This is a genomic window from Escherichia sp. MOD1-EC5189, from assembly GCF_002966045.1.
GTDB lineage: Bacteria > Pseudomonadota > Gammaproteobacteria > Enterobacterales > Enterobacteriaceae > Escherichia > Escherichia coli_F.
Genome location: NZ_PTRX01000004.1, coordinates 57,672 through 173,014 on the forward strand (window position 1 = coordinate 57,672; position 115,343 = coordinate 173,014).

General features: G+C 51.2%; 111 protein-coding genes, 1 tRNA gene and 1 other annotated feature (2 of these 113 cut by a window edge). Of the genes, 70 read left to right on the plus strand and 42 right to left on the minus strand.

Annotated elements, in window-relative coordinates; all coding sequences use genetic code 11:
- From ATB02_RS04435 to ATB02_RS04445, 3 genes are all read left to right on the plus strand, one after another.
- Positions 1-140, plus strand: partial view of an N-acyl-D-amino-acid deacylase family protein gene (locus ATB02_RS04435; RefSeq protein ID WP_001605451.1) — the 3' portion only. It extends 1,303 nt beyond the left edge of the window; only the last 140 of its 1,443 coding nucleotides appear in the window; its start codon lies off the left edge, out of view; it ends in the stop codon at positions 138-140.
- A gap of 9 nt (positions 141-149) precedes the next feature.
- Positions 150-539: a RidA family protein gene (locus ATB02_RS04440; protein WP_000023754.1), complete on the plus strand. Its 390-nt coding sequence runs from the start codon at positions 150-152 to the stop codon at positions 537-539.
- Between the two features lie 102 nt (positions 540-641).
- On the plus strand, positions 642-2,111 hold the full coding sequence (locus tag ATB02_RS04445; protein WP_094770973.1) for a sodium:solute symporter family protein: 1,470 nt from the start codon (positions 642-644) through the stop codon (positions 2,109-2,111).
- A 9-nt stretch (positions 2,112-2,120) separates the two neighbouring features.
- On the opposite strand, the gene ATB02_RS04450 is transcribed toward ATB02_RS04445, so the two are convergent.
- Positions 2,121-2,984, minus strand: coding sequence for a MurR/RpiR family transcriptional regulator (locus tag ATB02_RS04450; protein WP_105271153.1), 864 nt, complete (start codon positions 2,982-2,984; stop codon positions 2,121-2,123).
- Positions 2,985-3,165: 181 nt separating this feature from the next.
- Between ATB02_RS04450 and tsr the strand changes: the two genes are divergently transcribed.
- Entirely contained in the window at positions 3,166-4,830 is a 1,665-nt protein-coding gene (gene tsr / locus ATB02_RS04455) for a methyl-accepting chemotaxis protein (protein ID WP_105271154.1), read from the plus strand.
- A gap of 48 nt (positions 4,831-4,878) precedes the next feature.
- Here tsr and ATB02_RS04460 read toward each other — a convergent pair whose 3' ends face one another.
- Together ATB02_RS04460 and ATB02_RS04465 are read right to left on the minus strand one after the other, a co-directional pair.
- Positions 4,879-6,240 carry an MFS transporter gene (locus tag ATB02_RS04460; protein ID WP_000410144.1) on the minus strand — a complete coding sequence of 454 codons (1,362 nt, stop codon included), beginning with the start codon at positions 6,238-6,240 and terminating at the stop codon, positions 4,879-4,881.
- Between the two features lie 214 nt (positions 6,241-6,454).
- A complete protein-coding gene (locus tag ATB02_RS04465) occupies positions 6,455-7,369 on the minus strand; it encodes a GntR family transcriptional regulator (protein ID WP_105271155.1) in 915 nt (304 codons plus the stop codon).
- Between the two features lie 138 nt (positions 7,370-7,507).
- Here ATB02_RS04465 and lgoD point away from each other — a divergent pair, with 138 nt between their 5' ends.
- Positions 7,508-8,533: an L-galactonate oxidoreductase gene (gene lgoD / locus ATB02_RS04470; protein ID WP_000106034.1), complete on the plus strand. Its 1,026-nt coding sequence runs from the start codon at positions 7,508-7,510 to the stop codon at positions 8,531-8,533.
- Between the two features lie 134 nt (positions 8,534-8,667).
- On the opposite strand, the gene opgB is transcribed toward lgoD, so the two are convergent.
- From opgB to ATB02_RS04500, 6 genes are all read right to left on the minus strand, one after another.
- Positions 8,668-10,959, minus strand: coding sequence for a phosphatidylglycerol--membrane-oligosaccharide glycerophosphotransferase (gene opgB / locus ATB02_RS04475; RefSeq protein ID WP_105271156.1), 2,292 nt, complete (start codon positions 10,957-10,959; stop codon positions 8,668-8,670).
- Positions 10,960-11,212: 253 nt separating this feature from the next.
- Positions 11,213-11,707 carry a DUF2501 domain-containing protein YjjA gene (gene yjjA, locus ATB02_RS04480; protein WP_105271203.1) on the minus strand — a complete coding sequence of 165 codons (495 nt, stop codon included), beginning with the start codon at positions 11,705-11,707 and terminating at the stop codon, positions 11,213-11,215.
- 48 nt (positions 11,708-11,755) lie between these two features.
- The gene (dnaC, locus tag ATB02_RS04485) at positions 11,756-12,493 is read right to left on the minus strand and encodes a DNA replication protein DnaC (RefSeq protein ID WP_000799911.1); all 738 of its coding nucleotides are present in this window, start codon (positions 12,491-12,493) and stop codon (positions 11,756-11,758) included.
- A 2-nt stretch (positions 12,494-12,495) separates the two neighbouring features.
- Entirely contained in the window at positions 12,496-13,035 is a 540-nt protein-coding gene (dnaT, locus tag ATB02_RS04490) for a primosomal protein DnaT (protein ID WP_000098818.1), read from the minus strand.
- A 107-nt stretch (positions 13,036-13,142) separates the two neighbouring features.
- The gene (locus ATB02_RS04495) at positions 13,143-13,616 is read right to left on the minus strand and encodes a threonine/serine exporter (RefSeq protein ID WP_000538189.1); all 474 of its coding nucleotides are present in this window, start codon (positions 13,614-13,616) and stop codon (positions 13,143-13,145) included.
- Positions 13,607-14,377, minus strand: a complete 771-nt coding sequence (locus ATB02_RS04500) for a threonine/serine ThrE exporter family protein (RefSeq protein ID WP_105271157.1) — start codon at positions 14,375-14,377, stop codon at positions 13,607-13,609. Before ATB02_RS04500 ends, ATB02_RS04495 begins: the two co-directional genes overlap by 10 nt.
- A 618-nt stretch (positions 14,378-14,995) precedes the next feature.
- On the opposite strand from ATB02_RS04500, the gene ATB02_RS04505 reads away from it, so the two are divergent.
- Entirely contained in the window at positions 14,996-15,721 is a 726-nt protein-coding gene (locus ATB02_RS04505) for a helix-turn-helix domain-containing protein (RefSeq protein WP_097505658.1), read from the plus strand.
- Positions 15,679-16,356, plus strand: a complete 678-nt coding sequence (gene bglJ / locus ATB02_RS04510; protein ID WP_001353481.1) for a DNA-binding transcriptional activator BglJ — start codon at positions 15,679-15,681, stop codon at positions 16,354-16,356. The genes ATB02_RS04505 and bglJ overlap by 43 nt, the downstream gene beginning before the upstream one ends.
- 38 nt (positions 16,357-16,394) lie before the next feature.
- On the opposite strand, the gene fhuF is transcribed toward bglJ, so the two are convergent.
- Complete coding sequence (gene fhuF, locus ATB02_RS04515) at positions 16,395-17,183, minus strand: siderophore-iron reductase FhuF (RefSeq protein ID WP_105271158.1); 789 nt, start codon at positions 17,181-17,183, stop codon at positions 16,395-16,397.
- Between the two features lie 140 nt (positions 17,184-17,323).
- On the opposite strand from fhuF, the gene ATB02_RS04520 reads away from it, so the two are divergent.
- A complete protein-coding gene (locus ATB02_RS04520) occupies positions 17,324-17,560 on the plus strand; it encodes a DUF1435 domain-containing protein (protein WP_123009408.1) in 237 nt (78 codons plus the stop codon).
- A gap of 38 nt (positions 17,561-17,598) precedes the next feature.
- On the opposite strand, the gene ATB02_RS04525 is transcribed toward ATB02_RS04520, so the two are convergent.
- Positions 17,599-17,685: transfer RNA gene (locus ATB02_RS04525), tRNA-Leu, on the minus strand.
- 300 nt (positions 17,686-17,985) lie between these two features.
- On the minus strand, positions 17,986-19,017 hold the full coding sequence (rsmC, locus tag ATB02_RS04530; RefSeq protein ID WP_001272320.1) for a 16S rRNA (guanine(1207)-N(2))-methyltransferase RsmC: 1,032 nt from the start codon (positions 19,015-19,017) through the stop codon (positions 17,986-17,988).
- A 102-nt stretch (positions 19,018-19,119) separates the two neighbouring features.
- Here rsmC and holD point away from each other — a divergent pair, with 102 nt between their 5' ends.
- From holD to ATB02_RS04570, 8 genes are all read left to right on the plus strand, one after another.
- On the plus strand, positions 19,120-19,533 hold the full coding sequence (gene holD, locus ATB02_RS04535) for a DNA polymerase III subunit psi (protein WP_000204018.1): 414 nt from the start codon (positions 19,120-19,122) through the stop codon (positions 19,531-19,533).
- Positions 19,502-19,948, plus strand: coding sequence for a ribosomal protein S18-alanine N-acetyltransferase (gene rimI, locus ATB02_RS04540; protein ID WP_001092449.1), 447 nt, complete (start codon positions 19,502-19,504; stop codon positions 19,946-19,948). Before holD ends, rimI begins: the two co-directional genes overlap by 32 nt.
- Positions 19,949-19,962: 14 nt before the next feature.
- Positions 19,963-20,640, plus strand: coding sequence for a pyrimidine 5'-nucleotidase (yjjG, locus tag ATB02_RS04545; RefSeq protein ID WP_000870712.1), 678 nt, complete (start codon positions 19,963-19,965; stop codon positions 20,638-20,640).
- Between the two features lie 90 nt (positions 20,641-20,730).
- On the plus strand, positions 20,731-22,320 hold the full coding sequence (prfC, locus tag ATB02_RS04550; protein ID WP_000175940.1) for a peptide chain release factor 3: 1,590 nt from the start codon (positions 20,731-20,733) through the stop codon (positions 22,318-22,320).
- Positions 22,321-22,712: 392 nt separating this feature from the next.
- Positions 22,713-23,318, plus strand: a complete 606-nt coding sequence (gene osmY, locus ATB02_RS04555) for a molecular chaperone OsmY (RefSeq protein ID WP_001295410.1) — start codon at positions 22,713-22,715, stop codon at positions 23,316-23,318.
- Positions 23,319-23,444: 126 nt separating this feature from the next.
- Entirely contained in the window at positions 23,445-23,606 is a 162-nt protein-coding gene (locus ATB02_RS04560; RefSeq protein WP_000490275.1) for a DUF1328 domain-containing protein, read from the plus strand.
- Positions 23,607-23,727: 121 nt separating this feature from the next.
- Positions 23,728-24,801, plus strand: coding sequence for a patatin-like phospholipase family protein (locus tag ATB02_RS04565; RefSeq protein WP_000531528.1), 1,074 nt, complete (start codon positions 23,728-23,730; stop codon positions 24,799-24,801).
- On the plus strand, positions 24,798-25,580 hold the full coding sequence (locus ATB02_RS04570; protein WP_039020383.1) for a metal-dependent hydrolase: 783 nt from the start codon (positions 24,798-24,800) through the stop codon (positions 25,578-25,580). Before ATB02_RS04565 ends, ATB02_RS04570 begins: the two co-directional genes overlap by 4 nt.
- Positions 25,581-25,710: 130 nt before the next feature.
- On the opposite strand, the gene ATB02_RS04575 is transcribed toward ATB02_RS04570, so the two are convergent.
- Together ATB02_RS04575 and ATB02_RS04580 are read right to left on the minus strand one after the other, a co-directional pair.
- Positions 25,711-26,574 carry a YjjW family glycine radical enzyme activase gene (locus ATB02_RS04575; RefSeq protein ID WP_105271159.1) on the minus strand — a complete coding sequence of 288 codons (864 nt, stop codon included), beginning with the start codon at positions 26,572-26,574 and terminating at the stop codon, positions 25,711-25,713.
- Entirely contained in the window at positions 26,546-28,096 is a 1,551-nt protein-coding gene (locus ATB02_RS04580; RefSeq protein WP_105271160.1) for a YjjI family glycine radical enzyme, read from the minus strand. Before ATB02_RS04580 ends, ATB02_RS04575 begins: the two co-directional genes overlap by 29 nt.
- A gap of 258 nt (positions 28,097-28,354) precedes the next feature.
- Here ATB02_RS04580 and deoC point away from each other — a divergent pair, with 258 nt between their 5' ends.
- The 4 genes from deoC to deoD all read left to right on the plus strand — a co-directional run bounded on the left by deoC (position 28,355) and on the right by deoD (position 32,675).
- Positions 28,355-29,134 carry a deoxyribose-phosphate aldolase gene (deoC, locus tag ATB02_RS04585; RefSeq protein WP_001295412.1) on the plus strand — a complete coding sequence of 260 codons (780 nt, stop codon included), beginning with the start codon at positions 28,355-28,357 and terminating at the stop codon, positions 29,132-29,134.
- 167 nt (positions 29,135-29,301) lie between these two features.
- The gene (gene deoA / locus ATB02_RS04590; RefSeq protein ID WP_105271161.1) at positions 29,302-30,624 is read left to right on the plus strand and encodes a thymidine phosphorylase; all 1,323 of its coding nucleotides are present in this window, start codon (positions 29,302-29,304) and stop codon (positions 30,622-30,624) included.
- Positions 30,625-30,675: 51 nt separating this feature from the next.
- Positions 30,676-31,899, plus strand: a complete 1,224-nt coding sequence (gene deoB, locus ATB02_RS04595; protein ID WP_000816471.1) for a phosphopentomutase — start codon at positions 30,676-30,678, stop codon at positions 31,897-31,899.
- Between the two features lie 56 nt (positions 31,900-31,955).
- Complete coding sequence (gene deoD, locus ATB02_RS04600) at positions 31,956-32,675, plus strand: purine-nucleoside phosphorylase (RefSeq protein WP_000224877.1); 720 nt, start codon at positions 31,956-31,958, stop codon at positions 32,673-32,675.
- A gap of 160 nt (positions 32,676-32,835) precedes the next feature.
- Here the strand turns inward: deoD and ATB02_RS04605 are convergent, their stop codons facing one another.
- The 3 genes from ATB02_RS04605 to ATB02_RS04615 are packed head-to-tail and all read right to left on the minus strand — an operon-like array spanning position 32,836 to position 34,819.
- Positions 32,836-33,099: a helix-turn-helix domain-containing protein gene (locus ATB02_RS04605; RefSeq protein WP_000566247.1), complete on the minus strand. Its 264-nt coding sequence runs from the start codon at positions 33,097-33,099 to the stop codon at positions 32,836-32,838.
- Between the two features lie 31 nt (positions 33,100-33,130).
- The gene (gene lplA / locus ATB02_RS04610; RefSeq protein WP_000105850.1) at positions 33,131-34,147 is read right to left on the minus strand and encodes a lipoate--protein ligase LplA; all 1,017 of its coding nucleotides are present in this window, start codon (positions 34,145-34,147) and stop codon (positions 33,131-33,133) included.
- A gap of 27 nt (positions 34,148-34,174) precedes the next feature.
- The gene (locus ATB02_RS04615; RefSeq protein ID WP_000124615.1) at positions 34,175-34,819 is read right to left on the minus strand and encodes a YtjB family periplasmic protein; all 645 of its coding nucleotides are present in this window, start codon (positions 34,817-34,819) and stop codon (positions 34,175-34,177) included.
- 105 nt (positions 34,820-34,924) lie between these two features.
- Here ATB02_RS04615 and serB point away from each other — a divergent pair, with 105 nt between their 5' ends.
- The 5 genes from serB to nadS all read left to right on the plus strand — a co-directional run bounded on the left by serB (position 34,925) and on the right by nadS (position 39,287).
- Positions 34,925-35,893, plus strand: a complete 969-nt coding sequence (serB, locus tag ATB02_RS04620; protein ID WP_001132956.1) for a phosphoserine phosphatase — start codon at positions 34,925-34,927, stop codon at positions 35,891-35,893.
- Between the two features lie 48 nt (positions 35,894-35,941).
- On the plus strand, positions 35,942-37,324 hold the full coding sequence (gene radA / locus ATB02_RS04625; protein ID WP_001029698.1) for a DNA repair protein RadA: 1,383 nt from the start codon (positions 35,942-35,944) through the stop codon (positions 37,322-37,324).
- Positions 37,325-37,344: 20 nt separating this feature from the next.
- Positions 37,345-38,577 (plus strand): multifunctional transcriptional regulator/nicotinamide-nucleotide adenylyltransferase/ribosylnicotinamide kinase NadR, encoded by a 1,233-nt coding sequence (gene nadR, locus ATB02_RS04630; protein WP_000093833.1) that lies wholly within the window; start codon positions 37,345-37,347, stop codon positions 38,575-38,577.
- Between the two features lie 91 nt (positions 38,578-38,668).
- Entirely contained in the window at positions 38,669-39,001 is a 333-nt protein-coding gene (locus ATB02_RS04635; RefSeq protein WP_000513551.1) for a type II toxin-antitoxin system RelE/ParE family toxin, read from the plus strand.
- Position 39,002: 1 nt separating this feature from the next.
- Positions 39,003-39,287, plus strand: a complete 285-nt coding sequence (gene nadS / locus ATB02_RS04640) for a NadS family protein (RefSeq protein ID WP_000007436.1) — start codon at positions 39,003-39,005, stop codon at positions 39,285-39,287.
- A gap of 55 nt (positions 39,288-39,342) precedes the next feature.
- Here the strand turns inward: nadS and ettA are convergent, their stop codons facing one another.
- Positions 39,343-41,010: an energy-dependent translational throttle protein EttA gene (gene ettA / locus ATB02_RS04645; RefSeq protein ID WP_000046749.1), complete on the minus strand. Its 1,668-nt coding sequence runs from the start codon at positions 41,008-41,010 to the stop codon at positions 39,343-39,345.
- A 210-nt stretch (positions 41,011-41,220) separates the two neighbouring features.
- On the opposite strand from ettA, the gene sltY reads away from it, so the two are divergent.
- Both sltY and trpR read left to right on the plus strand, forming a co-directional pair.
- Complete coding sequence (gene sltY / locus ATB02_RS04655; RefSeq protein ID WP_000409431.1) at positions 41,221-43,158, plus strand: murein transglycosylase; 1,938 nt, start codon at positions 41,221-41,223, stop codon at positions 43,156-43,158.
- Positions 43,159-43,247: 89 nt separating this feature from the next.
- Complete coding sequence (gene trpR / locus ATB02_RS04660; protein WP_000068678.1) at positions 43,248-43,574, plus strand: trp operon repressor; 327 nt, start codon at positions 43,248-43,250, stop codon at positions 43,572-43,574.
- On the opposite strand, the gene yjjX is transcribed toward trpR, so the two are convergent.
- Positions 43,568-44,083, minus strand: coding sequence for an inosine/xanthosine triphosphatase (yjjX, locus tag ATB02_RS04665; protein WP_105271204.1), 516 nt, complete (start codon positions 44,081-44,083; stop codon positions 43,568-43,570). The genes trpR and yjjX overlap by 7 nt on opposite strands.
- A gap of 51 nt (positions 44,084-44,134) precedes the next feature.
- Between yjjX and gpmB the strand changes: the two genes are divergently transcribed.
- Positions 44,135-44,782, plus strand: a complete 648-nt coding sequence (gene gpmB, locus ATB02_RS04670; protein WP_000942351.1) for a 2,3-diphosphoglycerate-dependent phosphoglycerate mutase GpmB — start codon at positions 44,135-44,137, stop codon at positions 44,780-44,782.
- Here gpmB and robA read toward each other — a convergent pair.
- A complete protein-coding gene (robA, locus tag ATB02_RS04675; protein ID WP_000371666.1) occupies positions 44,779-45,648 on the minus strand; it encodes an MDR efflux pump AcrAB transcriptional activator RobA in 870 nt (289 codons plus the stop codon). The genes gpmB and robA overlap by 4 nt on opposite strands.
- A 210-nt stretch (positions 45,649-45,858) precedes the next feature.
- Between robA and creA the strand changes: the two genes are divergently transcribed.
- Genes creA through creD form a run of 4 tightly spaced genes read left to right on the plus strand, consistent with a single transcriptional unit; the run spans position 45,859 to position 49,868 of the window.
- The gene (creA, locus tag ATB02_RS04680) at positions 45,859-46,332 is read left to right on the plus strand and encodes a protein CreA (protein WP_000875487.1); all 474 of its coding nucleotides are present in this window, start codon (positions 45,859-45,861) and stop codon (positions 46,330-46,332) included.
- A 12-nt stretch (positions 46,333-46,344) separates the two neighbouring features.
- Positions 46,345-47,034 (plus strand): two-component system response regulator CreB, encoded by a 690-nt coding sequence (gene creB / locus ATB02_RS04685; RefSeq protein WP_105271162.1) that lies wholly within the window; start codon positions 46,345-46,347, stop codon positions 47,032-47,034.
- Positions 47,034-48,458, plus strand: coding sequence for a two-component system sensor histidine kinase CreC (gene creC, locus ATB02_RS04690; RefSeq protein ID WP_105271163.1), 1,425 nt, complete (start codon positions 47,034-47,036; stop codon positions 48,456-48,458). The genes creB and creC overlap by 1 nt, the downstream gene beginning before the upstream one ends.
- Before the next feature lie 57 nt (positions 48,459-48,515).
- The gene (creD, locus tag ATB02_RS04695) at positions 48,516-49,868 is read left to right on the plus strand and encodes a cell envelope integrity protein CreD (protein ID WP_032183159.1); all 1,353 of its coding nucleotides are present in this window, start codon (positions 48,516-48,518) and stop codon (positions 49,866-49,868) included.
- A gap of 59 nt (positions 49,869-49,927) precedes the next feature.
- Here the strand turns inward: creD and arcA are convergent, their stop codons facing one another.
- On the minus strand, positions 49,928-50,644 hold the full coding sequence (arcA, locus tag ATB02_RS04700) for a two-component system response regulator ArcA (protein ID WP_001194358.1): 717 nt from the start codon (positions 50,642-50,644) through the stop codon (positions 49,928-49,930).
- A 95-nt stretch (positions 50,645-50,739) separates the two neighbouring features.
- On the opposite strand from arcA, the gene yjjY reads away from it, so the two are divergent.
- From yjjY to ATB02_RS04735, 7 genes are all read left to right on the plus strand, one after another.
- On the plus strand, positions 50,740-50,880 hold the full coding sequence (gene yjjY / locus ATB02_RS04705; protein ID WP_001303782.1) for a YjjY family protein: 141 nt from the start codon (positions 50,740-50,742) through the stop codon (positions 50,878-50,880).
- Positions 50,881-51,279: 399 nt separating this feature from the next.
- Positions 51,280-51,966, plus strand: a complete 687-nt coding sequence (locus tag ATB02_RS04710) for a tRNA/rRNA methyltransferase (protein ID WP_001223153.1) — start codon at positions 51,280-51,282, stop codon at positions 51,964-51,966.
- A gap of 213 nt (positions 51,967-52,179) precedes the next feature.
- Positions 52,180-52,245 carry a thr operon leader peptide gene (gene thrL, locus ATB02_RS04715; protein ID WP_001386572.1) on the plus strand — a complete coding sequence of 22 codons (66 nt, stop codon included), beginning with the start codon at positions 52,180-52,182 and terminating at the stop codon, positions 52,243-52,245.
- Positions 52,181-52,300 (plus strand) — a sequence feature (Thr leader region). (Overlaps the previous gene by 65 nt.)
- 25 nt (positions 52,301-52,325) lie before the next feature.
- Entirely contained in the window at positions 52,326-54,788 is a 2,463-nt protein-coding gene (thrA, locus tag ATB02_RS04720; RefSeq protein ID WP_001264706.1) for a bifunctional aspartate kinase/homoserine dehydrogenase I, read from the plus strand.
- Between the two features lies 1 nt (position 54,789).
- Positions 54,790-55,722 carry a homoserine kinase gene (gene thrB, locus ATB02_RS04725; RefSeq protein WP_000241655.1) on the plus strand — a complete coding sequence of 311 codons (933 nt, stop codon included), beginning with the start codon at positions 54,790-54,792 and terminating at the stop codon, positions 55,720-55,722.
- On the plus strand, positions 55,723-57,009 hold the full coding sequence (gene thrC / locus ATB02_RS04730; protein WP_000781057.1) for a threonine synthase: 1,287 nt from the start codon (positions 55,723-55,725) through the stop codon (positions 57,007-57,009).
- Between the two features lie 213 nt (positions 57,010-57,222).
- Positions 57,223-57,519: a DUF2502 domain-containing protein gene (locus tag ATB02_RS04735; RefSeq protein ID WP_000738723.1), complete on the plus strand. Its 297-nt coding sequence runs from the start codon at positions 57,223-57,225 to the stop codon at positions 57,517-57,519.
- A gap of 152 nt (positions 57,520-57,671) precedes the next feature.
- On the opposite strand, the gene yaaA is transcribed toward ATB02_RS04735, so the two are convergent.
- Together yaaA and ATB02_RS04745 are read right to left on the minus strand one after the other, a co-directional pair.
- A complete protein-coding gene (yaaA, locus tag ATB02_RS04740) occupies positions 57,672-58,448 on the minus strand; it encodes a peroxide stress protein YaaA (RefSeq protein WP_000906178.1) in 777 nt (258 codons plus the stop codon).
- A 69-nt stretch (positions 58,449-58,517) separates the two neighbouring features.
- Positions 58,518-59,948: an alanine/glycine:cation symporter family protein gene (locus ATB02_RS04745; RefSeq protein ID WP_001112573.1), complete on the minus strand. Its 1,431-nt coding sequence runs from the start codon at positions 59,946-59,948 to the stop codon at positions 58,518-58,520.
- Between the two features lie 278 nt (positions 59,949-60,226).
- Here ATB02_RS04745 and tal point away from each other — a divergent pair, with 278 nt between their 5' ends.
- Together tal and mog are read left to right on the plus strand one after the other, a co-directional pair.
- Positions 60,227-61,180 carry a transaldolase gene (tal, locus tag ATB02_RS04750; protein ID WP_000130187.1) on the plus strand — a complete coding sequence of 318 codons (954 nt, stop codon included), beginning with the start codon at positions 60,227-60,229 and terminating at the stop codon, positions 61,178-61,180.
- 114 nt (positions 61,181-61,294) lie between these two features.
- On the plus strand, positions 61,295-61,882 hold the full coding sequence (gene mog / locus ATB02_RS04755) for a molybdopterin adenylyltransferase (protein WP_001094685.1): 588 nt from the start codon (positions 61,295-61,297) through the stop codon (positions 61,880-61,882).
- Positions 61,883-61,916: 34 nt separating this feature from the next.
- On the opposite strand, the gene satP is transcribed toward mog, so the two are convergent.
- The 3 genes from satP to ATB02_RS04770 form a co-directional block, all read right to left on the minus strand.
- Positions 61,917-62,483 carry an acetate uptake transporter gene (gene satP / locus ATB02_RS04760; protein WP_000528541.1) on the minus strand — a complete coding sequence of 189 codons (567 nt, stop codon included), beginning with the start codon at positions 62,481-62,483 and terminating at the stop codon, positions 61,917-61,919.
- 148 nt (positions 62,484-62,631) lie between these two features.
- Entirely contained in the window at positions 62,632-63,345 is a 714-nt protein-coding gene (gene msyB / locus ATB02_RS04765) for an acidic protein MsyB (protein ID WP_103253534.1), read from the minus strand.
- Between the two features lie 25 nt (positions 63,346-63,370).
- A complete protein-coding gene (locus ATB02_RS04770; protein WP_105271164.1) occupies positions 63,371-63,775 on the minus strand; it encodes a DUF2541 family protein in 405 nt (134 codons plus the stop codon).
- 375 nt (positions 63,776-64,150) lie between these two features.
- Here ATB02_RS04770 and dnaK point away from each other — a divergent pair, with 375 nt between their 5' ends.
- Together dnaK and dnaJ are read left to right on the plus strand one after the other, a co-directional pair.
- Positions 64,151-66,067, plus strand: a complete 1,917-nt coding sequence (gene dnaK / locus ATB02_RS04775) for a molecular chaperone DnaK (protein WP_000516135.1) — start codon at positions 64,151-64,153, stop codon at positions 66,065-66,067.
- An 88-nt stretch (positions 66,068-66,155) separates the two neighbouring features.
- Positions 66,156-67,286 carry a molecular chaperone DnaJ gene (gene dnaJ, locus ATB02_RS04780; RefSeq protein WP_001118464.1) on the plus strand — a complete coding sequence of 377 codons (1,131 nt, stop codon included), beginning with the start codon at positions 66,156-66,158 and terminating at the stop codon, positions 67,284-67,286.
- A 103-nt stretch (positions 67,287-67,389) separates the two neighbouring features.
- On the opposite strand, the gene mokC is transcribed toward dnaJ, so the two are convergent.
- On the minus strand, positions 67,390-67,542 hold the full coding sequence (gene mokC / locus ATB02_RS04785; RefSeq protein ID WP_000809168.1) for a type I toxin-antitoxin system toxin MokC: 153 nt from the start codon (positions 67,540-67,542) through the stop codon (positions 67,390-67,392).
- Between the two features lie 611 nt (positions 67,543-68,153).
- Here mokC and ATB02_RS04790 point away from each other — a divergent pair.
- The 5 genes from ATB02_RS04790 to nhaR all read left to right on the plus strand — a co-directional run bounded on the left by ATB02_RS04790 (position 68,154) and on the right by nhaR (position 74,186).
- Positions 68,154-68,915 carry an outer membrane protein OmpK gene (locus ATB02_RS04790; RefSeq protein ID WP_001570909.1) on the plus strand — a complete coding sequence of 254 codons (762 nt, stop codon included), beginning with the start codon at positions 68,154-68,156 and terminating at the stop codon, positions 68,913-68,915.
- A gap of 20 nt (positions 68,916-68,935) precedes the next feature.
- A complete protein-coding gene (locus ATB02_RS04795; RefSeq protein WP_105271165.1) occupies positions 68,936-70,429 on the plus strand; it encodes a sulfatase family protein in 1,494 nt (497 codons plus the stop codon).
- A 129-nt stretch (positions 70,430-70,558) separates the two neighbouring features.
- A complete protein-coding gene (locus tag ATB02_RS04800) occupies positions 70,559-71,803 on the plus strand; it encodes an IS1/IS1595 family N-terminal zinc-binding domain-containing protein (RefSeq protein ID WP_105271166.1) in 1,245 nt (414 codons plus the stop codon).
- Between the two features lie 251 nt (positions 71,804-72,054).
- Positions 72,055-73,221 (plus strand): Na+/H+ antiporter NhaA, encoded by a 1,167-nt coding sequence (gene nhaA, locus ATB02_RS04805; RefSeq protein ID WP_105271167.1) that lies wholly within the window; start codon positions 72,055-72,057, stop codon positions 73,219-73,221.
- 65 nt (positions 73,222-73,286) lie between these two features.
- The gene (gene nhaR, locus ATB02_RS04810; RefSeq protein ID WP_001295755.1) at positions 73,287-74,186 is read left to right on the plus strand and encodes a transcriptional activator NhaR; all 900 of its coding nucleotides are present in this window, start codon (positions 73,287-73,289) and stop codon (positions 74,184-74,186) included.
- 57 nt (positions 74,187-74,243) lie between these two features.
- On the opposite strand, the gene ATB02_RS04815 is transcribed toward nhaR, so the two are convergent.
- From ATB02_RS04815 to rpsT, 3 genes are all read right to left on the minus strand, one after another.
- Complete coding sequence (locus ATB02_RS04815; RefSeq protein WP_000008159.1) at positions 74,244-76,283, minus strand: glycoside hydrolase family 31 protein; 2,040 nt, start codon at positions 76,281-76,283, stop codon at positions 74,244-74,246.
- 39 nt (positions 76,284-76,322) lie between these two features.
- A complete protein-coding gene (locus ATB02_RS04820) occupies positions 76,323-77,696 on the minus strand; it encodes an MFS transporter (protein WP_000099997.1) in 1,374 nt (457 codons plus the stop codon).
- A 408-nt stretch (positions 77,697-78,104) separates the two neighbouring features.
- Entirely contained in the window at positions 78,105-78,368 is a 264-nt protein-coding gene (gene rpsT / locus ATB02_RS04825; RefSeq protein ID WP_001274021.1) for a 30S ribosomal protein S20, read from the minus strand.
- A 102-nt stretch (positions 78,369-78,470) separates the two neighbouring features.
- Between rpsT and ATB02_RS04830 the strand changes: the two genes are divergently transcribed.
- The 12 genes from ATB02_RS04830 (at position 78,471) to caiF (ending at position 93,207) form a co-directional block, all read left to right on the plus strand.
- Positions 78,471-78,689, plus strand: coding sequence for a DUF2575 family protein (locus ATB02_RS04830; RefSeq protein ID WP_001353471.1), 219 nt, complete (start codon positions 78,471-78,473; stop codon positions 78,687-78,689).
- A 7-nt stretch (positions 78,690-78,696) separates the two neighbouring features.
- On the plus strand, positions 78,697-79,638 hold the full coding sequence (gene ribF, locus ATB02_RS04835; protein ID WP_000767324.1) for a bifunctional riboflavin kinase/FAD synthetase: 942 nt from the start codon (positions 78,697-78,699) through the stop codon (positions 79,636-79,638).
- A gap of 42 nt (positions 79,639-79,680) precedes the next feature.
- A complete protein-coding gene (ileS, locus tag ATB02_RS04840) occupies positions 79,681-82,497 on the plus strand; it encodes an isoleucine--tRNA ligase (RefSeq protein ID WP_001286856.1) in 2,817 nt (938 codons plus the stop codon).
- Positions 82,497-82,991: a signal peptidase II gene (lspA, locus tag ATB02_RS04845; protein ID WP_000083381.1), complete on the plus strand. Its 495-nt coding sequence runs from the start codon at positions 82,497-82,499 to the stop codon at positions 82,989-82,991. The genes ileS and lspA overlap by 1 nt, the downstream gene beginning before the upstream one ends.
- Before the next feature lie 107 nt (positions 82,992-83,098).
- Positions 83,099-83,548: an FKBP-type peptidyl-prolyl cis-trans isomerase gene (gene fkpB, locus ATB02_RS04850; RefSeq protein ID WP_000004655.1), complete on the plus strand. Its 450-nt coding sequence runs from the start codon at positions 83,099-83,101 to the stop codon at positions 83,546-83,548.
- A gap of 1 nt (position 83,549) precedes the next feature.
- Entirely contained in the window at positions 83,550-84,500 is a 951-nt protein-coding gene (ispH, locus tag ATB02_RS04855) for a 4-hydroxy-3-methylbut-2-enyl diphosphate reductase (RefSeq protein ID WP_088541462.1), read from the plus strand.
- 73 nt (positions 84,501-84,573) lie between these two features.
- Positions 84,574-85,779, plus strand: coding sequence for an XAC2610-related protein (locus ATB02_RS04860; RefSeq protein ID WP_105271205.1), 1,206 nt, complete (start codon positions 84,574-84,576; stop codon positions 85,777-85,779).
- A gap of 19 nt (positions 85,780-85,798) precedes the next feature.
- Positions 85,799-86,719, plus strand: a complete 921-nt coding sequence (gene rihC / locus ATB02_RS04865) for a ribonucleoside hydrolase RihC (protein WP_105271168.1) — start codon at positions 85,799-85,801, stop codon at positions 86,717-86,719.
- Between the two features lie 166 nt (positions 86,720-86,885).
- Positions 86,886-87,707 (plus strand): 4-hydroxy-tetrahydrodipicolinate reductase, encoded by an 822-nt coding sequence (gene dapB, locus ATB02_RS04870; RefSeq protein ID WP_105271169.1) that lies wholly within the window; start codon positions 86,886-86,888, stop codon positions 87,705-87,707.
- A 455-nt stretch (positions 87,708-88,162) separates the two neighbouring features.
- Positions 88,163-89,311, plus strand: a complete 1,149-nt coding sequence (gene carA / locus ATB02_RS04875; protein WP_105271170.1) for a glutamine-hydrolyzing carbamoyl-phosphate synthase small subunit — start codon at positions 88,163-88,165, stop codon at positions 89,309-89,311.
- A gap of 17 nt (positions 89,312-89,328) precedes the next feature.
- The gene (carB, locus tag ATB02_RS04880) at positions 89,329-92,550 is read left to right on the plus strand and encodes a carbamoyl-phosphate synthase large subunit (protein WP_001126394.1); all 3,222 of its coding nucleotides are present in this window, start codon (positions 89,329-89,331) and stop codon (positions 92,548-92,550) included.
- A gap of 261 nt (positions 92,551-92,811) precedes the next feature.
- The gene (gene caiF / locus ATB02_RS04890) at positions 92,812-93,207 is read left to right on the plus strand and encodes a carnitine metabolism transcriptional regulator CaiF (RefSeq protein WP_105271171.1); all 396 of its coding nucleotides are present in this window, start codon (positions 92,812-92,814) and stop codon (positions 93,205-93,207) included.
- A gap of 116 nt (positions 93,208-93,323) precedes the next feature.
- Here the strand turns inward: caiF and caiE are convergent, their stop codons facing one another.
- The 6 genes from caiE to caiT form a co-directional block, all read right to left on the minus strand.
- Positions 93,324-93,914: a carnitine operon protein CaiE gene (caiE, locus tag ATB02_RS04895; RefSeq protein ID WP_032302350.1), complete on the minus strand. Its 591-nt coding sequence runs from the start codon at positions 93,912-93,914 to the stop codon at positions 93,324-93,326.
- Between the two features lie 5 nt (positions 93,915-93,919).
- Positions 93,920-94,705, minus strand: coding sequence for a crotonobetainyl-CoA hydratase (caiD, locus tag ATB02_RS04900; protein ID WP_105271172.1), 786 nt, complete (start codon positions 94,703-94,705; stop codon positions 93,920-93,922).
- A 108-nt stretch (positions 94,706-94,813) separates the two neighbouring features.
- Positions 94,814-96,367 carry a crotonobetaine/carnitine-CoA ligase gene (caiC, locus tag ATB02_RS04905; RefSeq protein WP_105271173.1) on the minus strand — a complete coding sequence of 518 codons (1,554 nt, stop codon included), beginning with the start codon at positions 96,365-96,367 and terminating at the stop codon, positions 94,814-94,816.
- A gap of 72 nt (positions 96,368-96,439) precedes the next feature.
- Positions 96,440-97,657: an L-carnitine CoA-transferase gene (gene caiB / locus ATB02_RS04910; protein WP_000349943.1), complete on the minus strand. Its 1,218-nt coding sequence runs from the start codon at positions 97,655-97,657 to the stop codon at positions 96,440-96,442.
- Positions 97,658-97,785: 128 nt separating this feature from the next.
- Positions 97,786-98,928: a crotonobetainyl-CoA dehydrogenase gene (gene caiA / locus ATB02_RS04915; RefSeq protein ID WP_000347117.1), complete on the minus strand. Its 1,143-nt coding sequence runs from the start codon at positions 98,926-98,928 to the stop codon at positions 97,786-97,788.
- Between the two features lie 30 nt (positions 98,929-98,958).
- Positions 98,959-100,473: an L-carnitine/gamma-butyrobetaine antiporter gene (gene caiT / locus ATB02_RS04920; RefSeq protein WP_105267147.1), complete on the minus strand. Its 1,515-nt coding sequence runs from the start codon at positions 100,471-100,473 to the stop codon at positions 98,959-98,961.
- A 471-nt stretch (positions 100,474-100,944) separates the two neighbouring features.
- Here caiT and ATB02_RS04925 point away from each other — a divergent pair, with 471 nt between their 5' ends.
- The 10 genes from ATB02_RS04925 to ATB02_RS04975 all read left to right on the plus strand — a co-directional run bounded on the left by ATB02_RS04925 (position 100,945) and on the right by ATB02_RS04975 (position 109,484).
- Positions 100,945-101,715: an electron transfer flavoprotein FixA gene (locus ATB02_RS04925; RefSeq protein WP_000692204.1), complete on the plus strand. Its 771-nt coding sequence runs from the start codon at positions 100,945-100,947 to the stop codon at positions 101,713-101,715.
- A 14-nt stretch (positions 101,716-101,729) separates the two neighbouring features.
- The gene (locus ATB02_RS04930) at positions 101,730-102,671 is read left to right on the plus strand and encodes an electron transfer flavoprotein subunit alpha/FixB family protein (RefSeq protein ID WP_105271174.1); all 942 of its coding nucleotides are present in this window, start codon (positions 101,730-101,732) and stop codon (positions 102,669-102,671) included.
- Positions 102,672-102,721: 50 nt separating this feature from the next.
- Entirely contained in the window at positions 102,722-104,008 is a 1,287-nt protein-coding gene (locus ATB02_RS04935; protein WP_105271175.1) for an FAD-dependent oxidoreductase, read from the plus strand.
- Positions 104,005-104,292: a ferredoxin-like protein FixX gene (fixX, locus tag ATB02_RS04940; RefSeq protein WP_000203741.1), complete on the plus strand. Its 288-nt coding sequence runs from the start codon at positions 104,005-104,007 to the stop codon at positions 104,290-104,292. The genes ATB02_RS04935 and fixX overlap by 4 nt, the downstream gene beginning before the upstream one ends.
- A gap of 59 nt (positions 104,293-104,351) precedes the next feature.
- A complete protein-coding gene (locus ATB02_RS04945) occupies positions 104,352-105,683 on the plus strand; it encodes an MFS transporter (RefSeq protein WP_105271176.1) in 1,332 nt (443 codons plus the stop codon).
- Between the two features lie 107 nt (positions 105,684-105,790).
- The gene (gene kefF, locus ATB02_RS04950; protein ID WP_000600725.1) at positions 105,791-106,321 is read left to right on the plus strand and encodes a glutathione-regulated potassium-efflux system oxidoreductase KefF; all 531 of its coding nucleotides are present in this window, start codon (positions 105,791-105,793) and stop codon (positions 106,319-106,321) included.
- The gene (gene kefC, locus ATB02_RS04955; RefSeq protein WP_105271177.1) at positions 106,314-108,176 is read left to right on the plus strand and encodes a glutathione-regulated potassium-efflux system protein KefC; all 1,863 of its coding nucleotides are present in this window, start codon (positions 106,314-106,316) and stop codon (positions 108,174-108,176) included. The genes kefF and kefC overlap by 8 nt, the downstream gene beginning before the upstream one ends.
- A gap of 192 nt (positions 108,177-108,368) precedes the next feature.
- Positions 108,369-108,848: a type 3 dihydrofolate reductase gene (gene folA, locus ATB02_RS04965; RefSeq protein ID WP_000624375.1), complete on the plus strand. Its 480-nt coding sequence runs from the start codon at positions 108,369-108,371 to the stop codon at positions 108,846-108,848.
- Between the two features lie 85 nt (positions 108,849-108,933).
- Positions 108,934-109,167: a type II toxin-antitoxin system CcdA family antitoxin gene (locus ATB02_RS04970; RefSeq protein WP_105271179.1), complete on the plus strand. Its 234-nt coding sequence runs from the start codon at positions 108,934-108,936 to the stop codon at positions 109,165-109,167.
- Between the two features lie 2 nt (positions 109,168-109,169).
- The gene (locus ATB02_RS04975) at positions 109,170-109,484 is read left to right on the plus strand and encodes a CcdB family protein (RefSeq protein WP_001160963.1); all 315 of its coding nucleotides are present in this window, start codon (positions 109,170-109,172) and stop codon (positions 109,482-109,484) included.
- On the opposite strand, the gene apaH is transcribed toward ATB02_RS04975, so the two are convergent.
- The 6 genes in view from apaH to lptD are tightly spaced (at most 52 nt apart) and all read right to left on the minus strand, a layout consistent with a single transcriptional unit that may run on beyond the window.
- The gene (gene apaH, locus ATB02_RS04980) at positions 109,481-110,329 is read right to left on the minus strand and encodes a bis(5'-nucleosyl)-tetraphosphatase (symmetrical) ApaH (RefSeq protein WP_000257189.1); all 849 of its coding nucleotides are present in this window, start codon (positions 110,327-110,329) and stop codon (positions 109,481-109,483) included. The genes ATB02_RS04975 and apaH overlap by 4 nt on opposite strands.
- A gap of 6 nt (positions 110,330-110,335) precedes the next feature.
- Positions 110,336-110,713 (minus strand): Co2+/Mg2+ efflux protein ApaG, encoded by a 378-nt coding sequence (gene apaG / locus ATB02_RS04985; RefSeq protein ID WP_000610901.1) that lies wholly within the window; start codon positions 110,711-110,713, stop codon positions 110,336-110,338.
- 2 nt (positions 110,714-110,715) lie between these two features.
- A complete protein-coding gene (gene rsmA / locus ATB02_RS04990) occupies positions 110,716-111,537 on the minus strand; it encodes a 16S rRNA (adenine(1518)-N(6)/adenine(1519)-N(6))-dimethyltransferase RsmA (RefSeq protein ID WP_001065391.1) in 822 nt (273 codons plus the stop codon).
- On the minus strand, positions 111,534-112,523 hold the full coding sequence (gene pdxA / locus ATB02_RS04995; protein WP_105271180.1) for a 4-hydroxythreonine-4-phosphate dehydrogenase PdxA: 990 nt from the start codon (positions 112,521-112,523) through the stop codon (positions 111,534-111,536). The genes rsmA and pdxA overlap by 4 nt, the downstream gene beginning before the upstream one ends.
- Entirely contained in the window at positions 112,523-113,809 is a 1,287-nt protein-coding gene (gene surA / locus ATB02_RS05000; protein WP_000800457.1) for a peptidylprolyl isomerase SurA, read from the minus strand. Before surA ends, pdxA begins: the two co-directional genes overlap by 1 nt.
- Positions 113,810-113,861: 52 nt before the next feature.
- Positions 113,862-115,343, minus strand: partial view of an LPS assembly protein LptD gene (gene lptD, locus ATB02_RS05005; RefSeq protein ID WP_000746151.1) — the 3' portion only. It continues 873 nt past the right edge of the window; the window shows 1,482 of its 2,355 coding nt (coding positions 874-2,355); its start codon lies beyond the right edge, outside the window; it ends in the stop codon at positions 113,862-113,864.

A 115,343-nucleotide genomic window follows, 5' to 3' on the forward strand; every position in this document is an offset into this window, starting at 1 on the left:
ATGTTGCCAGCTTTTCTGATCCCAAACGCCCGGCAGATGGCATTGAGGCGGTGATGGTGAACGGCGTTATGAGCTATGGTCGCGATAAACATATTACAGGCCGTGCGGGACGCTTCCTGCGCCGGCAGACCTCACATTAAGGAGTGAATATGAGCATTAAACGTTACGGTACGGAAGGTGGAACAGGCACTGGCGGGCAGCATTTGCCTTTTGCTAGGGCGGTTGAGGCGGGCGGCTGGCTGTACGTCTCCGGGCAAACACCCATGAAAAACGGTGAAGTGGTAGAAGGCGGAATCGTTGAACAGTCACGACTGGCGATCCAAAACTGTGTCGACATCATGACTGAAGCCGGTTATAGCCTGGCGGATGTGGTTCACGTGAAAGTGATCCTGACCGACGCCCGCTATTTCCAGTCATTTAATAAAGTATTCAGAGAATTTTTTGGCGAGAATCCGCCTGCACGTATTTGTTGTGTGGCTGATCTGGTTGTCGATTGTAAAGTCGAAGTCGATGTGACCTGTTATAACGCGACCCGCTAATAAATTTAAGAATTAAAAAAACAGACCGCAATTGAGTGCTGAATACATTCAGCACTCCGGGAACTCTTACATTATTCTCTCTCTACTGGCAGGATGTGAATTATGAACAGTCATATCTTTTTAGTCGGCTTTATTATTTATGCCATCGCCATGATTTGGCTTGGTTGGTTTGTTTCTCGTAATCAGAAAAGCGGAGAAGATTTTCTGTTGGGCGGGCGTTCGCTGCCGCTGTTTCTGACGCTGGGTTCAACCGTTGCCACGATGGTTGGCACGGGTTCCAGTATGGGCGCAGTGGGCTTTGGCTACAGCAATGGCTGGGCCGGAATGCTTTATGGCGTCGGTGGGGCCGTAGGTATATTACTGGTGGCGTGGCTGTTTGCACCGGTACGTAAATTACGTTTTATGACCATGAGTGAAGAAATATCTTATTATACTGGCGGCAGCCATTTAATTAAAAATATTGTCGGCCTGATGATATTTATTGCCTCTATTGGCTGGCTGGGGGCGCATATATTAGGTGGAAGTATGTATCTTGCCTGGGCAACAGGTATTGATCTTACGGTGGCAAAATTAATTATTGCCTTAGCTTTTGCGATTTACGTTATTATCGGCGGTTATTCGGCGGTAGTGTGGACAGATACTATTCAGGCCCTAATTCTGTTCTTTGGCTTTATATTAATGGCTATTCTTGCCGTTGTTCACGTTGGTGGCTGGAGTGCGATTGAACAGGCGATGGACCCAAAAGCGATGAGCCTGTTTGCGATTGATAAAATGGGTGTGCTGCCTGCGCTTTCGCTGGCGCTGGTTATTGGTGTCGGCGTACTGGCCACACCATCTTATCGCCAGCGTATTTACTCGGGTAAAGACGTTCCCTCTGTACGGCGTTCATTTGTTATTACTGGCGTGTTGTATCTGTTCTTCTCGATTCTGCCTGCCATTATCGGCATGGCGGCGTTCACCATGAACCCAAATCTGGAAAACAGCAACTACGCCTTCTTGTTCGCGACCAGTTTCTTACCTGCCATTCTTGGGCTGGTGGTGCTGATTGCCGGGCTTTCTGCCACCATGTCTTCTGCCAGTTCTGATGCCATTGCGGCAGTGGCGATTATGATGCGCGACGTCTACACCATGATTACCGGCAGAATGCCGCCGGAGGACAAGGCCATTACTTACTCACGCTGGATGTTGACCTTTGTTATTGGCCTGGCGCTGGCCTTTGCTCTGACCTCTAATGACATCATCAGCTACATTACCAAAATGATTTCGATGCTGATGTCCGGGCTGTTTATCTGCTCAATCCTCGGTCGCTTCTGGCTACGCTTTAACTGGCAGGGCGCGCTGGCGGCGTTAGTGAGCGGTATGGTGATGTCCATTGTGGTGCTGATGAATGCCGACTGGCTGGCTTACTGGGGTAATCCGTGTATTCCGTCAGTGCTGGGCAGCCTGGTCGCTGGCGTACTGGTGACGTTGGTAACGCCAGCAAGTCAGGTCAGCCGGGAAGAAGCTTTGGCTATTATCACCAATGAGCGTGAAAACCAGAGTGTCGTGATCACCAAACCTGAAGAAGCATAACCGACAATGCTAATCGCCAAGTGGCTGGCGGTTAGCGCCCCCACGGTGGCTGTCTAACACCAGTTTTATCCGCCGCAGGCGATCTTTCGCCTGCGCTTTATTTACCATTGCCAGTTCCGTTGCCAGTACATCGACCATGGCTAACATCGCGTAGCGGGAAGGGGTGGGCTTAAAAATGTAATCACTTTCCTGAACCAGTAACGGCAATACCAGATCTACCTGTTCTGCCAGCGGTGTTTGTGCTGGCGTAATGGCAATAACACGCGCGCCATACTGACGGGCGATTGCCGCACTTTCGATGATTTCCGGTGTATAACCGCCCAGCGACAGCACAATCACCACATCCTGCGGCATGACTGCCGAGCACATCATTCTCATCATCAGGGCATCATTCTGACTGACCACCGGTAGCCCCAGACGGAATAAACGGTACTGAATCTCCTGTGAACAGATAGTGGAACCGCCGCCAGTTCCTAACGCAAGAATTTGCCGCGCCTGACTTAACCAGCTTACAGCCTGGCTGATGGCATTCATATCCAGCGAACGACGATGCGTTTCCAGCACGCTAATAATCGCTTCGTAGATCCCCTGAACACCGTCAAGATCCGGTACATCGAGAATAAACCGCTGCCCGACAGCCAGTGACTGCGCCAGTTTGACTTTCAACTCGCGGACATCTTTGCACCCCAGTGCACGGGCAAAACGCGTCACCGACGCCTGACTGGTTTTCGTTAACCGTGCCAGCTCAGCAATTGGCAACTCTACTGCGGCAGAGACGTCATCAAGAATAAATTGTGCGATACGCTTTTCAGTGGCTGTTAACGCCATAAATCGTTCGGTAATGCAGGAGATGATATCGATGCTATAAGCCATAGGAGTATCACTGGTTCGAAGAAGATTGATACTTTGTACCATAAACTGCCGCTATAGAGTGTGACCCTCACAAAAAACGCAAGTTTGCTGCAACAAAAGCAGTGCCGACGCTTTTCCATAGCATAAAGTTTTCCACCACCAGGCCGACAACCAGTGTATCTGTCTAGTGGAAAGAGAAACCATGTTAAAACGTATCAAGATCGTGACCAGCTTACTGCTGGTTTTGGCCGTTTTTGGCCTTTTACAACTGACATCAGGCGGTCTGTTCTTTAATGCCTTAAAGAATGACAAAGAAAATTTCACTGTTTTACAAACCATTCGCCAGCAGCAATCCACACTGAATGGCAGCTGGGTCGCGTTGTTACAGACGCGTAACACCCTCAACCGCGCGGGGATCCGCTACATGATGGATCAGAACAATATTGGTAGCGGTTCAACCGTTGCCGAGCTGATGCAGAGTGCCAGTATTTCGCTGAAACAGGCGGAAAAAAACTGGGCGGATTACGAAGCATTGCCGCGTGACCCGCGTCAGAGCACCGCCGCAGCGGCAGAGATCAAACGTAATTACGATATTTATCACAATGCGCTGGCGGAACTGATCCAACTGTTAGGTGCAGGCAAAATCAACGAATTCTTTGATCAGCCGACTCAGGGATATCAGGACGGTTTCGAGAAGCAGTATGTGGCTTACATGGAGCAAAACGATCGGCTCTATGATATCGCCGTCAGCGATAATAATGCCTCCTACAGCCAGGCGATGTGGATTCTGGTGGGCGTGATGATCGTCGTACTGGCAGTCATCTTCGCCGTCTGGTTCGGTATTAAAGCCTCGTTGGTAGCGCCAATGAATCGCCTGATTGACAGCATTCGTCATATTGCAGGTGGCGATCTGGTGAAACCGATTGAGGTGGATGGTTCTAATGAGATGGGGCAACTGGCAGAGAGTTTGCGCCATATGCAGGGAGAGCTGATGCGTACCGTCGGTGATGTGCGCAACGGGGCCAATGCTATCTATAGCGGTGCCAGCGAAATCGCCACCGGCAATAACGATCTTTCTTCGCGCACCGAGCAACAGGCCGCTTCGCTGGAAGAGACGGCAGCCAGCATGGAGCAACTGACCGCAACGGTGAAACAGAACGCCGAGAATGCGCGTCAGGCTAGCCATCTGGCATTAAGTGCTTCCGAAACGGCGCAACGTGGCGGCAAAGTGGTTGATAACGTGGTGCAGACCATGCGCGATATCTCCACCAGTTCGCAGAAAATCGCCGATATTATCAGCGTAATTGACGGCATTGCCTTCCAGACCAATATTCTGGCTTTGAACGCGGCGGTTGAAGCAGCGCGTGCGGGTGAGCAAGGGCGCGGTTTTGCGGTGGTTGCGGGAGAAGTGCGTAATCTGGCCCAGCGTAGCGCTCAGGCGGCTCGCGAAATTAAAAGCCTGATTGAAGACTCGGTGGGCAAAGTGGATGTTGGCTCTACGCTGGTCGAAAGCGCCGGGGAAACCATGGCAGAGATTGTCAGCGCTGTGACCCGCGTGACGGACATTATGGGCGAAATTGCTTCGGCTTCTGATGAGCAGAGCCGTGGTATCGATCAGGTTGGCTTAGCAGTAGCTGAGATGGACAGAGTAACCCAACAGAACGCTGCGCTGGTGGAAGAATCTGCCGCTGCCGCCGCCGCGCTGGAGGAGCAGGCCAGTCGCCTGACCGAAGCTGTGGCAGTGTTCCGGATTCAGCAACAGCAGCAACGCCAGCGCGAAGCATCGGCAGTAGTAAAAACTGTGACGCCATCTGCGCCGCGCAAAGTGGCAGTGGCAGATAGCGGAGAGAACTGGGAAACGTTTTAATCGCCATAAAAATGCCCGATAAGCAAAATGTTATCGGGCATAGGGAAATTAATCTTTACGTGGGTCGTTGATCGGCTGACGAACCAGGAAGATGTATGCCAGTGCACCCGCCGCGGTGACGCAACCGCAGATGATTAGCGCCAGACGGAATGAGTGGGTGGTATCGACAATAAAACCAGTAATGATCGGCGCGAAAGAAGCGCAGATGAAGCTGGCAAAGTTCTGGATACTGCCCACCGATGCAGTCATGCGAGAAGCGACAGCGACGTGGATCAATCCCCAGCAGGATGTTCCGGCAAAGTGAATGCAGAACAGTGCCATGCCAATCAGCAGAACCGCTGTCATGGATGTTGTCGCTTGCGGTACGACCAGCGTAAAGGCGGCAGAACAGAACATCCCGGCAATAATGCAGATCTTACGGCTTTTAATCGGAGCCATTCCCCCTTTGACCAGCCAGTCGGTAACGTAACCGTTGACCAGCATCCCGGCAGCCCCAAACAGGAAAGGGATAGCCGCCATCAATCCTGTGCTTTTTAAATCCAGGTTATAGGCTGTTTGCAGGTAACCAGGAAGCCAGGCCAGATACAGCCACGCAGTGTAGTTGATGCCACTGAATCCGAGCATCATTCCCCACATTGTGCGGTTACGGAACAGGCTGCGCCATTCGGCAAAACTGAGCGGATCTCGGCGGGCATTGACGCTACCTGCATTGAGATAAGCTTGTTCAACGGCAGTCAGTTCTACGTGCTCGCGGTTGCGATAGAGCATATACCAGCCAATGGCGAGAAAAATCCCCAGTACACCAATGGTAATAAACATCCCGCGCCAGCCCATCACCAGCATCATCGCCGCCAGAATCGGTGGGCTTACGGCAACGCCAATGGTAGAAGCTGCGTTGAAGAAGCCCATCGGGCGTCCGCGCTCTTTGATGTTGAACCAGTCGTTAATGACTTTTACACCGCATGGGTTCATCGGCGCTTCACCAATTCCCATACCGATACGCACCAACACGAACTGCGTGAAGCTGTGCACCATGCCAGACATTGCCTGGAACAGTGACCAGAAGAACATCCCCAGTCCCAGCATCAGGCGAGGGCCTTTACGATCCAATAGCGGGCCGCAAGGAAGCTGCGCAATCCCGTAGGCGAGTGAAAACACGGAGAGCAAAGCGCCGATTTCGGTGGCACTTAATCCCAATTCTTCACGAATCGTTAAATTTGCTACCGACAGCGAACTGCGGTCGAGATAATTGATTACCGCCGCAAAAAATAATAACAACATGGCGGTGGTTTGAATGCGTTTAATTCGGGTACTGCGTTGAACTAATCCATCTGGTGGCACGGGAATATCTGCCGACGAAGATGGAGTAAATGAAGAACGCGGATCGAGGGTGATATTTTCTTTTTCCACGCCGGACTCCTGTATTTATAATTTTAATTGTTTACGTAATTGTGCATTACGCAAGGTTGACATTAACGGCAGGTAAAAGTTTTAGGACTTTACTACCGCTCACAAAAACATTTTTAGTCGACTGATTGTGAGCATAGGTAAGCGGGAATTTTCCGGTATTTATCTTTTGATAAAACCGTGCACCCGCTAATAGTTTGCTGTTTTTAATCCGTACTTAATGAGCATAACGCGTGTTCTCATTAATGGATCGAATCATTGATTGTTTAGCTGAATTCAAATGGTTACGGAGCGCAAGGGTGGCATCCAGGTCACTGCGGCAAATCAGAGCGCTGAGAATGGTCATATGCTCATCGACGGCAATGATATTGCGCTGTTTAAGATCGCTTTCGTCCCATTGATAGTGAAAATGAAAGATGACTGAGATGATCTCAAGCGATTGATCAAAAAAGATATTATCGGCAGCTGAAAGCAGTAAGGAGTGAAAATCTCTGTCAAGTTGCGAGAACATGCGAAAGCTGTTGCCGATGTTGTCACGCAGTAGTCGATGACGTTCGAGCATGGTTTTCGCCTGCAACCAGCGTGGATCATGATCAGGCAGGTTGAGAAAGTGCTGAAGTGAATGCGTTTCGAGCATTTCGCGTAGCTCAAACAGCTGCTCGGCGTAGGATTGATCGAATTGCTTCATGCTCCACTGGCCGCGCTTTTCGCTTTGAATAAGATTATAACGGCCGAATTTTAAAAGATATTCTCTTACTACAACCGGGCTGACACCCGCGGCCCGAGCCAGTTGCAGTTCAGAAAAAGTTTCCCCTGGGCGTAACTGGCGCTGGTTTATCATCGTGAAAAAAGCCTGCTCAAACACTTTGTTTTGTTCACTCATTGAAGCGGTAGTACAGGCGAAACCGTCATCATGGTCAGGTTTACGCGCAATAACATAGTCGTTTCCAACCTGCGTTAAGACGCCGCATTCGCGTAAGTGGCTGAGAATATGACGCACTGTAGTGCGGCTGATGTTGTACATTTCCGCCAGCGCACTTTGCGATGGAAGTGGGGAAGGGATATGACCCCGCGCCATATCAGCAATGACCTGGTTAATCACATTGTGGCGTAAATTTTGTGAACGACTCATATTTTCCTCCTTGTGAGTCCATTAAAACCCGATTTAAAACATTTTTATGCGTGTGTTTTCACAAAACAGATTTTCCGTTCCGCTGCCATTTTTCATTTTCATTGATATCTAAGGCAACAAAAAATGGAGAACCGAATCATGTCTACGATGAATGTTTTAATTTGCCAGCAGCCGAAAGAATTAGTCTGGAAACAACGCGAGATACCTATTCCGGGTGACAATGAAGCATTAATAAAAATTAAGTCTGTCGGGATTTGCGGTACCGATATTCATGCCTGGGGTGGAAATCAACCATTTTTTAGTTATCCACGCGTTTTAGGCCATGAAATATGTGGGGAGATTGTTGGGCTGGGTAAAAATATTGCTGATCTTAAAAATGGTCAGCAAGTTGCTGTGATCCCTTATGTTGCCTGTCAGCAATGCCCGGCATGTAAAAGCGGTCGCACCAATTGCTGTGAAAAAATTTCAGTTATTGGTGTGCATCAGGATGGTGGTTTTAGTGAGTATTTGAGCGTGCCGGTGGCGAACATTTTGCCCGCAGACGGTATTGACCCGCAGGCGGCAGCATTGATTGAACCTTTCGCTATTAGCGCACATGCGGTGCGTCGTGCAGCCATTGCTCCCGGCGAGCAGGTGCTGGTGGTCGGGGCGGGGCCAATCGGTCTGGGCGCGGCGGCAATCGCTAAAGCTGATGGCGCACAGGTGGTGGTGGCGGATACCAGTCCGGCACGCCGAGAACATGTGGCAACGCGTCTGGAGTTGCCCGTGCTGGACCCGTCAGCCGAAGATTTTGACGCGCAGCTGCGGGCGCAGTTTGGTGGTTCGCTGGCGCAGAAAGTGATCGACGCGACAGGTAATCAACATGCGATGAATAACACCGTAAATCTGATTCGTCACGGCGGCACGGTGGTATTTGTCGGTCTGTTTAAAGGTGAGTTGCAGTTCTCCGATCCGGAATTCCATAAAAAAGAAACGACGATGATGGGCAGCCGCAACGCCACGCCGGAAGATTTCGCTAAAGTCGGTCGACTGATGGCGGAAGGAAAAATCACTGCCGACATGATGTTAACCCATCGCTATCCGTTCGCCACGCTGGCAGAAACCTATGAGCGCGATGTGATTAACAACCGTGAGTTGATTAAGGGTGTAATTACTTTCTTATAAGGCGAGATTATTAAAGTTGCCATGCAGCGTCCGGGGAAGTGTTGGGCGCTGTTTTTTTTGTTTCTTAATAATGTGTTGTGAGCCGGAGAAGGTGTGTAGGTCGCACCTTATGCGACCTACAAATCAGTCAGGAATTACCCTTCACGTTCCACCACTTTAATTTCCACCATGCCGATACCAAGCTTACGCGGCGAGTGTCCGAGGATATTCCCTTCATTGGTTGAGACGGGTTCAGGTGGCACAATCACCAGCGTGTTGGCATCGGTTGGGTTATCGAAATGCAGCGTGGTGGTGGTTACTTCATTGCCCAGCACAAGGGTTTGTTCTTCATTGCCTACGCGTACCGGAATAGGACGGCTGGCGTTATTGCCGTATGCTTTGGCGGTAATCACCAGGTCAAATTTCTTCGGCAGCGGATGCTTGTACTCGATTTTTACTTCGTCGCCCAGCTGTGCGTTGGACCAGCGGCCCCACGACTCCGGACGAGAAATCCCGCTAAACTGTTTCACCTCTTCTGGCGCACCAGCGACGTTAAAAATGAAGCTTTCGGCTTTGTAGCGAATATCGTTATCAACAATCTTCAGCGTATCGACATTGCCTTTGTAACGCGCCATGTCGATGACCGTATCTTTAAATGCCGTTTTGCCCTTCCATGTTGTTTTATCAACATGCTGGACAATTTGCTGACCGCCAAGCTGCCCTTGCGAGACACACCAGTCGGTGGAAAGTGCCAGTTCAGGAGCCCAGAGTTGTGCCATCTTATAGCAACGGTCAACCCAGACGAAATTGTCGCGTGGAGCGAAATCGGCCAGCTGGAAACGCAGCGGTGCTGAGTATTCACTTTCCGGCAGCGGTTCTACGCGCTTGTCTGAAACCCGCAACAGCAGCGGCAAACGGAAATGGCTACCCGAGAAGGCAATCATGTTTTTCTGCTGGTCGATGGTGAACTCTTTCATCTCTTTAGGGAATTTCCACAGGCGGATGATATCTGGCTTCCACGCCAATGTTTTCTCTTTGATATTGAGGAAGATTTCCGACATCGACTGCCCGGATAAACTGCTACGACCAAGCCCGAGATAGTTATCGCCACCGAGAATGTCCAGCACCGTCGCGCCGTTATCCATCGTGTTACGCTTCACCGCCAGCGTCTCTTGCTGCGGCTTGTCGCCACGGATGACGAAAAACAGATTATTGCGATCTTGCTTATTGAGGTATTTCCACGCCGTGTTGTTCATCGCTAAATGGTCAGAAGAGACGACGATAACAGTATCTTTAAACCACGGTGACGCTTTGATTTTGTTGATAAACGTCGCGATATTCTCCTGACTGCAACTTACCGCGCTGAATGACTGATTCGGCTTACCGTCAAAATCATATTTTTTGCGGTTACAGGTACGCGAGATAAAACCATCCGGGTGATGGGTATCGACTGTCAGGGTAAACAGTGAGAATCGCTGACCAGAGCGGGAAAGCTCTTCAAACTTTTTCCACGCTTCATCCAGCACGGTATCGTCGTAGAATCCCCAGTCGTTGCGATAGTGTGGGTCTGCCACCACGCTTTTCAGCTCTTCTGAGCCATATAAATGGTCGAAGCCGTGCGATTTCAGGAACACATCTTTACCGGCAAAACGCAGATTCGCGCCCTGCACGAAATAGTTCTGATAACCCGAGTTTTTCAGGATATCGCCCAGACAGATGTTCTGCGGGAAGAAGCTGGAGACAGAGGCGGAGGCGTTGCCTTCAAAGGGGGCAAACAGCGGTATGCCGCACTGAGAAGCCACCATGCCCGCAATCGTGTAATCCGTTCCTGGCAGCTGCTGCGTGTGGCTGAAATCCAGGCCTTCATTTTTCAACGCGCCCAGTTCAGGCGTGAGATCCGGGAAAGCTTCGTTATCAAAATAGGTTCGCTCGAGACTTTCGCCGTAGATATAAACCAGGTTGAGTTTCGGGTCAGGGATAGTTTTCGACGGCTCTTTATAATAAGCCGCAAAGTCCGGGTCGCCGTCGCGTGACTGGGATTTCACCAGTTCTGTTATCTGACGAAATGCCGGGCTGGCGTCCACCGAACCCAGCGCCAGTAAGAGCGCCAGCAGGCTGTAACCAAAATGGTGCGGATGATGACGACGACGGCGCAGGATCCAGCCCAGCGCACCGAACACCGCCGTAAGCCCCAGCACAATGCCGATACCCGGCAGAATGTATTTGCTGACACCAGCACCGGTCAGGCTGTTGGTTAAGGTATAGAGAACCGCGTCGTTAATACCATCACCAGTAAAATAGTCGCTGGCAAACAGGGTGATATTTAAAACGACAAATAGCCCCAGTACCGTTAACGTGGCTGCAAACCACCAGGTGTTACGTCCCGCTTTCCATGCGTAAATCAGCACAGAGGCGAGAAAAAGGGCGAAAGAGAGTAGTTCTGACAACGGGCGATCCTCACTAAACCGGGCCGTTTAGCCAACGTTTAAGCTTTTTGAGAAGCACAATGTAATGGCGTCGCCATATTGCTGCAATTCTAGTGTCAAAAAAATGCGATGTTGTTAGGAATTAGTTTATAAACAGACTTTTTTGATTAAGGTCGCTTCCCGTGTAACAGGGGGAAAACCGTCCAGGAGCAGGGAAAAGGGCAGGAGAGAGCCGCGTCAGCCGGGTAACAGCTAAAACGCGGCGTTTCGCGGATCAGGAAATGAAGTTTAGCCCCTGCTTTATCACCAGATCGCAGGCTTTGGTTTTCACCTTTTCTGCCAGCGGAGTCGTTCCGATGTTATCCAGATTGAGTTGCTGACCATCTTTGGTTTTCAGCAAACCCTGAATGCCATCCAGATAGTTGGTGTCTTCTTTTTGCTCTTCACTGTTCAGGCCCAGCTTTTCCAGCACCTGGTTCTTGATGTTTTCGGCATCGGTTACCGAAGCCAACTTCTGCTTCGCGCAGTATTGCAGTATGCCTGCGGCATTGTTCATGTTATCTGCGCTTAAGGCCTGGTTCCCGCTGCTAAGCAAGCTAGTTAATGAAGCGAGCGACCAACCGCCTTCTTGTGTCGTGCTGTTTTGGTTGCCAAGTTCGCTGGCGGCGCTGGAGAGCGCATCTTTCCAGGACGCAGCATGCACCCCGGTGGAAATTAATGCGCTGGCAGCAATGGCACAGCACAGAAGATGTTTAATAGTTTTCATCATCATTACTCAAGGTGGAATTGTGTCGCAGTATACCGCCAGAAATTGGGATTAATACTCTTTACCCGTTACCCGGCTACGGTAGCTATCCCAGTTGAAGATCACCCACAAACTGTTGCCCAGGCGCATACGGTCCATCACGCGTTCGCCCAGCAACTTGGTCATCTCTTCCATATTACTGTTGGTCAGCATCCCGGTTGGGCGTTTGGAAGAAGAGCGGCGATCGACGATCTGGTTGATGATCACTTTTTCGTATTTCGATTCGGTCTGCACACCGATCTCATCGATCACCAGCAGATCAACGTTGCTCAGATCGTTAAGCAGTTGTTCTTCGCTGGTACCGCTATTCCTGAAGGTATCTTTCATCGCCGACATAATATCGGCCACGGTGATGATCAATACGGATTTACCGCGTAGCAGTAGCTCGTTGCAGATTGCCGCCGCCAGATGGTTTTTGCCGGTTCCTGGCTTGCCAGAAAAGATGAAGCTGGCGATGTTGCCGTCAAACTCTTCGACATACTGGCGCGCTTTGCTTAACGCATTCATCTGCCCTTCACACTCAACGCGATAGTTCTCAAAGGAGCAGTTCTGATGCAGTGGACGAATACCGGAGCGGTTAAAGGTGCGCTGCATTTTCATCGCCCGATTTTCACGTTCGAGAGCGGCGGAGCGGATCGCCCCTTGTTCTTTCTGCCAGGCCAGTAGTTCTTCACCCGTTTTAAACGCAGGTTTGATATGGGCAGGCATCATTTTTTGCAGGCGTTGCATCAGGTCGCCAACGTTTTTCATCGTTACCCTCTGAATCCTGGTGGAATTTGGCTGTCAGGTTCGCTGACCGTATTCACATCTCGTTTCGGCAGTCCGCCGTTGCTGGCACGGCCGATTTGCAGGCTACGCGCCAGTTTTTGTTGCCACTGTACATGGTGAAAGACTTTACCTTCCGCCTGCCAGTAGGCAATGAATGAGGCCAGTTCTTCGGTGGTCACCGGCTCTCTTAGCGCCACGCCCCATAGCGCCGCCAGGCGGATAAAGTCGGCATCGGGTTGCCAGTCCGGATACATGGCGAATTTCCCCATGGGTACAGCAACGGGAGCGGCTTGCGGTTCCTGATAGAGTTGATCGTCCAGAGCGACATCGCTTCCTGGACGCGCCAGCTTTTCTTCCAGCGCCAGCAGTTCAGCCAGGCGCGCAGGCGTGACGGCATAAAACGCCGGGGCATTGTTAGCAAATACGGCAACCACACCGCCTTCAGCTTTTGCCAGAACGGTTTGGTGATCGTGTACCAGGGCGTCAATACCAACGACGTCCGGGGTCAAAACTCTGGAAGACATACTGTTTCTCAAATATGGAACGATGAACGAGAAGGGAGATAACTTTTATAGTAACACACGGAGGAGAGGAGGCTGTCTCTCATCCGCGTGCTTTAAGTGAGGCAATTTTATACGCGAGGGCGTTTGCGGTACAACCATAATCCAGGAATGGAAAGACCGATGGATAACGCACCAACAATCGATGAAGCTGTAAGAAAGTTGGTTAACAGGGTAATCATCAATGACTCGCTGTAGCCTAACTGGCTGATTTTTACCGCCGAAATCATTGCGGTATAAGCCGATATGCCAGGGAACATAGGGATAACGGCCGCCACGGTAAACACTTTCGGATGTGCCAGATACCAGCGCGACCATTGAATACCAATGGTGCCGACCAGCATAGAGGCCATAAAGGTTGACCACTCAATATTCAGCCCGCTGGTCATTAAGATCATTCGGGAACCATGACCTATCGCACCAAGCAGCGCACACCAGCGTAACGCCCGAACGGGAACGTTGAACACCATCGCAAAGCCGACTGCAGGAATGGCGGCGAGGATCATATCCTGCGCCAACGCCAACAGAAATTCGATCACACCCATCCGCGTAGCCCCCAAATTGTCAGTGCCATCACCACGCCGACGCAGGTAGCCAGTGTCAGCAGACTTGCGATCGCCCAGCGTGCCAGTCCGGTATTGATGTGGCCTTTAAACATATCGGCGACGGCATTAATCAACGGAAAGCCCGGCACCAGCAAGAGAACGCTGGCGGCCATCGCAATGGTGGGGGTATTACTGAAAGTGGGAAGTTGCAAAAGCAAACCGGAAATGGTGGTGGCGGCGAAAGCGGTGAGGCAAAAGTTGATCTGTGGATGAAGATGACGTTGTGCCAGCAGCTGGCGGATATACATCGCGGCCGTACTGGCAAAGAAGGTGATGACGGCACCGTCCCAGCCACCGTTATTGAGTTTACAGAAACAGGCGCAAGAAAGGCCGACCATCAAGGCTACCAGCCATCGCGGGTAACGTAATGGCCGAATTTGGCTAAATCTTTTCTCTACGCCTTTGTAATCCAGCAGATGATGCTCCGCCAGAATCACAATGTGCTGGACTTCAGTCACCACATGCATATTAATGCCGCGATCGTGATTTTTACGTGTCGATGTCAGGCATTGCCCATCTTTAATAGTTGTCAGCACGATGGCGTTTGAAGAGATAGAACTTTCGACGCTGTCCATTCCCAGCGCCCGATCCAGTCGTGAGGAAAGCTCATCAACCAACGCGCTTTCCGCACCATGTTGCAAAAGAAATAATCCGCACTGGATACAAAGCCGTGTCACGGCTCGCTGTTGCTCAGTTTGCATAACTCGCCCTTTGTCATAGACGCGCTGCGTATTGTTCAAATAATGAGAATCCATTTGTATCATGAAGCGCGGTTGTTTTGCGGCAGGTTAAGATCAAAATTGCGCTGATTAATCCTGGTTATCGGGAGAAGCTCGGTGTTAAAAAGCGAATTATCTCTCGCCGCAAACAAATTATCGCATGAATATTATCACTATAATGAATTTATTGTTTAGCCCTTACGAATCAGGATAAAAGATAACTGGGCGCGTTTTTTAATTTTAACAAGTTAAAACTATCAGATTTTATTGAATAAATATTGATTGTGTGATTTTGCATCCTGCGGGAAGGGATATCAGTTAATTATAAATTAAATGAATGAGAATTCTGTTTTTCATTAAGTATTTCTAACAACTTAATGTAGATATTTTAAATGTCTCCAGGCTATTTCACCAGGTTATCATTTGATGCTAACCTTCTGACACATGCAGTGGAGTTATTGTGCAGCAGGAGTATGCTGATATGAAAGTGAATGCAAAGGATAATTTATTCGCTTAATCTATTAATTTGCTGGGAACATTTAAGGAATGAATATCCTGAATAAACCATCATGATTTTTAGACAGTGGATGTGGAGGAAATATGTTGCCAGGATGCTGCAAAAATGGAATTGTTATCAGTAAAATACCTGTTATGCAAGCAGGGTTAAAAGAGGTCATGAGGACTCACTTCCCTGAATATAAAATAATATCCAGCGCCTCTGCGGAGGACCTTACCTTATTACAATTACGTCGTTCCGGATTAGTTATTGCAGATTTAGCCGGTGAAAGTGAAGATCCTCGTTCTGTTTGTGAGCATTATTATTCTTTAATCTCACAATATCGGGAAATTCACTGGGTTTTCATGGTGTCACGCTCCTGGTATTCCCAGGCGGTAGAACTGCTCATGTGCCCTACGGCGACATTATTGTCTGATGTTGAACCCATTGAGAATCTGGTCAAGACCGTGCGTTCTGGCAATACGCACGCAGAGCGTATCAGCGCCATGCTGACCTCTCCGGCAATGACTGAAACGCATGATTTTAGCTATCGCTCCGTCATTCTCACTCTTTCAGAGCGCAAAGTGCTGCGGCTATTAGGTAAAGGATGGGGCATCAACCAGATAGCTTCATTGCTTAAGAAAAGTAATAAAACTATCAGCGCCCAAAAAAACAGTGCGATGCGTCGACTGGCAATTCACAGCAACGCTGAAATGTATGCATGGATAAATAGCGCGCAGGGTGCAAGAGAACTTAACTTGCCTTCTGTTTATGGAGATGCCGCAGAATGGAACACAGCCGAATTAAGAAGAGAAATGTCGCACTCATAGAAAAATGCGTCATGAGCAGTATCGGTATTGAGAGTTTATTCAGAAAGTTTGCAGGTAACCCTTATAAGCTCCATATCTATACCAGTCAGGAGTCATTTCAGGATGCCATGTCGCGGATCTCGTTTGCGGCGGTTATTTTTTCTTTTTCTGCCATGAGAAGTAAACGCAGAGAGGGATTATCTTGCCTGACTGAACTGGCGATTAAGTTTCCGCGTACCCGCCGTTTAGTTATTGCGGATGATGATATTGAAGCTCGGCTGATTGGTTCATTGTCGCCATCACCGCTGGACGGTGTATTAAGTAAAGCGTCGACGCTGGAGATTTTTCATCAGGAACTCTTTTTGTCATTAAATGGTGTGCGTCAGGCGACCGACCGATTGAACAATCAGTGGTATATTAACCAAAGCCGGACGCTAAGCCCGACGGAGAGAGAAATATTGCGCTTTATGTCGCGTGGCTACTCAATGACACAAATTGCCGAGCAGCTTAAACGCAATATCAAAACGATCCGCGCGCATAAATTTAATGTAATGTCGAAACTGGGCGTCAGTTCTGATGCAGGGTTGTTGGAGGCCGCAGACATTCTGTTATGTATGCGTCATTGCGAAGCAAGTAACGTGTTGCACCCCTATTAATACGCTTAATGCCGGGTTTACTTCCCCGGCAAATTTTTCTATTTCAGCGTACAGTCACCACATTGCTGCACATCCGGCAAGCGATAACGCTGGCAGCAAGTGCGGCGCACCAGCAGGCCGTCGCGCAGCACCACGGTACGCCAGAGTGGATTATCTTCACCGGTAGTGAGCGTTTTCTCAAAAAAGAGGGCATGGCGCAGCGATTCAACTGTCGCCTCGCCGAGCAACTGTTTCATCTCAGTCAGATACCAGTTGATCAAATAACCGGTATTACTCCAGATAAGTTTACCGTTAATTTCTCCAGTCGCTTCTAATGCTTGCACAACCGGAACAAGCGCCTTGCTAATTAACGTTTCCATTCGCTGCTGCGGTGAATGTGGTGTTGCGTTTTTATCTTCATACACATCGACCCAGAAACAGGCGGCGCGTCCGGTTTCGTGAAACTCAACGTGGAAATGTTCCGGCGACACATCTAATGCTTTTTCCTGCGTTAACAGGGCCAGCATTAATGGCGGCACCATCAGGCCGATGTACCATTGCGCCCACAGGGAGATCAGCGGCTTATTCTCGCGGATCATCGTTGGTTGATTGCGGTAGATATGATCGGAATAAACAGCTAACAGAGAACTTAACGCATTCGGTGATGACCATTGCGCCAGCGTCAGGGCACTGAATGGGGCGGGTTCATCCAGGCGGATAAACTCCAGCAAATGTTCACGATTTTCTGCGATCGTCGCCCGTACGGCTTGTGCAAGCCCAGCATCCTGCGGCTGGAGATGTGTTCGCCAGATAACATCTTCATAGAGCGGTGCGGAACGATAGGCCATAATCGTGATAGTAATCTAAATGATAATGATTGCTAATCCTAACGATAGGTTTACCCGATAGCAAGGGATTTCTCTGGCTTGCAAATGATAAAAATTATCATATGATATTAGTTATCATTATCAATGAAAGAGATGAAACCATGTTGCAACGTATGCTGGGCAGTGGTTGGGGAGTGTTGCTGCCGGGATTGCTGATTGCAGGGCTGATGTATGCGGATTTATCGCCGGATCAGTGGCGGATTGTTATTCTGATGGGATTGGTGATGACGCCAGTGATGTTGTATCACAAACAGTTACGGCATTACATTTTGCTACCATCATGCCTGGCGCTTATTGCTGGCATCATGCTGATGATAATGAATTTGAATCAGGGATGACAAAACAGGGAAGAAACAAGAAAGGAAGTAAAGATAATTGGTGCGAGGGGGGGGACTTGAACCCCCACGTCCGTAAGGACACTAACACCTGAAGCTAGCGCGTCTACCAATTCCGCCACCTTCGCATACCATCAATTCTTAAAAAGAATTGCTACCACGGAGGCGCATTCTAGTGGTTTTCAGCTTTTCGTCAATAGTTAATTATCGACGGAGGTGTAATTGCTGGAAAAATGTCCATCAGGAAACTAACGTGCAGGTTTTGTAGGTCGGATAAGGCGTTCACGCCGCATCCGACACGGTATTTGGGTGCAGATGCCAGATGCGACGCGGGCGCGTCTTATCTGGCCTACGAAGGGCTAACTTGCAGGTTTTGTAGGTTGTATAAGGCGAGCACGCCGCATCCGGCAAGGCTTGCGGCGGGATACTTAACCTTTCTTCGCCTGGCGGGTCATAATGGCGCGATACACCTTGAAGCGCCCGGTTTGCGCGATCACTTCGTGGAAGCCAAATGTCTCATCCAGCACGTCCGGGTAAGGCAGGAAGGCGTTCGCTACAATTCGCAGCTCGCCGCCGCTGTTAAGATGACGCACCGCGCCGCGAATCAGCGTTTGTGCTGCATCCAGACTGGTTTGCATCCCATCGTGGAACGGCGGATTGGAGATGATCATATCAAAACGACCTTTCACCTCAGAAAAGACGTTGCTGGCAAAGACTTCACCTTCAATACCGTTGGCCGCAAGTGTTGCACGGCTGGCTTCAACTGCTGGCGCAGAAACATCGCACAACGTGAGACGAATCTTCGGTGAGTGGCGTGCAAAGGCAACTGAAAGAACGCCTGCACCGCAGCCGACATCCAGCACTTTACCTTTCGTGTGCGGAGTTAACGTCGAGAGCAGCAACTGGCTACCGACATCCAGACCGTCGCGGCTAAACACGCCAGGCAGCGTTTTCACCGTCAGGCCATCGACGCTGTATTCGCCCCAGAATTTATCGGCATCAAATACCGGCTGTTTTTCCAGACGACCAAAATAGAGGCCACAGCGACGGGCGCTGTCGACTTTATTCAACGGCGCATAATCTGCAAGCATCTGCTCGGCGCTGCGCACGCCGCTGCGGTTCTCGCCAACAACAAAAATATCCGTCCCCACCGGCAGCAGAGAAAGTAAATTCATCAACTGAAACTGGGCTTCCGGTTTGTTCTTCGGCCAGTAGTAAATCAGCGTATCGCAATCTGCGACGTCATCCGCCGTGGCGACCAGACTAAAACGGGCGTTATCCCCCATCTGGCGGCTTAACACCTGCCAGTGGTGGAATTGCTGGGTATGAGCACGGCTGGCCGCGGTATCTAAACGCGCGGGCAGGTCATCCTGTAAGTCTCCGGCAAAAAGAATACGGCTTTGTTCGAAATCATCACTGTGACGCAGCAAGACTTCACTTGCCGGGGTAAATGCAGACATGGAATGCTCCTCAATTGATACTGGCGGCGATTATAGCCATATGTTGGCGCGGTATCGACGAATTTGCTATATTTGCGCCCCTGACAACAGGAGCGATTCGCTATGACATCCCGACGAGACTGGCAGTTACAGCAACTGGGCATTACCCAGTGGTCGCTGCGTCGCCCTGGCGCGTTGCAGGGGGAGATTGCCATTGCGATCCCGGCACACGTCCGTCTGGTGATGGTGGCAAACGATCTTCCCGCCCTGACCGATCCTTTAGTGAGCGATGTTCTGCGTGCATTAACCGTCAGCCCCGACCAGGTGCTGCAACTGACGCCAGAAAAGATCGCGATGCTGCCGCAAGGCAGTCGCTGCAACAGCTGGCGGTTGGGTACTGACGAACCGCTATCACTGGAAGGCGCTCAGGTGGCATCACCGGCGCTCACCGAATTACGGGCAAACCCAACGGCACGCGCCGCGTTATGGCAACAAATTTGCACATATGAACACGATTTCTTCCCTCGAAACGACTGATTTACCAGCGGCTTTCCACATTGAACAACGCGCCCACGCCTTTCCGTGGAGTGAAAAAACCTTTGCCAGTAATCAGGGCGAGCGTTATCTCAACTTTCAGTTAACGCAAAACGGCAAAATGGCGGCGTTTGCGATTACGCAAGTGGTGCTGGATGAAGCTACATTGTTCAATATTGCGGTCGATCCTGACTATCAGCGTCAGGGACTGGGAAGGGCGCTGCTGGAACATCTGATCGACGAACTGGAAAAACGCGGCGTGGCGACGCTATGGCTGGAAGTCCGTGCCTCAAACGCTGCCGCCATTGCCCTGTACGAAAGTTTAGGCTTTAACGAGGCGACGATTCGCCGCAATTACTACCCCACCAAGGACGGTCGCGAAGACGCCATCATCATGGCGTTGCCAATCAGTATGTAAGACAAGGTGGAATAATGAAGTGGGACTGGATTTTCTTTGATGCCGATGAAACGCTGTTTACCTTTGACTCATTCACCGGCCTGCAGCGGATGTTTCTTGATTACAGCGTCACCTTTACCGCTGAAGATTTTCAGGACTATCAGGCCGTTAACAAGCCACTGTGGGTGGATTATCAAAACGGCGCGATCACTTCATTACAGCTTCAGCACGGGCGTTTTGAGAGCTGGGCCGAACGGCTGAACGTCGAGCCAGGTAAACTCAACGAGGCCTTCATTAATGCGATGGCGGAAATTTGCACGCCGCTGCCGGGCGCGGTTTCCCTGCTTAATGCCATTCGCGGCAACGCCAAAATCGGCATCATCACCAACGGCTTTAGCGCCTTGCAGCAAGTGCGTCTGGAACGCACGGGCCTGCGTGATTATTTCGATTTGTTGGTGATTTCCGAAGAAGTTGGCGTAGCCAAACCGAATAAGAAAATTTTCGATTATGCGCTGGAACAGGCGGGCAATCCTGACCGTTCACGCGTGCTGATGGTTGGCGACACTGCCGAGTCCGATATTCTCGGTGGCATCAACGCCGGGCTTGCGACCTGCTGGCTGAATGCGCACAATCGCGAGCAACCAGAAGGCATCGCGCCTACCTGGACCGTTTCTTCGTTGCACGAACTGGAGCAGCTCCTGTGTAAACACTGATTGCCTCCCCCCCGTTGATGGGTAAAATAGCCGCAATTTTTCGTTTTCAACAAGCGCGGCGCGATGCCGCTTACTCAAGAAGAAAGAATTATGACGTTGTCTCCTTATTTGCAAGAGGTGGCGAAGCGCCGCACTTTTGCCATTATTTCTCACCCGGACGCCGGTAAAACGACCATCACCGAGAAGGTGCTGCTGTTCGGACAGGCCATTCAGACTGCCGGTACAGTAAAAGGCCGTGGTTCCAACCAGCACGCTAAGTCGGACTGGATGGAGATGGAAAAGCAGCGTGGGATCTCCATTACCACCTCTGTGATGCAGTTTCCGTATCACGACTGCCTGGTTAACCTGCTCGACACCCCCGGGCACGAAGACTTCTCGGAAGATACCTATCGTACCCTGACGGCGGTGGACTGCTGCCTGATGGTTATCGACGCTGCAAAAGGTGTTGAAGATCGTACCCGTAAGCTGATGGAAGTTACCCGTCTGCGCGATACGCCGATCCTCACCTTTATGAACAAACTTGACCGTGATATCCGCGATCCGATGGAGCTGCTCGATGAAGTTGAGAACGAGCTGAAAATCGGCTGTGCACCGATCACCTGGCCGATTGGCTGCGGCAAGCTGTTTAAAGGCGTTTACCACCTTTATAAAGATGAAACCTATCTCTATCAGAGCGGTAAAGGGCACACCATTCAGGAAGTCCGCATTGTTAAAGGGCTGAATAACCCGGATCTCGATGCTGCGGTTGGTGAAGATCTGGCACAGCAGCTGCGTGACGAACTGGAACTGGTGAAAGGCGCGTCTAACGAGTTCGACAAAGAATTGTTCCTTGCGGGCGAAATTACTCCAGTGTTCTTTGGTACTGCGCTGGGTAACTTCGGCGTTGATCATATGCTGGATGGCCTGGTGGAGTGGGCCCCAGCGCCGATGCCGCGTCAGACTGATACCCGTACCGTAGAGGCGAGCGAAGACAAATTTACCGGCTTCGTATTTAAAATTCAGGCCAACATGGACCCGAAACACCGCGACCGCGTGGCGTTTATGCGTGTGGTGTCCGGTAAATATGAAAAAGGCATGAAGCTGCGCCAGGTGCGTACTGCGAAAGATGTGGTGATCTCCGACGCGCTGACCTTTATGGCGGGTGACCGTTCGCATGTTGAAGAAGCGTATCCTGGCGATATCCTTGGTCTGCACAACCACGGCACCATTCAGATCGGCGACACCTTTACCCAGGGTGAGATGATGAAGTTCACCGGTATTCCGAACTTCGCGCCAGAACTGTTCCGTCGTATCCGCCTGAAAGATCCGCTGAAGCAAAAACAGCTGCTCAAAGGGCTGGTACAGCTTTCCGAAGAGGGCGCGGTGCAGGTGTTCCGTCCGATCTCCAACAACGATTTGATCGTTGGTGCGGTTGGTGTGCTGCAGTTTGATGTGGTGGTAGCGCGCCTGAAGAGCGAATACAACGTTGAAGCAGTGTATGAGTCAGTCAACGTTGCCACTGCACGCTGGGTAGAATGTGCGGACGCGAAGAAATTCGAAGAGTTCAAGCGTAAGAACGAAAGCCAACTGGCGCTTGATGGCGGCGATAACCTCGCTTACATCGCTACCAGCATGGTCAACCTGCGCCTGGCGCAGGAACGTTATCCGGACGTTCAGTTCCACCAGACTCGCGAGCATTAATTCTTGCCTCCAGGGTGCGGCAGCCGCTGCGCCCTGTCAATTTCCCTTCCTTATTAGCCGCTTACGGAATGTTCTTAAAACATTCACTTTTGCTTATGTTTTCGCTGATATCCCGAGCGGTTTCAAAATTGTGATCTATATTTAACAAAGTAATGACATTTCTGACGGCGTTAAATACCGTTCAATGCGTAGATATCAGTATCTAAAGCCGTCAATTGTCATTCTACCGATATTAATAACTGATTCAGAGGCTGTAATGGTCGTTATTCATCACCCATCGATTTTGTGATGGAGACCATTGACTTCTGTAGAGGGTGAAGTCTCTCCCTATTCAGCAATGCAACCTCGTGTTGCCAGGCTCAAATTACGAGCAAACATACAGGAATAAATCGATGACTATGACAAGACTGAAGATTTCGAAAACTCTGCTGGCTGTAATGTTGACCTCTGCCGTCGCGACCGGCTCTGCCTACGCAGAAAACAACGCGCAGACTACCAATGAAAGCGCAGGGCAAAAAGTCGATAGCTCTATGAATAAAGTCGGTAATTTCATGGATGACAGTGCAATCACCGCGAAAGTGAAGGCGGCCCTGGTGGATCATGACAACATCAAGAGCACCGATATCTCTGTCAAAACCGATCAAAAAGTCGTGACTCTGAGCGGTTTCGTTGAAAGCCAGGCCCAGGCCGAAGAGGCAGTGAAAGTGGCGAAAGGCGTTGAAGGCGTGACCTCTGTCAGCGACAAACTGCACGTTCGCGACGCTAAAGAAGGCTCTGTGAAGGGCTACGCGGGTGACACCGCCACCACCAGTGAAATCAAAGCCAAACTGCTGGCGGACGATATCGTCCCTTCACGTAAAGTGAAAGTTGAAACCACCGATGGTGTGGTTCAGCTCTCCGGTACCGTAGATTCTCAGGCACAGAGCGACCGTGCTGAAAGTATCGCCAAAGCGGTAGACGGTGTGAAAAGCGTTAAAAATGATCTGAAAACTAAGTAATTCGTCGTAATTCGACCTCCCGAACTTTGTCGGGAGGCGCGATGTGCACCACACTAAAAATATCGCATTGAGTGATTTTCACGCTCATATCAAGCGGTGACATTAACTATGGTAAAGGAGACGCTTATGTTTCGTTGGGGCATCATATTTCTGGTTATCGCGTTAATCGCCGCCGCACTTGGGTTTGGTGGTCTGGCCGGTACTGCTGCAGGCGCAGCTAAAATTGTCTTTGTCGTCGGGATTATTCTGTTCCTGGTGAGTTTGTTCATGGGCCGAAAACGACCCTAGATTTCAGACCATTAAGAAAATTTTATCCAAAGCCAGTCCAGCGGACTGGCTTTTGCGGTTTTAGCGAATAATAAATTGCGTTACTTTGTCATTCTTTCACAACAAAAACAGGAAGGCAGAGGTGGGGCAGCGAATACCTGTAACGCTTGGTAATATTGCGCCGTTGTCGCTAAGGCCGTTCCAGCCTGGACGGATTGCTCTGGTGTGCGAAGGCGGCGGACAGCGTGGAATTTTCACGGCTGGCGTGCTGGATGAGTTTATGCGTGCGCAGTTTAATCCTTTCGATCTTTATCTCGGCACATCTGCCGGGGCGCAGAACCTCTCGGCGTATATCTGCAATCAGCCCGGTTACGCGCGCAAAGTCATCATGCGTTACACCACAAAACGCGAATTTTTCGATCCATTGCGCTTTGTCCGTGGAGGAAATCTTATCGATCTCGACTGGCTGGTGGAGGCCACCGCAAGCCAGATGCCGTTGCAAATGGACACCGCAGCGCGGCTATTTGACAGCGGCAAATCGTTTTATATGTGCGCTTGTCGTCAGGATGACTATGCGCCGAATTACTTTTTGCCAACCAAACAGAACTGGCTGGATGTGATTCGCGCCTCCAGTGCAATACCTGGCTTTTATCGTAGCGGAGTGTCGCTGGAAGGCATTAATTACCTGGATGGCGGGATCAGTGATGCGATCCCGGTTAAAGAGGCGGCAAGGCAGGGAGCAAAAACACTGGTCGTCATCCGCACTGTGCCGTCACAAATGTACTACACGCCGCAGTGGTTCAAACGCATGGAACGCTGGCTGGGTGACAGTAGCCTGCAGCCGCTGGTCAATCTGGTGCAGCATCATGAAACCAGCTATCGTGAGATTCAGCAATTTATTGAGAAACCACCGGGCCAGTTGAGGATATTCGAAATTTATCCGCCGAAGCCATTACATAGTATCGCGCTCGGCAGTCGGATTCCGGCGCTGCGTGAAGACTATAAACTTGGGCGTTTATGCGGGCGTTATTTTCTGGCAACGGTCGGTAAGTTATTGACTGAAAAAGCGCCGCTGAGCCGCCATCTGGTGCCGGTGGTGACGCCGGAGTCGATCGTTATTCCGCCTGCACCCGTCGCCAACGATACGCTGGTTACCGAGGTGATAGACGCTCCACAGGCGAACGACCCGACATTTAACAATGAGGATTTGGCTTGATTTGCCGTTTTATCGACACCCACTGCCATTTTGATTTCCCGCCGTTTAGTGGCGATGAAGAGGCCAGCCTGCAACGCGCGGCACAAGCGGGCGTAGGCAAGATCATTGTTCCGGCCACCGAGGCGGCAAATTTTGCCCGCGTGCAGGCGTTAGCGGAAAATTATCAACCGCTGTATGCCGCTTTAGGGTTGCATCCGGGGATGTTGGAAAAACATAACGATGCATCGCTGGATCAGTTACAGCAGGCGTTGGGAAGACGTCCGACGAAGGTGGTGGCGGTGGGGGAGATCGGCCTGGATCTCTTTGGTGACGATCCGCAATTTGAGAGGCAGCAGTGGTTGCTTGATGAACAACTGAAACTGGCGAAACGCTACGATCTGCCGGTGATCCTTCATTCACGGCGCACGCACGACAAACTGGCGATGCATCTTAAACGCCAAAATTTGCCACGCACTGGTGTGGTTCATGGTTTTTCTGGCAGCCTGCAACAGGCCGAACGGTTTGTGCAGCTGGGCTACAAAATTGGCGTAGGCGGTACTATCACCTATCCACGCGCCAGTAAAACCCGCGATGTCATCGCAAAGCTGCCGCTGGCATCGTTGTTGCTGGAAACCGACGCGCCGGATATGCCGCTCAATGGTTTTCAGGGGCAGCCTAATCACCCGGAGCAGGCCGCCCGTGTGTTTGCCGTGCTATGCGAGTTACGCCCGGAACCCGCGGATGAGATTGCCGAAGTGTTGCTTAATAACACGTATGCGGTGTTTAACGTTCGTGGGTAGTTTGCCCTTCGTAAGCCGGATAAGGCGTTCACGCCGCATCCGGCAGTCGACGCACAATGCCTGATGCGACGCTTGACGCGTCTTATCATGCCTACAAGTCTGTGCCGAACCGTAGGCCGCATCCGGCATGTCACAAATACAGCGCCGGAAATATTAATCGGCTCACCCCGTGCTCCCGTAACGCATCAGCCAATTGCTTAACGTCTTCCGGCGTGGCGCTCGCCCAGCTTTGCGCCTCGCCATACACGCCGTGGGCATGAAACGCGTTCAGGCGTACCGGAACATCGCCAAGTCCCTTGATAAACGCCGCCAGCTCATCGATATGCTGCAAATAATCCACGTGGCCTGGGATTACCAGCAAACGCAGTTCTGCCAGTTTGCCGCGCTCGGCAAGCAGACTAATGCTGCGCTTGATCTGCTGATTATCGCGTCCGGTTAGCTGTTGATGACATTCGCTTCCCCACGCTTTGAGATCGAGCATCGCGCCGTCGCACACTGGGAGTAATTTTTCCCAGCCGGTTTCGCTCAACATGCCGTTACTGTCCACCAGACAGGTGAGATGACACAGTTGTGGATCATTTTTGATAGCAGTAAACAGCGCCACCACAAACGGCAGCTGGGTCGTGGCTTCGCCGCCGCTTACCGTTATCCCTTCGATAAACAGCACCGCTTTGCGGATATGGCTAAGCACCTCGTCCACGCTCATGGATTGCGCCATTGGCGTGGCATGTTGTGGACACATCTTCAGGCAGGTATCACACTGCTCGCAGACGGCTGCGTTCCACACTACTTTGCTGTTAACAATCTGCAACGCCTGATGCGGACACTGTGGCACGCACTCCCCGCAATCATTACAGCGCCCCATTGTCCACGGATTGTGACAGTTTTTGCAGCGCAGATTACAGCCCTGTAAAAACAGAGCCAGGCGACTACCTGGCCCGTCAACGCAGGAGAAGGGGATAATCTTACTGACTAAAGCGCATCTGCTGTTCATGGCTTATAACGCGCGGCTGGCGTTCCAGAATACGAGTGTTGCGTGCGGCTTCTTCTCCCAGCCAGGTGGTATTGGTACGTGAACCTTCGGCACGATATTTTTCTAAATCCGACAAACGCACCATATAACCGGTAACGCGAACCAGATCGTTACCGCTGACATTGGCGGTAAATTCACGCATTCCGGCTTTAAAGGCACCGAGGCAAAGCTGTACCAGCGCCTGCGGATTACGTTTGATGGTTTCGTCGAGCGTCAGAATGTCGCTGATTCCAGAGTAATAATAAGCATGATGCGGGGCGACGGTTTGCAGATGGGTAATCGGATCTGGCTCATCACCATATGGCAAACGTGCGCCCGGCGTGGTGCCGATATCAGAACTGATCCCCGACTGTGCGTGTAGCATGGCGCGATTTTGCCAGCCATATTTCACGGGGGTATTGGCGACAAATTCCGCCAGTTGCGCGCTAATGCGATAACCCACTTCATTCGCAGCGGCTTCTTTACCGTAACGTGCGGCAATTCCTTCTTTCTCACACAACAAGTTAACCGCTTCTGCCAGTCCGTACATGCCAAACATTGGCACAAAACGTTCAGGGTTAATCAGCCCTTCTTTCACCAGGAAGCTATTCTCAAAGAAGTGTGATTGTTGATAGAGGAATTCACACCGCGCATCGATGATGGCGATCTGCTGTTGGCAGTAGTGCGGTAGAGTGCGCGTAAAGAAGTCATCCAGCGATTCACTGCGCTCGGCAATGGCTTTCAGGTTGAGGCGTACCAGCGTACTGCCACCACCCGCTAACGGCAGTGAGTTGTAACAGCTCACAATCCCGTAGCTCCCTTTTGTGAAAATTTTATCATGCACGGGACCGTTGGCGATGTGCGGTTTGCTACATTCACAGATGTTTTTCGCCACTTCCAGCAGCAGGTCATCAGGGGTGATTTCAGGATCGTAGATAAAAGTCAGGTTCGGTGAAACCTGCTTCAGCTCTGCGTCTGCGCGTAAAATCGCACGGGTAATGGGCGAATCAGACGGGCCAATATTGGCGTGCATAAAGGCATCTGGCAGGGTTCTGTCGAGGTAACGCCAGAAACGTTTTATTCGAATATCGATCTCGTTTTGTGTTAGAATTCTAACATACGGTTGCAACAACGCATCCAGTTGCCCCAGGTAGACCGGCATCGATGTGACCGAAGGAACGTGGTGGTAAAGAATGGTCAGCAGAGAGAGTGCGTCATCAAGATCTTTTGCGCCTTCCAGCTCCAGCCATTCGGAACCGTTGGCCAAAAAACGGGCGTAATCGGGTAAGACATAGCGCGGTTTATACGGCGCATGACCTTCAAACATATCGCAGATTACACCTTCATCCAGCGCGCGGCGGGCTTCGGCAGGAAGCTGTGGGTAAGGCAGATTGTTTTCTGCTTCCAGCGCCAGAAAATGGCGCTTCTGCTCCGGGCTAAGTACCGGACTGGTGACAATTTGCTGGCAACGTTGTTGCAGTGCATTTTCATGAGAAGTGGGCATCTTCTGTTCCTTTTTATGCCGAAGGTGATGCGCCATTGTAAGAAGTTTCGTGATGTTCACTTTGATCCTGATGCGTTTGCCACCACTGACGCATTCATTTGAAAGTGAATTATTTGAACCAGATCGCATTACAGTAATGCAATTTTGTAAGTAGATTTCCTTAATTGTGATGTATATCGAAGTGTGTTGCGGAGTCGATGTTAGAATACTAACAAACTCGCAAGGTGAATTTTATTGGCGACAAGCCAGGAGAATGAAATGACTGATCTGAAAGCAAGCAGCCTGCGTGCACTGAAATTGATGGACCTGACCACCCTGAATGACGACGATACCGACGAGAAAGTGATCGCTCTGTGTCATCAGGCCAAAACTCCGGTCGGTAATACCGCCGCTATCTGTATCTATCCTCGCTTTATCCCGATTGCTCGCAAAACGCTGAAAGAGCAGGGCACCCCGGAAATCCGTATCGCTACGGTAACTAACTTCCCACACGGTAACGACGACATCGAAATCGCGCTGGCAGAAACCCGTGCGGCAATCGCCTACGGTGCCGATGAAGTTGATGTGGTGTTCCCGTACCGTGCACTGATGGCGGGTAACGAGCAGGTTGGTTTTGATCTGGTGAAAGCCTGTAAAGAGGCTTGCGCAGCAGCGAACGTACTGCTGAAAGTGATTATTGAAACCGGCGAACTGAAAGACGAAGCGCTGATCCGCAAAGCGTCTGAAATCTCCATCAAAGCGGGTGCTGATTTCATCAAAACCTCTACCGGTAAAGTAGCAGTGAACGCGACGCCGGAAAGCGCGCGCATCATGATGGAAGTGATCCGTGATATGGGCGTAGAGAAAACCGTTGGTTTCAAACCGGCGGGCGGCGTGCGTACTGCGGAAGATGCGCAGAAATATCTCGCGATTGCAGATGAACTGTTCGGTGCTGACTGGGCTGATGCGCGTCACTACCGCTTTGGTGCTTCCAGCCTGCTGGCAAGCCTGCTGAAAGCGCTGGGCCACGGCGACGGTAAGAGCGCCAGCAGCTACTAAGCTGCCTTTTGCCAGAGGGTGGATGCCGGATGCGGCGCGAACGCCTTATCCGGCCTACGGGACGATTGCCGTGTAGGCCTTGTAAGATGCGTCAGCATCGCATCAGGCAATAACAACATCCGCCATCTGGCAACAACGCCTTCAAACTTATTCCACGGGAGGTTACCTTGTTTCTCGCACAAGAAATTATTCGTAAAAAACGTGATGGTCATGCGCTGAGCGATGAAGAAATTCGCTTCTTTATCAACGGCATTCGCGACAACACTATCTCCGAAGGGCAGATTGCCGCCCTCGCGATGACCATTTTCTTCCACGATATGACAATGCCGGAGCGTGTCTCGCTGACGATGGCGATGCGAGATTCAGGAACCGTTCTCGACTGGAAAAGCCTGCATCTGAATGGCCCGATTGTTGATAAACACTCGACCGGCGGCGTCGGCGATGTGACTTCGCTGATGTTGGGGCCAATGGTCGCAGCCTGCGGCGGCTATATTCCGATGATCTCCGGTCGCGGCCTCGGCCATACTGGCGGTACGCTCGACAAACTGGAATCCATCCCTGGCTTCGACATCTTCCCGGATGACAACCGTTTCCGCGAAATTATTAAAGACGTCGGCGTGGCGATTATTGGCCAGACCAGTTCACTGGCTCCGGCGGATAAACGTTTCTATGCGACCCGCGATATTACCGCAACCGTGGATTCCATCCCGCTGATCACTGCCTCGATCCTGGCGAAGAAACTGGCGGAAGGTCTGGATGCACTGGTGATGGACGTGAAAGTCGGTAGCGGTGCATTTATGCCGACCTACGAACTCTCTGAAGCCCTTGCCGAAGCGATTGTTGGCGTGGCTAACGGCGCTGGCGTGCGCACCACCGCGCTACTCACCGACATGAATCAGGTGCTGGCCTCCAGTGCCGGTAACTCGGTTGAAGTACGTGAAGCGGTGCAGTTCCTGACAGGTGAGTACCGTAACCCGCGTCTGTTTGATGTCACGATGGCGTTGTGTGTGGAGATGCTTACCTCCGGCAAACTGGCGAAAGATGACGCCGAAGCGCGCGCGAAATTGCAGGCGGTACTGGACAACGGTAAAGCGGCAGAAGTCTTTGGCCGTATGGTAGCGGCACAAAAAGGCCCGACCGACTTCGTTGAGAACTACGCGAAGTATCTGCCGACAGCGATGCTGACGAAAGCAGTCTATGCTGATACCGAAGGTTTTGTCAGTGAAATGGATACCCGCGCGCTGGGAATGGCAGTGGTTGCAATGGGCGGCGGTCGCCGTCAGGCATCTGACACCATCGATTACAGCGTCGGCTTTACTGATATGGCGCGTCTGGGCGACCAGGTAGACGGTCAGCGTCCGCTGGCGGTTATCCACGCGAAAGACGAAAACAGCTGGCAGGAAGCGGCGAAAGCGGTGAAAGCGGCAATTAAACTTGCCGATAAAGCACCGGAAAGCACACCAACTGTCTATCGCCGTATCAGCGAATAACGGTATACTGATCTGATCATTTAAATTTGAAGCACTGAGTACGGAGAACATATGAAACGTGCATTTATTATGGTGCTGGACTCATTCGGCATCGGCGCTACAGAAGATGCAGAACGCTTTGGTGACGTCGGGGCTGACACCCTGGGTCATATCGCAGAAGCTTGTGCCAAAGGCGAAGCTGATAATGGTCGTAAAGGCCCGCTCAATCTGCCAAATCTGACCCGTCTGGGGTTGGCGAAAGCACACGAAGGTTCTACCGGTTTCATTCCGGCGGGAATGGACGGCAACGCTGAAGTTATCGGCGCGTACGCATGGGCGCACGAAATGTCATCCGGTAAAGATACCCCGTCTGGTCACTGGGAAATCGCCGGTGTCCCGGTTCTGTTTGAATGGGGATACTTCTCCGATCACGAAAATAGCTTCCCGCAAGAGCTGCTGGATAAACTGGTCGAGCGCGCTAATCTGCCGGGTTACCTCGGTAACTGCCACTCTTCCGGTACGGTCATTCTGGATCAGCTGGGCGAAGAGCACATGAAAACCGGCAAGCCGATTTTCTATACCTCCGCTGACTCCGTGTTCCAGATTGCCTGCCATGAAGAAACTTTCGGTCTGGATAAACTCTACGAACTGTGCGAAATCGCCCGTGAAGAGCTGACCAACGGCGGCTACAACATCGGTCGTGTTATCGCTCGTCCGTTTATCGGCGATAAAGCCGGTAACTTCCAGCGTACCGGTAACCGTCACGACCTGGCTGTTGAACCGCCAGCACCGACCGTGCTGCAGAAACTGGTTGATGAAAAACACGGCCAGGTGGTTTCTGTCGGTAAAATTGCAGACATCTACGCTAACTGCGGCATCACCAAAAAAGTGAAAGCGACCGGCCTGGACGCGCTGTTTGACGCCACCATCAAAGAGATGAAAGAAGCGGGTGATAACACCATCGTCTTCACCAACTTCGTTGACTTCGACTCTTCCTGGGGTCACCGTCGCGACGTTGCCGGTTATGCTGCGGGTCTGGAACTGTTCGACCGCCGTCTGCCAGAGCTGATGTCTTTGCTGCGCGATGACGACATCCTGATCCTCACTGCTGACCATGGTTGTGATCCGACCTGGACCGGTACTGACCATACCCGTGAACACATTCCGGTACTGGTTTACGGCCCGAAAGTAAAACCGGGTTCGCTGGGGCACCGTGAAACTTTCGCGGATATCGGCCAGACTCTGGCAAAATATTTTGGTACTTCTGATATGGAATATGGCAAAGCCATGTTCTGATGGATTTGGGCGGAGCAGTGACTCCGCCTTTAATATGTCACAAAAAGGATAAAATGATGGCTACTCCACACATTAATGCAGAAATGGGCGATTTCGCTGACGTAGTTTTGATGCCAGGCGACCCGCTGCGTGCGAAGTATATTGCTGAAACTTTCCTTGAAGATGCTCGTGAAGTGAACAACGTTCGCGGTATGCTGGGCTTCACCGGTACTTACAAAGGCCGCAAAATTTCTGTAATGGGCCACGGTATGGGTATCCCGTCCTGCTCCATCTACACTAAAGAACTGATCACCGATTTCGGCGTGAAGAAAATCATTCGCGTTGGTTCCTGTGGCGCAGTTCTGCCGCACGTAAAACTGCGTGACGTAGTGATTGGTATGGGTGCCTGCACCGATTCCAAAGTTAACCGCATCCGTTTTAAAGACCATGACTTTGCAGCTATCGCTGACTTCGACATGGTGCGTAACGCAGTAGATGCAGCTAAAGCACTGGGCATTGATGCTCGCGTTGGTAACCTATTCTCCGCTGACCTGTTCTACTCTCCGGACGGCGAAATGTTCGACGTGATGGAAAAATACGGCATCCTCGGTGTGGAAATGGAAGCGGCTGGTATCTACGGCGTCGCTGCAGAATTCGGCGCGAAAGCCCTGACCATCTGCACCGTATCTGACCATATCCGCACGCACGAGCAGACCACTGCCGCTGAGCGTCAGACTACCTTCAACGACATGATCAAAATCGCACTGGAATCCGTTCTGCTGGGCGATAAAGAGTAATTGTGTTTCGCTGAAAGGCGATTGTCGTGTGAAGCCGGAGCGGGAAACTGCTCCGGCTTTTTAGTATCTATTCATCAATAGCGACTGATTTATAGATTTACTATTATTTTTCATATAGATAGAAAATTAAATCCATTCGAGTATCTATTCACGAATCTATTCATTTATGTTCAGCCGTCATCCAGTAAGGGCATATCAGCAACTCTGGCGGACAACCATAAATTCCTGCCATTTTGTTTTTGATGTTTGAACTAAGCCGTTCCGTCTTTTCGATTTGTTTTAGAGAATTAATCGAGATACCCAACATTTTACTAACTTCAGCAAGTGATAGTTTATGCCTGATACGCACGGCGGTTAGCCAGGATATACCCTGGCTGAACATTAAATTGATAATCTCCCGTTCCTGGTTCTTCAGATCGATCATATTTCCTTCCCTGGATATTTTAATCAGCGAGTTACCGCACCGCCCCTGCCATCCAAGCCGATAATTCCCGTAGCTCTTTTTCCTGTTCAGGGAAGTCAACCAACAGCGCTTCACACTCTTGTTGCAGCATATCCGCGCGGTACAGGCAGCCTTGCAGTCGTCCGGCGAGGGCTTCCAGAGGTGCGGGGTTGAGGCTATCGGTAAACACCTGGGCGCGGGTGATATGGCCTTTTTCGACGTCGAAATGCAGTTCCACGCCGCCCCAGGTAAAGCGTTCATCCAGCAGATGCGAGAACGCTGGAGCCTGTCCGAAATTCCATTCCCAGCTACTCTGGCGGGCAAAGGTTTCGGCGAAGTTCGGCAAGTCCGGCGTTTTGTCCGGGGAGATAATTTCCGCTTCTACACGCTCGCCATAATGGGCGAAAAAGGCCTCGGTTATGGCTTCGCAAACCTGCTCATGGGTAATTCCCGGCAGCAATTCGGTCAGATTGGTCACGCGGGAACGTACCGACGTAATGCCTTTCGCCGCCAGTTTCTTTTTATCCGGGTTGAGATAGTTTGCCAGGCGGCTAAGGTCGGCATTGAGTAGCAAGGTGCCGTGATGGAAGCCACGATCTTTGGTTTCGCGATAGGCCGAGCCTGAGACTTTACGGTCGCCTTCGGCGGTTTTCACCACCAAATCGTTACGTCCGGACGCTTCGGCGCTGACACCGAGCGCGTTCAGTGCATTGAGCACAATCGAGGTGGAGATCGTTTTATCGTATTCCGGCTTGCCAGCCATGAAGGTAAAACAGGTATTGCCGAGATCGTGGAACACCGCGCCGCCACCGCTACTGCGCCGTGCCAGGCGAACGTTATCTTCTTCCATCCGCCGTGTATTACACTCTTTCCACGGGTTCTGCGCGCGACCAATCACCACGGTGTCAGCATTGCGCCAGAGAAACAAAACGCGCTGCGTGGCGGGCATCTGGCGAAAAATACACTCCTCCACCGCCAGGTTAAACCACGGATCGTAAGAGTCAGAGATGAGCAGGCGTAATGTGGACATAACGATTTCCTTTCTTGTAGTAATGGGTCACTCTTTTTTCTCGCTTTCTTCCTCTTCCGGCACCGGTTTGCTGGCGGTTAACAGGAAGGGGGATTGCTGCCAGCGGGTGCGTTTACCCTGTAGCAGCGTGCGGGTCAGCACTACGCCGATTGCCAGCGAGAGCAACAACATCAGGCGTAAAATGTTAGTGGTGTTATCCACCTGTTGAGCTTCGGTGGCGAGCGTATGGGTGTCGAGCGTCAGGCGCAGATAGCCAAGCGGACCATTTTTCCCTGCAATGGGTTCGACAATCTGCTGGTTAAAATAGCCGCCCGCTTTTTTACCGTCGAGCGCCAGCCGGTCACGCACCTCGACGCTTTCGCCAGAACGGGCGATAAGATCGCCTTGTTCGTCATACACGCCCGCGTCGAGGATGCGGCTTTCATCCGTTAACTGATCGAGGATCGCCTGAATACGTTTTTCATCCGGCGAGTCGGTACGCATCAGCGGCGCAACGTTCAGCGTCACCTGCCGCGCCAGGGTGCGGGCCAGTTCTTCCAGCTGCGGATTACGCTGTCGCTGGTGGTTTTGACTAAACCATGATGCCCCCTGCATCAGCGCCACTAACAAGGCAAGACAGAACAGGACAATCACTGCCCGATGCAGCCGGAATTTCAGTTTTGTGCGAGCCATCTTCCACCCTTTGAAAATTTGAGACTTAATGTTGCCAGAAGCAATGGATACAAGGTAGCCTCATGCGTTATTTTCCCTGCTTCGAACGATTTTACAGGAGCCTTAATGCCTAACATTACCTGGTGCGACCTGCCTGAAGATGTCTCTTTATGGCCTGGTCTGCCTCTTTCATTAAGTGGTGATGAAGTGATGCCACTGGATTACCACGCAGGTCGTAGCGGCTGGCTGCTGTATGGTCGTGGGCTGGATAAACAACGTCTGACTCAGTACCAGAGCAAACTGGGCGCAGCGATGGTGATTGTTGCCGCCTGGTGCGTGGAAGATTATCAGGTGATTCGTCTGGCAGGTTCGCTTACCGCCCGGGCTACGCGCCTGGCCCATGAAGCACAACTGGATGTCGCGCCGCTGGGGAAAATTCCGCATCTGCGCACGCCAGGTCTGCTGGTGATGGACATGGATTCCACCGCCATCCAGATTGAATGTATTGATGAAATTGCCAAACTGGCCGGAACGGGCGAGATGGTGGCGGAGGTAACCGAACGGGCGATGCGCGGCGAACTCGATTTTACCGCCAGCCTGCGCAGCCGTGTGGCGACGCTGAAAGGCGCTGACGCCAATATTCTGCAACAGGTGCGTGAAAATCTGCCGCTGATGCCAGGCTTAACGCAACTGGTACTCAAGCTGGAAACGCTGGGCTGGAAAGTGGCGATTGCCTCCGGCGGCTTTACTTTCTTTGCCGAATACCTGCGCGATAAGCTGCGCCTGACCGCCGTAGTAGCCAATGAACTGGAGATCATGGACGGTAAATTTACCGGTAATGTGATTGGCGACATTGTAGACGCTCAGTATAAAGCGAAAACTCTGACCCGCCTGGCGCAGGAGTATGAAATCCCGCTGGCGCAAACCGTGGCGATTGGCGATGGTGCCAACGACCTGCCGATGATCAAAGCGGCAGGTCTGGGGATTGCCTACCATGCCAAGCCAAAAGTGAATGAAAAGACGGAAGTCACCATCCGTCACGCTGACCTGATGGGGGTATTCTGCATCCTCTCTGGCAGCCTGAATCAGAAGTAATTGTCCGCCCGTCATCCTGCGGGCGGCACAGCATTAACGAGGTACACCGTGGCAAAAGCTCCAAAACGCGCCTTTGTTTGTAATGAATGCGGGGCCGATTATCCGCGCTGGCAGGGGCAGTGCAGCGCCTGCCATGCCTGGAACACCATCACCGAGGTGCGTCTTGCTGCGTCGCCAACGGTGGCGCGTAACGAGCGTCTCAGTGGCTATGCCGGTAGCGCCGGGGTGGCAAAAGTCCAGAAACTTTCCGATATCAGCCTTGAGGAGTTGCCGCGTTTTTCAACCGGATTTAAAGAGTTCGACCGCGTATTAGGCGGTGGGGTGGTGCCAGGAAGCGCTATTCTGATTGGCGGTAATCCAGGCGCAGGGAAATCCACGCTGCTACTGCAAACGCTGTGCAAACTGGCCCAGCAGATGAAAACGCTGTATGTCACCGGCGAAGAGTCGCTGCAACAGGTGGCAATGCGCGCTCATCGCCTCGGCCTGCCGACTGACAATCTCAATATGTTGTCGGAAACCAGCATCGAACAGATCTGCCTGATTGCCGAAGAAGAGCAACCGAAGCTGATGGTCATTGACTCCATCCAGGTGATGCATATGGCGGATGTACAATCATCGCCTGGCAGCGTGGCACAGGTGCGTGAAACGGCGGCTTATCTGACGCGCTTCGCCAAAACGCGTGGCGTGGCGATTGTCATGGTGGGGCACGTAACCAAAGATGGTTCGCTGGCAGGCCCTAAAGTGCTGGAACACTGTATCGACTGCTCGGTGCTTCTGGACGGCGATGCCGATTCCCGTTTCCGCACCTTACGCAGCCATAAAAACCGTTTCGGCGCGGTGAATGAGCTGGGCGTCTTCGCGATGACTGAACAGGGACTGCGTGAAGTTAGCAACCCTTCCGCCATCTTCTTAAGCCGCGGCGATGAAGTGACCTCCGGCAGCTCAGTGATGGTGGTGTGGGAAGGAACGCGTCCGCTGCTGGTGGAGATCCAGGCGCTGGTCGATCACTCGATGATGGCGAATCCACGCCGCGTCGCAGTAGGGCTGGAGCAAAACCGTTTGGCGATCCTGCTGGCGGTGCTGCACCGTCACGGTGGGTTGCAAATGGCCGATCAGGATGTATTTGTGAATGTGGTCGGCGGCGTGAAGGTAACCGAAACCAGTGCCGATTTAGCGTTACTGCTGGCGATGGTTTCCAGCCTGCGTGACAGACCGCTGCCGCAGGATCTGGTGGTGTTTGGTGAAGTCGGACTGGCAGGCGAGATCCGCCCGGTGCCCAGCGGCCAGGAGCGGATTTCTGAAGCGGCGAAACATGGTTTTCGGCGGGCGATTGTTCCGGCAGCCAACGTGCCGAAAAAAGCGCCGGAAGGGATGCAGATTTTTGGCGTTAAAAAACTCTCCGACGCGCTTAGCGTGTTCGACGACTTATAATGAGAGATAGGGAGGGAGATATGTCGTCATTTGATTATCTGAAAACTGCCATCAAGCAACAGGGCTGTACGCTACAGCAGGTGGCTGATGCCAGCGGTATGACCAAAGGGTATTTAAGCCAGTTACTGAATGCCAAAATTAAAAGCCCCAGCGCGCAAAAGCTGGAGGCGTTGCACCGTTATTTGGGACTTGAATTTCCCCGGCAGAAGAAAACCATTGGTGTCGTATTCGGTAAGTTCTACCCGCTGCATACCGGACATATCTACCTTATCCAGCGTGCCTGTAGTCAGGTTGACGAGCTGCATATCATTATGGGCTTTGACGATACCCGTGACCGCGCACTGTTCGAAGATAGCGCCATGTCGCAGCAGCCCACGGTGCCGGATCGTCTGCGCTGGTTATTGCAAACTTTTAAATATCAGAAAAATATTCGCATTCATGCCTTCAACGAAGAGGGCATGGAGCCGTATCCGCATGGCTGGGATGTGTGGAGCAACGGCATCAAAAAGTTTATGGCTGAAAAAGGGATCCAGCCGGATCTGATCTACACCTCGGAAGAAGCCGACGCGCCGCAGTATATGGAACATCTGGGGATCGAAACGGTGTTGGTCGATCCGAAACGTACCTTTATGAGTATTAGCGGTGCGCAGATCCGCGAAAATCCGTTCCGCTACTGGGAATATATTCCTACCGAAGTGAAGCCGTTCTTTGTGCGCACCGTGGCGATCCTTGGCGGCGAATCGAGCGGTAAATCCACCCTGGTAAACAAACTTGCTAATATCTTCAACACTACCAGTGCATGGGAATATGGTCGCGATTATGTCTTTTCGCATCTTGGCGGCGATGAGATTGCATTGCAGTATTCCGACTACGATAAAATCGCGCTTGGACACGCTCAATATATTGATTTTGCAGTAAAATATGCCAATAAAGTGGCGTTTATCGACACCGATTTTGTGACAACTCAGGCGTTCTGCAAAAAGTACGAAGGGCGCGAGCATCCGTTCGTACAGGCGCTGATCGATGAATACCGTTTTGATCTGGTGATTCTGCTGGAGAACAACACGCCGTGGGTGGCGGATGGTTTACGCAGTCTCGGCAGTTCGGTGGATCGCAAAGAGTTCCAGAACTTGCTGGTGGAGATGCTGGAAGAGAACAATATCGAATTTGTGCGGGTTGAAGAGGACGATTACGACAGCCGTTTCCTGCGCTGTGTGGAGCTGGTGCGGGAGATGATGGGGGAGCAGGGATAATCATCTTTATAAGATGTTGAGTGATATTACTGATTCAAAAGTGTACTTAGTACTCCATTTTGGTGTACAATGTACCTGCCAGGGAGGGGTAATGGGCAAGGCGATAATATTTATAGAGACGCCAATGTTTACGCGTCAGATCAAGCAGATTGCAACCGATGATGAATTAAAGGAATTGCAAAAAGAACTCATCGGAACTCCCGATAAAGGTGATCTCATTCAGCAGACTGGTGGATTGCGTAAAGTCCGAATGGCTGCGGGTTCACAGGGAAAAAGTGGTAGTGTCAGAATAATTTACTTTCTGGCGACGGAAGAGATTATTTATTTGATTATGGCCTATCCGAAGAATGCCAAAGACAGTCTGACAGATACGGAAAAAGCTCAACTAAAGAAGTTGACGAAACTGCTCAAAGGTGAGGTATAAAATGAGTTTTTTTGATGAGTTGAAAACCTCTCTGGAAGAGGCTGTCGAGATTAAACAAGGTTTAAAAGAACCTGCACGGGTGACCCGCTACGAAATTGCGGATGTTAAAGCTATTCGTGAGCAACTCAACGTTTCGCAAAGTGAGATGGCAAAAGCTCTGGGAACCAGTGTGGATACCATTAAAAGCTGGGAATCGAAGCGAAGAAATCCTACGGGATTGGCTGCAAAAGTACTTGCCACAATTAAAGAAAATCCTGCCTTTTTCCGGGAACTTGCCTCCCATTAATCATTTAACTATTACCGGATGCGATGCTGGCGCGCCGCATCCGGCATTTTATGCATTACTTCGCAATACGCTTGTACTTGATACGCTTCGGCTCCAGCGCGTCTGCGCCCAGCGTGCGTTTCTTGTACTCTTCGTACTCGGTAAAGTTACCTTCAAAGAACTCAACTTTACCTTCATCCTGGTAATCCAGAATGTGTGTGGCGATACGGTCGAGGAACCAACGGTCGTGCGAGATAACCATCGCGCAGCCCGGGAACTCCAGCAGGGCGTTTTCCAGCGCACGCAGGGTTTCGATATCCAGGTCGTTGGTCGGTTCGTCGAGCAGCAGCATGTTGCCGCCAACCTGCAGCAGCTTCGCCAGATGCAGACGACCACGCTCACCACCGGAGAGTTCGCCAACGCGTTTACCCTGATCAACCCCTTTAAAGTTAAAGCGGCCAACGTAGGCGCGGCTTGGCATCTCGGTGTTACCGATCTTCATGATATCCAGCCCGCCGGAAACTTCTTCCCAAACGGTTTTGCTGTTATCCATTGAGTCACGGAACTGATCGACAGATGCCAGTTTCACCGTTTCACCTAAAGTGATGGTGCCGCTGTCTGGCTGTTCCTGACCAGAGATCATACGGAACAGGGTTGATTTACCCGCGCCGTTCGGACCGATGATCCCGACGATCGCCCCTTTAGGGATCGAGAAGCTCAGATCATCAATCAGCAGACGATCGCCGTAAGATTTACGCAGGTTGCTGACTTCCAACACTTTATCGCCCAGACGCGGTCCAGGTGGAATAAACAGTTCGTTGGTTTCGTTACGTTTCTGATATTCGGTGCTGTTCAGCTCTTCAAAGCGCGCCAGACGTGCTTTACCTTTCGACTGACGGCCTTTAGTTCCCTGACGTACCCACTCCAGCTCTTTCTCGATCGACTTACGACGCGCTGCTTCTTGTGAAGCTTCCTGCGCCAGACGCTGATCTTTCTGCTCCAGCCAGGAGGAGTAGTTACCTTCCCACGGAATACCTTCACCGCGGTCAAGTTCGAGGATCCAGCCTGCAACGTTATCGAGGAAGTAACGGTCGTGGGTAATCGCCACCACGGTGCCCTCGAAGTCGTGCAGGAAGCGTTCCAGCCACGCTACGGATTCGGCATCCAGGTGGTTGGTCGGTTCGTCGAGCAGCAGCATGTCTGGTTTTTCCAGCAGCAGGCGGCACAACGCCACACGACGACGCTCACCACCGGAAAGGTTAGCGATTTTCGCGTCCCAGTCCGGCAGACGCAGCGCATCCGCCGCACGCTCCAGCTGAACGTTCAGGTTATGACCGTCATGAGCCTGAATGATCTCTTCCAGACGGCCTTGTTCAGCGGCCAGCTTGTCAAAATCGGCATCCGGATCGGCGTACAGCGCATACACTTCATCCAGACGTTTCAGAGCGTTAACCACTTCAGAAACCGCTTCTTCAATGGACTCACGCACGGTGTGTTCCGGGTTCAGCTGAGGTTCCTGCGGCAGGTAACCAATCTTGATATCCGGTTGCGGACGCGCTTCACCTTCGATGTCTTTATCAATGCCCGCCATAATGCGCAGCAGGGTAGACTTACCCGCGCCGTTCAGACCCAGGACACCAATTTTTGCCCCAGGGAAGAAACTCAGAGAGATGTTTTTCAAAATATGACGTTTCGGCGGAACAACTTTGCCGACACGATGCATGGTATAAACGAATTGAGCCACGTTGGACTTCGCCTCTATGTTTATCGTGATGATGAGTTTTCAAAGGCGAAGTGTAGCCTGTTTCCTTATCTAATCCCAGCCGGTCAATCACCCTCGCAGTAAAAGTAAAAAAGTGTCCGTAACGTGGCGTAAACGGCAATGACTGGTTAGCATAAATCTATTACGCGGCATGACGCTGCATTGATGTATTGACACTTAGAGGATGCGCTTGTGGAAAAAGCCAAACACGTTACCTGGCGGCTGTTGGCTGTCGGTGTCTGTCTGCTGACGGTCAGCAGCGTGGCGCGAGCCGACTCACTGGATGAGCAGCGTAGCCGTTACGCGCAAATTAAGCAGGCCTGGGATAATCGACAAATGGATGTGGTCGAACAAATGATGCCTGGATTGAAGGATTATCCACTTTATCCCTATCTGGAATACCGCCAGATCACCGATGATCTGATGAATCAACCGGCGGTGACGGTCACTAACTTTGTTCGCGCTAACCCCACGCTTCCTCCCGCTCGCACGCTGCAATCTCGTTTCGTCAATGAACTGGCGCGGCGTGAAGACTGGCGTGGTTTGTTAGCCTTTAGCCCGGAAAAGCCAGGAACTACCGAAGCGCAATGTAATTACTACTATGCGAAATGGAATACCGGGCAGAGTGAAGAAGCCTGGCAAGGGGCGAAAGAGCTGTGGCTAACCGGCAAGAGCCAGCCTAACGCCTGTGACAAGTTATTTAGCGTCTGGCGTGCGTCAGGCAAACAAGATCCGCTGGCGTATCTGGAGCGTATCCGTTTGGCGATGAAAGCGGGTAACACAGGCCTGGTGACAGTGCTGGCAGGGCAGATGCCTGCCGATTACCAGACTATCGCCTCGGCAATCATTTCACTGGCGAACAACCCTAATACGGTACTGACCTTCGCGCGTACAACCGGAGCGACCGATTTTACCCGTCAAATGGCGGCGGTGGCGTTTGCCAGTGTGGCGCGGCAGGATGCTGAAAATGCACGGCTGATGATCCCATCGCTTGCTCAGGCACAGCAGCTTAATGAAGATCAGATTCAGGAACTGCGCGATATCGTCGCCTGGCGTTTGATGGGCAACGATGTCACCGACGAGCAGGCGAAATGGCGCGATGACGCCATTATGCGCTCGCAATCCACCTCGTTGATTGAACGCCGAGTGCGGATGGCGCTTGGTACTGGCGATCGGCGTGGCCTGAATACCTGGCTGGCGCGTTTGCCGATGGAAGCGAAAGAGAAAGATGAATGGCGTTACTGGCAGGCCGATTTATTGCTGGAACGCGGACGCGAAGCTGAAGCGAAAGAGATTCTGCATCAACTCATGCAACAGCGTGGTTTCTACCCGATGGTTGCTGCACAGCGCATCGGCGAAGAGTATGAGCTGAAGATTGATAAAGCGCCGCAGAATGTTGACAGCACCCTGACTCAGGGGCCGGAGATGGCGCGCGTGCGCGAGTTGATGTACTGGAATCTCGATAACACCGCGCGTAGCGAGTGGGCCAATCTGGTGAAGAGCAAGTCAAAAACAGAGCAGGCACAGCTGGCACGGTATGCTTTCAACAACCAATGGTGGGATCTCAGCGTTCAGGCGACGATCGCCGGGAAGTTGTGGGATCATCTGGAAGAGCGATTCCCGCTGGCCTACAACGATCTTTTCAAACGTTACACCAGCGGTAAGGAGATCCCGCAAAGCTATGCGATGGCGATTGCCCGTCAGGAGAGCGCCTGGAATCCGAAAGTGAAGTCACCGGTAGGGGCCAGCGGGCTGATGCAGATTATGCCTGGTACGGCGACCCATACGGTGAAGATGTTCTCTATTCCTGGCTACAGCAGCCCTGGGCAATTGCTGGATCCGGAAACGAACATCAACATCGGCACCAGTTACCTGCAATATGTTTATCAGCAGTTTGGCAATAACCGTATTTTCGCCTCAGCAGCTTATAACGCCGGACCTGGACGAGTGCGCACCTGGCTTGGCAACAGTGCTGGTCGAATCGACGCAGTGGCATTTGTCGAGAGTATTCCGTTCTCTGAGACGCGCGGTTATGTGAAGAACGTGCTGGCTTATGATGCTTACTACCGCTATTTCATGGGGGATAAACCAACGTTGATGAGCGCCACGGAATGGGGACGTCGTTACTGATCCGCACGTTTATGATATGCTATCGTACTCTTTAGCGAGTACAACCGGGGGAGGCATTTTGCTTCCCCCGCTAACAATGGCGACATATTATGGCCCAACAATCACCCTATTCAGCAGCGATGGCAGAACAGCGTCACCAGGAGTGGTTACGTTTTGTCGACCTGCTTAAGAATGCCTACCAAAACGATCTCCATTTACCGTTGTTAAACCTGATGCTGACGCCAGATGAGCGCGAAGCGTTAGGGACTCGCGTGCGTATTGTCGAAGAGCTGTTGCGTGGCGAAATGAGCCAGCGTGAGTTAAAAAATGAACTCGGCGCGGGCATCGCGACGATTACGCGTGGATCTAACAGTCTGAAAGCCGCGCCTGTCGAGCTGCGCCAGTGGCTGGAAGAGGTGTTGCTGAAAGATCACTGATACACGGCATTATGAAACGGACTCAGCGCCAGGATCACCGCCTGGTGATAGACGCTGGCGCGAGTGAGCTTCCCGGCGGTAAATACGCCGATTGCACCTTCTTTACGGCCAATTTCATCAATGCCGGTATAATGCGACATCACAGGGCCGAGCGCCTCGCCTTCACGCACTTTCTCCAGAATCACCTCAGGCAACGGCAAAGTTGCCGAACGCGCTTCGCCACGCTGGCTGGCGTTTTCAATCACCACCCAACTGAAGGTGCTGTCGCCATCAATGCCAGCTTCAATCGCCACCCAAAAATCAGCCTCTGGATGTAAACGGCGGGCATTTGCTACCCGATTTCGTGCGCCAGCGCGCGTTTCCTCACTGCCAAAGGGCTGTTCCGGTACACCGCTCTCGACGGCAACGGATGCAATATGGCAGGATCCTTCGCCGAAGATCTCGTGAAATGCCTGCAGAATGGCCTGAATTTTAGCGGGATTGGTGGTCGCACAGACAACTTGGTGCATAATCAGCATTACTCAGAAAATTAACGTTACAGCAGTATACGGAAAAAAAGCATGTTACAGGTATACCTAGTCCGCCACGGTGAAACGCAGTGGAACGCCGAGCGACGTATTCAGGGCCAGTCTGACAGCCCGCTGACTGCCAAAGGTGAGCAACAGGCGATGCAGGTGGCGACCCGTGCCAAAGAGCTTGGCATTACGCATATCATCAGTAGCGATTTAGGGCGCACCCGCCGCACGGCGGAAATCATCGCCCAGGCCTGCGGCTGTGACATCATCTTTGATTCTCGCCTGCGTGAATTAAATATGGGTGTACTGGAAACAAGAAATATCGATTCACTCACCGAAGAAGAAGAAAACTGGCGTCGCCAACTGGTCAATGGCACTGTCGACGGACGTATTCCTGAAGGCGAGTCTATGCAGGAGCTCAGCGATCGTGTCAATGCGGCACTGGAATCTTGTCGGGAATTACCGCAGGGAAGCCGACCGCTGCTGGTGAGCCACGGTATTGCACTGGGATGCCTGGTGAGTACGATTCTCGGATTACCAGCATGGGCAGAGCGTCGCTTACGTCTGCGTAACTGTTCTATTTCGCGCGTGGATTATCAGGAAAGCTTGTGGCTGGCGTCTGGCTGGGTGGTTGAAACCGCAGGGGACATCTCGCATCTGGACGCCCCTGCATTAGATGAGCTGCAGCGTTAACGACGGATCGGAATCAGCAGTTCACAGCGCAGATTAATTGGGCGATCTCCCGCTTTGGCATCTTCTGCCGGGTAGTATCGCTCAATATCCTGACCTTTACGGCGCGTCAGGTTAAGCATTGGCATGCACGTTCCGTATACCGTCAGGATAAACTCCTGCACGCCTGTTCCCAGACCTTCATAGGTAAACATCACATATTCACCGCCTTGCAGCATCACAGGATGCCCGGTCAATACATATCCATCTGCCTGATCCTGGGCTAATGCGGTGGTATAGAACACCTCTTGCTCGTCGTCTTTATCCTGGCTCGGACGCGTTTCATTCAGGCCGTAGAGCACAGGCGGAATGGTCGGCGCGTTGCCAAGAAAATCGTGCCAGAACTGATAACGCATTTCATGGCGGAAATCAGAGATTTGTTCCAGCGAACAGGAGTAACTCTGGGTAACACCAATCAGCGGCGTATCTTCCAGGGTGACAAATTTGTGCTCTGGCATGGTGAATTCACCCAGACGCAGCGGCGGGCGAATACCAAAGGCGCTCCATTCAGGAGAACGGCGGTAAAGAGCAGGAGTTTGGGCAAACTGCTTCTTGAATGCGCGAGTAAATGTCTGTTGAGAGTCGAAGCGGTATTGCAGCGCGATATCCAGAATCGGACGCGCAGTCAGGCGTAGTGCGACCGCCGATTTCGACAAACGACGAGCACGAATATACGCGCCAATAGCATGACCAGTGACATCTTTAAACATTCTCTGTAAGTGCCACTTGGAATAACCTGCTTTCGCCGCTACATTGTCGAGCGACAGGGGCTGATCCAGATGACCTTCCAGCCAGATTAAAAGGTCGCGAATAATGCCGGCCTGATCCATAAAATATCCTCATCCTTTCAACAACGAGCACCTGACATCAGGTAATTGGATAATAGCATTTTTTGCTGTTTTAGCATTCAGTGTTTTTTTCTTAGTCGAGTATGTTTTAGGTCTTGACGGAAATAAAAGTATTGAGATTTTGTTCTTAATCAATATGTTATTTATCGTGGTGAACTAATTGCTCATGTCATAGATAAAAATGGTAACAATATGAAATACAAGCATTTGATCCTGTCTTTAAGCCTGATAATGCTGGGGCCATTGGCTCATGCAGAAGAGATTGGTTCGGTCGACACTGTATTTAAAATGATCGGTCCTGATCACAAAATTGTCGTAGAAGCCTTTGACGATCCCGATGTGAAAAATGTCACCTGCTATGTGAGCCGGGCGAAAACCGGCGGTATTAAAGGGGGATTGGGCCTGGCGGAAGATACTTCCGATGCGGCTATTTCTTGTCAGCAAGTCGGGCCGATTGAACTGTCAGATCGCATTAAAAACGGCAAAGCTCAGGGCGAGGTAGTATTCAAAAAACGCACGTCGTTGGTCTTTAAGTCGTTACAGGTCGTACGCTTTTATGACGCTAAACGCAACGCGCTCGCTTACCTGGCTTACTCCGACAAAGTTGTAGAAGGTTCGCCGAAAAATGCGATTAGCGCGGTTCCTGTCATGCCGTGGCGGCAATAACAGAGGCGATTTATGCAACGGGAAACGGTCTGGTTAGTAGAAGACGAGCAAGGGATAGCCGACACGCTAGTCTACATGTTGCAACAGGAAGGTTTTGCCGTCGAGGTCTTTGAGCGAGGCTTGCCGGTGCTGGATAAAGCTCGCCAGCAGGTTCCCGATGTCATGATTCTCGATGTTGGTTTGCCTGATATCAGCGGCTTTGAATTGTGCCGCCAGTTACTGGCGCTCCATCCGGCGTTACCTGTACTGTTCCTGACGGCCCGAAGTGAAGAGGTCGATCGCCTGCTTGGGCTGGAAATTGGCGCTGACGACTACGTGGCTAAACCGTTTTCACCTCGCGAAGTGTGCGCCAGAGTGCGCACCTTACTGCGTCGGGTGAGGAAGTTCTCGACGCCGTCTCCCGTTATCCGTATTGGTCATTTTGAATTGAATGAACCTGCGGCGCAGATCAGCTGGTTTGACACGCCATTAACGCTGACGCGGTATGAGTTTTTGCTGCTGAAAACATTACTCAAGTCGCCGGGCCGCGTCTGGTCCCGCCTGCAACTGATGGATAGCGTGTGGGAAGATGCGCAGGACACCTACGATCGCACCGTCGATACCCACATTAAAACGCTGCGTGCCAAGCTGCGCGCCATTAACCCCGATCTTTCCCCGATTAATACTCATCGCGGCATGGGATATAGCCTGAGGGGACTGTAATGCGTATCGGCATGAGGTTGTTGCTGGGCTATTTTTTACTGGTGGCAGTGGCGGCCTGGTTCGTACTGGCAATTTTTGTCAAAGAAGTTAAACCGGGCGTGCGAAGAGCAACGGAGGGGACGTTGATCGACACCGCAACGTTGCTGGCGGAGCTGGCGCGTCCCGATTTGCTCTCTGGGGACCCAACGCATGGGCAACTGGCGCAGGCGTTTAATCAGCTACAACATCGCCCGTTTCGCGCCAATATCGGTGGCATTCACAAAGTGCGCAATGAATATCATGTCTACATGACTGATGCGCAGGGCAAAGTATTGTTCGATTCGGCAAATAAAGCCGTTGGACAGGATTACTCGCGCTGGAATGACGTCTGGCTAACGTTGCGTGGTCAGTATGGTGCGCGCAGCACGTTGCAAAATCCTGACGATCCCGAAAGTTCTGTGATGTATGTTGCCGCGCCAATTATGGACGGCTCGCGGCTTATTGGTGTTTTGAGCGTAGGCAAACCGAACGCGGCGATGGCTCCGGTCATTAAGCGCAGCGAGCGGCGAATTTTATGGGCCAGCGCCATTTTGTTGGGGATTGCACTGGTGATTGGCGCAGGCATGGTTTGGTGGATCAACCGCTCCATTGCCCGGCTCACTCGCTATGCTGATTCTGTCACTGACAATAAGCCCGTTCCTCTCCCCGATCTCGGTAGTAGCGAGCTGCGTAAACTCGCGCAGGCGCTGGAAAGTATGCGCGTGAAGCTGGAAGGGAAAAACTATATTGAGCAGTATGTTTATGCGTTAACTCATGAGCTAAAAAGCCCACTGGCGGCGATTCGTGGAGCGGCGGAAATTTTACGCGAAGGTCCGCCGCCGGAAGTGGTGGCTCGTTTTACCGACAACATTCTGACGCAAAATGCGCGAATGCAGGCACTGGTGGAAACGTTACTACGCCAGGCAAGACTGGAGAATCGTCAGGAAGTCGTTTTGACTGCTGTTGATGTGGCGGCATTATTTCGCCGCGTCAGCGAAGCGCGCACCGTGCAGTTGGCGGAAAAAAACATCACTCTACATGTTATGCCCACCGAGGTTAATGTTGCTGCTGAACCGACGTTACTGGAGCAGGCGCTGGGGAATTTACTGGATAACGCCATCGATTTTACCCCCGAGAGCGGTCGTATAACGCTAAGCGCCGAAGTGGAGCAGGAACACGTCACGCTTAAGGTGCTGGATACCGGTAGTGGTATTCCTGACTACGCGCTTTCACGTATTTTTGAACGCTTTTACTCTTTGCCGCGTGCAAATGGGCAAAAAAGCAGCGGTCTGGGGTTGGCGTTCGTCAGTGAGGTCGCCCGTTTGTTTAACGGCGAAGTCACGCTGCACAACGTGCAGGAAGGTGGCGTGCTGGCCTCGCTTCGACTTCACCGTCACTTCACATAGCTTCAAATTCTTCCCACATAGCCTTTGTAACCTGCGGTCATTGCAAAGGAGAAGACTATGTTGAAATCCCCCCTGTTCTGGAAAATGACCACCCTGTTTGGTGCAGTATTGCTGTTGTTGATTCCGATAATGCTGATTCGGCAGGTGATTGTCGAACGTGCCGATTACCGTAGCGATGTGGAAGATGCGATTCGGCAAAGTACCAGCGGGCCGCAGAAACTTGTTGGACCGCTCATCGCTATTCCTGTGACCGAGCTTTATACGGTGCAGGAAGAGGATAAAACCGTGGAGCGGAAACGAAGTTTTATCCATTTTTGGTTACCTGAGTCATTGATGGTTGATGGCAATCAGAACGTGGAAGAACGCAAGATTGGGATTTATACCGGTCAGGTCTGGCATAGTGATTTAACGCTAAAAGCCGATTTTGATGTTTCGCGTCTTAGCGAACTCAATGCGCCAAATATCACCTTAGGCAAGCCATTTATTGTGATTGGCGTCGGGGATGCGCGTGGTATAGGTGTGGTGAAAGCACCTGACGTTAACGGAACGGCGCTGACCATTGAACCCGGTACCGGGTTAGAGCAAGGCGGGCAGGGCGTGCATATCCCTTTACCCGAAGGGGACTGGCGGAAGCAGAACCTGAAGCTGAATATGGCGCTGAATTTAAGCGGTACCGGCAATCTTTCTGTGGTGCCTGCCGGGCGTAATAGCGAAATGACCTTAACCAGCAACTGGCCGCATCCCAGTTTTTTAGGTGATTTTCTGCCAGCCAAACGGGAAGTCAGCGAGTCTGGTTTTCAGGCGCAATGGCAAAGCAGCTGGTTTGCTAATAATCTCGGTGAGCGTTTTGCTTCAGGTAATGATACCGGCTGGGAAAACTTCCCGGCGTTTAGCGTCGCAGTGACGACGCCAGCCGATCAATACCAATTAACGGACCGTGCGACTAAGTACGCCATTCTGCTGATTGCACTGACTTTTATGGCGTTCTTTGTTTTTGAAACGCTCACCGCGCAACGTTTACACCCAATGCAATATTTGCTGGTGGGGCTTTCATTGGTGATGTTTTATTTGCTCTTGCTGGCGCTTTCTGAACATACCGGTTTTACCGTGGCATGGATAATCGCCAGTCTGATTGGGGCGTTAATGAACGGTATTTATTTGCAGGCGGTATTGAAAGGCTGGCGCAACAGCATGTTGTTTACCCTCGCGCTGTTGTTGCTGGATGGTGTGATGTGGGGACTGCTCAACTCTGCCGATAGCGCGCTGTTGTTGGGAACCAGTGTGCTGGTGGTGGCGCTGGCCGGCATGATGTTTGTGACCCGTAATATCGACTGGTATGCGTTTTCACTGCCGAAAATGAAAGCCAGTAAAGAAGTTACAACGGACGATGAGTTACGTATCTGGAAATAAGGTTGAAAAATAAAAACGGCGCTAAAAAGCGCCGTTTTTTTTGACGGTGGTAAAGCCGATTAATCTTCCAGATCACCGCAGAAGCGATAACCTTCACCGTGAATGGTGGCGATGATTTCCGGCGTATCCGGCGTAGATTCGAAATGTTTACGAATACGGCGGATCGTCACGTCTACAGTACGGTCGTGCGGTTTCAGCTCACGGCCGGTCATTTTCTTCAGCAGTTCAGCACGGGACTGAATTTTGCCTGGGTTTTCACAGAAGTGAAGCATGGCGCGGAACTCGCTGCGCGGCAGCTTGTACTGCTCGCCATCAGGGCCGATCAGCGAACGGCTGTTGATGTCCAGTTCCCAACCATTGAACTTGTAGCTTTCAACGCTACGACGTTCTTCGCTGACAGTACCAAGATTCATGGTACGGGACAGCAGGTTGCGTGCACGAATAGTCAGTTCACGCGGGTTGAACGGTTTGGTGATGTAGTCATCTGCACCGATTTCGAGGCCGAGAATTTTATCGACTTCGTTGTCACGGCCAGTCAGGAACATCAACGCAACATTCGCCTGCTCGCGCAGTTCACGCGCTAACAGAAGACCGTTCTTACCCGGCAGATTGATATCCATGATCACCAGGTTGATGTCATATTCAGAGAGGATCTGATGCATTTCCGCGCCATCTGTCGCTTCGAAAACATCATAGCCTTCCGCTTCGAAAATACTTTTCAACGTGTTGCGTGTTACCAACTCGTCTTCAACGATAAGAATGTGCGGGGTCTGCATGTTTGCTACCTAAATTGCCAACTAAATCGAAACAGGAAGTACAAAAGTCCCTGACCTGCCTGATGCATGCTGCAAATTAACATGATCGGCGTAACATGACTAAAGTACGTAATTGCGTTCTTGATGCACTTTCCATCAACGTCAACAACATCATTAGCTTGGTCGTGGGTACTTTCCCTCAGGACCCGACAGTGTCAAAAACGGCTGTCATCCTAACCATTTTAACAGCAACATAACAGGCTAAGAGGGGCCGGACACCCAATAAAACTACGCTTCGTTGACATATATCAAGTTCAATTGTAGCACGTTAACAGTTTGATGAAATCATCGTATCTAAATGCTAGCTTTCGTCACATTATTTTAATAATCCAACTAGTTGCATCATACAACTAATAAACGTGGTGAATCCAATTGTCGAGATTTATTTTTTATAAAATTATCCTAAGTAAACAGAAGGATATGTAGCATTTTTTAACAATTCAACCATTAGTATAGTCAGGAAATAGTTTAGCCTTTTTTAAGTTAAGTGAAGGGCTTTTTCTGCGACTTACGTTAAGGGTTTGTAAATTCGATCCGCGTAATAAGTTGACAATGATCACCCTGTGCGCGGTTATTAGGTCAAGAAGAGTGGCAATATGCGTATAACGATTATTCTGGTCGCACCCGCCAGAGCAGAAAATATTGGGGCAGCGGCGCGGGCAATGAAAACGATGGGGTTTAGCGAGCTGCGAATTGTCGATAGTCAGGCACACCTGGAGCCAGCTACCCGCTGGGTTGCACATGGATCTGGTGATATTATTGATAATATTAAAGTTTTCCCAACTCTGGCTGAATCGTTACACGATGTCGACTTCACTGTCGCCACCACTGCACGCAGTCGGGCGAAATATCATTACTACGCCACGCCGGTGGAACTGGTGCCGCTGTTAGAGGAAAAATCTTCATGGATGAGCCATGCCGCGCTGGTGTTTGGTCGCGAAGATTCCGGGCTGACTAACGAAGAGTTAGCCTTGGCTGACGTTCTTACTGGTGTGCCGATGGTGGCAGATTATCCTTCGCTGAATCTGGGGCAGGCGGTGATGGTTTATTGCTATCAATTAGCAACATTAATACAACAACCGGCCAAAAGTGACACAACGGCAGACCAACATCAACTGCAAGCTTTACGCGAACGAGCCATGTCATTGCTGACGACCCTGGCAGTGGCAGATGACACAAAACTGGTCGACTGGTTACAACAACGGCTGGGGCTTTTAGAGCAACGAGACACGGCAATGTTGCATCGTTTGCTGCATGATATTGAAAAAAATATCACCAAATAAAAAACGCCTTAGTAAGTATTTTTCAGCTTTTCATTCTGACTGCAACGGGCAATATGTCTCTGTGTGGATTAAAAAAAGTGTCTCTGACAGCAGCTTCTGAACTGGTTACCTGCCGTGAGTAAATTAAAATTTTATTGACTTAGGTCACTAAATACTTTAACCAATATAGGCATAGCGCACAGACAGATAAAAATTACAGAGTACACAACATCCATGAAACGCATTAGCACCACCATTACCACCACCATCACCATTACCACAGGTAACGGTGCGGGCTGACGCGTACAGGAAACACAGAAAAAAGCCCGCACCTGACAGTGCGGGCTTTTTTTTCGACCAAAGGTAACGAGGTAACAACCATGCGAGTGTTGAAGTTCGGCGGTACATCAGTGGCAAATGCAGAACGTTTTCTGCGGGTTGCCGATATTCTGGAAAGCAATGCCAGGCAGGGGCAGGTGGCCACCGTCCTCTCTGCCCCCGCCAAAATCACCAACCACCTGGTGGCGATGATTGAAAAAACCATTAGCGGCCAGGATGCTTTACCCAATATCAGCGATGCCGAACGTATTTTTGCCGAACTTCTGACGGGACTCGCCGCCGCCCAGCCGGGATTCCCGCTGGCGCAGCTGAAAACTTTCGTCGACCAGGAATTTGCCCAAATTAAACATGTCCTGCATGGTATTAGTTTGTTAGGGCAGTGCCCGGATAGCATCAACGCGGCACTGATTTGCCGTGGCGAGAAAATGTCGATCGCCATTATGGCCGGCGTGTTAGAAGCGCGTGGTCACAACGTTACCGTAATCGATCCGGTCGAAAAACTGCTGGCAGTCGGTCATTACCTCGAATCTACCGTCGATATTGCTGAGTCCACCCGCCGTATTGCGGCAAGCCGCATTCCGGCTGACCACATGGTGCTGATGGCAGGTTTCACCGCCGGTAATGAAAAAGGCGAACTGGTGGTGCTTGGACGTAACGGTTCCGACTACTCCGCCGCGGTACTGGCTGCCTGTTTACGCGCCGATTGTTGCGAGATCTGGACGGACGTTGACGGGGTCTATACCTGCGACCCGCGTCAGGTGCCCGATGCGAGGTTGTTGAAGTCGATGTCCTACCAGGAAGCGATGGAGCTTTCCTACTTCGGCGCTAAAGTTCTTCACCCCCGCACCATTACCCCTATCGCCCAGTTCCAAATCCCTTGCCTGATTAAAAACACCGGAAATCCTCAAGCACCAGGTACGCTCATTGGCGCCAGCCGTGATGAAGACGAATTACCAGTCAAGGGCATTTCCAATCTGAATAACATGGCAATGTTTAGCGTTTCCGGTCCGGGAATGAAAGGGATGGTCGGCATGGCGGCGCGCGTCTTTGCAGCGATGTCACGCGCTCGCATTTCAGTGGTGCTGATTACGCAATCGTCTTCTGAATACAGTATCAGTTTCTGCGTTCCACAAAGCGACTGTGTGCGAGCTGAACGGGCGATGCAGGAAGAGTTCTATCTTGAACTGAAGGAAGGCTTGCTGGAGCCGCTGGCGGTGACGGAACGGCTAGCCATTATCTCGGTGGTAGGTGATGGTATGCGCACCTTGCGTGGGATCTCGGCGAAATTCTTTGCCGCGCTGGCCCGCGCCAATATCAACATTGTCGCCATTGCTCAGGGATCTTCTGAACGCTCAATCTCTGTCGTGGTAAATAACGATGATGCGACCACTGGCGTGCGCGTTACCCACCAGATGCTGTTCAATACCGATCAGGTTATCGAAGTGTTTGTGATTGGCGTCGGTGGTGTTGGCGGTGCGCTGCTGGAGCAACTGAAGCGCCAGCAAAGCTGGCTGAAGAATAAACATATCGACTTACGTGTCTGCGGCGTTGCCAACTCAAAGGCTCTGCTCACCAATGTGCATGGCCTTAATCTGGAGAACTGGCAGGAAGAACTGGCGCAAGCCAAAGAGCCGTTTAACCTCGGGCGCTTAATTCGCCTGGTGAAAGAATATCATTTGCTGAATCCGGTGATTGTCGACTGTACCTCCAGCCAGGCGGTGGCGGATCAGTATGCTGACTTCCTGCGCGAAGGTTTCCACGTGGTTACGCCAAACAAAAAGGCCAACACCTCGTCGATGGATTACTACCATCAGTTGCGTTATGCGGCGGAAAAATCGCGGCGTAAATTCCTCTATGACACTAACGTTGGGGCTGGATTACCGGTTATTGAGAACCTGCAAAATCTGCTCAACGCAGGTGATGAATTAATGAAGTTCTCCGGCATTCTTTCCGGTTCGCTTTCTTATATCTTCGGCAAGTTAGACGAAGGCATGAGTTTCTCCGAGGCGACCACGCTGGCGCGGGAAATGGGTTATACCGAACCGGACCCGCGAGATGATCTTTCTGGTATGGATGTGGCGCGTAAGCTATTGATTCTCGCCCGTGAAACGGGACGTGAACTGGAACTGGCGGATATTGAAATTGAACCTGTGCTGCCCGCAGAGTTTAACGCAGAGGGTGATGTTGCAGCTTTTATGGCGAATCTGTCACAGCTCGACGATCTCTTTGCCGCACGCGTGGCGAAGGCTCGTGATGAGGGCAAAGTTTTGCGCTATGTTGGCAATATTGATGAAGATGGCATCTGCCGCGTGAAGATTGCCGAAGTGGATGGCAATGATCCGCTGTTCAAAGTGAAAAATGGCGAAAACGCCCTGGCCTTCTATAGCCACTATTATCAGCCGCTGCCGTTGGTTCTGCGCGGATATGGCGCGGGCAATGACGTTACAGCTGCTGGTGTCTTTGCCGATCTGCTACGTACCCTCTCATGGAAGTTAGGAGTCTGACATGGTTAAAGTTTATGCCCCGGCTTCCAGTGCCAATATGAGCGTCGGGTTTGATGTGCTCGGGGCGGCGGTGACACCCGTTGATGGTGCATTGCTCGGAGATGTAGTCACGGTTGAGGCGGCAGAGACATTCAGTCTCAACAACCTTGGACGCTTTGCCGATAAGCTGCCGTCAGAACCAAGGGAAAATATCGTTTATCAGTGCTGGGAGCGTTTTTGCCAGGAGCTGGGCAAGCAAATTCCAGTGGCGATGACTCTGGAAAAGAATATGCCGATCGGCTCGGGCTTAGGCTCCAGTGCCTGTTCGGTGGTCGCGGCGCTGATGGCGATGAATGAACACTGCGGCAAGCCGCTTAATGACACTCGTTTGCTGGCTTTGATGGGCGAGCTGGAAGGGCGTATCTCCGGCAGCATTCATTACGACAACGTGGCACCGTGTTTTCTTGGTGGTATGCAGTTGATGATCGAAGAAAACGACATCATCAGCCAGCAAGTGCCGGGGTTTGATGAGTGGCTGTGGGTGCTGGCATATCCGGGGATTAAAGTCTCGACGGCAGAAGCCCGGGCTATTTTACCGGCACAGTATCGCCGCCAGGATTGCATTGCGCACGGGCGACATCTGGCAGGCTTCATTCACGCCTGCTATTCCCGTCAGCCTGAGCTTGCCGCGAAGTTGATGAAAGATGTTATCGCTGAACCTTACCGTGAACGTTTACTGCCTGGCTTCAAGCAGGCGCGGCAGGCGGTCGCGGAAATCGGCGCGGTAGCGAGCGGTATCTCCGGCTCCGGGCCGACCTTGTTCGCTCTGTGTGACAAGCCGGATACCGCCCAGCGCGTTGCCGACTGGTTGGGTAAGAACTACCTGCAAAATCAGGAAGGTTTTGTTCATATTTGCCGGCTGGATACGGCGGGCGCACGAGTACTGGAAAACTAAATGAAACTCTACAATCTGAAAGATCACAATGAGCAGGTCAGCTTTGCGCAAGCCGTAACCCAGGGGTTGGGCAAAAATCAGGGGCTGTTTTTCCCGCACGACCTGCCGGAATTCAGCCTGACTGAAATTGATGAGATGCTGAAGCTGGATTTTGTCACCCGCAGTGCGAAGATCCTCTCGGCGTTTATTGGTGATGAAATCCCGCAGGAAATCCTGGAAGAGCGCGTACGCGCGGCGTTTGCCTTCCCGGCTCCGGTCGCCAATGTTGAAAGCGATGTCGGTTGTCTGGAGTTGTTTCACGGGCCAACGCTGGCATTTAAAGATTTCGGCGGTCGCTTTATGGCACAAATGCTGACCCATATTGCGGGCGATAAGCCAGTGACCATTCTGACTGCGACCTCCGGTGATACCGGAGCGGCAGTGGCTCATGCTTTCTACGGTTTACCGAATGTGAAAGTGGTTATCCTCTATCCAAGAGGCAAAATCAGTCCACTGCAAGAAAAACTGTTCTGTACATTGGGCGGCAATATTGAAACTGTTGCCATCGACGGCGATTTCGATGCCTGTCAGGCGCTGGTGAAGCAGGCGTTTGATGATGAAGAACTGAAAGTGGCGCTGGGGCTAAACTCTGCTAACTCCATTAACATCAGCCGTTTGCTGGCGCAGATTTGCTACTACTTTGAAGCTGTTGCGCAGCTGCCGCAGGAAGCGCGCAACCAGCTGGTTGTCTCGGTGCCGAGCGGTAACTTCGGCGATTTGACTGCGGGCCTGCTGGCGAAATCTCTTGGCCTGCCGGTGAAGCGTTTTATCGCTGCCACTAACGTGAACGATACAGTGCCGCGTTTCCTGCACGACGGGCAGTGGTCCCCTAAAGCGACTCAGGCGACGTTATCCAACGCGATGGACGTGAGTCAACCGAACAACTGGCCGCGTGTGGAAGAGTTGTTCCGCCGCAAAATCTGGCAACTGAAAGAGCTGGGTTATGCAGCCGTAGATGATGAAACCACGCAACAGACAATGCGTGAGTTAAAAGCGCTGGGCTATACCTCGGAGCCGCACGCTGCCGTAGCTTATCGTGCGCTGCGTGACCAGTTGCATCCAGGCGAATATGGCTTGTTCCTCGGCACCGCGCATCCGGCGAAATTTAAAGAGAGCGTGGAAGCGATTCTCGGTGAAACATTGGATCTGCCAAAAGAGCTGGCAGAACGTGCTGATTTACCCTTGCTTTCGCATAATCTGCCCGCCGATTTTGCTGCGTTGCGTAAATTGATGATGAATCATCAGTAACATCTATTCATTATCTCAATCAGGCCGGGTTTGCTTTTATACAGCCCGGCTTTTTTATGAAGAAAATATGGAGAAAAACGACAGGAAAAAAGGAGAAATTCTCAATAAATGCGGTAACTTAGAGATTAGGATTGCGGAGAATAACAACCGCCGTTCTCATCGCGTAATCTCCGGATATCGACCCATAACGGGCAATGATAAAAGGAGTAACCTGTGAAAAAGATGCAATCTATCGTACTCGCACTTTCCCTGGTTCTGGTCGCTCCCATGGCAGCACAGGCTGCGGAAATTACGTTAGTCCCGTCAGTAAAATTACAGATAGGCGATCGTGATAATCGTGGCTATTACTGGGATGGCGGTCACTGGCGCGACCACGGCTGGTGGAAACAACATTATGAATGGCGAGGCAATCGCTGGCACCCACACGGACCGCCGCCACCGCCGCGCCACCATAAGAAAGCTCCTCATGATCATCACGGCGGTCATGGTCCAGGCAAACATCACCGCTAAATGACAAATGCCGGGTAACAATCCGGCATTCAGCGCCTGATGCGACGCTGGCGCGTCTTATCAGGCCTACGTTAATTCTGCAATATATTGAATCTGCATGCTTTTGTAGGCCGGATAAGGCGTTCACGCCGCATCCGGCATTTACTGCAAACTTAACGCTGCTCGTAGCGTTTAAACACCAGTTCGCCGTTGCTGGAGGAAGCTTCATCAAAGAAGTAACCTTCGCTATTAAAACCAGTCAGTTGCTCTGGTTTGGTCAGCCGATTTTCAATAATGAAACGACTCATCAGACCGCGTGCTTTCTTAGCGTAGAAGCTGATGATCTTAAATTTGCCGTTCTTCTCATCGAGGAACACTGGCTTGATAATCTCGGCATTCAATTTCTTCGGCTTCACCGATTTAAAATACTCATCTGACGCCAGATTAATCACCACATTATCGCCTTGTGCTGCGAGCGCCTCGTTCAGCTTGTTGGTGATGATATCTCCCCAGAATTGATACAGATCTTTCCCTCGGGCATTCTCAAGACGGATCCCCATTTCCAGACGATAAGGCTGCATTAAATCGAGCGGGCGCAGTACGCCATACAAGCCGGAAAGCATTCGCAAATGTTGTTGGGCAAAATCGAAATCGTCTTCGCTGAAGGTTTCGGCCTGCAAGCCAGTATAGACATCACCTTTAAATGCCAGAATCGCTTGTCGGGCATTCTCTGGCGTGAAATCTGGCTGCCAGTCATGAAAGCGAGCGGCGTTGATACCCGCCAGTTTGTCGCTGATGCGCATCAGCGTGCTAATCTGCGGAGGCGTCAGTTTCCGCGCTTCATGGATCAACTGCTGGGAATTGTCTAACAGCTCCGGCAGCGTATAGCGCGTGGTGGGCAACGGGCTTTGGTAATCGAGCGTTTTCGCAGGTGAAATAAGAATCAGCATATCCAGTCCTTGCAGGAAATTTATGCCGACTTTAGCAAAAAAAGAGAATGAGTTGATCGATAGTTGTGATTACTCCTGCGAAACATCATCCCACGCGTCCGGAGAAAGCTGGCGACCAATATCCGGATAACGCAACGGATCAAACACCGGGCGCACGCCGAGTTTACGCTGGCGTAGATAATCACTGGCAATGGTATGAACCACAGGCGAGAGCAGTAATATGGCGGTCAAATTGGTAATAGCCATGCAGGCCATTATGATATCTGCCAGTTGCCACATCAGCGGAAGACTTAGCAAGGTGCCGCCGATGACCGTTGCGAAGGTGCAGATTCGCAGACACCAGATCGCTTTAGGGTTGTTCAGGCGTAAGAAGAAGAGATTGTTTTCGGCATAAATGTAGTTGGCAACGATGGAGCTGAAGGCAAACAGAATAACCACGAGGGTAACAAACTCCGCACCCCAGGAACCCATTAACACCCGCATCGCCTTCTGGATAAGCTGAATACCTTCCAGTGGCATGTAGGTTGTGCCGTTGCCAGCCAGTAATATCAGCATGGCGCTTGCCGTACAGATGACCAGGGTGTCGATAAAAATGCCAATCATCTGGACAATCCCTTGCGCTGCGGGATGCGGAGGCCAGGACGCAGCTGCCGCTGCCGCGTTTGGCGTCGACCCCATTCCCGCCTCATTGGAAAACATACTGCGCTGAAAACCGTTAGTAATCGCCTGGCTTAAGGTATATCCCGCCGCGCCGCCTGCCGCTTCCTGCCAGCCAAAAGCACTCTCAAAAATAGACCAAATGACGTGGGGAAGTTGCCCGATATTCATTACGCAAATTACCAGGCTGGTCAGTACCCAGATTATCGCCATCAACGGGACAAACCCCTGCATGAGCCGGGCGACGCCATGAAGACCGCGAGTGATTGCCAGCAGAGCAAAGACAGCAAGAATAATGCCTGTCACCAACGGGGGAAAATCAAAAGAAAAACTCAGGGCTCGGGCAACGGCGTTCGCCTGAACTCCGCTGAAAATTATGCCGTAGGCGATGAGCAAAAAGAGGGCGAACAGAACGCCCATCCAGCGCATCCCCAGCCCGCGCGCCATATACCATGCCGGTCCGCCACGAAACTGCCCATTAACGTCACGTTCTTTATATAGTTGTGCAAGGGAACATTCGGCAAACGAGGTCGCCATGCCGATAAACGCGGCAACCCACATCCAGAAGACGGCACCTGGTCCACCGGCGGTAATAGCCAGTGCAACGCCAGCCAGGTTGCCGCTACCCACGCGCGCCGCAAGACTGGTACACAATGACTGAAATGAGGTTAAACCGCCTGGCTGTGGATGAATGCTATTTTTAAGACTTTTGCCAAACTGGCGGATGTAGCGAAACTGCACAAATCCGGTGCGAAAAGTGAACCAACAACCTGCGCCGAAGAGCAGGTAAATCATTACCGATCCCCAAAGGACGCTGTTAATAAAGGAGAAAAAATCTGGCATGCATATCCCTCTTATTGCCGGTCGCGATGACTTTCCTGTGTAAACGTTACCAATTGTTTAAGAAGTATATACGCTACGAGGTACTTGATAACTTCTGCGTAGCATACATGAGGTTTTGTATAAAAATGGCGGGCGATATCAACGCAGTGTCAGAAATCCGAAACAGTCTCGCCAGGCGATAACCGTCTTGTCGGCGGTTGCGCTGACGTTGCGTCGTGATATCATCAGGGCAGACCGGTTACATCCCCCTAACAAGCTGTTTAAAGAGAAATACTATCATGACGGACAAATTGACCTCCCTTCGTCAGTACACCACCGTAGTGGCCGACACTGGGGACATCGCGGCAATGAAGCTGTATCAACCGCAGGATGCCACAACTAACCCTTCTCTCATTCTTAACGCAGCGCAGATTCCGGAATATCGTAAGTTGATTGATGATGCTGTCGCCTGGGCGAAACAGCAGAGCAACGATCGCGCGCAGCAGATCGTGGACGCGACCGACAAACTGGCAGTAAATATTGGTCTGGAAATCCTGAAACTGGTTCCGGGCCGTATCTCAACTGAGGTTGATGCGCGTCTTTCCTATGACACCGAAGCGTCAATTGCGAAAGCAAAACGCCTGATCAAGCTCTACAACGATGCAGGTATTAGCAACGATCGTATTCTGATCAAACTGGCTTCTACCTGGCAGGGTATCCGTGCTGCAGAACAGCTGGAAAAAGAAGGTATCAACTGTAACCTGACCCTGCTGTTCTCCTTCGCTCAGGCTCGTGCTTGTGCGGAAGCAGGCGTGTTCCTGATCTCGCCATTTGTTGGCCGTATTCTTGACTGGTACAAAGCGAATACTGATAAGAAAGAGTACGCTCCGGCAGAAGATCCGGGCGTGGTTTCTGTATCTGAAATCTACCAGTACTACAAAGAGCACGGTTATGAAACCGTGGTGATGGGCGCAAGCTTCCGTAACATCGGCGAAATTCTGGAACTGGCAGGCTGCGACCGTCTGACCATCGCACCGGCACTGCTGAAAGAGCTGGCTGAGAGCGAAGGGGCTATCGAACGTAAACTGTCTTACACCGGCGAAGTGAAAGCGCGTCCGGCGCGTATCACTGAGTCCGAGTTCCTGTGGCAGCACAACCAGGATCCAATGGCAGTAGATAAACTGGCAGAAGGTATCCGTAAGTTTGCTGTTGACCAGGAAAAACTGGAAAAAATGATCGGCGATCTGCTGTAATCATTCTTAGCGTGACCGGGAAGTCGGTCACGCTACCTCTTCTGAAGCCTGTCTGTCACTCCCTTCGCAGTGTATCATTCTGTTTAACGAGACTGTTTAAACGGAAAAATCTTGATGAATACTTTACGTATTGGCTTAGTTTCCATCTCTGATCGCGCATCCAGCGGCGTTTATCAGGATAAAGGCATCCCTGCGCTGGAAGAATGGCTGACATCGGCGCTAACCACGCCGTTTGAACTGGAAACCCGCTTAATCCCCGATGAGCAGGCGATCATTGAGCAAACGTTGTGTGAGCTGGTGGATGAAATGAGTTGCCATCTGGTGCTCACCACGGGCGGAACTGGTCCGGCGCGTCGTGACGTCACGCCCGATGCGACGCTGGCAGTAGCGGACCGCGAGATGCCGGGCTTTGGTGAACAGATGCGCCAAATTAGCCTGCATTTTGTTCCAACCGCGATCCTTTCGCGCCAGGTGGGCGTGATTCGCAAACAAGCACTAATCCTTAACTTACCCGGTCAGCCGAAGTCTATTAAAGAGACGCTGGAAGGTGTGAAGGACGCTGAGGGTAACGTTGTGGTGCACGGTATTTTTGCCAGCGTACCGTACTGCATTCAGTTGCTGGAAGGGCCATACGTTGAAACGGCACCGGAAGTGGTTGCAGCATTCAGACCGAAGAGTGCAAGACGCGAAGTTAGCGAATAAAAAAATCCCCCCGAGCGGGGGGATCTCAAAACAATTAGTGGGATTCACCAATCGGCAGAACGGTGCGACCAAACTGCTCGTTCAGTACTTCACCCATCGCCAGATAGATTGCGCTGGCACCGCAGATCAGACCAATCCAGCCGGCAAAGTGGATGATCGCGGCATTACCGACAATGTTACCGATCGCCAGCAGGGCAAACAGCACGGTCAGGCTAAAGAAAACGAATTGCAGAACGCGTGCGCCTTTCAGCGTGCCGAAGAACATAAACAGCGTAAATACGCCCCACAGACCAAGGTAGACACCAAGGAACTGTGCATTTGGCGCATCGGTCAGACCCAGTTTCGGCATCAGCAGAATCGCAACCAGCGTCAGCCAGAAAGAACCGTAAGAGGTGAATGCGGTTAAACCGAAAGTGTTGCCTTTTTTGTACTCCAGCAGACCAGCAAAAATTTGCGCGATGCCGCCGTAGAAAATGCCCATTGCAAGAATAATACCGTCAAGAGCGAAATAACCCACGTTGTGCAGGTTAAGCAGAATGGTGGTCATGCCGAAGCCCATCAGGCCCAGCGGTGCCGGATTAGCCAACTTAGTGTTGCCCATAATTCCTCAAAAATCATCATCGAATGAATGGTGAAATAATTTCCCTGAATAACTGTAGTGTTTTCAGGGCGCGGCATAATAATCAGCCAGTGGGGCAGTGTCTACGATCTTTTGAAGGGAAAATGAAAATTTTCCCCGGTTTCCGGTATCAGACCTGAGTGGCACTAACCATCCGGCGCAGGCAGGCGATTTGCAGTACGGCTGGAATCGTCACGCGATAGGCGCTGCCGCTGACCGCTTTAACCCCATTTAGTGCCGCGCCTACAGGGCCTCCCAGCCCCGCGCCGCGCAGCAAACCATGCCCAAGTACGCTCATTGCTGCGTGGGTGCGTAAAATGCGGGTCAATTGGTTGGAAAGCAAATGCGACACGCCTTTTGCCAATAATTTGTCTTTCATCAGCAGCGGCAGCAGCTCTTCCAGCTCATTCACCCTGGCATCGACCGCGTGCAGAAACTCCTGCTTATGTTCCTCGTCCATTTTCTTCCAGGTATTACGCAGAAATTGTTCCAGTAACTGTTGCTCAATTTCAAACGTAGACATCTCTTTGTCGGCTTTCAGCTTCAATCGTTTTGAAACATCGAGCAAAATGGCCCGATACAATTTACCGTGTCCACGCAGTTTGTTGGCGATACTATCGCCACCAAAATGCTGTAATTCTCCGGCAATCAGCTGCCAGTTGCGGCGATGTTGCTCGGGATGTCCTTCCATCGATTTAAACAGTTCGTTGCGCATCAGTACGCTGGAGAGGCGAGTTTTGCCTTTTTCATTATGGGTGAGCAGCCGGGCGAAATTTGCCAATTGTTCCTCACTACAATGCTGGAGAAAATCCAGATCTGAATCATTCAGGTAATTAACATTCATTTTTTGTGGCTTCTATATTCTGGCGTTAGTCGTCGCCGATAATTTTCAGCGTGGCCATATCCGATGAGTTCACCGTATGGCCGGAAAAGGTGATTTTTGAGACGCAGCGTTTATTGTCGTTATCGCTGTTAATGTTGATCCAGTCAGTGGTTTGCCCTTCTTTTATTTCTGAAGGAATATTCAGGCTCTGACTGGCGCTACGGGCGGCTTTGAAATAAACCGATGCACCACTTAACTGTAAATCGCCATGGTCGGCAGAGAGTTGTATACGCTTAACAATGCGGCAAACAGGAAGTTTCAGCGCCAGATCGTTGGTTTCGTTACGCGGCATGGCAATGACGCCGAGGATTTTATGGTCGTTTGCCTGCGCTGTGCAGCAAAGCAACAGGCTAATTGCCAGGCTGGCGGAAATCGTAAAAACGGATTTCATAAGGATTCTCTTCGTGGGGAGGGAAGGGGGAAGAATACTCACTAGTTTACTGCTGATGAAAAGAAGTTTCAGTCATGTAATCTTTTCTTTTTATTACAATTTTTTTGTGAATGCCTTGGTTGCGATTCATTCATTGTATGAATGAAATTACTGTCTGTTTCATGGCTTCTTCTGGCATATCGCGAAATTTCTGCGCAAAAGCACAAAAAATTTTTGCATCTCCCCCTTGATGACGTGGGTTACGACCCCATTTAGTAGTCAACCGCAGTGAGTGAGTCTGCAAAAAAATGAAATTGGGCTGTTGAAACCAAACGTTTCGCCCCTATTACAGACTCACAACCACATGATGACCGAATATATAGTGGAGACGTTTAGATGGGTAAAATAATTGGTATCGACCTGGGTACTACCAACTCTTGTGTAGCGATTATGGATGGCACCACTCCTCGTGTACTGGAGAACGCCGAAGGCGATCGCACCACGCCTTCTATCATTGCCTATACCCAGGATGGTGAAACTCTGGTTGGTCAGCCGGCTAAACGTCAGGCAGTGACAAACCCGCAAAACACCCTGTTTGCGATTAAACGCCTGATTGGCCGCCGCTTCCAGGACGAAGAAGTACAGCGTGATGTTTCCATCATGCCATTCAAAATTATTGCTGCTGATAACGGCGACGCTTGGGTCGAAGTTAAAGGCCAAAAAATGGCACCGCCGCAGATTTCTGCTGAAGTGCTGAAAAAAATGAAGAAAACCGCGGAAGATTACCTGGGCGAACCGGTAACTGAAGCTGTTATTACCGTACCGGCATACTTTAACGATGCTCAGCGTCAGGCAACCAAAGACGCAGGCCGTATCGCTGGTCTGGAAGTAAAACGTATCATCAACGAACCGACCGCAGCTGCGCTGGCTTATGGTCTGGACAAAGGTACTGGCAACCGTACTATCGCGGTTTATGACCTGGGTGGTGGTACTTTCGATATTTCTATTATCGAAATCGACGAAGTTGACGGCGAAAAAACCTTTGAAGTTCTGGCAACCAACGGTGATACCCACCTGGGGGGTGAAGACTTCGACAGCCGTCTGATCAACTACCTGGTTGAAGAATTCAAGAAAGATCAGGGCATTGACCTGCGCAACGATCCGCTGGCAATGCAGCGCCTGAAAGAAGCGGCAGAAAAAGCGAAAATCGAACTTTCTTCCGCTCAGCAGACCGACGTTAACCTGCCGTATATCACTGCAGACGCGACCGGTCCGAAACACATGAACATCAAAGTGACTCGTGCGAAACTGGAAAGCCTGGTTGAAGACCTGGTAAACCGTTCCATTGAGCCGCTGAAAGTTGCACTGCAGGACGCTGGCCTGTCCGTATCTGATATCGACGACGTTATCCTCGTGGGTGGTCAGACTCGTATGCCAATGGTTCAGAAGAAAGTTGCTGAATTCTTTGGTAAAGAGCCGCGTAAAGACGTTAACCCGGACGAAGCTGTAGCAATCGGTGCTGCTGTTCAGGGTGGTGTTCTGACTGGTGACGTAAAAGACGTACTGCTGCTTGACGTTACCCCGCTGTCTCTGGGTATCGAAACCATGGGCGGTGTGATGACGACGCTGATCGCGAAAAACACCACTATCCCGACCAAGCACAGCCAGGTGTTCTCTACCGCTGAAGACAACCAGTCTGCGGTAACCATCCACGTGCTGCAGGGTGAACGTAAACGTGCAGCTGATAACAAATCTCTGGGTCAGTTCAACCTGGATGGTATCAACCCGGCACCGCGCGGTATGCCGCAGATCGAAGTTACCTTCGATATCGATGCTGACGGTATCCTGCACGTTTCCGCGAAAGATAAAAACAGCGGTAAAGAGCAGAAGATCACCATCAAGGCTTCTTCTGGTCTGAACGAAGATGAAATCCAGAAAATGGTACGCGACGCAGAAGCGAACGCCGAAGCTGACCGTAAGTTTGAAGAGCTGGTACAGACTCGCAACCAGGGCGACCATCTGCTGCACAGCACCCGTAAGCAGGTTGAAGAAGCAGGCGACAAACTGCCGGCTGACGACAAAACTGCTATCGAGTCTGCGCTGACTGCACTGGAAACTGCTCTGAAAGGTGAAGACAAAGCCGCTATCGAAGCGAAAATGCAGGAACTGGCACAGGTTTCCCAGAAACTGATGGAAATCGCCCAGCAGCAACATGCCCAGCAGCAGACTGCCGGTGCTGATGCTTCTGCAAACAACGCGAAAGATGACGATGTTGTCGACGCTGAATTTGAAGAAGTCAAAGACAAAAAATAATCGCCCTATAAACGGGTAATTATACTGACACGGGCGAAGGGGAATTTCCTCTCCGCCCGTGCATTCATCTAGGGGCAAATCAAAAAAGATGGCTAAGCAAGATTATTACGAGATTTTAGGCGTTTCCAAAACAGCGGAAGAGCGTGAAATCAAAAAGGCCTACAAACGCCTGGCCATGAAATACCACCCGGACCGTAACCAGGGTGACAAAGAGGCCGAGGCGAAATTTAAAGAGATCAAGGAAGCTTATGAAGTTCTGACCGACTCGCAAAAACGTGCGGCATACGATCAGTATGGTCATGCTGCTTTTGAGCAAGGCGGCATGGGCGGCGGCGGTTTTGGCGGCGGCGCAGACTTCAGCGATATTTTTGGTGACGTTTTCGGCGATATTTTTGGCGGCGGACGTGGTCGTCAACGTGCGGCGCGCGGTGCTGATTTACGCTATAACATGGAGCTCACCCTCGAAGAAGCTGTACGTGGCGTGACCAAAGAGATCCGCATTCCGACTCTGGAAGAGTGTGACGTTTGCCACGGTAGCGGTGCAAAACCAGGTACACAGCCGCAGACCTGTCCGACCTGTCATGGCTCTGGTCAGGTGCAGATGCGCCAGGGCTTCTTCGCTGTACAGCAGACCTGTCCACACTGTCAGGGCCGCGGTACGCTGATCAAAGATCCGTGCAACAAATGTCATGGTCATGGTCGTGTTGAGCGCAGCAAAACGCTGTCCGTTAAAATCCCGGCAGGAGTGGACACTGGAGACCGCATCCGTCTTGCGGGCGAAGGTGAAGCGGGCGAGCATGGCGCACCGGCAGGCGATCTGTACGTTCAGGTTCAGGTTAAACAGCACCCGATTTTCGAGCGTGAAGGCAACAACCTGTATTGCGAAGTCCCGATCAACTTCGCTATGGCGGCGCTGGGTGGCGAAATCGAAGTACCGACTCTTGATGGTCGCGTCAAACTGAAAGTGCCTGGCGAAACCCAGACCGGTAAGCTGTTCCGTATGCGCGGTAAAGGCGTCAAGTCTGTCCGCGGTGGCGCACAGGGTGATTTGCTGTGCCGCGTTGTCGTCGAAACACCGGTAGGCCTGAACGAGAAGCAGAAACAGCTGCTGCAAGAGCTGCAGGAAAGCTTCGGTGGCCCAACCGGCGAGCACAACAGCCCGCGTTCAAAGAGCTTCTTTGATGGTGTGAAGAAGTTTTTTGACGACCTGACTCGCTAACCTCCCCAAAAGCCTGCCTGTGGGCCGGCTTGGGTAAAAATAGGGTGCGTTGAAGATATGCGAGCACCTGTAAAGTGGCGGGGATCACTCCCCGCCGTTGCTCTTACTCGGATTCGTAAGCCGTGAAAACAGCAACCTCCGTCTGGCCAGTTCGGATGTGAACCTCACAGAGGTCTTTTCTCGTTACCAGCGCCGCCACTACGGCGGTGATACAGATGACGATCAGGGCGACAATCATCGCCTTATGCTGCTTCATTGCTCTCTTCTCCTTGACCTTACGGTCAGTAAGAGGCACTCTACATGTGTTCTGCATATAGGGGGCCTCGGGTTGATGGTAAAATATCACTCGGGGCTTTTCTCTATCTGCCGTTCAGCTAATGCCTGAGACAGACAGCCTCAAGCACCCGCCGCTATTATATCGCTCTCTTTAACCCATTCTGTTTTATCGATTCTAATCCTGAAGACGCCTCGCATTTTTGCGTAATTAATCTTTAGTACATTGTTTATTTTAACTCTTATGTGCGTTTTCATTTACAAAAGTTGAGATTATGAACAAGAGGTTTAAGTTATGCCTGAATGGTGAGTTATTACTGGAGAAAGTAATAGAAGATACAAAATATTCTTGTACAGAATTGAATTTTCTTTTTGTGAGGAAAAATGTTTATAAATCAATGAGTGATATTTAAAATCGACACACTTTTTGAAACACAATACCTCCACACCCGGGGGTAAAAGTAATCTGCGATCTCCATCACGCTTTGCCATTCACCTTTAAATATACTTTCTGAGTCGTTCTTAATCAAAATGAATTATCTGATGTATTGATTTCTATGGAATCATAAAAACAATGAATGGAGAACATATTATATGTCTGCCAAAAGACGGCTTCTTATTGCGTGTGCCCTGACAACGATTTTCTATCATCTTCCTGCATATTCTTCATTAGAATATAAAGGTTCCTTTGGCTCAATAAATGCAGGTTATGCTGACTGGAATAGTGGCTTCGTTAACACTCATCGTGGTGAAGTATGGAAAGTGACTGCGGACTTTGGTGTGAATTTTAAAGAAGCCGAGTTTTACTCATTTTATGAAAGCAATGTGCTTAACCATGCCGTAGCGGGGCGTAATCATACCGTTTCTGCTATGACACATGTCAGACTCTTTGACTCCAATATGACTTTCTTTGGCAAGATCTATGGTCAATGGGATAACTCATGGGGTGACGATCTTGATATGTTTTATGGTTTGGGCTACCTCGGCTGGAATGGTTCATGGGGGGTTTTTAAACCGTATATTGGATTACATAATCAATCTGGAGACTACGTCTCAGCCAAATATGGACAAACAAATGGCTGGAATGGTTATGTTGTTGGCTGGACAGCAGTATTACCTTTTACGTTATTTGACGAAAAATTTGTTTTATCTAACTGGAATGAAATAGAACTGGACAGAAATGATGCCTATGCGGAACAACAATTTGGTCGGAATGGGCTAAATGGCGGTTTAACAGTGGCCTGGAAGTTCTATCCTCGCTGGAAAGCCAGTGTGACGTGGCGTTATTTCGATAATAAGCTGGGCTACGATGGCTTTGGCGATCAAATGATTTATATGCTTGGTTATGATTTCTAATTTTTTATCAGGGAATAATTATGCAGAAAACGTTAATGGCCAGTTTGATCGGCCTTGCAGTTTGCACAGGGAATGCTTTTAGTCCTGCCTTAGCCGCAGAGGCTAAACAACCTAATTTAGTCATTATTATGGCGGATGATTTAGGTTATGGCGATTTAGCAACATATGGTCATCAGATCGTTAAAACACCTAATATCGACAGGCTTGCCCAGGAAGGGGTCAAATTTACTGACTACTATGGGCCCGCCCCTTTAAGTTCACCTTCACGCGCTGGGCTATTAACCGGCCGGATGCCATTTCGTACTGGAATTCGCTCATGGATTCCTTCAGGCAAAGATGTTGCCTTAGGGCGTAACGAACTCACGATTGCTAATCTACTCAAAGCGCAAGGGTACGACACGGCAATGATGGGTAAGCTGCATCTGAATGCAGGCGGCGATCGTACCGATCAGCCTCAGGCAAAAGATATGGGCTTTGATTACTCACTGGTTAATACGGCGGGTTTTGTTACCGACGCTACTCTGGATAATGCGAAGGAGCGTCCCCGTTTTGGTATGGTGTATCCGACGGGTTGGTTGCGTAACGGGCAACCCACACCTCGTGCCGATAAAATGAGTGGTGAGTATGTCAGTTCGGAAGTCGTTAACTGGTTGGATAACAAAAAGGATAGTAAGCCTTTCTTCCTTTATGTCGCTTTTACCGAAGTGCACAGTCCCCTGGCTTCGCCCAAAAAATACCTCGACATGTACTCACATTATATGAGCGACTATCAGAAGCAGCATCCTGATTTATTTTATGGCGACTGGGCGGATAAACCCTGGCGTGGTACAGGAGAATATTATGCCAACATCAGTTATCTGGATGCTCAGGTTGGAAAAGTACTGGATAAAATCAAAGCGATGGGTGAAGAAGATAACACCATCGTTATTTTTACCAGTGATAACGGCCCAGTAACCCGTGAAGCGCGCAAAGTGTATGAGCTGAATTTGGCAGGGGAAACTGATGGATTACGCGGTCGCAAGGATAATCTTTGGGAAGGCGGCATCCGTGTTCCGGCGATTATTAAATACGGAAAGCATCTTCCAAAGGGAATGGTTTCAGATACTCCCGTTTATGGTCTGGACTGGATGCCTACGCTGGCGAAAATAATGAACTTCAAATTACCGACGGACCGCACTTTTGATGGCGAATCGTTGGTTCCTGTCCTTGAGAACAAGGCGCTAAAACGTGAAAAGCCATTAATCTTCGGAATTGACATGCCATTCCAGGATGATCCAACCGACGAATGGGCGATACGTGATGGTGACTGGAAAATGATCATCGATCGTAACAATAAGCCAAAGTACTTATACAACCTCAAAACCGATCGTTTTGAGACCATTAATCAGATAGGTAAAAATCCAGACATTGAAAAACAAATGTATGGTAAGTTCTTAAAGTATAAAGCCGATATTGATAATGATTCATTAATGAAAGCCAGAGGTGATAAACCGGAAGCGGTAACCTGGGGCTAATCTGATAACCATAATAAATGTAATGTATGCCTTTCAGGGCTATGCCCGCCTGATTCAATGTTACACATTGAATCAGGTTCTTTTCTTTGACATATGACGATAATATCCGGGTATTCGCAGGGAGTGAATATGTTTACCAACGTAAATGTTGATTGTTGCAAAACACCAGGATGCAAAAACCTGGGGTTGTTGAATAGCCAGGATTATATTGCACAAGGCAAAAATATTTTATGTCGGGAATGCGGTTACTTGTTTCCTGTGATATCTGAACGATCTCTTAATATTTATCGTAATCGTGTTAATCATTCATGGAGAGGGTTGGTTCCACAATGTTCAGCTTGCGGAAGCACATCTCTGAAAAAGTATGGCTATTCAGCTCAGGGGCAGAGGAGAATGTATTGTCATCATTGTTCCAGAACTTTTATCACTCTGGATCATGTAAATACAACGCCGCGAAGAACACATTTAGCATTGATGATTGAGCAAGGCGCTTCACTTGCAGATATCCGTAAATTATTACTTCTTAATAGCACAGGGCTTAACCGTGAGTTGATGAAACTAGCCCGGGAAGTAAACTATAAAGAAAGTTGCCAGTACTCTTCTGCTTCTGATATTTCTCTCGCTACCCGCGCTTTTCGCGTAAAGTTTAACGGTAGTAACAACTATCTTTATAGTCTTGTTACCGCAGAAGAACAAAGCGGTAGAGTCGTCGCTATTTCAACAAATTATTCTTCATCAGCGGTAGAGTCGCATTATCAATATGCATCAAGTTATGAAGAGCGTTTGTCTCCAGGTACACTGGCGCATCACGTACAACGCAAGGAGTTACTTACTATGCGGCGTGATACCTTATTTGATATTGATTATGGTCGGGCGATATTACATCAAAACGATCCGGGGATGCTGGTGAAACCGGTTCTTCCGGCATATCGCCATTTTGAACTGGTTAGAGCACTGACTGAAGCATATTCTATAAATATTCAACACTACCTTGATCACGAGTGCTTTATATTAGGCGGTTGTCTAATGGCTAATTTACAGCATATTCATCAAAGCCGGTGCCATATTTCCTTTGTGAAAGAACGCGGCGAGAAAACGACTCATTATGATACGCCGCCGCGGTTGTTTTTGAGTGGTGGCGTGAGAAATAATGTCTGGCGTGCATTTTCCGCCCGTGATTATTCAATGGCTGTTTGTAACCTTACAGGAAACAAGAAAGCAAATGAAATGCGGTATTCGACGTTAGCAAGCGCGACTCGTTTTATCAACTTCCTGGAGGCTCATCCCTTTCTACTCTCATTAAACCGAATGTCGCCTGCCAATGTTGTCTCAACATTAGATATTTTCAAGCATCTCTGGAATAAACAGCTATAGCACAGTGCGATTTTATTATTACTTTTCCTAATTAATCCCTCAGAAATCCTGACCTTAAGCTATGATTATCAGGGCTTAGGGTCACTCGTGAGCGCTTACAGCCGTCAAAAACTCATCTCATCGCTGATGGCACAAATCCTTCAATGGTTCGTAAAAAACGAATTATTCCTACACTATAATCTGATTTTAACGATGATTCGTGCGGGGTAAAATAGTAAAAACGATCTATTCACCTGAAAGAGAAATAAAAAGTGAAACATCTGCATCGATTCTTTAGCAGTGATGCCTCGGGAGGCATTATTCTTATCATTGCCGCTATCCTGGCGATGATTATGGCCAATAGCGGCGCAACCAGTGGATGGTATCACGACTTTCTGGAGACGCCGGTTCAGCTCCGGGTTGGTTCACTCGAAATCAACAAAAACATGCTGTTATGGATAAATGACGCGCTGATGGCGGTATTTTTCCTGTTAGTCGGTCTGGAAGTTAAACGTGAACTGATGCAAGGATCGCTAGCCAGCTTACGGCAGGCCGCATTTCCAGTTATCGCCGCTATTGGTGGGATGATTGTTCCGGCATTACTCTATCTTGCCTTTAACTATGCCGATTCGATTACCCGCGAAGGGTGGGCGATCCCGGCGGCTACTGACATTGCCTTTGCACTTGGTGTGCTGGCGCTGTTGGGAAGTCGTGTTCCGTTAGCGCTGAAGATCTTTTTGATGGCTCTGGCTATTATCGACGATCTTGGGGCCATCATTATCATCGCATTGTTCTACACTAATGACTTATCGATGGCCTCTCTTGGTGTCGCGGCTGTAGCAATTGCGGTACTCGCGGTATTGAATCTGTGTGGTGTACGCCGCACGGGCGTCTATATTCTGGTTGGCGTGGTGTTGTGGACTGCGGTGTTGAAATCGGGGGTTCACGCAACCCTGGCGGGGGTAATTGTCGGCTTCTTTATTCCTTTGAAAGAGAAGCATGGGCGTTCTCCAGCGAAGCGACTGGAGCATGTGTTGCACCCGTGGGTGGCGTATCTGATTTTACCGCTGTTTGCATTTGCTAATGCTGGCGTTTCACTGCAAGGCGTCACGCTGGATGGCTTGACCTCCATTCTGCCATTGGGGATCATCGCTGGCTTGCTGATTGGCAAACCGCTGGGGATTAGTCTGTTCTGCTGGTTGGCGCTGCGTTTGAAACTGGCGCATCTGCCTGAGGGAACGACTTATCAGCAAATTATGGCGGTGGGGATCCTGTGCGGTATCGGTTTTACTATGTCTATCTTTATTGCCAGCCTTGCCTTTGGTAGCGTAGATCCAGAACTGATTAACTGGGCGAAACTCGGTATCCTGGTTGGTTCTATCTCTTCGGCGGTAATTGGATACAGCTGGTTACGCGTTCGTTTGCGTCCATCAGTTTGACAGGACGGTTTACCGGGGAGCCATAAACGGCTCCCTTTTCATTGTTATCAGGGAGAGAAATGAGCATGTCTCATATCAATTACAACCACTTATACTACTTCTGGCATGTCTACAAAGAAGGTTCTGTGGTTGGCGCAGCGGAGGCGCTCTATTTAACACCACAAACGATTACCGGGCAGATCAGGGCGCTGGAAGAGCGTCTGCAAGGTAAACTATTTAAGCGCAAGGGACGTGGTCTCGAACCCAGCGAACTGGGAGAGCTGGTCTATCGCTATGCCGATAAAATGTTTACCTTAAGCCAGGAAATGCTGGATATCGTGAACTATCGCAAAGAGTCCAATTTATTGTTTGACGTTGGCGTGGCTGATGCACTTTCCAAACGCCTGGTCAGTAGCGTACTGAACGCCGCAGTGGTAGAAGGTGAGCCGATTCATCTTCGCTGCTTCGAATCCACCCACGAAATGCTGCTGGAGCAATTAAGTCAGCATAAACTGGATATGATCATTTCCGATTGCCCGATAGATTCTACGCAGCAGGAAGGCCTGTTCTCCGTGAGAATTGGCGAATGTGGCGTGAGCTTCTGGTGTACAAATCCACCACCGGAAAAACCATTCCCGGCTTGTCTGGAAGAACGGCGGCTTTTGATTCCTGGACGGCGTTCAATGTTAGGACGCAAATTGCTTAACTGGTTTAACTCCCAGGGATTAAACGTAGAAATCCTTGGCGAGTTTGATGATGCCGCATTAATGAAAGCTTTTGGTGCGATGCACAATGCAATCTTCGTTGCTCCAACGCTTTATGCTTATGACTTTTATGCCGATAAAACTGTCGTGGAAATTGGTCGCGTAGAAAATGTAATGGAAGAGTACCATGCCATTTTTGCTGAGCGGATGATTCAGCATCCGGCAGTACAGCGTATCTGTAATACGGATTATTCTTCGTTGTTTTCTCCCGCCTCACGATAGATATTAAAACTCACGCCCCGCTATATACGGGGCGTGCTAATGAACAAACGATGTCCTTTAAACGGGTAATAACTGGCGATATTTCCCTTTCTCACGAATGAATACCGGTATCTGGTGCAGCGGCGCGCAATGATGAAGCTTTTGCCCACCCGCGTAGTGTTCATGGGTATAAAAATCGATCCATGTCTCTCCGGCAGGCAACCAGACATCACGTGAACGTGTACCTTCGTGCATTACAGGGGCAACGAGAAGGTCCGGGCCAAAGCAGTACTGATCATAAATATTCCAGCTTTCTGCCTGGTCTGGAAACTCAAAGAACATCGTGCGCATTACCGGGCTGTTCTTCTCGTGCGTCTCAGCCATAATTTTACTGATATAAGGTTTCAGCTTCTCACGCAACTGCAGGCAGGAAGTGAGAATTTCACCGGTTTCTTCACCATAGCTCCAGACTTCATTCGGCGCGCCAGTCGGACATTGTGCGATGCCATCACGATAGGGTTGTTCAGGCAAAACTTGCGGGTCGCGGTTGCCATGTAAACGCATTACTGGGCTGAATACCCCCCACTGGAACCAGCGAATAAGCAGTTCATGAAATTTTGGATCATGTATGTTGCCACCGTGGAAACCGCCAATATCCGTCGTCCACCACGGGATCCCGGCAATTCCCATGTTCAGCCCCGCAGCAAACTGATTACGCAGAGAACGGAAGGAGGAGTGGATATCGCCTGACCACACCAGAGCACCATATTTCTGACTACCGGCCCAGGCGCAGCGTAGCAGGTTGATCACCTGCTTTTCTCCGGCTGCCTGCATGCCATCGAAGAACGTTTTGGCGTACATACGCGGATAGATATTACCGACTTCCAGCACTGGCCCTGCGTAGTAACGATAGTTGTCATAATCGTAAACACCGAACTCTGGCTCGGCTTCATCCAGCCAGAACAGTTTCACTCCTTTATCGTAATAATTGCGTTTGGCTTTGTTCCAGACATATTCCCGTGCGCCAGGATGTGTCGCATCAAAGAACGTGGTGTTGCCAAGGAAATCCATATTGATAGGCAAACCACGCTCGGTGTGGACTAGCCAGCCGTTTTCTTTCATCTCCCGATAACTCTCGGTACGGTTATCTACGGTAGGCCAGAATGAAACCATCAGTTCGATACCCATTTCTTTTAATTCGGCGATCATCGCATCGGGATCGGGCCAGTCACGCAGATCGAACATCCAGTCACCCTGATTCGGCCAATGGAAGAAATCGATGACAATCACCGAGATCGGAAGATTGCGTTGCTTGTAGCCGCGTGCGACTTCTAACAATTCTTGTTGATTACGATAGCGAAGCTTGCATTGCCAGAACCCCATTGCGTAATCAGGCATCATCGGTGGCGTACCGGTTACTCGTGCATAGGCTTCACTGATCTCAGCCGGAGTATCGCCCGCAGTGATCCAGTAGTCCAGTTGTTCACTGACTTCTGCTACCCATTCCGTACCGTTTTGCGCGAAGGTGACGCGGCCAATTGCTGGGTTATTCCACAGAAAACCATAACCCTGATTTGATAGCAGGAAGGGAACAGAAGCCTGCGAGTTACGTTGTGCCAGCTCCAGCATGCAACCTTTTAAATCCAGGTTTGGTTGCTGATACTGACCCATGCCAAAGAGTTTCTCGCCATCGTTGGCTTCAAATCGTGCCTTAATCGTAAATTTCCCGCCAGGAATAGGCTTGAATTCACGGGCCTGTAGATTAAGAGCGCTCACATATTGGCCGTGTGCTGACTCATCTTCACCAATTTCGCCACGTTGACGCCAGAACTCTTGCAGCAGGCATTTATCATCATTACGCCAGAAAGAGAGCTGGCCCTGAAGATTTACGATGGCAGTGATTTTACCATTTCTCAGCGTTGCCTGTTTTTCATCCCAGGTGATATGAGCGACAGCATCGCCAGGATCCTGAGTTAACGCCCAGTTTTCATTGCGCATTACCGGTAAATGGCGGCCGCTTCGCACGCGTAAACTGTTTTCGCCCCAGGCTTCAATCCAGAGATAACGATCGTCTTGTTGCCAGACCAGACGGTGGGGATCTTGCTTAATAAACGACATAATTGTTCCTCCCAGGAGCAAGTGGCATGTTGATTAAATTCAACGATTGTGGGCTTGCAGATCGTGTTGGATACGACCTTCCATCGCTTCATACTGGCGAAAGAAGAGCAGTGGTACAGCCGCGAGAGCAAAGAGCAGCGCAGGGACCCAGATAAATGCCAGGCTGATACCTTCCAACCCCGCAGCCGTCTGTTGTTGGTTGGGGATATAACCAAAGCTGTCCATAATAAAGGCAGCGAAAGCTGTACCGATACCACTGCCCATCTTGATGCAGAAGGTGCTGCCGAAGGCGATCAGAATGCCGGTAGCTTTAATGCCGGTTTTCCAGCGACCAAAGTCAACGGCGAAACCGAGCATCGCGAAAGGCATAGAACAGGCGATACCGCTGCCGATATTGGCGAGTACCCAGGCGGCGATCATCAAAGGGATGCTGTCGGCAGCCAGCCACATGAGGCCCCCGCCTAACATCGCAACCAGCAGCCCGGTAATCCAAATCCAGGTTTTGGTGAGATAGCGACTGAAGAACGGAATGGCAATGATAAACAGGATCTGAATGGTGGCGAGGCTGTTAACCAGCGGGACCAGATCTTTGCGATCCAGATTGTAGGTTAAATAGTAAACAATAGTGGTGTTGCGCTGCTGTAGGGCAATCCAGAAGATAAGGTTCGCCACTACCATCAGGAGCCACGGCCAGTTCCCTTTCATTGCCGAAAAACTCTTTTTCATCGGCAGTCGTGGTTCTTGCTGTATTTTATCGGTATCCAGTTCGCGAATATTTTTAAAGGCAAACAACGTTAAGGCACAGGATATTACGGCAAAGACTATGGCAGTATATATAAAGCCTGCTTTATCGTTACCATTACCAAGGAAAGCGACCAATGGCAATGCTGTCGCATTCATTAATAGTACGCCAATTTGCCCACCAGTCATGCGATATGAGTTTAATACCAAGCGTTCCTTTGGTGACAGCGTCATTAGCGGTAATATAGCGCTTAATGGTGTATTCAACCCAGTGAACAGAATGCTGGCTAACATGTACGATATTGCTGCATAAACAGCTTTCCCTGTCATGCTGATATCGGGTGACCAGAAAGAAAGCGCACTAAATACAGCAAAAGGTAATGGTAACCATAAAAACCATGGACGGCATTTTCCATAACGCGAATGGGTTTTATCGATAATGATTCCCCACACTGGCGCATCAATACCGTCTACAATGCGCGCCAGCAGTAGGATTATGCCTGCAACCGCCAGACTAATCCCTGCTACGTCGGTGTAGAAATAAAGAATGTAGGTAGAGCCAAAACAGTAGAGCAGATTACCGGCAACATCCAGTGAGCCGTAGCTAATCCGCTGTATTAAAGGTAAGGAATCGGATGAAGTTGATTGAGTAGTTTCAATGACGGAACTCATTATATTCTCTCCAGAACAAGAATGCCTGTCTCAGAAAAAAAAGCTTTTATTTTCTAAGTAAATACATACTGACTTTCCTTAATGCATATTTATTAATGATTTAAACAACGTTGTGGGAATGAGGTTAGTTAAGGAGAGTGATGGCGACAATTATAATTTTTCGTTTTAAGTTTGCGTTAATTCGTTTTTGGCTTTGTTTCTCTGTATTTTGTTATGCAGTTCACGTTTTATCAGAGAATAAAACATTTTAACTTTTATGATGAAATGTTAAATGTTTTATACTTGGGGAAATATATGGCGGCAGAAATAAGTAAAAGAGATATGCCTTTCATTTGAAACTTCCAGGCGTGCAGACATAAAAAAACCCGCTTGCGCGGGCTTTTTCACAAAGCTTCAGCAAATTGGCGATTAAGCCAGTTTGTTGATCTGTGCAGTCAGGTTAGCCTTATGACGTGCAGCTTTGTTTTTGTGGATCAGACCTTTAGCAGCCTGACGGTCCACGATCGGTTGCATTTCGTTAAATGCTTTCTGTGCAGCAGCTTTGTCGCCAGCTTCGATAGCTGCGTATACTTTCTTGATGAAAGTACGCATCATAGAGCGACGGCTTGCGTTGTGCTTACGAGCCTTTTCAGACTGAATGGCGCGCTTCTTAGCTGATTTGATATTAGCCAAGGTCCAACTCCCAAATGTGTTCTATATGGACAATTCAAAGGCCGAGGAATATGCCCTTTTAGCCTTCTTTTGTCAATGGATTTGTGCAAATAAGCGCCGTTAATGTGCCGGCACTCGTTACGTAGTGATGGCGCAGGATTCTACCAGCTTGCGTGGTGCGAATACAGCTTTTCCGCGATAAAAATTGCAGCAGGCGGTCTGTTTCTTCCCGTAATTTGCGGCATGGCAATGAAAAGCCACTTCTTTCTGATTTCAGTACTCAATCGCCGGTTAACCTTGACCGCTGTACAAGGTATACTCGGACGATTTTCACTGTTTTGAGCCAGACATGAAGCTGATACGCGGCATACATAATCTCAGCCAGGCCCCGCAAGAAGGGTGTGTGCTGACTATTGGTAATTTCGACGGCGTGCATCGCGGTCATCGCGCGCTGTTACAGGGCTTGCAGGAAGAAGGGCGCAAGCGCAACTTACCGGTGATGGTGATGCTTTTTGAACCTCAACCACTGGAACTGTTTGCTACCGATAAAGCCCCGGCACGGCTGACCCGACTGCGGGAAAAACTGCGTTACCTTGCAGAGTGTGGCGTTGATTACGTGCTGTGCGTGCGTTTCGACAGGCGTTTCGCGGCGTTAACCGCGCAAAATTTCATCAGCGATCTTCTGGTGAAGCATTTGCGGGTAAAATTTCTTGCTGTAGGGGATGATTTCCGCTTTGGCGCTGGTCGTGAAGGCGATTTCTTGTTATTACAGAAAGCTGGCGCGGAATACGGCTTCGATATCACCAGTACGCAAACTTTTTGCGAAGGTGGCGTGCGCATCAGCAGTACCGCTGTACGTCAGGCGCTGGCGGATGACAATCTGGCTCTGGCAGAAAGTTTACTGGGGCACCCGTTTGCCATCTCCGGGCGTGTGGTCCACGGTGATGAATTAGGGCGCACTATAGGTTTCCCGACGGCGAATGTACCGCTGCGCCGTCAGGTTTCCCCGGTGAAAGGGGTTTATGCGGTAGAAGTGCTGGGCCTCGGTGAAAAGCCGTTACCCGGCGTTGCAAACATCGGAACACGCCCAACGGTTGCCGGTATTCGCCAGCAGCTGGAAGTGCATTTGTTAGATGTTGCAATGGACCTGTATGGTCGCCATATACAAGTAGTGCTGCGTAAAAAAATACGCAATGAGCAGCGATTTGCGTCGCTGGACGAACTGAAAGCGCAGATTGCGCGTGATGAATTAACCGCCCGCGAATTTTTTGGGCTAACAAAACCGGCTTAAGCCTGTTATGTAATCAAACCGAAATACGGAACCGAGAATCTGATGAGTGACTATAAATCAACCCTGAATTTGCCGGAAACAGGGTTCCCGATGCGTGGCGATCTCGCCAAGCGCGAACCGGGAATGCTGGCGCGTTGGACTGATGATGATCTGTACGGCATCATCCGTGCGGCTAAAAAAGGCAAAAAAACCTTCATTCTGCATGATGGCCCTCCTTATGCGAATGGCAGCATTCATATTGGTCACTCGGTTAACAAGATTCTGAAAGACATTATCGTGAAGTCCAAAGGGCTTTCCGGTTATGACTCGCCGTATGTGCCTGGCTGGGACTGCCACGGTCTGCCGATCGAGCTGAAAGTAGAGCAAGAATACGGTAAGCCGGGTGAGAAATTCACCGCTGCCGAGTTCCGCGCCAAGTGCCGCGAATACGCTGCGACCCAGGTTGACGGTCAGCGCAAAGACTTTATCCGTCTGGGCGTGCTGGGCGACTGGTCGCACCCGTACCTGACTATGGACTTCAAAACTGAAGCCAACATCATCCGCGCGCTGGGCAAAATCATCGGCAACGGTCACCTGCACAAAGGCGCGAAGCCGGTACACTGGTGCGTTGACTGCCGTTCTGCGCTGGCGGAAGCGGAAGTTGAGTATTACGACAAAACTTCTCCGTCCATTGACGTCGCTTTCCAGGCGGTCGATCAGGATGCGCTGAAAGCAAAATTTGCCGTAAGCAACGTTAACGGCCCAATCTCGCTGGTGATCTGGACCACCACGCCGTGGACTCTGCCTGCCAACCGCGCAATCTCTATTGCACCTGATTTCGACTATGCGCTGGTGCAGATCGACGGTCAGGCTGTGATTCTGGCAAAAGATCTGGTTGAAAGCGTAATGCAGCGTATCGGCGTGACCGATTACACCATTCTCGGCACGGTAAAAGGTGCGGAGCTGGAGCTGCTGCGCTTTACCCATCCGTTTATGGGCTTCGACGTTCCGGCAATTCTTGGCGATCACGTTACGCTGGATGCCGGTACCGGTGCCGTTCATACCGCGCCTGGCCACGGCCCAGACGACTATGTGATCGGTCAGAAATACGGTCTGGAAACCGCTAACCCGGTTGGCCCGGACGGTACTTATCTGCCGGGTACTTACCCGACGCTGGATGGCGTTAACGTCTTCAAAGCGAACGACATCGTCGTTGCGCTGCTACAGGAAAAAGGCGCGCTGCTGCACGTTGAGAAAATGCAGCACAGCTATCCGTGCTGCTGGCGTCACAAAACGCCGATCATCTTCCGCGCTACGCCGCAGTGGTTCGTCAGCATGGATCAGAAAGGTCTGCGTGCGCAGTCACTGAAAGAGATCAAAGGCGTGCAGTGGATCCCTGACTGGGGCCAGGCGCGTATCGAGTCGATGGTCGCTAACCGTCCTGACTGGTGTATCTCCCGTCAGCGCACCTGGGGCGTACCGATGTCACTGTTCGTGCACAAAGACACGGAAGAGCTGCATCCGCGTACCCTCGAACTGATGGAAGAAGTGGCAAAACGCGTTGAAGTTGATGGCATTCAGGCATGGTGGGATCTTGATGCGAAAGAGATCCTCGGCGACGAAGCTGACCAGTACGTGAAAGTGCCGGATACGCTGGACGTATGGTTTGACTCCGGATCTACCCACTCTTCTGTTGTTGACGTGCGTCCGGAATTTGCTGGTCACGCAGCGGACATGTATCTGGAAGGTTCTGACCAGCACCGTGGCTGGTTCATGTCTTCCCTGATGATCTCCACCGCGATGAAAGGCAAAGCGCCGTATCGTCAGGTACTGACCCACGGCTTTACCGTGGATGGTCAGGGTCGCAAGATGTCTAAATCCATCGGCAACACCGTTTCGCCGCAGGACGTGATGAACAAACTGGGCGCGGATATTCTGCGTCTGTGGGTGGCATCAACTGACTACACCGGTGAAATGGCCGTTTCTGACGAGATCCTGAAACGTGCAGCCGACAGCTATCGTCGTATCCGTAACACTGCACGCTTCCTGCTGGCAAACCTGAACGGTTTTGATCCGGCAAAAGATATGGTGAAACCGGAAGAGATGGTGGTACTGGATCGCTGGGCCGTAGGTTGTGCGAAAGCGGCACAGGAAGACATCCTCAAGGCATACGAAGCATACGATTTCCACGAAGTGGTACAGCGTCTGATGCGCTTCTGCTCCGTTGAGATGGGTTCCTTCTACCTCGACATCATCAAAGACCGTCAGTACACCGCCAAAGCGGACAGCGTGGCGCGTCGTAGCTGCCAGACCGCGCTGTACCACATCGCGGAAGCGCTGGTTCGCTGGATGGCACCAATCCTCTCCTTCACCGCTGATGAAGTGTGGGGCTACCTGCCGGGTGAACGTGAAAAATACGTCTTCACCGGCGAGTGGTACGAAGGCCTGTTTGGTCTGGCAGACAGTGAAGCGATGAACGATGCGTTCTGGGACGAGCTGTTGAAAGTGCGTGGCGAAGTGAACAAAGTCATTGAGCAAGCACGTGCCGACAAGAAAGTGGGTGGCTCGCTGGAAGCGGCAGTAACCTTGTATGCAGAACCGGAACTGGCGGCGAAACTGACCGCGCTGGGCGATGAATTACGATTTGTCCTGTTGACCTCCGGCGCTACCGTTGCAGACTATAACGACGCCCCTGCTGATGCTCAGCAGAGCGAAGTACTCAAAGGGCTGAAAGTCGCGTTGAGTAAAGCCGAAGGTGAGAAGTGCCCACGCTGCTGGCACTACACCCAGGATGTCGGCAAGGTGGCGGAACACGCAGAAATCTGCGGCCGCTGTGTCAGCAACGTCGCCGGTGACGGTGAAAAACGTAAGTTTGCCTGATGAGTCAATCGATCTGTTCAACAGGGCTACGCTGGCTGTGGCTGGTGGTAGTCGTGCTGATTATCGATCTGGGCAGCAAATACCTGATCCTCCAGAACTTTGCTCTGGGGGATACGGTCCCGCTGTTCCCGTCGCTTAATCTGCATTATGCGCGTAACTATGGCGCGGCGTTTAGTTTCCTTGCCGATAGCGGCGGCTGGCAGCGTTGGTTCTTTGCCGGTATTGCGATTGGTATTAGCGTGATTCTGGTAGTGATGATGTATCGCTCGAAGGCCACGCAGAAGCTGAACAATATCGCTTACGCGCTGATTATTGGCGGCGCGCTGGGCAACCTGTTCGACCGCCTGTGGCACGGCTTCGTTGTCGATATGATCGACTTCTACGTCGGCGACTGGCACTTCGCCACCTTCAACCTCGCCGATACTGCTATCTGTGTCGGTGCGGCACTGATTGTGCTGGAAGGTTTTTTACCTTCGAAAGCGAAAAAACAATAATAAACCCTGCCGGATGCGATGCTGACGCATCTTATCCGGCCTACAGATTGCTGTGAAATCGTAGGCCGCATCCGGCAAAAATCCTCAAAATATAAGAGCAAACCTGCATGTCTGAATCTGTACAGAGCAATAGCGCCGTCCTGGTGCACTTCACGCTAAAACTCGACGATGGCACCACCGCCGAGTCTACCCGCAACAACGGTAAACCGGCGCTGTTCCGCCTGGGCGATGCTTCTCTCTCCGAAGGTCTGGAGCAACACCTGCTGGGGCTGAAAGTGGGTGATAAAACCACCTTCTCGCTGGAGCCAGATGCGGCGTTTGGCGTGCCGTCACCGGACCTGATTCAGTACTTCTCCCGCCGTGAGTTTATGGATGCAGGCGAGCCAGAAATTGGTGCAATCATGCTTTTTACCGCAATGGATGGCAGTGAGATGCCTGGCGTGATCCGCGAAATTAACGGCGACTCCATTACCGTTGATTTCAATCATCCGCTGGCCGGGCAGACCGTTCATTTTGATATTGAAGTGCTGGAAATCGATCCGGCACTGGAGGCGTAACATGCAGATCCTGTTGGCCAACCCGCGTGGTTTTTGTGCCGGGGTAGACCGCGCTATCAGCATTGTTGAAAACGCGCTGGCCATTTACGGCGCACCGATATATGTCCGTCACGAAGTGGTGCATAACCGCTACGTGGTCGATAGCCTGCGCGAGCGTGGGGCTATCTTTATTGAGCAGATTAGCGAAGTCCCGGACGGCGCGATCCTGATTTTCTCCGCACACGGTGTTTCTCAGGCGGTACGTAACGAAGCGAAAAGCCGTGATTTGACGGTGTTTGATGCCACCTGTCCGCTGGTGACCAAAGTGCATATGGAAGTCGCCCGTGCCAGCCGCCGTGGTGAAGAGTCTATTCTTATCGGTCACGCCGGTCACCCGGAAGTGGAAGGGACGATGGGTCAGTACAGCAACCCGGAAGGGGGAATGTATCTGGTCGAATCGCCGGACGATGTGTGGAAACTGACGGTCAAAAACGAAGAGAAACTCTCCTTTATGACCCAAACTACGCTGTCGGTGGATGACACGTCTGATGTGATCGATGCGTTGCGTAAACGCTTCCCGAAAATTGTCGGGCCGCGCAAAGATGACATTTGCTACGCCACCACTAACCGTCAGGAAGCGGTACGCGCTCTGGCAGAACAGGCGGAAGTAGTACTGGTGGTTGGTTCAAAAAACTCTTCCAACTCCAACCGTCTGGCGGAACTGGCCCAGCGTATGGGCAAACGCGCGTTTTTGATTGACGATGCGAAAGATATCCAGGAAGAGTGGGTAAAAGGCGTGAACTGCGTCGGCGTGACTGCGGGCGCATCGGCTCCGGATATTCTGGTGCAGAATGTGGTGGCACGTTTGCAGCAGCTGGGCGGTGGTGAAGCCATTCCGCTGGAAGGCCGTGAAGAAAACATTGTTTTCGAAGTGCCAAAAGAGCTGCGTGTCGATATTCGTGAAGTCGAGTAAAGATTAATCATTCAAAACCAGCACATTCGTTGCTGGTTTTTTTTAGCTGTACTCTTCTGCGGAGGCAAGGATGATGAGCAAGATAGCTTATGGATTGGCGGGATTTTTGGCTTTTGTATTTTGTTTGGGAGCGGCCAATGGCGCTTCGCAGCTTGAATTTCCGTTCTGGGATCGAAATTATTCCGGGACGATTGCGGGTAAGCAGGTAAGTGTCGATATCACGCGGATTAACAACGACCTTCATGGTAGCTATTGCTATGAACCCTGCAATCAGAGAAAAATGCGATTAATTCTGCGTGGATCTCTCCAGGTTAAGCGGTTGCTTCTTGAGGAGCGCGCACAGACACTTTCTGGTCAATGGGATGCTGAAGTTTCACCGATTGAGATAAAAGGAGTATGGACTTCAGCCGATAAAAAACACCATTTCCCCATTGCGCTTCACTATAACAAACCCAAAAACGATCCGGGCATTGATCTGGTGCTGGTGGCGGAAGTGAATGACGATTACGACCCTTCCAAAGCGATCGACTGTAATAATGTTCCGGTCATTTCAGCAATAAAATTATATCGTGATGGGAAACCGATACAGACCTTATATACTGCTTCTATCGGCACTTGTAGCATTTTTACGCCTCAATGGAAGGATGTTAATTTTGATGGTTATCCGGATCTTTCCATTCCGCAAGAGTTACCCGCTGGACCCAATATCCCCGAACAAACCTGGCTTTACGATCCCTCAACACAACGTTTTGTTGATGCGCCTGCGTCTTATCAGGAAATCACCTCGCCGGAGCCAGATGCAGAATATAAGCAGATCGTCAGCCATTGGCGAGGAAGCTGCTGTAGTCACGGGGTTGACGTTTATCGCTGGAAGGGGAAAGAGGTTGAATTGATCGAGAGAGGTTCAAGTTATCTTCAGCCCGTGCTAAGCAAAGGTAAAATGTATACCTGCTACGTAATTCCTTCCTATCACGATGGCCGCATTTTTTATCTGCAGGAACGTAAGAATGGTCATCTGACGCCGACTTTTACTGATGTGAAGGGGTGTGAGCCATTTCAGTTAACCACGGATATCCGCACAGTCATTCAGTCAGAGAAACCAGGTATGAAGCCGGAATCCATTGAAATTCAGTGGCAGGAAGATAAAGCGTCTCCAGGGGAATTTTGCCCGCTAGTACCGTTTGTTGAAGGCGATAAACTTAGCCCGCGTCTGGTGACGAATAAAGATATTTCGGATATCTGTATCAGCCGCGATGAGTTCAAAGCCATGAGCAAGTAACAAGCCAGGAGAGACAGTAATGACAAAACTTATACCCATCTTCCTTGATACAGACCCAGGCATTGACGATGCGGTCGCCATTGCCGCCGCGATTTTTGCCCCCGAACTCGACCTGCAACTGATGACCACCGTCGCGGGTAATGTTTCGGTTGAGAAAACTACCCGCAACGCCCTGCAACTGCTGCATTTCTGGAATGCGGATATTCCGCTCGCCCAGGGAGCCGCTGTGCCGCTGGTACGCGCACCGCGTAATGCAGCATCTGTGCACGGTGAATCGGGAATGGCTGGCTACGACTTTGTCGAGCACAACAGAAGCCCACTGGACAAACCCGCATTTCTGGCGATTCGTGATGCCCTGCTGCGTGCGCCTGAGCCTGTTACGCTGGTAGCCATCGGCCCGTTAACCAATATTGCGCTGTTACTTTCACAATGCCCGGAATGCAAACCGCATATTCGCCGTCTGGTGATCATGGGCGGTTCTGCCGGACGCGGCAACTGTACGCCAAACGCCGAGTTTAATATCGCTGCCGATCCAGAAGCGGCAGCCTGTGTCTTCCGTAGCGGCATCGAAATCGTTATGTGCGGTCTGGATGTCACCAATCAGGCAATATTAACTCCTGACTATCTCGTTACTTTGCCGGAGTTGAATCGTACCGGGAAAATGTTGCACGCCCTGTTTAGCCACTACCGTAGCGGCAGTTTGCAAAGCGGTCTGCGTATGCACGATCTCTGCGCCATCGCCTGGCTGGTGCGCCCAGACTTGTTCACTCTCAAACCGTGTTTTGTGGCGGTGGAAACTCAGGGTGAATTTACCTCAGGTACTACGGTTGTTGATATTGATGGTTGCCTGAGTAAACCTGCAAACGTGCAGGTGGCGCTGGATCTGGATGTGAAAGGTTTCCAGCAGTGGGTGGCTGAGGTGCTGGCTCTGGCGTCGTAACCTGTCACATGTTATCGGCATGCAGTCATTCATCGACTCATGCCTTTCACTGATATCCCTCCCTGTTTATCATTAATTTCTAATTATCAGCGTTTTTGGCTGGCGGCGTAGCGATGCGCTGGTTACTCTGAAAACGGTCTATGCAAATTAACAAAAGAGAATAGCTATGCATGATGCAAACATCCGCGTTGCCATCGCGGGAGCCGGGGGGCGTATGGGCCGCCAGTTGATTCAGGCGGCGCTGGCATTAGAAGGCGTGCAGCTGGGCGCGGCGCTGGAGCGCGAAGGATCTTCTTTACTGGGCAGCGACGCCGGTGAGCTGGCGGGTGCAGGAAAAACAGGCGTTACTGTGCAAAGCAGCCTTGATGCGATAAAAGATGATTTTGATGTGTTTATCGATTTTACCCGTCCGGAAGGTACGCTGAACCATCTCGCTTTTTGTCGCCAGCATGGCAAAGGGATGGTGATCGGCACTACGGGGTTTGACGAAGCCGGTAAACAGGCGATTCGTGACGCCGCCGCCGATATTGCGATTGTCTTTGCCGCCAATTTTAGCGTTGGCGTTAACGTCATGCTTAAGCTGCTGGAGAAAGCAGCCAAAGTGATGGGTGACTACACCGATATCGAAATTATTGAAGCACATCATAGACATAAAGTTGATGCGCCTTCAGGCACCGCACTGGCAATGGGAGAGGCGATCGCCCACGCCCTGGATAAAGATCTGAAAGATTGCGCGGTCTACAGTCGTGAAGGCCATACCGGTGAACGTGTGCCTGGCACCATTGGTTTTGCCACCGTGCGTGCAGGTGACATCGTTGGCGAACATACCGCGATGTTTGCCGATATTGGTGAGCGTCTGGAGATCACCCATAAGGCGTCCAGCCGCATGACATTTGCTAACGGTGCGGTAAGATCGGCTTTGTGGTTGAGTGGTAAGGAAAGTGGTCTTTTTGATATGCGAGATGTGCTTTATCTCAATAATTTGTAACCACAAAATGTTTATGATGATGCAAAAATAACACATTTAATTTATTGATTATAAAGGGCTTTAATTTTTGGCCCTTTTATTTTTTGTATTATGTTTTTAAATTTTATGTAAGTGCTAAAAATTACACGTTTTTCCTTCTTTTTTTGTTGTTTTAATGTAAATTTTGACCATCTGGTCCACTTTTTTCTGCTCATTTTTATTTCATGCAATCTTCTCGCTGCGCAAGCGTTTTCCAGAACGGGTTATATGATCTTTTTGTCGCTTAATGCCTGCAAAACATGCATGAGCCACAAAATAATATAAAAAATACCACCATTAAGTTGACTTTTAGCTCTCATCTCTCCAGAATGCCGCCGTTTGCCAGAAATTCGTCGGTAAGCAGATTTGCATTGATTTACGTCATCATTGTGAATTAATATGCAAATAAAGTGAGTGAATATTCTCTGGAGGGTGTTTTGATTAAGTCAGCGCTATTGGTTCTGGAAGACGGAACCCAGTTTCACGGTCGGGCCATAGGGGCAACAGGTTCGGCGGTTGGGGAAGTCGTTTTCAATACTTCAATGACCGGTTATCAAGAAATCCTCACTGATCCTTCCTATTCTCGTCAAATCGTTACTCTTACTTATCCCCATATTGGCAATGTCGGCACTAATGACGCCGATGAAGAATCTTCTCAGATACATGCTCAAGGTCTGGTAATTCGCGACCTGCCGCTGATTGCCAGCAACTTCCGTAATACCGAAGACCTCTCTTCTTACCTGAAGCGCCATAACATCGTGGCGATTGCCGATATCGATACTCGTAAGCTGACGCGTTTACTGCGCGAGAAAGGCGCACAGAATGGCTGCATTATCGCGGGCGATAACCCGGATGCGGCGCTGGCGTTAGAAAAAGCCCGCGCGTTCCCAGGTCTGAACGGCATGGATCTGGCAAAAGAAGTGACCACCGCAGAAGCCTATAGCTGGACACAAGGGAGCTGGACGCTGACCGGCGGCCTGCCAGGAGCGAAGAAAGAAGACGAGCTGCCGTTCCATGTTGTGGCTTATGATTTTGGTGCCAAGCGCAACATCCTGCGCATGTTGGTGGATAGAGGCTGCCGCCTGACCATCGTTCCGGCGCAAACATCTGCCGAAGATGTACTGAAAATGAATCCAGACGGTATCTTCCTCTCCAACGGTCCTGGCGACCCGGCACCGTGTGATTACGCTATTACTGCCATCCAGAAATTCCTCGAAACCGACATCCCGGTATTCGGCATCTGCCTCGGTCATCAGCTGCTGGCGCTGGCGAGCGGTGCGAAGACTGTCAAAATGAAATTTGGTCACCACGGCGGCAACCACCCGGTTAAAGATGTTGAGAAAAATGTGGTGATGATCACCGCCCAGAACCACGGTTTTGCGGTGGATGAAGCAACATTACCTGCAAACCTGCGTGTCACACATAAATCCCTGTTCGACGGTACGTTACAAGGGATTCATCGCACCGATAAACCGGCGTTCAGCTTCCAGGGGCACCCGGAAGCCAGCCCTGGTCCACACGACGCCGCGCCGTTGTTTGACCACTTTATCGCGTTAATTGAGCAGTACCGTAAAACCGCTAAGTAATCAGGAGTAAAAGAGCCATGCCAAAACGTACAGATATAAAAAGTATCCTGATTCTGGGTGCGGGCCCGATTGTTATCGGTCAGGCGTGTGAGTTTGACTACTCTGGCGCGCAAGCATGTAAAGCCCTGCGTGAAGAGGGTTACCGCGTCATTCTGGTGAACTCCAACCCAGCGACCATCATGACCGACCCGGAAATGGCCGATGCGACCTACATCGAGCCGATTCACTGGGAAGTGGTACGCAAGATTATTGAAAAAGAGCGTCCGGACGCGGTGCTGCCAACGATGGGCGGTCAGACAGCGCTGAACTGTGCGCTGGAGCTGGAGCGTCAAGGCGTGCTGGAGGAGTTCGGCGTCACCATGATTGGTGCTACCGCCGATGCGATTGATAAAGCAGAAGACCGCCGCCGTTTCGACGTAGCGATGAAGAAAATTGGTCTGGAAACCGCGCGTTCTGGTATCGCACACACGATGGAAGAAGCGCTGGCAGTTGCCGCTGAAGTGGGCTTCCCGTGCATTATTCGCCCATCCTTTACCATGGGTGGTAGCGGTGGTGGTATCGCTTATAACCGCGAAGAGTTTGAAGAAATTTGCGCCCGCGGTCTGGATCTCTCTCCGACCAAAGAACTGCTGATTGATGAGTCGCTGATCGGCTGGAAAGAGTACGAGATGGAAGTGGTGCGTGATAAAAACGACAACTGCATCATCGTCTGCTCTATCGAAAACTTCGATGCGATGGGCATCCATACCGGTGACTCCATCACTGTCGCGCCAGCCCAAACGCTGACCGACAAAGAATATCAAATTATGCGTAACGCCTCGATGGCGGTACTGCGTGAAATCGGCGTTGAAACCGGTGGTTCCAACGTCCAGTTTGCGGTGAACCCGAAAAACGGTCGCCTGATTGTTATCGAAATGAACCCGCGTGTATCGCGTTCTTCGGCGCTGGCGTCGAAAGCCACCGGTTTCCCGATTGCCAAAGTGGCGGCGAAACTGGCGGTGGGTTACACCCTCGACGAGCTGATGAACGACATCACCGGCGGGCGTACTCCGGCCTCCTTCGAGCCGTCCATCGACTACGTGGTCACCAAAATTCCTCGCTTCAACTTCGAGAAATTCGCCGGGGCGAACGACCGTCTGACCACTCAGATGAAATCGGTTGGTGAAGTGATGGCGATTGGTCGCACGCAGCAGGAATCCCTGCAAAAAGCGCTGCGCGGCCTGGAAGTCGGTGCGACTGGATTCGACCCGAAAGTGAGTCTCGACGACCCGGAAGCGCTGACCAAAATCCGTCGCGAGCTGAAAGACGCAGGCGCAGAGCGTATCTGGTACATCGCCGATGCTTTCCGTGCGGGCCTGTCTGTAGACGGCGTCTTTAACCTGACCAACATTGACCGCTGGTTCCTGGTGCAGATAGAAGAACTGGTGCGTCTGGAAGAGAAAGTCGCAGAAGTGGGCATCACCGGCCTGAACGCTGACTTCCTGCGCCAGCTGAAACGCAAAGGTTTTGCCGATGCGCGTCTGGCTAAACTGGCGGGCGTGCGCGAAGCGGAAATCCGCAAGCTGCGCGACCAGTATGATCTGCACCCGGTCTACAAACGCGTAGATACCTGTGCGGCAGAGTTCGCCACTGACACCGCGTATATGTACTCCACTTATGAAGAAGAGTGCGAAGCGAATCCGTCTACCGACCGTGAAAAAATCATGGTGCTCGGCGGCGGCCCGAACCGTATCGGTCAGGGTATTGAATTCGACTACTGCTGTGTACACGCCTCGCTGGCGCTACGTGAAGACGGTTACGAAACCATCATGGTTAACTGTAACCCGGAAACCGTCTCCACTGACTACGACACTTCCGATCGCCTCTACTTTGAGCCGGTAACCCTGGAAGATGTACTGGAAATCGTGCGTATTGAGAAGCCGAAAGGCGTTATCGTCCAGTACGGCGGTCAGACCCCGCTGAAACTGGCGCGCGCACTGGAAGCCGCTGGCGTACCGGTTATCGGCACCAGCCCGGATGCTATCGACCGTGCGGAAGACCGTGAACGCTTCCAGCATGCGGTTGACCGTCTGAAACTGAAACAACCGGCGAACGCCACCGTTACTGCTATCGAGATGGCTGTTGAGAAAGCGAAAGAGATTGGCTACCCGCTGGTGGTGCGTCCGTCTTACGTTCTCGGCGGTCGGGCGATGGAAATCGTCTATGACGAAGCTGACCTGCGTCGCTACTTCCAGACGGCGGTGAGCGTGTCTAACGATGCACCAGTATTGCTGGACCACTTCCTCGATGACGCGGTAGAAGTGGATGTGGACGCCATCTGCGACGGTGAAATGGTGCTGATTGGCGGCATCATGGAGCATATCGAGCAGGCGGGCGTGCACTCCGGTGACTCTGCATGTTCTCTACCAGCCTACACTTTAAGTCAGGAAATTCAGGATGTGATGCGCCAGCAGGTGCAGAAACTGGCTTTCGAATTGCAGGTGCGCGGCCTGATGAACGTGCAGTTTGCGGTGAAAAACAACGAAGTCTACCTGATTGAAGTTAACCCGCGTGCGGCGCGTACCGTTCCGTTCGTCTCCAAAGCCACCGGCGTACCGCTGGCAAAAGTGGCGGCGCGTGTGATGGCTGGCAAATCGCTGGCTGAGCAGGGCGTAACCAAAGAAGTTATCCCTCCGTACTACTCGGTGAAAGAAGTGGTGCTGCCGTTCAACAAATTCCCCGGCGTTGACCCGCTGTTAGGGCCAGAAATGCGCTCCACCGGGGAAGTTATGGGCGTGGGCCGCACCTTCGCTGAAGCGTTTGCCAAAGCGCAGCTGGGCAGCAACTCCACCATGAAGAAACACGGTCGTGCGCTGCTTTCCGTGCGCGAAGGCGATAAAGAACGCGTGGTAGACCTGGCGGCAAAACTGCTGAAACAGGGCTTCGAGCTGGATGCGACCCACGGCACGGCGATTGTGCTGGGCGAAGCGGGTATCAATCCGCGTCTGGTAAACAAGGTGCATGAAGGTCGTCCGCACATTCAGGACCGCATCAAGAATGGCGAATATACCTACATCATCAACACCACTTCAGGCCGTCGTGCGATTGAAGACTCCCGCGTGATTCGTCGCAGTGCGCTGCAATATAAAGTGCACTATGACACCACCCTGAACGGTGGTTTCGCTACCGCGATGGCGCTGAATGCCGATGCGACTGAAAAAGTAATTTCGGTGCAGGAAATGCACGCGCAGATCAAATAATAGCGTGTCATGGCGGATATTTTTCATCCGCTAATTTGATCGAATAACTAATACGGTTCTCTGATGAGGACCGTTTTTTTTGCCCATTAAGTAAATCTTTTGGGGAATCGATATTTTTTGATGACATAAGCAGGATTTAGCTCACACTTATCGACGGTGAAGTTGCATACTATCGATATATCCACAATTTTAATATGGCCTTGTTTAATTGCTTCAAAACGAGTCATAGCCAGACTTTTAATTTGTGAAACTGGAGTTCGTATGTGTGAAGGATATGTTGAAAAACCACTCTACTTGTTAATCGCCGAATGGATGATGGCTGAAAATCGGTGGGTGATAGCAAGAGAGATCTCTATTCATTTCGATATTGAACACAGCAAGGCGGTTAATACCCTCACTTATATTCTGTCGGAAGTCGCAGAAATAAGCTGCGAAGTTAAGATGATCCCTAATAAGCTGGAAGGGCGGGGATGCCAGTGCCAGCGGCTGGTTAAAGTGATCGATATCGATGAGCAAATTTACGCGCGCCTGCGCAATAACAGTCGGGAAAAAGTCGTCGGTGTCAGAAAGACGCCGCGTATTCCTGCCGTTCCACTCACGGAACTTAACCGCGAGCAGAAGTGGCAAATGATGTTGTCGAAGAGTATGCGTCGTTAATTTAATTTCGTTGATACCGTGCGGTCTGGTTGCCGGATGCGATGCTGGCATCTTATCCGGCCTACGGTTGCTCTCCAGTCAGGTCGGATAAGGTGTTTACGCCGCATCCGACGATGTCACTGCTTTGGCGCCACATCCGTCGTCCCCTGCAAACGGGGACGATTTTCCTCCATTTGTCTCAACGGCTGCGTTTCATGTAACGCTACATGGCAGCGGCCGACAAGATCCTGATACTCTTTGGTATTCAACTGCTTCCAGTGTAACTCGTCGTCACTAACACTGCGTACAGCGCGGGCAGGCGTACCCATCAACAACTGGCGTTTCTCGCCGCTAAAGCCTGCTTTGACAAAGCTCATGGCGGCAACAATGCTCTCTTCGCCAATGACCGCGCCATCCATAATCACGCTGTTCATCCCGACCAATGCATCGCGACCAATCACACAACCATGCAGGATCGCTCCGTGCCCGATATGGCCGTTTTCCCCAACGATGGTGTCAGTGTCGCAGTAGCCATGCATAATGCAGCCATCCTGAATATTGGCTCCCGCTTGCACGATCAACCGCCCGTAATCACCACGCAGTGAGGCGAGTGGGCCGATGTAGACACCGGCTCCCACAATCACATCGCCAATCAATACTGCACTGGGATGGACAAACGCCGTCGGGTGAACCACCGGAATTAACCCTTCAAAGGCGTAATAGCTCACGGTTGTTAACGTCCTTTCCACACAGGATCGCGCTTCTCGGCAAATGCCAGCGGCCCTTCAATGGCATCTTCCGAATGCAGAACCGATGGATAGTGTTTCAACACGCCGCTGCGAATATAGCGATACGCTTCTTCTACTGGCATTTCGCTGGTGGTGCGGTAGATCTCTTTCAGCGCTGCGATCGCCAGCGGGGCGCTGTCAACCAGTTGTTGCGCCAGTTCGCGGGCGTTATCCATCAGTTCCGCCTGGCTAACCACGCGGTTGACTACCCCCCAACGCAGCGCCTCTTCTGCGCTCATTCTTCTGCCGGTCATCACCATTTCATTGACGATAGCAGGCGGCAGGATCTTCGGCAGACGCAGCACACCGCCGCTGTCAGGAACGATGCCCAGTTTGGCTTCCGGCAGGGCGAAGCTGGCGTTATCGGCACAGACAATAAAATCTGCCGCCAGTGCCAGTTCAAAGCCGCCGCCAAAGGCGTAGCCGTTCACAGCTGCGATAACCGGTTTGTCGAGATTGAAAATTTCGGTTAATCCCGCAAAACCACCCGGGCCAAAGTCAGCATCAGGTGCTTCGCCTTCTGCTGCCGCCTTTAAATCCCAGCCTGCGGAAAAGAATTTCTCTCCGGCACCGGTAATAATGGCGACGCGTAATTGCGGATCGTCACGGAAACTTAGAAAGACTTCGCCCATTTCGAAGCTGGTTTTTGCATCAATAGCATTCGCTTTTGGGCGATCAAGGGTAATTTCCAGAATTGATCCATTGCGGGTCAGATGTAATGATTCACTCATTCCTTTTCTCCATTTTTGCTTTTTCAGGGACGACAACATCCCTGCAAAAAATGCATATTGTTTTAGAGCGTGATTATTAGCGGGCAGGGTAGTTCCCTGCCGTTTCATTTATTTCAGATTCTTTCTGATTATTTTTCCCGAGCAATTACGTGGCAGATCTTTTCTGATCTCCAGATAAGAGGGCACTTTAAATTTCGCCATATTCTGCTCGCAGAAGCAGAAGAACTCCTCTTCGCTCAATGTTTCACCTTCATTCAACACTACAAATGCTTTGATAGCTTCATCACGAATCGAATCTTTAATACCAACAACTACGATGTCCTGAATTTTCGGATGTGCGGCGATAATATTTTCCAGCTCCACGCAGGAGACATTCTCGCCACCGCGTTTAATCATATTGCAGCGGCGATCGACGAAATAAAAAAAGCCCTCTTCGTCGCGGTATCCGGTATCGCCAGTGTGCAGCCAGCCATCGGCTTCCAGGACTCTGGCAGTGGCTTGCGGGTTAAGAAAATATTCTTTGAAGATGGTTTTCCCTGGTACGCCTTTAATGCAGATTTCACCGATTTCACCAGCCGGGAGCGGACGATTGTGATCGTCGCGGATCTCCGCTTCGTAGCAAAATCCTGCACGGCCAATTGACGGCCAGCGTCGTTTATCGCCGGGGCGATCGCCGATAATGCCAACAATGGTTTCCGTCATCCCATAAGACGTTAGCAAGCGGACGCCAAAGCGTTCACAAAACGCGTCTTTTTCCTGCTCCGACAGGTTGAGATAAAACATCACTTCCCGCAGATGGTGTTGCCGATCGTTCACAGAAGGCGGCTGCACCATCAAGGTACGGATCATCATCGGAATACATTCTGTAACGGTGGCCCGGTATTTCTGTACCTGTCCCCAGAAGGCGCGGGCGCTGTATTTCTCGACAAGCACAAAGGTGGCCCCGGCAGAAAACGCCGCCATCGCCGCAGTACACTGGCAGTCAATATGAAACGCAGGCATTACCGTCAGGTAGACGTCATCGTCACGCAGTGCACATTGCCAGGCGGAGTAATATCCGGCGAAGCGCAGGTTGTAATGGGTAATCACCACCCCTTTCGGCCGGGAAGTGGTACCGGAGGTAAAGAGAATTTCCGCCGTATCGTCAGTCGATAGCGGCGGTGCATAGCACAAGGTGGCAGGTTGTTGATTTTTCAGTTGAGTAAACGAACTCACGCCATCATCAGCGGGAAGTGCCACATCTGTCAGGCAAATGTGCCGCAGTTGCGTGGCATCTTCCTGCTGAATCTGTTGATACATGGGATAGAACTGCGCACTGGTCACCAGCAGGCACGCCTGGCTATTTTGCAGGATCCACGCGCTTTCTTCGCGCAACAGGCGGGCGTTAATCGGCACCATAATTGCGCCAATTTTTACCAGCCCGAACCAGCAAAAGATAAATTCCGGGCAGTTGTCGAGATGTAGAGCAACCTTGTCGCCTTTGCGAATCCCCAGCGTATAAAACAGGTTTGCCGTGCGGTTAATTTCCTGATTTAACTCAAGATAACTGTACCGGTTAACGACTCCGCCGCTGGATTCACAAATCAACGCCGTTTTATGACCGTAAATGTCAGCCAGATCGTCCCACATTTGACGTAGATGTTGTCCGCCAATGATATCCATTGCACCTCTATCCATTTTAGTCGTTTGTTATTGGGCGGGCGCTAGTCAGGTAAGCTGACTGACGCCACGCGTTTAGTCCTCAACTTTGGCCAGACCTTTGCTGACCAACTCCTGAATGTCGTTTTCGCTGTAGCCGATATTTTTCAAAATGGCGGCTGTGTCCATGCCATGTGATGGCATTCCGCGCCAGATTTGACCGGGGTTATTTTTGAATTTCGGCATCACGTTTGGCCCTTTGCAGGTGCGACCATCCATTGTTTGCCACTGGGTGATCGATTCACGGGCCACATACTGTGGATTACTTTCCAGTTCCGGTACGGTCAGCACTTTGGCGCAGGCGATATTCAGTTCAGCAAAGCGTTCTTTTACTTCTGCGATGGTATGTGCCGCCAGCCAGGCATCAAGTTTCTCTTCAACCAGCGGGCCATAAGGGCATTCGATACGGTGGATAAGCTGAGTGCCTTCCGGAATTTCTGGCGTGCCAAGCAGATGTGCGAGGCCAATATCTTTAAAACATTCTGCAATCTGAGTAATACCCACCAGTTCCATTACGATGTAGCCGTCGGCGCATTTGTACAGACCGCAACCTGCATAGTAGGGATCTTTACCTTTGGTCATGCGCGGGCACATTTCGCCGCCGTTGAAGTAATCCATCATGAAGTACTGGCCCATACGCAGCATCACTTCGTACATAGCGATATCGATACTTTCACCTTTACCGGTTTCACGCACTTTATGCAGTGCTGCCAGCGCCGCCGTGGTGGCAGTTAGGCCAGAAAAGTAATCGGCGGTATACGGGAAGGCAGGCATTGGCTGGTCAACATCACCGTTCTGAATCAGGTAACCACTGAAGGCCTGGGCGATGGTGTTATAGGCCGGAAGATTGGTGTACTCCTCGGTGCCGTACTGACCAAAACCGGACAGGTGAGCGATAACCAGTTTCGGGTTGTGCTGCCACAGGACTTCATCGGTAATGCCACGACGGGCAAAGGCCGGACCTTTACTGGCTTCGATGAAGATATCGGTGGTTTCCATTAATTTCAGAAACGCTTCGCGGCCTTCATCTTTGAAAATATTTAACGACAGCGCGTGCAAATTACGGCGGGAGAGCTGCGGGTAGTTCGGTTGAACGCGAATGGTGTCGGCCCAGGCGACGTTCTCGATCCAGATAACTTCCGCCCCCCATTCTGCGAACATTTGCCCGGCGAACGGCCCGGCGATTTCGATACCGGAGAAGACAACGCGCAATCCGGCCAGCGGCCCGAATTTCGGCATGGGTAGATGATCCATTATTAGCTCCTGAAAAATTTATGTAGCGCATGACTGCCGGATGCGGCGTAAACGCTTTATCCGGCCGACATTCGTGCTCCCGTAGGCCTGATAAGACGCGTCAGCGTCGCATCAGGCAGCGCACGGACTTAGCGATATTGCTTCAGCACCGCGCGACCCAGCGTCAGGATCTGCATTTCGTCAGATCCTCCGGAAACGCGGTCTACACGCAGGTCACGCCAGAAGCGGCTGATGCGGTGGTTGCCCGCAATCCCGACACCGCCCAGCACCTGCATTGCGCTATCCACCACTTCAAATGCCGCATTGGCGCAGAAGTATTTGCACATTGCTGCATCGCCAGAGGTGATGGTGCCGTTGTCTGCTTTCCACGCTGCTTCATACAGCATGTTTTTCATGGAGTTTAATTTGATCGCCATGTGGGCGAATTTTTCCTGAATCAACTGGAAACGACCAATAGCCTCGCCAAACTGCACGCGCTGGTTGGCGTAGCGCGCCGCATCTTCAAAGGCGCACATCGCCGTACCGTAGTTGGTGAGAGCTACCAGGAAACGTTCATGGTCGAACTCTTCTTTGACGCGGTTAAAGCCGTTACCTTCCCGACCGAACATGTCTTTCTCGTCCAGTTCCACATCGTCAAAGGTGATTTCACAGCAGCTGTCCATACGCAGACCGAGCTTCTCAAGTTTGGTCACTTTGATGCCCGGTTTGCTCATATCAACAAACCATTCGGTGTAGACAGGTTTGTCCGGAGAAGCCCCGTCACGCGCCATCACCACGATGTACGGGGTGTAGGCGCTGCTGGTAATAAAACACTTACTACCATTAAGATAAATCTTACCATTTCTACGGGTATAAGTCGTTTTCAGGCTACCCACGTCAGAGCCAGCCCCTGGTTCGGTAATCGCTGAGTTCCACATCTGCTTACCAGTACCACGAAACGCCATAATCTTGTCGATCTGCTCTTGTGTGCCTTCGCGCAGGAAGGTGTTGAATCCACCCGGCAACTGGTACAGCACGTAGGTTGGTGCCCCCAAACGACCCAATTCCATCCACACGGCGGCGAGGGTGACAAAACCTGCGTCCAGCCCGCCGTGCTCTTCCGGGATAAGCAGGCTGTCGATACCCATATCTGCCAGTGCTTTGACAAAACGTTCCGGGTAGACGCTGTCACGGTCGCACTCGGCAAAATAGGCCTCCCAGTTTTCGCTGGCCATCAGTTCGCGGATACCGGCGACAAACAGTTCCTGCTCATCATTTAAATTAAAATCCATCTTTCAACCTCTTGATATTTTGTGGGTTAATTAATCTTTCCAGTTCTGTTTCGCGTCTTTAATAAAGGAGAGCGTCACCATAATATTGACGAAGAACAGCGGGCATCCTCCGGCGATAATGGCGGTTTGAATCGGTTTCAGGCCGCCGAGCGCCAACAGAACGATACCGATAATGCCGACCAGAATTGACCAGCCGATACGCACCAGCAGCGGTGGTTCTTCACCATCGCGTACTTCGCGGCAAGTGGACATCGCCAGGGTATAAGAGCAGGCGTTAACCAACGTAACGGTGGCAATAAAGCAGAGGATGAAGAAGCCCCACATGGTGGCGGTGCTGAGTGGCAGAGCGGCCCAGGTTTCGATGATGGCGCGCGCCACACCGTACTGTTCGATCAGATGCGGAATGTTGATGATGTTTTTATCCATCAACAGCAGAGTGTTACTACCGAGTACAGTCCACAGGATCCAGGTGGATGCGGTCAGACCCAGCACCATGCCGAAGCACAGTTCACGCACGGTACGACCACGGGAGATGCGGGCGAGGAAGATACTCATCTGGATAGCGTAAATCACCCACCATGCCCAGTAGAACACGGTCCAGCCCTGCGGGAAGCCGCCTTTAGCGATGGGATCGGTATAGAACAACATGCGCGGCAGATACATCAGCAACATCCCCACCGAATCGGTGAAGTAGTTCATGATGAAGCTGGCACCGCTGACGATGAACACCCAACCCAGCATCAGGAAGCTCAGGTAACTACGCACGTCACTGGCGATACGTACGCCTTTTTGCAGACCGCAGGCGACGCAAATGGCGTTGAGGATAATCCAGCAGGTAATGATGATAGCGTCCAGTTGCAGGGTATGCGGAATGCCAAACAACCACTGCATACACTCGGTTACCAGCGGCGTGGCAAGGCCCAGACTGGTACCCATCGCGAAGATCAAGGCGACGAGATAGAAGTTGTCGACGATGGTACCGAACAACCCTTTGGCGTGTTTTTCACCTACCAGCGGTACCAGGGTCGAGCTGGGGCGAATCACTTCCATTTTGCGGACAAAGAAGAAGTAAGCGAAGGCGACGGAGAGGAAGCTGTAAGTGGCCCACGGCAGAGGTCCCCAGTGGAACAAACTGTAAGCCAGCCCCAACTCTTTCGCCCCTGTCGAGTTCGGTTCTAAGCCAAACGGCGGGGTGGAGATGTAGTAGTAGATCTCAATTGACCCCCAGAACAGTACTGCGGCAGAGGTACAGGAGGCGAACATCATAAAGATCCAACTGGCGGTACTGAACTCGGGCGGTTCGTTACCTAAACGCTTTTTGGCATACGGGCCGAATACCAGCCAGAACCAGCCGAAAAGCATCACCACCATATACCATTCAAATGCCCATCCCCATACATTGGTGACGTAACTGAATACAGCATTAATAACGACATTCGCCGCATCCAGATCTCTAACTGTAAGCCAACAAAGTATGCCGACGATTATTAACGGCGGAAAGAAAACCTTCGGTTCTATTCCAGTTTTTCTCTTTTCATTCTTCATGAGTTAATTCCACTGTGAAAACGAATATTTATTTGCGTTCCCGTTTGTTTTATTTTTGTTAACATTTAATATAATTATTATTAACCTCGTGGACGCGTTAATGGCTAACTCATAATGGGTATTCAACAAGCTGCATTCTGTGATTGTTATCACATTTTTGTTTCGGGTGAATAGATGGCATTTTTGTGTTAATTTTGATTATTAATCAGTGTGTTATGTTCTGATGTGAGTAAAAAAATAGCATCTGACTTTCAATATTGGTGATCCATAAAACAATATTGAAAATTTCTTTTTGCTACGCCGTGTTTTCAATATTGGTGAGGAACTTAACAATATTGAAAGTTGGATTTATCTGCGTGTGACATTTTCAATATTGGTGATTAAAGTTTTATTTCCAAATTAAAGGGCGTGATATCTGTAATTAACACCACCGATATGAACGACGTTTCCTTCATGATTTCTGGAGATGCAATGAAGATTATTACTTGCTATAAGTGCGTGCCTGATGAACAGGATATTGCGGTCAATAATGCTGATGGTTCGTTAGACTTCAGTAAAGCCGATGCCAAAATAAGCCAATACGATCTCAACGCTATTGAAGCGGCTTGCCAGCTAAAGCAACAGGCAGCAGAGGCGCAGGTGACAGCCTTAAGTGTGGGCGGTAAAGCCCTGACCAACGCCAAAGGGCGTAAAGATGTGCTATCGCGCGGCCCGGATGAACTGATTGTGGTGATTGATGACCAGTTCGAGCAGGCACTGCCGCAACAAACGGCGAGCGCACTGGCTGCTGCCGCCCAGAAAGCAGGCTTTGATTTGATCCTCTGTGGCGATGGTTCTTCCGACCTTTATGCCCAGCAGGTTGGTTTGCTGGTAGGCGAAATCCTCAATATTCCGGCAGTTAACGGCGTCAGCAAAATTATCTCCCTGACGGCAGATACCCTCACCGTTGAGCGCGAACTGGAAGATGAAACCGAAACCTTAAGCATTCCGCTGCCTGCGGTTGTTGCTGTTTCCACTGATATCAACTCCCCACAAATTCCTTCGATGAAAGCCATTCTCGGCGCGGCGAAAAAGCCAGTCCAGGTATGGTCGGCGGCGGATATCGGTTTTAACGCAGAGGCAGCCTGGTCAGAACAACAGGTTGCCGCGCCGAAACAGCGCGAGCGTCAGCGCATCGTGATTGAAGGCGACGGCGAAGAACAGATCGCCGCATTTGCTGAAAATCTTCGCAAAGTCATTTAATTACAGGGGATGCTATGAACACGTTTTCTCAAGTCTGGGTATTCAGCGATACCCCTTCTCGTCTGCCGGAACTGATGAACGGTGCGCAGGCTTTAGCTAATCAAATCAACACATTTGTCCTCAATGATGCCGATGGCGCACTGGCAATCCAGCTTGGCGCTAATCATGTCTGGACATTAAGCGGCAAACCGGACGATCGGATGATCGAAGATTACGCCGATGTCATGGCTGACACTATTCGCCAGCACGGCGCAGACGGTCTGGTGCTGTTGCCGAATACCCGTCGCGGCAAATTACTGGCGGCAAAACTGGGTTACCGCCTTAAAGCGGCGGTTTCGAACGATGCCAGCGCCGTTAGCGTGCAGGACGGTAAAGCGACAGTGAAACACATGGTTTACGGCGGTCTGGCGATTGGCGAAGAACGCATTGCCACGCCGTATGCGGTACTGACCATCAGCAGCGGCACGTTTGATGCGGCTCAGCCAGACGCGTCACGTACTGGCGAAACACACACCGTGGCGTGGCAGGCTCCGGCGGTGGCGATTACCCGCACGGCAACGCAGGCGCGCCAGAGCAACAGCGTCGATCTCGACAAAGCCCGTCTGGTGGTCAGCGTCGGTCGCGGCATTGGCAGCAAAGAAAACATTGCGCTGGCAGAACAGCTTTGCAAGGCGATAGGTGCGGAGTTGGCCTGTTCTCGTCCGGTGGCGGAAAACGAAAAATGGATGGAGCACGAACGCTATGTCGGTATCTCCAACCTGATGCTGAAACCTGAACTGTACCTGGCGGTGGGGATCTCCGGGCAGATCCAGCACATGGTTGGCGCTAACGCGTCGCAAACCATTTTCGCCATCAACAAAGATAAAAATGCGCCGATCTTCCAGTTCGCGGATTACGGCATTGTTGGTGACGCCGTGAAGATCCTTCCGGCGCTGACCGCAGCTTTAGCACGTTGATCCACTCTGGCAGGGCTGCATTTTGGCCCTGCCTCTGACAGGGAGCTCTTATGTCCGAAGATATCTTTGACGCCATCATCGTCGGTGCAGGGCTTGCCGGTTCGGTTGCCGCACTGGTGCTCGCCCGCGAAGGTGCGCAAGTGTTAGTTATCGAGCGTGGCAATTCCGCAGGTGCCAAGAACGTCACCGGCGGGCGTCTCTATGCCCACAGTCTGGAACACATTATTCCTGGTTTCGCCGAATCCGCCCCCGTAGAACGCCTGATCACCCATGAAAAACTCGCGTTTATGACGGAGAAGTCAGCGATGACTATGGACTACTGCAACGGTGACGAAACCTCGCCATCCCAGCGTTCTTACTCCGTTTTGCGCAGTAAATTTGATGCCTGGCTGATGGAGCAGGCCGAAGAGGCGGGCGCGCAGTTAATTACCGGGATTCGTGTCGATAACCTCGTACAGCGCGATGGCAAAGTTGTCGGCGTAGAAGCCGATGGCGATGTGATTGAAGCGAAAACGGTGATCCTTGCTGACGGGGTGAACTCCATCCTTGCCGAAAAGCTGGGGATGGCTAAACGTGTTAAACCGACGGATGTGGCGGTTGGCGTGAAGGAACTGATCGAGTTACCGAAGTCGGTAATCGAAGACCGCTTTCAGTTGAAGGGTAATCAGGGCGCGGCTTGCCTGTTTGCGGGATCACCCACCGATGGCCTGATGGGCGGCGGCTTTCTTTATACCAATGAAAACACTCTATCGCTGGGGTTGGTTTGTGGTCTGCATCATCTGCATGACGCGAAAAAATCGGTGCCGCAAATGCTGGAAGATTTCAAACAACATCCGGCCGTTGCACCGCTGATCGCAGGCGGCAAGCTGGTGGAATATTCCGCTCACGTAGTGCCGGAAGCAGGCATCAACATGCTGCCGGAGCTGGTCGGTGAAGGCGTACTGATTGCCGGTGATGCCGCCGGAATGTGTATGAACCTCGGTTTTACTATTCGCGGTATGGATCTGGCGATTGCCGCCGGGGAAGCTGCTGCAAAAACCGTGCTTTCAGCGATGAAAAGCGACGATTTCAGTAAGCAAAAACTGGCGGAATATCGTCAGCATCTGGAGAGTGGCCCACTGCGCGATATGCGCATGTACCAGAAACTACCGGCGTTCCTTGATAACCCACGCATGTTTAGCGGTTACCCGGAACTGGCGGTGGGCGTGGCGCGTGACCTGTTCACCATTGACGGCAGCGCGCCGGAACTGATGCGCAAGAAAATCCTCCGCCACGGCAAGAAAGTGGGCTTCATCAATCTGATCAAGGATGGCATGAAAGGAGTGACCGTTTTATGACTTCTCCCGTCAATGTGGACGTCAAACTGGGCGTCAATAAATTCAATGTCGATGAAGAGCATCCGCACATTGTTGTAAAGGCCGACGCGGATAAACAGGCGCTGGAGCTGCTGGTAAAAGCGTGCCCCGCAGGTCTGTATAAGAAGCAGGATGATGGCAGTGTGCGCTTCGATTACGCCGGATGTCTGGAGTGCGGCACCTGTCGCATTCTGGGGCTGGGGTCGGCGTTGGAACAGTGGGAATACCCGCGCGGCACCTTTGGTGTGGAGTTTCGTTACGGCTGATGTTGGTTTGATACGTAACGCCGTACTGACTCTCATTGCAAAAAAAACAGGAATAACCCATGCAACCGTCCAGAAACTTTGACGATCTTAAATTCTCTTCTATTCACCGCCGCATTTTGCTGTGGGGAAGCGGTGGTCCGTTTCTGGATGGTTATGTACTGGTAATGATTGGCGTGGCGCTGGAGCAACTGACTCCGGCGCTGAAACTGGACGCTGACTGGATTGGCTTGCTGGGCGCGGGAACGCTCGCCGGGCTGTTCGTTGGCACATCGCTGTTTGGCTATATCTCCGATAAAGTCGGACGGCGCAAAATGTTCCTCATTGATATCATCGCCATCGGCGTGATATCGGTGGCGACGATGTTTGTCTCATCCCCCGTCGAACTGTTAGTGATGCGGGTACTCATCGGCATTGTCATCGGTGCGGATTATCCCATCGCGACTTCGATGATCACTGAGTTCTCCAGTACCCGTCAGCGGGCGTTTTCCATCAGCTTTATCGCCGCGATGTGGTATGTCGGCGCGACTTGCGCCGATTTGGTCGGCTATTGGCTTTATGATGTGGAAGGCGGCTGGCGCTGGATGCTGGGTAGCGCAGCGATTCCCTGTTTGTTGATTTTGATTGGTCGATTCGAACTGCCTGAATCTCCCCGCTGGTTGTTACGCAAAGGGCGAGTAAAAGAGTGCGAAGAGATGATGATCAAACTGTTTGGTGAGCCGGTGGCTTTCGACGAAGAGCCGCCGCAGCAAGCCCGTTTTCGCGATCTGTTTAATCGCCGCCATTTTCCTTTTGTTCTGTTTGTTGCCGCCATCTGGACCTGCCAGGTGATCCCGATGTTCGCTATTTACACCTTTGGCCCGCAAATTGTTGGTCTGCTGGGATTGGGCGTTGGCAAAAACGCGGCACTGGGGAACGTGGTGATTAGCCTGTTCTTTATGCTCGGCTGTATTCCGCCGATGCTGTGGCTAAACACTGCCGGACGGCGTCCATTGTTGATTGGCAGTTTTGCCATGATGACGCTGGCGCTGGCGGTTTTGGGGCTGATCCCGGATATGGGGATCTGGCTGGTAGTGATGGCCTTTGCGGTGTATGCCTTTTTCTCTGGCGGGCCGGGTAATTTGCAGTGGCTCTATCCTAATGAACTCTTCCCGACGGATATCCGCGCCTCTGCCGTGGGCGTGATTATGTCCTTAAGCCGTATTGGCACTATTGTTTCGACCTGGGCACTGCCAATCTTTATCAACAATTACGGTATCAGTAACACGATGCTAATGGGGGCGGGTATCTCGCTGTTTGGTTTGTTGATTTCCGTAGCGTTTGCCCCGGAGACTCGAGGGATGTCACTGGCGCAGACCAGCAATATGACGATCCGCGGGCAGAGAATGGGGTAATTTATTCAGATTTCTGCCTTTTTTGAATCAATATTATTGACTATTAGCTGCGTGAATATGTGACTACACTTTGTGGGAAAACAAAGGCGTAAACACGCGAGTTAACTATGATCCTCATAATTTATGCGCATCCGTATCCGCATCATTCTCATGCGAATAAACGGATGCTTGAACAGGCAAGGACGCTGGAAGGCGTCGAAATTCGCTCTCTTTATCAACTCTATCCTGACTTCAATATCGATATTGCTGCCGAGCAGGAGGCGTTGTCTCGCGCCGATCTGATCGTCTGGCAGCACCCGATGCAGTGGTACAGCATTCCACCGCTCCTCAAACTTTGGATCGATAAAGTTTTCTCGCACGGCTGGGCTTACGGTCACGGCGGTACGGCGCTGCATGGCAAACATTTGCTGTGGGCGGTGACGACCGGCGGCGGGGAAAGCCATTTTGAGATTGGTGCACATCCGGGCTTTGATGTGCTGTCGCAGCCGCTACAGGCGACGGCAATCTACTGCGGGCTGAACTGGCTGCCACCGTTTGCCATGCACTGTACCTTTATTTGTGACGACGAAACCCTCGAAGGGCAGGCGCGTCACTATAAGCAACGTCTGCTGGAATGGCAGGAGGCACATCATGGATAGCCATACGCTGATTCAGGCGCTGATTTATCTCGGTTCGGCGGCGCTGATTGTACCCATTGCGGTACGTCTTGGTCTGGGATCGGTACTTGGCTACCTGATCGCCGGCTGCATTATTGGCCCGTGGGGGCTGCGACTGGTGACCGATGCCGAATCTATTCTGCACTTTGCCGAGATCGGCGTGGTGCTGATGCTGTTTATTATCGGCCTCGAACTCGATCCACAAAGGCTGTGGAAGTTGCGTGCGGCAGTGTTTGGTGGTGGTGCATTACAGATGGTGATTTGCGGCGGCCTGCTGGGGCTGTTCTGCATGTTCCTTGGTCTGCGCTGGCAGGTAGCGGAACTGATCGGCATGACACTGGCGCTCTCATCAACGGCAATTGCCATGCAGGCGATGAATGAACGCAACCTGATGGTGACACAAATGGGCCGTAGCGCCTTTGCGGTGCTGCTGTTCCAGGATATCGCCGCGATCCCGCTGGTAGCGATGATCCCGCTACTGGCGGCGAGCAGTGCCTCGACGACGATGGGCGCATTTGCTCTCTCGGCGTTAAAAGTGGCGGGTGCACTGGTGCTGGTGGTACTGCTGGGGCGCTATGTCACGTGTCCGGCGCTGCGTTTTGTTGCCCGCTCTGGCTTGCGGGAAGTGTTTAGTGCCGTGGCGTTATTCCTCGTGTTTGGCTTTGGTTTGCTGCTGGAAGAGGTCGGCTTGTCGATGGCGATGGGGGCGTTTCTGGCGGGCGTACTGCTGGCAAGCTCGGAATACCGCCATGCGCTGGAAAGCGATATCGAGCCATTTAAAGGTTTGCTGTTGGGGCTGTTTTTCATCGGTGTTGGCATGTCGATAGACTTTGGCACGCTGATTGAAAACCCATTGCGTATTGTCATTTTGCTGCTTGGTTTCCTCATCATCAAAATCGCTATGCTGTGGCTGATTGCCCGACCGTTGCAGGTGCCGGATAAACAGCGTCGCTGGTTTGCGGTGCTGTTAGGGCAGGGCAGTGAGTTTGCCTTTGTGGTATTTGGCGCGGCGCAAATGGCGAATGTGCTGGAGCCGGAGTGGGCGAAGTCGCTGACCCTGGCGGTGGCGCTGTCGATGGCGGCAACGCCGATTCTGCTGGTGATCCTCAATCGCCTTGAGCAATCTTCTACCGAACAAGCGCGTGAAGCCGATGAGATTGATGAAGAACAACCGCGGGTGATCATTGCTGGATTCGGTCGTTATGGACAGATTACCGGACGTTTACTGCTCTCCAGCGGGGTGAAAATGGTGGTGCTCGATCATGATCCTGACCATATCGAAACCTTGCGCAAATTTGGCATGAAAGTGTTTTACGGCGATGCCACGCGGATGGATTTACTGGAATCTGCCGGAGCGGCGAAAGCAGAAGTGCTGATTAACGCCATTGACGATCCACAAACCAACCTGCAACTGACGGAGATGGTGAAAGAACATTTCCCGCATCTGCAGATTATTGCCCGCGCCCGTGATGTCGATCACTACATTCGTTTGCGTCAGGCAGGCGTTGAAAAACCAGAGCGTGAAACCTTTGAAGGGGCACTGAAAACCGGGCGTCTGGCGCTGGAAAGTTTAGGTCTGGGGCCGTATGAAGCGCGGGAGCGTGCAGATGTATTCCGCCGTTTTAATATTCAGATGGTGGAAGAGATGTCAGTAGTTGAGAACGACACCAAAGCCCGCGCAGCGGTCTATAAACGCACCAGTGCGATGTTAAGTGAGATCATTACCGAAGACCGCGAACATCTGTCATTAATTCAACGACATGGCTGGCAGGGCACCGAAGAAGGTAAACATACCGGCAACATAGCGGATGAACCGGAAACGAAACCCTCATCCTAATAAAGAGTGACGTAAATCACACTTTACAGATAACTGATTGTTTTTGTTTCATTGTAATGCGGCGAGTCCAGGGGGAGAGCGTGGACTCGCCAGCAGAATATAAAATTTTCCTCAACATCATCCTCGCACCAGTCGACGACGGTTTACGCTTTACGTATAGTGGCGACAATTTTTTATATCCAGGATAAATCAATGATTAGTCTGATTGCGGCGTTAGCGGTAGATCGCGTTATCGGCATGGAAAACGCCATGCCGTGGAACCTGCCTGCCGATCTCGCCTGGTTTAAACGCAACACCTTAAATAAACCCGTGATTATGGGCCGCCATACCTGGGAATCCATCGGTCGTCCGCTGCCAGGACGCAAAAATATTATCCTCAGCAGTCAACCGGGTACGGATGATCGCGTAACGTGGGTGAAGTCGGTGGATGAAGCCATCGCGGCGTGTGGTGACGTACCAGAAATCATGGTGATTGGCGGTGGTCGCGTTTATGAGCAGTTCCTGCCCAAAGCGCAAAAACTGTATCTGACGCATATCGACGCAGAAGTGGAAGGCGACACCCATTTCCCGGATTACGAGCCGGATGACTGGGAATCGGTATTCAGCGAATTCCACGACGCTGATGCGCAGAACTCTCATAGCTATTGCTTTGAGATTCTGGAGCGGCGGTAAGTTTGTATATTAGAATTCCGGCATCACTGATACGTGCAGATATCCGTGTATACTAGACGTATAAATTGTACAGGAGCACGATATCATGACTGCAAAACGTACCACACAAAGTGTGACCGTCACCGTCGACCGTGAGTTAGTCAATCGCGCTCGTGATGCAGGCTTAAATATGAGCGCCACCCTTACGGTTGCGCTCAATGCTGAACTTAAAAAACATGTAGCAACACGTTGGCGTGAAGAGAACGCAGAAGCTATCGCTGCGTTAAATCAATTGGCTGATGAAACCGGATGTTTCTCTGATGAGTACCGGAGCTTCTAGCGATGCAATTTACGGTATACCGCAGTCGCGGCAGGAACGCCGCGTTTCCCTTTGTTATCGATGTTACCAGCGACATTATTGGTGAGATTAATCGCCGTATCGTTATTCCATTAACACCTATTGAACGATTTAGCCATATTCGCCCACCAGAACGGCTTAACCCAATCCTTTTACTGGTAGACGGCAAAGAATATGTGCTCATGACGCATGAGACTGCAACTGTTCCAGTTAACACGCTGGGAACGAAATTTTGCGATGCCAGCGCGCACCGAACTTTGATTAAAGGAGCATTAGATTTTATGCTCGACGGGATTTAAGACGCGACCGCCTCTCCCTCACCCATATCTTTATGCCGGTTCGACGGCTGGACAAAATACTGCTTATCTTCCCAGCGCAGGCAGGTTAATGACCCACCCCAGCAGCAACCAGTATCCAGCGCGTAAATACCTTCCGGCGTACCTTTGCCCTCCAGCGATGCCCAGTGACCAAAGGCGATGCTGTACTCTTCAGCGACGGGGCCAGGAATCGCAAACCACGGTTTCAGTGGGGCAGGGGCTTCTTCCGGCGATTCTTTGCTGTACATATCCAGTTGACCGTTCGGGAAGCAAAAGCGCATACGGGTAAAGGCGTTGGTGATAAACCGCAGTCTTCCCAGCCCCCGCAATTCCGGTGACCAGTTATTTGGCATATCGCCGTACATGGCATCAAGGAAGAAGGGGTAGGAGTCGCTCGACAGCACCGCTTCTACATCGCGCGCGCACTCTTTGGCAGTCTGCAGATCCCACTGCGGCGTGATCCCTGCGTGGGCCATCACCAACTTTTTCTCTTCGTCGATTTGCAGCAGAGGCTGGCGACGCAGCCAGTTAAGCAGCTCGTCGGCATCCGGCGCTTCCAGCAGCGGTGTCAGGCGATCTTTCGGTTTATTGCGGCTGATCCCGGCAAATACCGCCAGCAGATGCAGATCGTGATTGCCCAGCACCAGACGTACGCTGTCGCCTAAGGATTTCACATAGCGCAGAACATCCAGCGAACCAGGGCCGCGCGCGACCAGATCGCCTGTCAGCCAGAGGGTGTCTTTCCCAGGGGTAAATTCTACTTTATGCAGCAATGCGATCAGTTCATCGTAACAACCATGAACGTCGCCAATAAGGTATGTCGCCATATTCTTTTAATGAATGAGTGTGGGAACGGCGAGTCGGAATACGGGAATGTCGATGCTGAAAGGGACGCCATTTTCATCGATCATTTCGTAGTGACCCTGCATGGTGCCCAGCGGGGTTTCAATGATTGCACCGCTGGTGTACTGGTACTCTTCGCCAGGCGCGATAAGTGGCTGGACGCCAACCACTCCTTCGCCCTGGACTTCGGTTTCACGGCCATTGCCATTGGTGATCAGCCAGTAACGCCCCAACAACTGCACTGGCGCTCGCCCCAGATTGCGTATGGTTACGGTATAAGCAAAAACGTAACGTTCATTATCAGGTGAAGATTGTGCCTCAATGTAGACGCTTTGAACCTGAATACACACTCGGGGCGAATTGATCATCGTTAACTCTCCTGCAAAGGCGCGTTCTCCGCCAGATAGTTCGCCATCTGGCAATATTGCGCGACAGAGATATTTTCCGCTCGCATCGCCGGGTCGATCCCCATTCCCGTTAACACCTCGACGCTAAACAGGTTGCCGAGGCTGTTACGAATGGTTTTACGACGCTGGTTAAAGGCTTCGGTGGTGATGCGGCTCAACACGCGAACATCTTTGACCGGGTGAGGCATCGTTGCATGAGGAACCAGGCGCACGACGGCGGAATCCACTTTGGGTGGTGGTGTAAAGGCTGACGGCGGAACTTCCAGCACCGGGATCACGTTGCAATAGTATTGCGCCATGACGCTTAATCGACCATACGCCTTGCTGTTCGGTCCTGCAACCAGACGATTCACCACCTCTTTTTGCAACATAAAGTGCATGTCGGCAATGGCATCAGTATAGCTAAACAGATGGAACATCAACGGCGTGGAGATGTTATAAGGCAGGTTGCCGAAAACACGCAGCGGCTGGCCCATTTTCGTAGCCAGTTCGCCAAAGTTAAAGGTCATCGCATCCTGCTGATAAATCGTCAGTTTCGGGCCTAAGAATGGATGCGTTTGCAGACGTGCCGCCAGATCGCGGTCAAGTTCGATGACCGTCAGCTGGTCCAGGCGTTCGCCGACCGGTTCGGTCAATGCCGCCAGACCGGGGCCGATTTCGACCATCGCCTGGCCCTTCTGCGGGTTAATGGCAGAAACAATGCTGTCGATCACGAACTGATCGTTAAGAAAGTTTTGCCCGAAGCGTTTACGGGCTAAGTGGCCCTGGTGGACTCGATTATTCATTGGGTGTTAACAATCATTTTGATGGCGAGATTAAGCGCCGTAATAAAACTGCCGACATCGGCTTTGCCACGTCCCGCCAGTTCAAGTGCGGTGCCGTGGTCCACTGATGTGCGAATAAAGGGCAGGCCCAGCGTAATGTTCACACCGCGCCCGAAGCCCTGGTATTTTAGCACGGGAAGACCCTGATCGTGGTACATCGCCAGCACGGCGTCGGCGTTATCGAGATATTTCGGCTGAAACAGGGTATCGGCAGGCAGCGGCCCGTTAAGTTTCATCCCCTGCACCCGTAACTCGTCGAGCACCGGAATAATGGTGTCTATCTCTTCCGTACCCATATGACCGCCTTCGCCTGCGTGCGGATTCAGCCCGCAGACCAGAATGCGCGGTTCGGCAATACCAAATTTGGTCCGCAAATCGTGATGCAAAATAGCAATCACTTCGTGCAAAAGCGCAGGGGTGATAGCGTCTGCGATATCGCGCAGCGGTAAATGCGTCGTTGCCAGCGCCACGCGAAGTTCTTCGGTCGCCAGCATCATCACCACTTTTTTCACCTGCGAACGCTCTTCGAAAAACTCGGTATGACCGGTAAACGGAATGCCTGCGTCGTTAATGACGCCTTTATGCACGGGGCCTGTGATCAGCGCAGCAAATTCACCGTTCAGACAGCCATCACACGCTCGCGCCAGCGTCTCCACCACATAATGCCCATTTTCAACCGCTAACTGCCCCACAGTGACAGATTCACGTAGCGCGACAGGAAGTAGCGTTAATGTGCCCGCAGTTTGCGGTTGTGCAGGGGAGTTGGGGGTATAAGGGCGGAGGGTGAGCGGCAAACCGAGCATCGCTGCCCGGTCGGTAAGGAGAGTGGCATCGGCACAAACAACCAGTTCGACCGGCCACTCACGCTGTGCAAGCTGGACAACTAAGTCCGGGCCAATCCCGGCGGGCTCGCCGGGAGTGATCACAACACGTTGGGTTTTAACCATTAGTTGCTCAGGATTTTAACGTAGGCGCTGGCACGTTGTTCCTGCATCCAGCTTGCTGCTTCTTCCGAGAACTTACGGTTCATCAGCATGCGGTACGCACGATCTTTCTGCGCAGCGTCGGTTTTATCGACATTACGGGTATCCAGCAGTTCGATTAAATGCCAGCCGAATGAAGAGTGAACCGGTGCACTCATTTGACCTTTGTTCAGGCGGGTCAGCGCATCACGGAAGGCCGGATCGAAAATATCTGGCGTAGCCCAGCCGAGATCGCCGCCCTGGTTAGCAGAGCCTGGATCCTGAGAGAACTCTTTCGCTGCGGCAGCAAAAGTCGTTTTACCACTCTTGATATCGGCAGCAATCTGTTCCAGTTTCACGCGGGCCTGTTCGTCAGTCATGATCGGCGACGGTTTCAGCAGAATATGGCGAGCATGAACTTCGGTCACCGAGATATTTTTGCTTTCGCCGCGCAGGTCGTTAACTTTCAGAATATGGAAGCCAACGCCGGAACGAATTGGGCCAACAATGTCGCCTTTCTTCGCGGTGCTTAATGCCTGGGCGAAGATCCCCGGCAACTCCTGAATACGGCCCCAGCCCATCTGGCCGCCGTTCAGCGCCTGCTGGTCGGCAGAATGAGCAATCGCCAGTTTACCGAAATCAGCGCCGTTACGCGCCTGATCGACAATAGCGCGCGCCTGGCTTTCCGCTTCGTTCACCTGATCAGAGGTCGGGTTTTCTGGCAGCGGAATCAGGATGTGGCTCAGGTTCAGCTCAGTGCTGGCATCGTTTTGGTTACCCACCTGCTGCGCCAGAGATTCGACTTCCTGCGGCAGGATAGTGATGCGACGACGCACTTCGTTGTTACGCACTTCAGAGATAATCATCTCTTTGCGGATCTGGTTACGATAGGTGTTGTAGTTCAGCCCATCGTAAGCCAGACGGCTGCGCATCTGATCCAGCGTCATGTTGTTTTGTTTAGCGATGTTAGCAATCGCCTGATCGAGCTGCTCATCGGAGATTTTCACTCCCATTTTCTGCCCCATCTGCAGGATGATTTGATCCATGATCAAACGCTCCATGATTTGGTGGCGCAGCGTAGCATCATCAGGAAGTTGCTGCCTTGCCTGGGCAGCGTTCAGTTTTACCGACTGCATTAATCCATCAACGTCGCTTTCCAGCACGACGCCGTTATTGACGACGGCTGCGACTTTATCGACTACCTGGGGGGCAGCGAAACTGGTATTCGCGATCATGGCGATACCGAGAAGCAGCGTTTTCCAGTTCTTCATACTTTTTCCATTTCAATTAACCGCACTGCGGATTACGTGGTAAATCAACAAATCACAAAGTGTTTTGATACGGCAGAATGTTCGAACGCAGCATCTCTTGCGTACCCAGACCGTAGTTGGAGCTCAGGCCGCGAAGTTCGATGTTAAAGCCGATTGCGTTGTCATATACCGCATGTTGTTTATCGTTATCCCAACCGTTCAGCTTCCGCTCGTAACCGACGCGAATCGCATAGCAGCAGGAGCTATATTGCACACCTAACATAGAGTCGGCTTGCTTGTTCGCATTGGTGTCGTAGTAGTAGGCCCCGACAATTGACCAACGATCGGCAATTGGCCAGCTGGCGACGGCACCTACCTGCGAAATACCATTCTTATACTGCTCTGCCGTGGAATAGTACTTAGGCAGCGTAGCCTGAATATATTCCGGGCTGGCGTAACGGTAGTTCAACTGCACCAGACGGTCTTCATCCCGACGGTATTCAATGCTGGAGTTACTGGTGGCTACGTTATCCAGACGCGTGTCGTACTGAATCCCGCCACGCAATCCCCAACGCTCGGAGATACGCCAGTAGGTATCGCCTGCCCATACCAGTGAGCCCGTTTTGTCGTCATTCTCCCATGTTATGTTGTCATCGCCAGTGCGAGACTCCGTGAAATAGTAGATTTGACCAACGGAAATATTAAAACGTTCAACGGCAGCATCATCATATATGCGAGATGTGACACCGGTCGTCACTTGGTTAGCGGAGGCAATACGGTCAAGACCGCCATAAGTCCGGTCCCGGAACAGGCCTGAGTAGTCAGATTGCAGCAGAGACGAGTCGTAGTTATAGATGTCGCTCTGATCGCGATACGGCACGTATAAATACTGCGCGCGCGGTTCCAGCGTTTGGGTATAACCCGGAGCCAGCATTTCCATATCGCGTTCAAAGACCATTTTGCCGTCAACTTTGAATTGCGGCATTACGCGGTTAACGGATTCGTCCAGCTTGGTTGTGTTTCTGGAGTTATACCAGTCAAGATTAGTTTGCTGATAATGGGTTGCCAGCAACTTCGCTTCGGTATTGATGCTGCCCCAGTTATTAGAGAGCGGCAAATTGATGGTCGGCTCCAGGTGAACACGGGTTGCTTCAGGCATGTCGTCTCTGGTGTTAACAAAGTGTACTGCCTGGCCGTAAATGCGTGTATCAAACGGACCAACATCATTCTGGTAGTAGTTAACGTCTAACTGCGGCTCTGCCGAGTAGCTACTGGTGTTCTGCTCGCTGAAGACCTGGAACTGCTTGGTTGAAACGGTGGCATTGAAGTTTTGCACCGCATAGCCAACGCTGAATTTTTGCGTTGCGTAGCCGTCAGTACTGGAACCGTACTTGTTATCAAAATCATTGAAGTAGCTAGGATCGCTGACCTTGGTGTAGTCGACGTTGAAACGCCACACCTGATCCATGACCCCGGAGTGGTTCCAGTAGAACAACCAACGACGTGAACTGTCATCGTTCGGGTGTTCATCTTCATAGACTTTATCGGAAGGCAG

What these genes read in the sequence shown, in the direction of transcription:
- ATB02_RS04440 (WP_000023754.1), top strand. Translation starts at nt 150, where the DNA reads ATGAGCATTAAACGTTACGGTACGGAAGGTGGAACAGGCACTGGCGGG.
- ATB02_RS04445 (WP_094770973.1), top strand. Translation starts at nt 642, where the DNA reads ATGAACAGTCATATCTTTTTAGTCGGCTTTATTATTTATGCCATCGCC.
- ATB02_RS04450 (WP_105271153.1), bottom strand. Translation starts at nt 2,984, where the DNA reads ATGGCTTATAGCATCGATATCATCTCCTGCATTACCGAACGATTTATG.
- tsr (WP_105271154.1), top strand. Translation starts at nt 3,166, where the DNA reads ATGTTAAAACGTATCAAGATCGTGACCAGCTTACTGCTGGTTTTGGCC.
- ATB02_RS04465 (WP_105271155.1), bottom strand. Translation starts at nt 7,369, where the DNA reads ATGAGTCGTTCACAAAATTTACGCCACAATGTGATTAACCAGGTCATT.
- lgoD (WP_000106034.1), top strand. Translation starts at nt 7,508, where the DNA reads ATGTCTACGATGAATGTTTTAATTTGCCAGCAGCCGAAAGAATTAGTC.
- yjjA (WP_105271203.1), bottom strand. Translation starts at nt 11,707, where the DNA reads ATGATGAAAACTATTAAACATCTTCTGTGCTGTGCCATTGCTGCCAGC.
- dnaC (WP_000799911.1), bottom strand. Translation starts at nt 12,493, where the DNA reads ATGAAAAACGTTGGCGACCTGATGCAACGCCTGCAAAAAATGATGCCT.
- dnaT (WP_000098818.1), bottom strand. Translation starts at nt 13,035, where the DNA reads ATGTCTTCCAGAGTTTTGACCCCGGACGTCGTTGGTATTGACGCCCTG.
- ATB02_RS04495 (WP_000538189.1), bottom strand. Translation starts at nt 13,616, where the DNA reads ATGGGTGTGATCGAATTTCTGTTGGCGTTGGCGCAGGATATGATCCTC.
- ATB02_RS04500 (WP_105271157.1), bottom strand. Translation starts at nt 14,377, where the DNA reads ATGCAAACTGAGCAACAGCGAGCCGTGACACGGCTTTGTATCCAGTGC.
- ATB02_RS04505 (WP_097505658.1), top strand. Translation starts at nt 14,996, where the DNA reads ATGTTGCCAGGATGCTGCAAAAATGGAATTGTTATCAGTAAAATACCT.
- bglJ (WP_001353481.1), top strand. Translation starts at nt 15,679, where the DNA reads ATGGAACACAGCCGAATTAAGAAGAGAAATGTCGCACTCATAGAAAAA.
- fhuF (WP_105271158.1), bottom strand. Translation starts at nt 17,183, where the DNA reads ATGGCCTATCGTTCCGCACCGCTCTATGAAGATGTTATCTGGCGAACA.
- ATB02_RS04520 (WP_123009408.1), top strand. Translation starts at nt 17,324, where the DNA reads ATGTTGCAACGTATGCTGGGCAGTGGTTGGGGAGTGTTGCTGCCGGGA.
- rsmC (WP_001272320.1), bottom strand. Translation starts at nt 19,017, where the DNA reads ATGTCTGCATTTACCCCGGCAAGTGAAGTCTTGCTGCGTCACAGTGAT.
- holD (WP_000204018.1), top strand. Translation starts at nt 19,120, where the DNA reads ATGACATCCCGACGAGACTGGCAGTTACAGCAACTGGGCATTACCCAG.
- rimI (WP_001092449.1), top strand. Translation starts at nt 19,502, where the DNA reads ATGAACACGATTTCTTCCCTCGAAACGACTGATTTACCAGCGGCTTTC.
- yjjG (WP_000870712.1), top strand. Translation starts at nt 19,963, where the DNA reads ATGAAGTGGGACTGGATTTTCTTTGATGCCGATGAAACGCTGTTTACC.
- prfC (WP_000175940.1), top strand. Translation starts at nt 20,731, where the DNA reads ATGACGTTGTCTCCTTATTTGCAAGAGGTGGCGAAGCGCCGCACTTTT.
- osmY (WP_001295410.1), top strand. Translation starts at nt 22,713, where the DNA reads ATGACTATGACAAGACTGAAGATTTCGAAAACTCTGCTGGCTGTAATG.
- ATB02_RS04560 (WP_000490275.1), top strand. Translation starts at nt 23,445, where the DNA reads ATGTTTCGTTGGGGCATCATATTTCTGGTTATCGCGTTAATCGCCGCC.
- ATB02_RS04575 (WP_105271159.1), bottom strand. Translation starts at nt 26,574, where the DNA reads ATGAACAGCAGATGCGCTTTAGTCAGTAAGATTATCCCCTTCTCCTGC.
- ATB02_RS04580 (WP_105271160.1), bottom strand. Translation starts at nt 28,096, where the DNA reads ATGCCCACTTCTCATGAAAATGCACTGCAACAACGTTGCCAGCAAATT.
- deoC (WP_001295412.1), top strand. Translation starts at nt 28,355, where the DNA reads ATGACTGATCTGAAAGCAAGCAGCCTGCGTGCACTGAAATTGATGGAC.
- deoB (WP_000816471.1), top strand. Translation starts at nt 30,676, where the DNA reads ATGAAACGTGCATTTATTATGGTGCTGGACTCATTCGGCATCGGCGCT.
- deoD (WP_000224877.1), top strand. Translation starts at nt 31,956, where the DNA reads ATGGCTACTCCACACATTAATGCAGAAATGGGCGATTTCGCTGACGTA.
- ATB02_RS04605 (WP_000566247.1), bottom strand. Translation starts at nt 33,099, where the DNA reads ATGATCGATCTGAAGAACCAGGAACGGGAGATTATCAATTTAATGTTC.
- lplA (WP_000105850.1), bottom strand. Translation starts at nt 34,147, where the DNA reads ATGTCCACATTACGCCTGCTCATCTCTGACTCTTACGATCCGTGGTTT.
- ATB02_RS04615 (WP_000124615.1), bottom strand. Translation starts at nt 34,819, where the DNA reads ATGGCTCGCACAAAACTGAAATTCCGGCTGCATCGGGCAGTGATTGTC.
- serB (WP_001132956.1), top strand. Translation starts at nt 34,925, where the DNA reads ATGCCTAACATTACCTGGTGCGACCTGCCTGAAGATGTCTCTTTATGG.
- nadR (WP_000093833.1), top strand. Translation starts at nt 37,345, where the DNA reads ATGTCGTCATTTGATTATCTGAAAACTGCCATCAAGCAACAGGGCTGT.
- ATB02_RS04635 (WP_000513551.1), top strand. Translation starts at nt 38,669, where the DNA reads ATGGGCAAGGCGATAATATTTATAGAGACGCCAATGTTTACGCGTCAG.
- nadS (WP_000007436.1), top strand. Translation starts at nt 39,003, where the DNA reads ATGAGTTTTTTTGATGAGTTGAAAACCTCTCTGGAAGAGGCTGTCGAG.
- trpR (WP_000068678.1), top strand. Translation starts at nt 43,248, where the DNA reads ATGGCCCAACAATCACCCTATTCAGCAGCGATGGCAGAACAGCGTCAC.
- yjjX (WP_105271204.1), bottom strand. Translation starts at nt 44,083, where the DNA reads ATGCACCAAGTTGTCTGTGCGACCACCAATCCCGCTAAAATTCAGGCC.
- gpmB (WP_000942351.1), top strand. Translation starts at nt 44,135, where the DNA reads ATGTTACAGGTATACCTAGTCCGCCACGGTGAAACGCAGTGGAACGCC.
- robA (WP_000371666.1), bottom strand. Translation starts at nt 45,648, where the DNA reads ATGGATCAGGCCGGCATTATTCGCGACCTTTTAATCTGGCTGGAAGGT.
- creA (WP_000875487.1), top strand. Translation starts at nt 45,859, where the DNA reads ATGAAATACAAGCATTTGATCCTGTCTTTAAGCCTGATAATGCTGGGG.
- creB (WP_105271162.1), top strand. Translation starts at nt 46,345, where the DNA reads ATGCAACGGGAAACGGTCTGGTTAGTAGAAGACGAGCAAGGGATAGCC.
- creC (WP_105271163.1), top strand. Translation starts at nt 47,034, where the DNA reads ATGCGTATCGGCATGAGGTTGTTGCTGGGCTATTTTTTACTGGTGGCA.
- creD (WP_032183159.1), top strand. Translation starts at nt 48,516, where the DNA reads ATGTTGAAATCCCCCCTGTTCTGGAAAATGACCACCCTGTTTGGTGCA.
- arcA (WP_001194358.1), bottom strand. Translation starts at nt 50,644, where the DNA reads ATGCAGACCCCGCACATTCTTATCGTTGAAGACGAGTTGGTAACACGC.
- yjjY (WP_001303782.1), top strand. Translation starts at nt 50,740, where the DNA reads ATGACTAAAGTACGTAATTGCGTTCTTGATGCACTTTCCATCAACGTC.
- ATB02_RS04710 (WP_001223153.1), top strand. Translation starts at nt 51,280, where the DNA reads ATGCGTATAACGATTATTCTGGTCGCACCCGCCAGAGCAGAAAATATT.
- thrA (WP_001264706.1), top strand. Translation starts at nt 52,326, where the DNA reads ATGCGAGTGTTGAAGTTCGGCGGTACATCAGTGGCAAATGCAGAACGT.
- thrB (WP_000241655.1), top strand. Translation starts at nt 54,790, where the DNA reads ATGGTTAAAGTTTATGCCCCGGCTTCCAGTGCCAATATGAGCGTCGGG.
- thrC (WP_000781057.1), top strand. Translation starts at nt 55,723, where the DNA reads ATGAAACTCTACAATCTGAAAGATCACAATGAGCAGGTCAGCTTTGCG.
- yaaA (WP_000906178.1), bottom strand. Translation starts at nt 58,448, where the DNA reads ATGCTGATTCTTATTTCACCTGCGAAAACGCTCGATTACCAAAGCCCG.
- ATB02_RS04745 (WP_001112573.1), bottom strand. Translation starts at nt 59,948, where the DNA reads ATGCCAGATTTTTTCTCCTTTATTAACAGCGTCCTTTGGGGATCGGTA.
- tal (WP_000130187.1), top strand. Translation starts at nt 60,227, where the DNA reads ATGACGGACAAATTGACCTCCCTTCGTCAGTACACCACCGTAGTGGCC.
- mog (WP_001094685.1), top strand. Translation starts at nt 61,295, where the DNA reads ATGAATACTTTACGTATTGGCTTAGTTTCCATCTCTGATCGCGCATCC.
- satP (WP_000528541.1), bottom strand. Translation starts at nt 62,483, where the DNA reads ATGGGCAACACTAAGTTGGCTAATCCGGCACCGCTGGGCCTGATGGGC.
- msyB (WP_103253534.1), bottom strand. Translation starts at nt 63,345, where the DNA reads ATGAATGTTAATTACCTGAATGATTCAGATCTGGATTTTCTCCAGCAT.
- ATB02_RS04770 (WP_105271164.1), bottom strand. Translation starts at nt 63,775, where the DNA reads ATGAAATCCGTTTTTACGATTTCCGCCAGCCTGGCAATTAGCCTGTTG.
- dnaK (WP_000516135.1), top strand. Translation starts at nt 64,151, where the DNA reads ATGGGTAAAATAATTGGTATCGACCTGGGTACTACCAACTCTTGTGTA.
- dnaJ (WP_001118464.1), top strand. Translation starts at nt 66,156, where the DNA reads ATGGCTAAGCAAGATTATTACGAGATTTTAGGCGTTTCCAAAACAGCG.
- mokC (WP_000809168.1), bottom strand. Translation starts at nt 67,542, where the DNA reads ATGAAGCAGCATAAGGCGATGATTGTCGCCCTGATCGTCATCTGTATC.
- ATB02_RS04790 (WP_001570909.1), top strand. Translation starts at nt 68,154, where the DNA reads ATGTCTGCCAAAAGACGGCTTCTTATTGCGTGTGCCCTGACAACGATT.
- ATB02_RS04795 (WP_105271165.1), top strand. Translation starts at nt 68,936, where the DNA reads ATGCAGAAAACGTTAATGGCCAGTTTGATCGGCCTTGCAGTTTGCACA.
- ATB02_RS04800 (WP_105271166.1), top strand. Translation starts at nt 70,559, where the DNA reads ATGTTTACCAACGTAAATGTTGATTGTTGCAAAACACCAGGATGCAAA.
- nhaR (WP_001295755.1), top strand. Translation starts at nt 73,287, where the DNA reads ATGTCTCATATCAATTACAACCACTTATACTACTTCTGGCATGTCTAC.
- ATB02_RS04815 (WP_000008159.1), bottom strand. Translation starts at nt 76,283, where the DNA reads ATGTCGTTTATTAAGCAAGATCCCCACCGTCTGGTCTGGCAACAAGAC.
- ATB02_RS04820 (WP_000099997.1), bottom strand. Translation starts at nt 77,696, where the DNA reads ATGAGTTCCGTCATTGAAACTACTCAATCAACTTCATCCGATTCCTTA.
- ATB02_RS04830 (WP_001353471.1), top strand. Translation starts at nt 78,471, where the DNA reads ATGTGCCGGCACTCGTTACGTAGTGATGGCGCAGGATTCTACCAGCTT.
- ribF (WP_000767324.1), top strand. Translation starts at nt 78,697, where the DNA reads ATGAAGCTGATACGCGGCATACATAATCTCAGCCAGGCCCCGCAAGAA.
- ileS (WP_001286856.1), top strand. Translation starts at nt 79,681, where the DNA reads ATGAGTGACTATAAATCAACCCTGAATTTGCCGGAAACAGGGTTCCCG.
- lspA (WP_000083381.1), top strand. Translation starts at nt 82,497, where the DNA reads ATGAGTCAATCGATCTGTTCAACAGGGCTACGCTGGCTGTGGCTGGTG.
- fkpB (WP_000004655.1), top strand. Translation starts at nt 83,099, where the DNA reads ATGTCTGAATCTGTACAGAGCAATAGCGCCGTCCTGGTGCACTTCACG.
- ispH (WP_088541462.1), top strand. Translation starts at nt 83,550, where the DNA reads ATGCAGATCCTGTTGGCCAACCCGCGTGGTTTTTGTGCCGGGGTAGAC.
- ATB02_RS04860 (WP_105271205.1), top strand. Translation starts at nt 84,574, where the DNA reads ATGAGCAAGATAGCTTATGGATTGGCGGGATTTTTGGCTTTTGTATTT.
- rihC (WP_105271168.1), top strand. Translation starts at nt 85,799, where the DNA reads ATGACAAAACTTATACCCATCTTCCTTGATACAGACCCAGGCATTGAC.
- dapB (WP_105271169.1), top strand. Translation starts at nt 86,886, where the DNA reads ATGCATGATGCAAACATCCGCGTTGCCATCGCGGGAGCCGGGGGGCGT.
- carB (WP_001126394.1), top strand. Translation starts at nt 89,329, where the DNA reads ATGCCAAAACGTACAGATATAAAAAGTATCCTGATTCTGGGTGCGGGC.
- caiF (WP_105271171.1), top strand. Translation starts at nt 92,812, where the DNA reads ATGTGTGAAGGATATGTTGAAAAACCACTCTACTTGTTAATCGCCGAA.
- caiD (WP_105271172.1), bottom strand. Translation starts at nt 94,705, where the DNA reads ATGAGTGAATCATTACATCTGACCCGCAATGGATCAATTCTGGAAATT.
- caiC (WP_105271173.1), bottom strand. Translation starts at nt 96,367, where the DNA reads ATGGATATCATTGGCGGACAACATCTACGTCAAATGTGGGACGATCTG.
- caiB (WP_000349943.1), bottom strand. Translation starts at nt 97,657, where the DNA reads ATGGATCATCTACCCATGCCGAAATTCGGGCCGCTGGCCGGATTGCGC.
- caiA (WP_000347117.1), bottom strand. Translation starts at nt 98,928, where the DNA reads ATGGATTTTAATTTAAATGATGAGCAGGAACTGTTTGTCGCCGGTATC.
- caiT (WP_105267147.1), bottom strand. Translation starts at nt 100,473, where the DNA reads ATGAAGAATGAAAAGAGAAAAACTGGAATAGAACCGAAGGTTTTCTTT.
- ATB02_RS04925 (WP_000692204.1), top strand. Translation starts at nt 100,945, where the DNA reads ATGAAGATTATTACTTGCTATAAGTGCGTGCCTGATGAACAGGATATT.
- ATB02_RS04930 (WP_105271174.1), top strand. Translation starts at nt 101,730, where the DNA reads ATGAACACGTTTTCTCAAGTCTGGGTATTCAGCGATACCCCTTCTCGT.
- ATB02_RS04935 (WP_105271175.1), top strand. Translation starts at nt 102,722, where the DNA reads ATGTCCGAAGATATCTTTGACGCCATCATCGTCGGTGCAGGGCTTGCC.
- fixX (WP_000203741.1), top strand. Translation starts at nt 104,005, where the DNA reads ATGACTTCTCCCGTCAATGTGGACGTCAAACTGGGCGTCAATAAATTC.
- ATB02_RS04945 (WP_105271176.1), top strand. Translation starts at nt 104,352, where the DNA reads ATGCAACCGTCCAGAAACTTTGACGATCTTAAATTCTCTTCTATTCAC.
- kefF (WP_000600725.1), top strand. Translation starts at nt 105,791, where the DNA reads ATGATCCTCATAATTTATGCGCATCCGTATCCGCATCATTCTCATGCG.
- kefC (WP_105271177.1), top strand. Translation starts at nt 106,314, where the DNA reads ATGGATAGCCATACGCTGATTCAGGCGCTGATTTATCTCGGTTCGGCG.
- folA (WP_000624375.1), top strand. Translation starts at nt 108,369, where the DNA reads ATGATTAGTCTGATTGCGGCGTTAGCGGTAGATCGCGTTATCGGCATG.
- ATB02_RS04970 (WP_105271179.1), top strand. Translation starts at nt 108,934, where the DNA reads ATGACTGCAAAACGTACCACACAAAGTGTGACCGTCACCGTCGACCGT.
- ATB02_RS04975 (WP_001160963.1), top strand. Translation starts at nt 109,170, where the DNA reads ATGCAATTTACGGTATACCGCAGTCGCGGCAGGAACGCCGCGTTTCCC.
- apaH (WP_000257189.1), bottom strand. Translation starts at nt 110,329, where the DNA reads ATGGCGACATACCTTATTGGCGACGTTCATGGTTGTTACGATGAACTG.
- apaG (WP_000610901.1), bottom strand. Translation starts at nt 110,713, where the DNA reads ATGATCAATTCGCCCCGAGTGTGTATTCAGGTTCAAAGCGTCTACATT.
- rsmA (WP_001065391.1), bottom strand. Translation starts at nt 111,537, where the DNA reads ATGAATAATCGAGTCCACCAGGGCCACTTAGCCCGTAAACGCTTCGGG.
- pdxA (WP_105271180.1), bottom strand. Translation starts at nt 112,523, where the DNA reads ATGGTTAAAACCCAACGTGTTGTGATCACTCCCGGCGAGCCCGCCGGG.
- surA (WP_000800457.1), bottom strand. Translation starts at nt 113,809, where the DNA reads ATGAAGAACTGGAAAACGCTGCTTCTCGGTATCGCCATGATCGCGAAT.